At 70.1% G+C, this 115,015-nt stretch carries 99 protein-coding genes, 5 tRNA genes, 2 other RNA genes and 1 pseudogene (2 of these 107 running past the window's edge); 40 read left to right on the top strand and 67 right to left on the bottom strand.

The window, feature by feature from the left end:
- Together CVS47_RS17035 and CVS47_RS06905 are read left to right on the top strand one after the other, a co-directional pair.
- Window positions 1-1,242, top strand: partial view of a DUF349 domain-containing protein gene (locus tag CVS47_RS17035; RefSeq protein WP_338142383.1) — the 3' portion only. Its footprint begins 657 nt before the window's first position; the window shows 1,242 of its 1,899 coding nt (coding positions 658-1,899); its start codon lies beyond the left edge, outside the window; the stop codon is at window positions 1,240-1,242.
- Between the two features lie 118 nt (window positions 1,243-1,360).
- A complete protein-coding gene (locus CVS47_RS06905) occupies window positions 1,361-2,032 on the top strand; it encodes a hypothetical protein (protein ID WP_127095446.1) in 672 nt (223 codons plus the stop codon).
- Window positions 2,033-2,038: 6 nt separating this feature from the next.
- On the opposite strand, the gene CVS47_RS06910 is transcribed toward CVS47_RS06905, so the two are convergent.
- The 11 genes from CVS47_RS06910 to pdxS form a co-directional block, all read right to left on the bottom strand.
- Entirely contained in the window at window positions 2,039-4,282 is a 2,244-nt protein-coding gene (locus CVS47_RS06910; protein WP_241240303.1) for a RelA/SpoT family protein, read from the bottom strand.
- Between the two features lie 62 nt (window positions 4,283-4,344).
- Window positions 4,345-5,334 carry a protein translocase subunit SecF gene (gene secF, locus CVS47_RS06915; RefSeq protein ID WP_127095448.1) on the bottom strand — a complete coding sequence of 330 codons (990 nt, stop codon included), beginning with the start codon at window positions 5,332-5,334 and terminating at the stop codon, window positions 4,345-4,347.
- On the bottom strand, window positions 5,334-7,067 hold the full coding sequence (gene secD / locus CVS47_RS06920) for a protein translocase subunit SecD (protein WP_127095449.1): 1,734 nt from the start codon (window positions 7,065-7,067) through the stop codon (window positions 5,334-5,336). The genes secF and secD overlap by 1 nt, the downstream gene beginning before the upstream one ends.
- A gap of 39 nt (window positions 7,068-7,106) precedes the next feature.
- Entirely contained in the window at window positions 7,107-7,601 is a 495-nt protein-coding gene (locus CVS47_RS06925; protein ID WP_315266689.1) for a preprotein translocase subunit YajC, read from the bottom strand.
- A 64-nt stretch (window positions 7,602-7,665) separates the two neighbouring features.
- Window positions 7,666-8,700, bottom strand: coding sequence for a Holliday junction branch migration DNA helicase RuvB (gene ruvB, locus CVS47_RS06930; RefSeq protein ID WP_127095450.1), 1,035 nt, complete (start codon window positions 8,698-8,700; stop codon window positions 7,666-7,668).
- The gene (gene ruvA, locus CVS47_RS06935; RefSeq protein WP_127095451.1) at window positions 8,693-9,307 is read right to left on the bottom strand and encodes a Holliday junction branch migration protein RuvA; all 615 of its coding nucleotides are present in this window, start codon (window positions 9,305-9,307) and stop codon (window positions 8,693-8,695) included. Before ruvA ends, ruvB begins: the two co-directional genes overlap by 8 nt.
- A gap of 67 nt (window positions 9,308-9,374) precedes the next feature.
- Window positions 9,375-9,944, bottom strand: a complete 570-nt coding sequence (ruvC, locus tag CVS47_RS06940) for a crossover junction endodeoxyribonuclease RuvC (RefSeq protein ID WP_127095452.1) — start codon at window positions 9,942-9,944, stop codon at window positions 9,375-9,377.
- A 51-nt stretch (window positions 9,945-9,995) separates the two neighbouring features.
- Window positions 9,996-10,754, bottom strand: a complete 759-nt coding sequence (locus CVS47_RS06945) for a YebC/PmpR family DNA-binding transcriptional regulator (RefSeq protein WP_127095453.1) — start codon at window positions 10,752-10,754, stop codon at window positions 9,996-9,998.
- 132 nt (window positions 10,755-10,886) lie between these two features.
- On the bottom strand, window positions 10,887-11,354 hold the full coding sequence (locus CVS47_RS06950) for a DUF1697 domain-containing protein (protein ID WP_241240304.1): 468 nt from the start codon (window positions 11,352-11,354) through the stop codon (window positions 10,887-10,889).
- Between the two features lie 28 nt (window positions 11,355-11,382).
- A complete protein-coding gene (gene pdxT / locus CVS47_RS16920; protein ID WP_241240305.1) occupies window positions 11,383-11,979 on the bottom strand; it encodes a pyridoxal 5'-phosphate synthase glutaminase subunit PdxT in 597 nt (198 codons plus the stop codon).
- A 17-nt stretch (window positions 11,980-11,996) separates the two neighbouring features.
- A complete protein-coding gene (pdxS, locus tag CVS47_RS16925) occupies window positions 11,997-12,887 on the bottom strand; it encodes a pyridoxal 5'-phosphate synthase lyase subunit PdxS (RefSeq protein WP_241240306.1) in 891 nt (296 codons plus the stop codon).
- A gap of 115 nt (window positions 12,888-13,002) precedes the next feature.
- Between pdxS and CVS47_RS06960 the strand changes: the two genes are divergently transcribed.
- Together CVS47_RS06960 and pdxY are read left to right on the top strand one after the other, a co-directional pair.
- Window positions 13,003-14,328: an aminotransferase class I/II-fold pyridoxal phosphate-dependent enzyme gene (locus tag CVS47_RS06960; protein WP_127095454.1), complete on the top strand. Its 1,326-nt coding sequence runs from the start codon at window positions 13,003-13,005 to the stop codon at window positions 14,326-14,328.
- Between the two features lie 28 nt (window positions 14,329-14,356).
- Window positions 14,357-15,208 carry a pyridoxal kinase PdxY gene (pdxY, locus tag CVS47_RS06965; protein ID WP_127095455.1) on the top strand — a complete coding sequence of 284 codons (852 nt, stop codon included), beginning with the start codon at window positions 14,357-14,359 and terminating at the stop codon, window positions 15,206-15,208.
- A gap of 93 nt (window positions 15,209-15,301) precedes the next feature.
- Here the strand turns inward: pdxY and CVS47_RS06970 are convergent, their stop codons facing one another.
- From CVS47_RS06970 to CVS47_RS07000, 7 genes are all read right to left on the bottom strand, one after another.
- Entirely contained in the window at window positions 15,302-15,895 is a 594-nt protein-coding gene (locus tag CVS47_RS06970; RefSeq protein ID WP_206502774.1) for an HIT family protein, read from the bottom strand.
- Entirely contained in the window at window positions 15,892-17,901 is a 2,010-nt protein-coding gene (gene thrS / locus CVS47_RS06975; protein ID WP_127095456.1) for a threonine--tRNA ligase, read from the bottom strand. Before thrS ends, CVS47_RS06970 begins: the two co-directional genes overlap by 4 nt.
- A gap of 63 nt (window positions 17,902-17,964) precedes the next feature.
- Window positions 17,965-18,648, bottom strand: coding sequence for a DNA alkylation repair protein (locus CVS47_RS06980; RefSeq protein ID WP_127095457.1), 684 nt, complete (start codon window positions 18,646-18,648; stop codon window positions 17,965-17,967).
- A 16-nt stretch (window positions 18,649-18,664) separates the two neighbouring features.
- A complete protein-coding gene (locus CVS47_RS06985; protein ID WP_127095458.1) occupies window positions 18,665-19,540 on the bottom strand; it encodes a DUF5996 family protein in 876 nt (291 codons plus the stop codon).
- Between the two features lie 4 nt (window positions 19,541-19,544).
- Window positions 19,545-19,766 (bottom strand): PLD nuclease N-terminal domain-containing protein, encoded by a 222-nt coding sequence (locus CVS47_RS06990; protein ID WP_127095459.1) that lies wholly within the window; start codon window positions 19,764-19,766, stop codon window positions 19,545-19,547.
- Window positions 19,767-19,842: 76 nt separating this feature from the next.
- Window positions 19,843-20,193: a YnfA family protein gene (locus tag CVS47_RS06995; RefSeq protein ID WP_127095460.1), complete on the bottom strand. Its 351-nt coding sequence runs from the start codon at window positions 20,191-20,193 to the stop codon at window positions 19,843-19,845.
- A 60-nt stretch (window positions 20,194-20,253) separates the two neighbouring features.
- A complete protein-coding gene (locus CVS47_RS07000; protein ID WP_241240307.1) occupies window positions 20,254-21,564 on the bottom strand; it encodes a low temperature requirement protein A in 1,311 nt (436 codons plus the stop codon).
- A 50-nt stretch (window positions 21,565-21,614) separates the two neighbouring features.
- Between CVS47_RS07000 and CVS47_RS07005 the strand changes: the two genes are divergently transcribed.
- Together CVS47_RS07005 and CVS47_RS07010 are read left to right on the top strand one after the other, a co-directional pair.
- Window positions 21,615-21,830, top strand: a complete 216-nt coding sequence (locus tag CVS47_RS07005) for a KTSC domain-containing protein (protein WP_127095461.1) — start codon at window positions 21,615-21,617, stop codon at window positions 21,828-21,830.
- Between the two features lie 233 nt (window positions 21,831-22,063).
- Window positions 22,064-23,224 carry a tyrosine-type recombinase/integrase gene (locus CVS47_RS07010; protein ID WP_164734613.1) on the top strand — a complete coding sequence of 387 codons (1,161 nt, stop codon included), beginning with the start codon at window positions 22,064-22,066 and terminating at the stop codon, window positions 23,222-23,224.
- Between the two features lie 7 nt (window positions 23,225-23,231).
- On the opposite strand, the gene CVS47_RS07015 is transcribed toward CVS47_RS07010, so the two are convergent.
- The 7 genes from CVS47_RS07015 to CVS47_RS07040 form a co-directional block, all read right to left on the bottom strand.
- Complete coding sequence (locus tag CVS47_RS07015) at window positions 23,232-23,717, bottom strand: DUF4411 family protein (protein WP_127095463.1); 486 nt, start codon at window positions 23,715-23,717, stop codon at window positions 23,232-23,234.
- Window positions 23,717-24,865, bottom strand: coding sequence for an ImmA/IrrE family metallo-endopeptidase (locus tag CVS47_RS07020; RefSeq protein ID WP_206502782.1), 1,149 nt, complete (start codon window positions 24,863-24,865; stop codon window positions 23,717-23,719). The genes CVS47_RS07015 and CVS47_RS07020 overlap by 1 nt, the downstream gene beginning before the upstream one ends.
- Before the next feature lie 145 nt (window positions 24,866-25,010).
- Window positions 25,011-25,181, bottom strand: a complete 171-nt coding sequence (locus CVS47_RS16765) for a hypothetical protein (protein ID WP_164734614.1) — start codon at window positions 25,179-25,181, stop codon at window positions 25,011-25,013.
- A 199-nt stretch (window positions 25,182-25,380) separates the two neighbouring features.
- The gene (locus CVS47_RS07025) at window positions 25,381-25,632 is read right to left on the bottom strand and encodes a helix-turn-helix domain-containing protein (protein ID WP_127095464.1); all 252 of its coding nucleotides are present in this window, start codon (window positions 25,630-25,632) and stop codon (window positions 25,381-25,383) included.
- 521 nt (window positions 25,633-26,153) lie between these two features.
- Window positions 26,154-26,225, bottom strand: a tRNA-Val gene (locus CVS47_RS07030).
- Between the two features lie 26 nt (window positions 26,226-26,251).
- A tRNA-Cys gene (locus tag CVS47_RS07035) sits at window positions 26,252-26,322 on the bottom strand.
- Window positions 26,323-26,378: 56 nt separating this feature from the next.
- Window positions 26,379-26,451: transfer RNA gene (locus tag CVS47_RS07040), tRNA-Gly, on the bottom strand.
- A 145-nt stretch (window positions 26,452-26,596) separates the two neighbouring features.
- Between CVS47_RS07040 and CVS47_RS07045 the strand changes: the two genes are divergently transcribed.
- Window positions 26,597-26,672 (top strand) — tRNA-Val (locus CVS47_RS07045).
- Between the two features lie 46 nt (window positions 26,673-26,718).
- On the opposite strand, the gene CVS47_RS07050 is transcribed toward CVS47_RS07045, so the two are convergent.
- The 4 genes from CVS47_RS07050 to zapE form a co-directional block, all read right to left on the bottom strand.
- Complete coding sequence (locus tag CVS47_RS07050; protein ID WP_127095465.1) at window positions 26,719-26,982, bottom strand: hypothetical protein; 264 nt, start codon at window positions 26,980-26,982, stop codon at window positions 26,719-26,721.
- A 25-nt stretch (window positions 26,983-27,007) separates the two neighbouring features.
- Window positions 27,008-27,607, bottom strand: a complete 600-nt coding sequence (locus tag CVS47_RS07055; protein WP_241240308.1) for a type II toxin-antitoxin system PemK/MazF family toxin — start codon at window positions 27,605-27,607, stop codon at window positions 27,008-27,010.
- Window positions 27,608-27,689: 82 nt separating this feature from the next.
- A complete protein-coding gene (locus tag CVS47_RS07060; protein ID WP_127095466.1) occupies window positions 27,690-28,958 on the bottom strand; it encodes an ammonium transporter in 1,269 nt (422 codons plus the stop codon).
- A gap of 203 nt (window positions 28,959-29,161) precedes the next feature.
- The gene (zapE, locus tag CVS47_RS07065; protein WP_127095467.1) at window positions 29,162-30,205 is read right to left on the bottom strand and encodes a cell division protein ZapE; all 1,044 of its coding nucleotides are present in this window, start codon (window positions 30,203-30,205) and stop codon (window positions 29,162-29,164) included.
- A gap of 132 nt (window positions 30,206-30,337) precedes the next feature.
- On the opposite strand from zapE, the gene CVS47_RS07070 reads away from it, so the two are divergent.
- Window positions 30,338-31,240: a sulfurtransferase gene (locus tag CVS47_RS07070; RefSeq protein ID WP_127095468.1), complete on the top strand. Its 903-nt coding sequence runs from the start codon at window positions 30,338-30,340 to the stop codon at window positions 31,238-31,240.
- 144 nt (window positions 31,241-31,384) lie between these two features.
- Complete coding sequence (locus tag CVS47_RS07075; RefSeq protein ID WP_127095469.1) at window positions 31,385-31,822, top strand: SufE family protein; 438 nt, start codon at window positions 31,385-31,387, stop codon at window positions 31,820-31,822.
- Window positions 31,823-31,834: 12 nt separating this feature from the next.
- Here CVS47_RS07075 and CVS47_RS07080 read toward each other — a convergent pair whose 3' ends face one another.
- Window positions 31,835-33,046: an alpha/beta hydrolase family protein gene (locus CVS47_RS07080; RefSeq protein ID WP_127095470.1), complete on the bottom strand. Its 1,212-nt coding sequence runs from the start codon at window positions 33,044-33,046 to the stop codon at window positions 31,835-31,837.
- A gap of 25 nt (window positions 33,047-33,071) precedes the next feature.
- On the opposite strand from CVS47_RS07080, the gene CVS47_RS07085 reads away from it, so the two are divergent.
- The 4 genes from CVS47_RS07085 (at window position 33,072) to CVS47_RS07100 (ending at window position 38,308) form a co-directional block, all read left to right on the top strand.
- The gene (locus tag CVS47_RS07085; RefSeq protein ID WP_127095471.1) at window positions 33,072-33,662 is read left to right on the top strand and encodes a DUF3000 domain-containing protein; all 591 of its coding nucleotides are present in this window, start codon (window positions 33,072-33,074) and stop codon (window positions 33,660-33,662) included.
- Entirely contained in the window at window positions 33,655-34,857 is a 1,203-nt protein-coding gene (locus tag CVS47_RS07090) for an HRDC domain-containing protein (RefSeq protein ID WP_127095472.1), read from the top strand. The genes CVS47_RS07085 and CVS47_RS07090 overlap by 8 nt, the downstream gene beginning before the upstream one ends.
- Window positions 34,858-34,930: 73 nt before the next feature.
- Window positions 34,931-36,136 (top strand): thiolase family protein, encoded by a 1,206-nt coding sequence (locus CVS47_RS07095; protein ID WP_127095473.1) that lies wholly within the window; start codon window positions 34,931-34,933, stop codon window positions 36,134-36,136.
- Between the two features lie 9 nt (window positions 36,137-36,145).
- On the top strand, window positions 36,146-38,308 hold the full coding sequence (locus tag CVS47_RS07100) for a 3-hydroxyacyl-CoA dehydrogenase NAD-binding domain-containing protein (protein WP_127095474.1): 2,163 nt from the start codon (window positions 36,146-36,148) through the stop codon (window positions 38,306-38,308).
- 232 nt (window positions 38,309-38,540) lie between these two features.
- Here CVS47_RS07100 and dxs read toward each other — a convergent pair whose 3' ends face one another.
- The 5 genes from dxs to dut all read right to left on the bottom strand — a co-directional run bounded on the left by dxs (window position 38,541) and on the right by dut (window position 45,462).
- A complete protein-coding gene (gene dxs / locus CVS47_RS07105) occupies window positions 38,541-40,493 on the bottom strand; it encodes a 1-deoxy-D-xylulose-5-phosphate synthase (RefSeq protein WP_127097237.1) in 1,953 nt (650 codons plus the stop codon).
- A 145-nt stretch (window positions 40,494-40,638) separates the two neighbouring features.
- The gene (locus tag CVS47_RS07110) at window positions 40,639-43,509 is read right to left on the bottom strand and encodes an aconitate hydratase (protein ID WP_127095475.1); all 2,871 of its coding nucleotides are present in this window, start codon (window positions 43,507-43,509) and stop codon (window positions 40,639-40,641) included.
- A 134-nt stretch (window positions 43,510-43,643) separates the two neighbouring features.
- A complete protein-coding gene (locus CVS47_RS07115; RefSeq protein ID WP_127095476.1) occupies window positions 43,644-44,393 on the bottom strand; it encodes a DUF3159 domain-containing protein in 750 nt (249 codons plus the stop codon).
- Window positions 44,390-45,010, bottom strand: a complete 621-nt coding sequence (locus CVS47_RS07120; RefSeq protein WP_127095477.1) for a DUF3710 domain-containing protein — start codon at window positions 45,008-45,010, stop codon at window positions 44,390-44,392. The genes CVS47_RS07115 and CVS47_RS07120 overlap by 4 nt, the downstream gene beginning before the upstream one ends.
- 20 nt (window positions 45,011-45,030) lie before the next feature.
- The gene (dut, locus tag CVS47_RS07125; RefSeq protein WP_206502786.1) at window positions 45,031-45,462 is read right to left on the bottom strand and encodes a dUTP diphosphatase; all 432 of its coding nucleotides are present in this window, start codon (window positions 45,460-45,462) and stop codon (window positions 45,031-45,033) included.
- Window positions 45,463-45,480: 18 nt separating this feature from the next.
- On the opposite strand from dut, the gene CVS47_RS07130 reads away from it, so the two are divergent.
- Entirely contained in the window at window positions 45,481-45,951 is a 471-nt protein-coding gene (locus CVS47_RS07130; protein ID WP_241240309.1) for a DUF3093 domain-containing protein, read from the top strand.
- Between the two features lie 43 nt (window positions 45,952-45,994).
- Here the strand turns inward: CVS47_RS07130 and CVS47_RS07135 are convergent, their stop codons facing one another.
- A complete protein-coding gene (locus tag CVS47_RS07135; protein ID WP_127095478.1) occupies window positions 45,995-46,288 on the bottom strand; it encodes a DUF4193 domain-containing protein in 294 nt (97 codons plus the stop codon).
- Between the two features lie 221 nt (window positions 46,289-46,509).
- Between CVS47_RS07135 and sepH the strand changes: the two genes are divergently transcribed.
- Window positions 46,510-47,541, top strand: a complete 1,032-nt coding sequence (gene sepH, locus CVS47_RS07140; protein ID WP_127095479.1) for a septation protein SepH — start codon at window positions 46,510-46,512, stop codon at window positions 47,539-47,541.
- 24 nt (window positions 47,542-47,565) lie between these two features.
- On the opposite strand, the gene CVS47_RS07145 is transcribed toward sepH, so the two are convergent.
- Window positions 47,566-48,696, bottom strand: coding sequence for an alkaline phosphatase family protein (locus CVS47_RS07145; RefSeq protein ID WP_127095480.1), 1,131 nt, complete (start codon window positions 48,694-48,696; stop codon window positions 47,566-47,568).
- A gap of 98 nt (window positions 48,697-48,794) precedes the next feature.
- Here CVS47_RS07145 and CVS47_RS07150 point away from each other — a divergent pair, with 98 nt between their 5' ends.
- On the top strand, window positions 48,795-51,269 hold the full coding sequence (locus CVS47_RS07150) for a DNA gyrase/topoisomerase IV subunit A (protein WP_127095481.1): 2,475 nt from the start codon (window positions 48,795-48,797) through the stop codon (window positions 51,267-51,269).
- A 49-nt stretch (window positions 51,270-51,318) separates the two neighbouring features.
- Here the strand turns inward: CVS47_RS07150 and CVS47_RS07155 are convergent, their stop codons facing one another.
- Window positions 51,319-53,391, bottom strand: coding sequence for a DNA gyrase/topoisomerase IV subunit B (locus CVS47_RS07155; RefSeq protein WP_127097240.1), 2,073 nt, complete (start codon window positions 53,389-53,391; stop codon window positions 51,319-51,321).
- Between the two features lie 167 nt (window positions 53,392-53,558).
- Here CVS47_RS07155 and CVS47_RS07160 point away from each other — a divergent pair, with 167 nt between their 5' ends.
- Window positions 53,559-53,780, top strand: coding sequence for a DUF7455 domain-containing protein (locus CVS47_RS07160; protein ID WP_127095482.1), 222 nt, complete (start codon window positions 53,559-53,561; stop codon window positions 53,778-53,780).
- A 97-nt stretch (window positions 53,781-53,877) separates the two neighbouring features.
- Here the strand turns inward: CVS47_RS07160 and CVS47_RS07165 are convergent, their stop codons facing one another.
- From CVS47_RS07165 to CVS47_RS07175, 3 genes are read right to left on the bottom strand one after another with little or no spacing between them, the layout of a single operon-like run.
- Window positions 53,878-54,918 (bottom strand): alanine racemase, encoded by a 1,041-nt coding sequence (locus CVS47_RS07165; protein WP_127095483.1) that lies wholly within the window; start codon window positions 54,916-54,918, stop codon window positions 53,878-53,880.
- Window positions 54,915-55,583, bottom strand: coding sequence for an alanine racemase C-terminal domain-containing protein (locus tag CVS47_RS07170; RefSeq protein ID WP_127095484.1), 669 nt, complete (start codon window positions 55,581-55,583; stop codon window positions 54,915-54,917). The genes CVS47_RS07165 and CVS47_RS07170 overlap by 4 nt, the downstream gene beginning before the upstream one ends.
- Complete coding sequence (locus CVS47_RS07175) at window positions 55,580-56,608, bottom strand: sugar-transfer associated ATP-grasp domain-containing protein (RefSeq protein WP_164734615.1); 1,029 nt, start codon at window positions 56,606-56,608, stop codon at window positions 55,580-55,582. Before CVS47_RS07175 ends, CVS47_RS07170 begins: the two co-directional genes overlap by 4 nt.
- Before the next feature lie 142 nt (window positions 56,609-56,750).
- Here CVS47_RS07175 and CVS47_RS07180 point away from each other — a divergent pair, with 142 nt between their 5' ends.
- A complete protein-coding gene (locus tag CVS47_RS07180) occupies window positions 56,751-57,785 on the top strand; it encodes a sugar-transfer associated ATP-grasp domain-containing protein (protein WP_127095486.1) in 1,035 nt (344 codons plus the stop codon).
- Window positions 57,786-57,810: 25 nt separating this feature from the next.
- Here CVS47_RS07180 and murJ read toward each other — a convergent pair whose 3' ends face one another.
- From murJ to CVS47_RS07200, 4 genes are all read right to left on the bottom strand, one after another.
- On the bottom strand, window positions 57,811-59,394 hold the full coding sequence (gene murJ, locus CVS47_RS07185) for a murein biosynthesis integral membrane protein MurJ (RefSeq protein WP_127095487.1): 1,584 nt from the start codon (window positions 59,392-59,394) through the stop codon (window positions 57,811-57,813).
- 13 nt (window positions 59,395-59,407) lie between these two features.
- Window positions 59,408-60,106: a coenzyme F420-0:L-glutamate ligase gene (locus CVS47_RS07190; RefSeq protein ID WP_127095488.1), complete on the bottom strand. Its 699-nt coding sequence runs from the start codon at window positions 60,104-60,106 to the stop codon at window positions 59,408-59,410.
- Window positions 60,103-61,509, bottom strand: a complete 1,407-nt coding sequence (locus tag CVS47_RS07195) for an RNA polymerase sigma factor (protein ID WP_127095489.1) — start codon at window positions 61,507-61,509, stop codon at window positions 60,103-60,105. Before CVS47_RS07195 ends, CVS47_RS07190 begins: the two co-directional genes overlap by 4 nt.
- A gap of 215 nt (window positions 61,510-61,724) precedes the next feature.
- Window positions 61,725-62,645, bottom strand: coding sequence for a proteasome assembly chaperone family protein (locus tag CVS47_RS07200; RefSeq protein ID WP_127095490.1), 921 nt, complete (start codon window positions 62,643-62,645; stop codon window positions 61,725-61,727).
- 82 nt (window positions 62,646-62,727) lie between these two features.
- On the opposite strand from CVS47_RS07200, the gene CVS47_RS07205 reads away from it, so the two are divergent.
- The 3 genes from CVS47_RS07205 (at window position 62,728) to sucB (CVS47_RS07215) (ending at window position 67,465) form a co-directional block, all read left to right on the top strand.
- Window positions 62,728-64,206, top strand: a complete 1,479-nt coding sequence (locus tag CVS47_RS07205; protein ID WP_127095491.1) for a leucyl aminopeptidase — start codon at window positions 62,728-62,730, stop codon at window positions 64,204-64,206.
- Complete coding sequence (gene lpdA / locus CVS47_RS07210; RefSeq protein ID WP_127095492.1) at window positions 64,203-65,576, top strand: dihydrolipoyl dehydrogenase; 1,374 nt, start codon at window positions 64,203-64,205, stop codon at window positions 65,574-65,576. Before CVS47_RS07205 ends, lpdA (CVS47_RS07210) begins: the two co-directional genes overlap by 4 nt.
- A gap of 74 nt (window positions 65,577-65,650) precedes the next feature.
- Complete coding sequence (gene sucB / locus CVS47_RS07215; protein WP_127095493.1) at window positions 65,651-67,465, top strand: 2-oxoglutarate dehydrogenase, E2 component, dihydrolipoamide succinyltransferase; 1,815 nt, start codon at window positions 65,651-65,653, stop codon at window positions 67,463-67,465.
- A 16-nt stretch (window positions 67,466-67,481) separates the two neighbouring features.
- On the opposite strand, the gene CVS47_RS07220 is transcribed toward sucB (CVS47_RS07215), so the two are convergent.
- A complete protein-coding gene (locus tag CVS47_RS07220) occupies window positions 67,482-68,885 on the bottom strand; it encodes a hypothetical protein (RefSeq protein ID WP_127095494.1) in 1,404 nt (467 codons plus the stop codon).
- A 128-nt stretch (window positions 68,886-69,013) separates the two neighbouring features.
- On the opposite strand from CVS47_RS07220, the gene CVS47_RS07225 reads away from it, so the two are divergent.
- The gene (locus tag CVS47_RS07225; RefSeq protein ID WP_127095495.1) at window positions 69,014-69,724 is read left to right on the top strand and encodes a DUF4191 domain-containing protein; all 711 of its coding nucleotides are present in this window, start codon (window positions 69,014-69,016) and stop codon (window positions 69,722-69,724) included.
- A 3-nt stretch (window positions 69,725-69,727) separates the two neighbouring features.
- On the opposite strand, the gene CVS47_RS07230 is transcribed toward CVS47_RS07225, so the two are convergent.
- Window positions 69,728-70,162: an RDD family protein gene (locus CVS47_RS07230; protein ID WP_241240310.1), complete on the bottom strand. Its 435-nt coding sequence runs from the start codon at window positions 70,160-70,162 to the stop codon at window positions 69,728-69,730.
- 127 nt (window positions 70,163-70,289) lie between these two features.
- On the opposite strand from CVS47_RS07230, the gene glnA (CVS47_RS07235) reads away from it, so the two are divergent.
- Window positions 70,290-71,714, top strand: a complete 1,425-nt coding sequence (glnA, locus tag CVS47_RS07235; RefSeq protein ID WP_127095496.1) for a type I glutamate--ammonia ligase — start codon at window positions 70,290-70,292, stop codon at window positions 71,712-71,714.
- 176 nt (window positions 71,715-71,890) lie between these two features.
- Here the strand turns inward: glnA (CVS47_RS07235) and CVS47_RS07240 are convergent, their stop codons facing one another.
- The 3 genes from CVS47_RS07240 to CVS47_RS07250 form a co-directional block, all read right to left on the bottom strand.
- On the bottom strand, window positions 71,891-74,887 hold the full coding sequence (locus tag CVS47_RS07240; protein ID WP_127095497.1) for a bifunctional [glutamine synthetase] adenylyltransferase/[glutamine synthetase]-adenylyl-L-tyrosine phosphorylase: 2,997 nt from the start codon (window positions 74,885-74,887) through the stop codon (window positions 71,891-71,893).
- Window positions 74,888-74,903: 16 nt separating this feature from the next.
- The gene (locus tag CVS47_RS07245) at window positions 74,904-76,241 is read right to left on the bottom strand and encodes a glutamine synthetase family protein (protein WP_127095498.1); all 1,338 of its coding nucleotides are present in this window, start codon (window positions 76,239-76,241) and stop codon (window positions 74,904-74,906) included.
- Window positions 76,242-76,339: 98 nt separating this feature from the next.
- Window positions 76,340-76,528, bottom strand: a complete 189-nt coding sequence (locus tag CVS47_RS07250; RefSeq protein ID WP_378790797.1) for an SPOR domain-containing protein — start codon at window positions 76,526-76,528, stop codon at window positions 76,340-76,342.
- A gap of 77 nt (window positions 76,529-76,605) precedes the next feature.
- Between CVS47_RS07250 and ppgK (CVS47_RS07255) the strand changes: the two genes are divergently transcribed.
- Window positions 76,606-77,406: a polyphosphate--glucose phosphotransferase gene (gene ppgK / locus CVS47_RS07255; RefSeq protein ID WP_127095499.1), complete on the top strand. Its 801-nt coding sequence runs from the start codon at window positions 76,606-76,608 to the stop codon at window positions 77,404-77,406.
- Window positions 77,407-77,465: 59 nt separating this feature from the next.
- On the opposite strand, the gene rnpB (CVS47_RS07260) is transcribed toward ppgK (CVS47_RS07255), so the two are convergent.
- Both rnpB (CVS47_RS07260) and CVS47_RS07265 read right to left on the bottom strand, forming a co-directional pair.
- An RNA gene (rnpB, locus tag CVS47_RS07260) (RNase P RNA component class A) lies at window positions 77,466-77,832 on the bottom strand.
- Between the two features lie 41 nt (window positions 77,833-77,873).
- Window positions 77,874-78,224 (bottom strand): annotated as a pseudogene (locus CVS47_RS07265) (bifunctional 3'-5' exonuclease/DNA polymerase); the annotation flags it as partial.
- A gap of 14 nt (window positions 78,225-78,238) precedes the next feature.
- Between CVS47_RS07265 and CVS47_RS07270 the strand changes: the two are divergent.
- Window positions 78,239-80,692, top strand: a complete 2,454-nt coding sequence (locus CVS47_RS07270) for an acyltransferase family protein (protein WP_127095500.1) — start codon at window positions 78,239-78,241, stop codon at window positions 80,690-80,692.
- Window positions 80,693-80,770: 78 nt separating this feature from the next.
- The gene (locus CVS47_RS07275; RefSeq protein WP_127094414.1) at window positions 80,771-81,412 is read left to right on the top strand and encodes an arsenate reductase/protein-tyrosine-phosphatase family protein; all 642 of its coding nucleotides are present in this window, start codon (window positions 80,771-80,773) and stop codon (window positions 81,410-81,412) included.
- Window positions 81,413-81,469: 57 nt separating this feature from the next.
- On the opposite strand, the gene CVS47_RS07280 is transcribed toward CVS47_RS07275, so the two are convergent.
- The 3 genes from CVS47_RS07280 to CVS47_RS07290 form a co-directional block, all read right to left on the bottom strand.
- Window positions 81,470-82,615: a DUF1972 domain-containing protein gene (locus CVS47_RS07280; RefSeq protein WP_127097120.1), complete on the bottom strand. Its 1,146-nt coding sequence runs from the start codon at window positions 82,613-82,615 to the stop codon at window positions 81,470-81,472.
- Window positions 82,616-82,900: 285 nt separating this feature from the next.
- Window positions 82,901-84,505 carry a sugar transferase gene (locus CVS47_RS07285; protein WP_127094415.1) on the bottom strand — a complete coding sequence of 535 codons (1,605 nt, stop codon included), beginning with the start codon at window positions 84,503-84,505 and terminating at the stop codon, window positions 82,901-82,903.
- Window positions 84,506-84,811: 306 nt separating this feature from the next.
- Window positions 84,812-85,261 (bottom strand): polysaccharide deacetylase family protein, encoded by a 450-nt coding sequence (locus CVS47_RS07290; protein ID WP_241240311.1) that lies wholly within the window; start codon window positions 85,259-85,261, stop codon window positions 84,812-84,814.
- Between CVS47_RS07290 and CVS47_RS07295 the strand changes: the two genes are divergently transcribed.
- Window positions 85,251-85,724: a hypothetical protein gene (locus tag CVS47_RS07295; protein WP_127095501.1), complete on the top strand. Its 474-nt coding sequence runs from the start codon at window positions 85,251-85,253 to the stop codon at window positions 85,722-85,724. The two genes, CVS47_RS07290 and CVS47_RS07295, sit on opposite strands and share 11 nt — an antisense overlap.
- Window positions 85,725-85,827: 103 nt before the next feature.
- Here CVS47_RS07295 and CVS47_RS07300 read toward each other — a convergent pair whose 3' ends face one another.
- Complete coding sequence (locus CVS47_RS07300; RefSeq protein WP_127095490.1) at window positions 85,828-86,748, bottom strand: proteasome assembly chaperone family protein; 921 nt, start codon at window positions 86,746-86,748, stop codon at window positions 85,828-85,830.
- 82 nt (window positions 86,749-86,830) lie between these two features.
- On the opposite strand from CVS47_RS07300, the gene CVS47_RS07305 reads away from it, so the two are divergent.
- The 3 genes from CVS47_RS07305 (at window position 86,831) to sucB (CVS47_RS07315) (ending at window position 91,568) form a co-directional block, all read left to right on the top strand.
- Complete coding sequence (locus tag CVS47_RS07305; RefSeq protein WP_127095491.1) at window positions 86,831-88,309, top strand: leucyl aminopeptidase; 1,479 nt, start codon at window positions 86,831-86,833, stop codon at window positions 88,307-88,309.
- Window positions 88,306-89,679, top strand: a complete 1,374-nt coding sequence (gene lpdA / locus CVS47_RS07310) for a dihydrolipoyl dehydrogenase (protein WP_127095492.1) — start codon at window positions 88,306-88,308, stop codon at window positions 89,677-89,679. The genes CVS47_RS07305 and lpdA (CVS47_RS07310) overlap by 4 nt, the downstream gene beginning before the upstream one ends.
- 74 nt (window positions 89,680-89,753) lie before the next feature.
- Entirely contained in the window at window positions 89,754-91,568 is a 1,815-nt protein-coding gene (sucB, locus tag CVS47_RS07315; protein WP_127095493.1) for a 2-oxoglutarate dehydrogenase, E2 component, dihydrolipoamide succinyltransferase, read from the top strand.
- A 16-nt stretch (window positions 91,569-91,584) separates the two neighbouring features.
- Here the strand turns inward: sucB (CVS47_RS07315) and CVS47_RS07320 are convergent, their stop codons facing one another.
- Entirely contained in the window at window positions 91,585-92,988 is a 1,404-nt protein-coding gene (locus CVS47_RS07320) for a hypothetical protein (RefSeq protein ID WP_127095494.1), read from the bottom strand.
- Between the two features lie 128 nt (window positions 92,989-93,116).
- On the opposite strand from CVS47_RS07320, the gene CVS47_RS07325 reads away from it, so the two are divergent.
- Entirely contained in the window at window positions 93,117-93,827 is a 711-nt protein-coding gene (locus tag CVS47_RS07325; RefSeq protein ID WP_127095495.1) for a DUF4191 domain-containing protein, read from the top strand.
- 3 nt (window positions 93,828-93,830) lie between these two features.
- Here the strand turns inward: CVS47_RS07325 and CVS47_RS07330 are convergent, their stop codons facing one another.
- Window positions 93,831-94,265 carry an RDD family protein gene (locus CVS47_RS07330; RefSeq protein ID WP_241240310.1) on the bottom strand — a complete coding sequence of 145 codons (435 nt, stop codon included), beginning with the start codon at window positions 94,263-94,265 and terminating at the stop codon, window positions 93,831-93,833.
- Window positions 94,266-94,392: 127 nt separating this feature from the next.
- Here CVS47_RS07330 and glnA (CVS47_RS07335) point away from each other — a divergent pair, with 127 nt between their 5' ends.
- Complete coding sequence (gene glnA / locus CVS47_RS07335) at window positions 94,393-95,817, top strand: type I glutamate--ammonia ligase (protein WP_127095496.1); 1,425 nt, start codon at window positions 94,393-94,395, stop codon at window positions 95,815-95,817.
- Window positions 95,818-95,993: 176 nt separating this feature from the next.
- Here the strand turns inward: glnA (CVS47_RS07335) and CVS47_RS07340 are convergent, their stop codons facing one another.
- The 3 genes from CVS47_RS07340 to CVS47_RS07350 form a co-directional block, all read right to left on the bottom strand.
- Entirely contained in the window at window positions 95,994-98,990 is a 2,997-nt protein-coding gene (locus CVS47_RS07340; RefSeq protein WP_127095497.1) for a bifunctional [glutamine synthetase] adenylyltransferase/[glutamine synthetase]-adenylyl-L-tyrosine phosphorylase, read from the bottom strand.
- A gap of 16 nt (window positions 98,991-99,006) precedes the next feature.
- Complete coding sequence (locus CVS47_RS07345) at window positions 99,007-100,344, bottom strand: glutamine synthetase family protein (protein ID WP_127095498.1); 1,338 nt, start codon at window positions 100,342-100,344, stop codon at window positions 99,007-99,009.
- 98 nt (window positions 100,345-100,442) lie between these two features.
- Window positions 100,443-100,631, bottom strand: a complete 189-nt coding sequence (locus CVS47_RS07350) for an SPOR domain-containing protein (RefSeq protein ID WP_378790797.1) — start codon at window positions 100,629-100,631, stop codon at window positions 100,443-100,445.
- A gap of 77 nt (window positions 100,632-100,708) precedes the next feature.
- Here CVS47_RS07350 and ppgK (CVS47_RS07355) point away from each other — a divergent pair, with 77 nt between their 5' ends.
- Window positions 100,709-101,509: a polyphosphate--glucose phosphotransferase gene (gene ppgK / locus CVS47_RS07355; protein WP_127095499.1), complete on the top strand. Its 801-nt coding sequence runs from the start codon at window positions 100,709-100,711 to the stop codon at window positions 101,507-101,509.
- A 59-nt stretch (window positions 101,510-101,568) separates the two neighbouring features.
- Here ppgK (CVS47_RS07355) and rnpB (CVS47_RS07360) read toward each other — a convergent pair.
- From rnpB (CVS47_RS07360) to CVS47_RS07370, 3 genes are all read right to left on the bottom strand, one after another.
- An RNA gene (gene rnpB, locus CVS47_RS07360) (RNase P RNA component class A) lies at window positions 101,569-101,935 on the bottom strand.
- A gap of 41 nt (window positions 101,936-101,976) precedes the next feature.
- A complete protein-coding gene (locus tag CVS47_RS07365; RefSeq protein ID WP_241240312.1) occupies window positions 101,977-103,713 on the bottom strand; it encodes a bifunctional 3'-5' exonuclease/DNA polymerase in 1,737 nt (578 codons plus the stop codon).
- A 59-nt stretch (window positions 103,714-103,772) separates the two neighbouring features.
- Window positions 103,773-104,504, bottom strand: a complete 732-nt coding sequence (locus CVS47_RS07370) for a zinc ribbon domain-containing protein (RefSeq protein WP_127095502.1) — start codon at window positions 104,502-104,504, stop codon at window positions 103,773-103,775.
- A gap of 125 nt (window positions 104,505-104,629) precedes the next feature.
- Here CVS47_RS07370 and CVS47_RS07375 point away from each other — a divergent pair, with 125 nt between their 5' ends.
- Window positions 104,630-106,156: an amino acid permease gene (locus tag CVS47_RS07375; protein ID WP_127095503.1), complete on the top strand. Its 1,527-nt coding sequence runs from the start codon at window positions 104,630-104,632 to the stop codon at window positions 106,154-106,156.
- 37 nt (window positions 106,157-106,193) lie between these two features.
- Here the strand turns inward: CVS47_RS07375 and CVS47_RS07380 are convergent.
- A tRNA-Val gene (locus CVS47_RS07380) sits at window positions 106,194-106,269 on the bottom strand.
- A gap of 161 nt (window positions 106,270-106,430) precedes the next feature.
- Between CVS47_RS07380 and aceE the strand changes: the two genes are divergently transcribed.
- From aceE to CVS47_RS07410, 6 genes are all read left to right on the top strand, one after another.
- The gene (gene aceE, locus CVS47_RS07385) at window positions 106,431-109,157 is read left to right on the top strand and encodes a pyruvate dehydrogenase (acetyl-transferring), homodimeric type (protein WP_127095504.1); all 2,727 of its coding nucleotides are present in this window, start codon (window positions 106,431-106,433) and stop codon (window positions 109,155-109,157) included.
- 8 nt (window positions 109,158-109,165) lie between these two features.
- The gene (locus CVS47_RS07390) at window positions 109,166-110,380 is read left to right on the top strand and encodes a PucR family transcriptional regulator (protein WP_127095505.1); all 1,215 of its coding nucleotides are present in this window, start codon (window positions 109,166-109,168) and stop codon (window positions 110,378-110,380) included.
- 137 nt (window positions 110,381-110,517) lie between these two features.
- The gene (locus CVS47_RS07395; RefSeq protein ID WP_127095506.1) at window positions 110,518-111,432 is read left to right on the top strand and encodes an ACP S-malonyltransferase; all 915 of its coding nucleotides are present in this window, start codon (window positions 110,518-110,520) and stop codon (window positions 111,430-111,432) included.
- Window positions 111,429-112,433 (top strand): beta-ketoacyl-ACP synthase III, encoded by a 1,005-nt coding sequence (locus CVS47_RS07400; RefSeq protein ID WP_127095507.1) that lies wholly within the window; start codon window positions 111,429-111,431, stop codon window positions 112,431-112,433. The genes CVS47_RS07395 and CVS47_RS07400 overlap by 4 nt, the downstream gene beginning before the upstream one ends.
- A gap of 74 nt (window positions 112,434-112,507) precedes the next feature.
- Entirely contained in the window at window positions 112,508-112,753 is a 246-nt protein-coding gene (locus CVS47_RS07405) for an acyl carrier protein (RefSeq protein WP_127095508.1), read from the top strand.
- A 72-nt stretch (window positions 112,754-112,825) separates the two neighbouring features.
- Complete coding sequence (locus tag CVS47_RS07410; RefSeq protein ID WP_127095509.1) at window positions 112,826-114,064, top strand: beta-ketoacyl-[acyl-carrier-protein] synthase family protein; 1,239 nt, start codon at window positions 112,826-112,828, stop codon at window positions 114,062-114,064.
- Between the two features lie 160 nt (window positions 114,065-114,224).
- On the opposite strand, the gene CVS47_RS07415 is transcribed toward CVS47_RS07410, so the two are convergent.
- Both CVS47_RS07415 and CVS47_RS07420 read right to left on the bottom strand, forming a co-directional pair.
- Window positions 114,225-114,728 (bottom strand): DUF3145 domain-containing protein, encoded by a 504-nt coding sequence (locus tag CVS47_RS07415; protein WP_127095510.1) that lies wholly within the window; start codon window positions 114,726-114,728, stop codon window positions 114,225-114,227.
- A gap of 190 nt (window positions 114,729-114,918) precedes the next feature.
- Window positions 114,919-115,015, bottom strand: the 3' end of a protein-coding gene (locus tag CVS47_RS07420; protein WP_127095511.1) for a hypothetical protein. The gene runs 677 nt beyond the window's last position; the window shows 97 of its 774 coding nt (coding positions 678-774); its start codon lies beyond the right edge, outside the window — the gene reads right to left on this strand; it ends in the stop codon at window positions 114,919-114,921.

Raw genomic sequence — 115,015 nt, forward strand, 5'->3', positions numbered from 1 at the left:
GCGACCGAGTCCTCCTCGACCGAGCCCTGGGGCCGCGTCGAGGACGACGGCACCGTGTCGGTCCGCGAGGGTTCCGAGTGGCGCGTCGTCGGGCAGTACCCCGATGGCACCCCTGCTGAGGCCCTCGCCTACTTCGAGCGGAAGTTCTCCGACCTCGCCAGTGAGGTGACGCTCCTCGAGGGCCGTCATCGGGCGGGCGGCGCCTCGGCGTCCGACCTCCGGTCCACCGCAGAGGCTCTCCGCGGCCGCGTCGTGGGCGCAGCCGCCGTCGGAGACCTCGCCCGGCTCGATGCGCGCCTGAGCGTGCTCACCTCCGAGCTGGCGGCTGACTCCGAGTCGGAGGCCGCCGCCGCCAAGGAGGCGGTGCAGGAGGCAGTCCGCTTCCGCACCGAGCTCGTCGAGAAGGCCGAGGCGCTCGCGGCCCGTGATCCGAAGAGCATCCAGTGGAAGCAGGCGTCCGCCGATCTGGCGTCGCTGTTCGAGCAGTGGCAGGCGCATCAGCAGGACGGTCCCCGGTTGCCCCGGTCGACCGGGCAGCAGCTGTGGAAGCGATTCCGCGATGCCCGCTCGATCGTCGACAAGCACCGTCGCGAGTTCTACGCCGGCCTCGACGAGGAGCACAAGGGCGTCAAGGAGCGCAAGACGCGCCTCGTCGAGAAGGCCGAGGCCCTCGCGCCCAAGGGCGAGGACGGCATCGGCGCGTACCGTGAGCTGCTCGACCAGTGGAAGACCGCCGGTCGCGCGGGCAAGAAGGTGGACGACGCCCTGTGGGCGCGCTTCAAGGCTGCCGGCGACGCGCTGTACTCCGCCCGCGGAGAGCGCGAGGCCGCCGAGACCGAGGCCTCGCAGGAGAAGATCGCCGCCAAGCGCGAGCTGCTCGCCGAGGCCCGCACCGTCGCCGACGAGTCGAACCCCGGTAAGGCCCGCACGCTGCTGACGGGCATCCAGCGTCGCTGGGACGAGATCGGACGCATCTTCCCCCGTGACAAGGAGCGCGCTCTCGACGACGAGCTCCGCAAGATCGAGACCGCGCTGCGCGGTCGCGAAGACGTCGAGTGGAAGCGCAACAACCCCGAGACGAAGGCGCGCGCCAACGACATGACGCGCCAGCTCACCGACGCGATCGAGAAGCTCGAGCAGGAGCTCGCCGCGGCGACCGCGTCCGGTGACAAGAAGGCGCAGGCACGCGCCGCCGAGGCGCTCGAGGCCCGCAAGGCCTGGCTCCGCGCCGTCGGCGGCTGACCCGCGGCGTCCGCCCGTCCGGAGAGCCGGTCCTCCCCCTCATCCGGGGAGGGCCGGCTCTCCACATGTCGGCCGGACGTCGTCCCACGGATGCCGCGCGTGCGCAACGCTGGCGTGCATGACGTCCCCGTTCCTCTACTTTGCCGGCACCCGGCTCTCCGGTGCCGAACTGTGCGCCGCACGCCTCGACGGGCACGTGGTGGAGCTCGGCGAGGGGTGGATCCCGGCGGACGCCGTCGAGACCGCGGCGCTCCGGGCCGCATCGCTGGAGGGCCTGCTGGGCGCCACGCTCGCCGCCACGCACCTGTCGGCGGCCTGGGTGCACGGCGCCCTCCCCGACCCGCCCGCGCGACACACCGTTCAGCGCGCGGTCGCCTGGCGGGTCCATCAGGTCATCGATCGGAGACGGATCTACCGCGACCTGCGCGTGCACCCCGACGACCTGATGCTCCTCGGCGGGGTGCAGGTCACCGATCCCGTGCGGACGCTCGCCGACTGCGCGCGCACCCCCGACGACGCGCACACGATCGCCGCGCGACTGCTGGCCGACGCCGAGCCCGGGCTCGTCGGCCGCGCAGCCGAGTGGCTCGATGCGCACGGCCCGCTCCCACGCAAGCGCTCGGCCCTCGCGCTCCTGGCCGGGCTCGCGGCGCGCACGATGGCGGCGGATCGCGAAGCCCCGCGGAAGGAGAACGGTGAGACGGCGACGCCGGTCGAGGCCGCGGCGACACTCGTCGAAGGACGCGGTGACGAACGCGACGACGTGGTGACGCGGTCTACGACGTGGTGACGGGGTCTACGACGTGGTGACGCGGTAGACGTCGTACACGGCGTCGATGCGGCGGACGGCGTTGAGCACGCGATCGAGGTGCACGATGTCGCCCATCTCGAAGACGAACCGGCTGAGCGCCAGTCGGTCGTTCGTCGTCGACACCGTCGCCGAGAGGATGTTGACGTGATGCTCGCTGAGCACGCGGGTGACGTCGCTCAGCAGGCCGGAGCGATCAAGCGCCTCGACCTGGATGTGCACCAGGAAGACGCTTTTGGTCGTCGGGGCCCACTCGACCTCGATGACGCGCTCCGGGTCGTTCAGCAGCGACTTGACATTCGTGCAGTCCGCGCGGTGCACGGACACGCCGCTCCCCCGCGTGACGAAGCCGACGACCTCGTCACCGGGCACCGGTGTGCAGCACTTGGCGAGCTTGACCAGGATGTCGGGCGCGCCGCGCACGAGCACGCCGGAGTCGCCGTCGCGGGGGCGCCGCGAGCGTCCGACGCCCGGCAGGTCGATGGGGCCGGTCGAGGTGTCGTTCGAGCTGACCAGCGCGGTGACCTTCTCGATCACCGACTGGGTCGACACGTGACCCTCGCCGACGGCGGCGTAGAGGGCCGAGACGTCCTCGTAGCGGAGCTGGCGGGCGACGTCCGCGAAGGAGTCCTGGCTCATCAGCCGCTGCAGGGGCAGGTTCTGGCGCCGCATCGCGCGCGCGATGGCCTCCTTGCCCTGCTCGACGGCCTCTTCGCGGCGCTCCTTCGTGAACCAGCCGCGGATCTTGTTGCGCGCGCGGGTGCTCTTGACGAAGCCGAGCCAGTCCTGACTGGGGCCGGCGTCGGGGTTCTTGGAGGTGAAGACCTCCACCACGTCGCCGGACTGCAGCTCGGACTCGAGCGGTACGAGGCGCCCGTTGACCTTGGCGCCCATCGTGCGGTGGCCGATCTCGGTGTGCACGGCGTAGGCGAAGTCGACGGGGGTGGCGCCGGTGGGCAGTCCGATCACGCGGCCCTTCGGCGTGAAGACGTAGACCTCTTTGGCGCCGATCTCGAACCGCAGCGAGTCGAGGAACTCACCGGGGTCGGCGGTCTCGGCCTGCCAGTCGGAGATGTGCGCGAGCCAGACCATGTCGGCGTCGACGGACTTGTCGTCGGTCTTGCCGCCGGTCATCCGCTCCTTGTACTTCCAGTGCGCCGCGACACCGTACTCGGCCTGCTGGTGCATCTCGTTGGTGCGGATCTGGATCTCGACCGTGCGACCGCCGGGACCGATCACCGTGGTGTGCAGCGACTGGTACAGGTTGAACTTCGGCGTGGCGATGTAGTCCTTGAAGCGACCAGGCAGCGGCGTCCACCGCGCGTGCAGCGAGCCGAGCACGGCGTAGCAGTCGCGCACCGTGTTCACGAGCACGCGGATGCCGATGAGGTCGTAGATGTCGTCGAACTCGCGGCCGCGCACCACCATCTTCTGGTACACGGAGTAGAGCTGCTTCGGCCGCCCCATCACGCGCCCGCGGATGCGGAGGTCGCGCAGGTCGGCGTCGACCGCGTCGATCACGCTGTGCACGTACTGCTCGCGCTGCGGCGTGCGCTGCTTGACCAGGCTTTCGATCTCGGCGTAGAGCTTCGGATGCAGCACCGCGAACGACAGGTCCTCGAGCTCCGACTTGATCGCCTGGATGCCGAGCCGATGGGCCAGCGGAGCGTAGATCTCGATCGTCTCGGTCGCCTTGCGGCGGGACTTCTCCGGCGGCACGAAGCCCCACGTGCGGGCGTTGTGCAGGCGGTCGGCGAGCTTGATGAGGAGCACGCGGATGTCGCGCGACATCGCCACGATCATCTTGCGGACCGTCTCGGCCTGCGCGCTCTCGCCGTACTTGACCTTGTCGAGCTTGGTCACGCCGTCCACGAGCATGGCGACCTCGTCGCCGAACTCAGCCGTCAGCTCGTCGAGGCTGTAGTCGGTGTCTTCCACCGTGTCGTGGAGAAGCGCGGCGGCGATCGCCTTCGGACCGAGCCCGAGGTCGGCGAGGATCTGCGCGACGGCGAGGGGGTGCGTGATGTACGGCTCGCCGCTCTGACGCTTCTGCCCTTCGTGCGCGCGTTGCGCGACCGCGTAGGCGCGCTCGATGATCGCCAGATCGCCCTTGGGATGGTGCGTGCGCACCGTTCGCATCAGCTGCTCGACGTCGTCGCGTCGCGCCGAGCGAGAGAAGATGCGCGGAACGAGCCGGCGCAGCGACGACGGGGCCGGAACGGTCTCGGTCACGCGATCTCGCCCCCTCCGGTCGAATCTCCCCATCCTACGCCCGGCACGCGGGCGTCAGATGTCTAGGCGGGGATGCCCGCCTTCTCGCGCGAGGCCCGCACGCGAGCATCCCGCGCCTTGGTGGCGGGCTCGTTCTCGCGGAACAGGGAGTACAGCGGAGCGGCCACGAAAATCGTCGAGTAGGCGGCGACGATCGTTCCGACGAAGATCGACAGCGAGATGTCGCTGAGGGTCTGCGCGCCGAAGGCGAAGGCGCCGATGAACAGGATCGCGCCGACGGGCAGGATCGCGACGACGGTCGTGTTGATCGAGCGGATCAGCGTCTGGTTCACCGCGAGGTTCACCGACTCGCCGAAGGTGCGACCCGAGATCTCACCGTCTTCCCGCGTGTTCTCGCGGATCTTGTCGAAGACGACCGTCGTGTCGTAGAGGGAGTACGACAGGATCGTGAGGAATCCGATGACGGCGGCAGGAGAGATCTCGAATCCGGCCAGCGCGTAGACGCCGATCGTGATCACGAGCACGTCGACGACGCCGACGATCGCCGCGGCCGACATCTTCCAGGTGCGGAAGTAAAGCGCGAGGATGATGAAGGTCAGAGCGAGGAAGATGGCCAGGCCCCAGAGGGACTGGCGGGTGACGTCGGCTCCCCAGCTGGGTCCGATGAAGGATGCCGTGACCTCGCTCTCCGGGACGCTGTAGGCGTCGGCGAGAGCCGTGGTGACGGCGCGGGTCTCCTCGGGCGTGAGCTGATCGGTCTGCACGCGGACGGCTGTGGTGCCGACCGTGGTCACCTTGGTCGTGGCGGTGGCGACGACCGTCTGCACGGCCTCGGTGGCCGCCGCCTGGTCGGGCGACTCGACGCCCGACACGGTGAACTGCGATCCTCCGGTGAACTCGATGGAGAACTGCACCGGTCGCACGAGCGGCACGAGCACGGAGGCGATGACGAGGACGGCGGCGATGATGAACCACACGCGCCGACGGCCGACGAACGGGAAGGACGTCTTGCCGGTGTAGAGGTCGTTGCCGAGCTGATTCATGGAGCGCATCAGTCGTCCCCCTCCTTCGCGGTCGAATCCGATGTGGTGCTCTTGCGGCCTGCGGCGGCCTGTTCGGCGCGCTTGCGCTCGGCGATCGTCTGGCGACGCTCCGCCTCACCGCGGGACTTGGTCGCCTTGCGGGCCTGCGACCCGGCGGCGGCCACGGCGGGGGCGCGGAACTCCGCGCGTCCGCGATAGACCGCGCCGAGGGCGTTCGGGTCCATGCCCGACAGCGGGTGGCCGGAGCCGAAGAAGCGCGAACGGGCGAGCAGCTGCATCACGGGGTGCGTGAACAGGATGAAGATCAGGATGTCGATGACCGTCGTGAGGCCGAGCGTGAAGGCGAAGCCCTTCACCGTCGCGTCCGCGAGGATGTACAGCACGATCGCGGCCAGGATGTTGATCGACTTCGAGATGTAGATCGTGCGGCGTGCACGCGACCAGCCGTCCTCGACGGCGCCGGTGATCGACTTCCCGTCGCGCAGCTCGTCTCGGATGCGCTCGAAGTACACGATGAACGAGTCGGCGGTGAAGCCGATCGTCACGATGAGGCCCGCGACGCCGGCGAGCGACAGGCGGAAGCCCATGCGCCACGCGAGGATGCACAGCGCCACGTACGACAGCACGCCCATCACCGCGAGCGAGGCGATGATGACGAAGCCGAGGGCGCGGTAGACGATCAGCGAGTAGACCGCCACCAGGATCAGGCCGATGATGCCGGCGATGAGACCGATCTGCAGCTGCTGGGAGCCGAGGGTCGCCGAGATCGTGTCGGAGCTGACCACCTCGAAGCTGAGCGGCAGTGCGCCGTACTTCAGCTGGTCGGCCAGCACCTTCGCCGAGTCCTGGGTGAAGCTGCCCGTGATGCTCGGATTGCCGTCGAGGATGATGCCGTTCATCGACGGGGCCGAGAGGACCTTGCCGTCCAGGACGAACGCGAACTGGTTCAGGGGCGCCGTGGCGCCGTAGAGCCGCTGGCTGATCTGACCGAACGTGCTCGTGCCGGCGTCGTTGAACTTGAGGTTGACGGCCCACTGGCCGTTGGTGGTCTGCAGTCCGAACGTGGCGTCCGAGATCGATGACCCGTCGAGCTCGACCGGTCCGAGGACGTACTTCACCGACCCGGCGTCGTCGCACGTGATGAGCGGCTGGTCCTTGGGAGCGGATGCCGGGTCGTTGGCCGTGTCGGAGCAGTCGTACGACAGGTACTCCGCCTGCAGCTTCGGCGTGATCCACGACGGGTCGCTGCCGTTGGTGGGCGACGCCGTCGGCGTGGCCGCGAGCGAGGGATCGGGCGTCGGGTAGGGCGTGGCCTGCCCGTCATCGCCGACGAACGACGTGGCCGGCGAGCCGGTGAACAGCACCGCGCGCAGCTGCAGCTGGGCGGAGGCCTGGATGCGCTGGCGGGTGGCGTCGTCGGCCTGACCGGGGATCTGGACGACGATGTTCTTGCCGCCCTCGGTCGTGACATCCGCCTCGCCGACACCCGAGGCATCCACACGCTGGCGGATGATCGTGACGGCCTGGGCGAGCTGCTCCGGGTTGGGGTCGGCGCCGTCGGTGGTCTGGGCGGCGAGGATGATCTGCGTGCCGCCCTGGAGGTCGAGAGCGAGCTCGGGCGTCCAGGAGCTCTTGCCGAAGACGTAGACGCCGAGCGCGTTGATGCCGAAGAGCAGCGCGGTGACGACCAGGAGTCCGGTCAGCGCACGCCAGGCATGCCGGACGGGAGTGGAAGTGGCCAAGGAGGGTCAGCTTTCTCGGTCGCCCCGAAGGGCGGGGTGTCAGGCCTGGGGCTTGGTGCCGGGCACGTCGGGGTCGATGCGGGCATCGGCGTCCGCGGTCGTGCGGCGGCTCTCTGCGATGCGCTGGTCGTCGCTGATCGACGTGATGTCACCGCCGGCGACGCCGGCGATGTACTCCGCCTCGCTGGCCTCGGCCTCGATGAACTCGTCCTCGGTCACAAGACCCTCGGCCGGGTTGACGACGCGCAGAATGGCCTGGCTGTGCACCTTGATGTCGACGCCCGGGGCGATCTCGACGAGCGCGGGCTGGTCGAGGTTGTCGGGGTCGAACTCGACGATGGTGCCGTAGAGGCCTCCCTGCAGCAGCACCTCGGCGCCGGGCACGGTCTGACGGGCCTTCTGCTCCTGCTCCACCTTCTGCTTCTGCACGCGACGACGCGACGAATAGAACATGAAGACCAGCAGCAGGACGAGGAGGATGATCAGGCCGTACTGGCCGAAGAAGTCCGCGAAGCTCATGAGAGAGGTGGGCACCTTTCGAGTGGGGCGCGCCAGGCGGCACTGCCATGCAAGGGAATCAGGCGAAAGCCTTCAGGAATTATAGGTCATCGAATCTGAGCGCACCGTCGGGGTGCGGCACGCCCAGGTGCGCGTAGGCCTCGGGCATCGCGATCCGTCCTCGGGGAGTGCGGCCGATGAAGCCGATCCGCACGAGGTAGGACTCGACCACCGACTCGATGGTGTCGGACTCCTCCCCCACGGCGACCGACAGTGTGCCGAGCCCCACGGGTCCCCCGCGGAACCGTCGGACGAGCGCGTCGAGCACGGCACGGTCGAGCCGGTCGAGCCCGATGTCGTCGACGTCGTACAGCTCCAACGCGGCGCGGACGGTTCCGAGGTCGACTCCGGAGCTGCTGGCAGAGCCGTGCACGACGATGTAGTCGCGCACGCGGCGCAGCAGGCGGTTGGCGATGCGGGGCGTGCCGCGCGAGCGCCGTGCGATCTCAGCACGCGCCGACCGGGGCAGGTCGACGTTCAGCATGGCCGCGGAGCGCTCGACGACCCGCTCGAGCTCCTCCGGCTCGTAGTACTCGAGATGGGCGGTGAAGCCGAAGCGGTCGCGCAGCGGATTGGGCAGGAGCCCGGAGCGCGTCGTGGCGCCCACCAGGGTGAAGGGTGAGAGATCGAGAGGGATGCTGGTGGCACCGGCTCCCTTGCCGACCATGATGTCGATGCGGAAGTCCTCCATCGCGAGGTACAGCATCTCCTCCGCCGAGCGCGCCATGCGGTGGATCTCGTCGATGAACAGCACTTCACCCGGAGTGAGGCTCGACAGGAGCGCGGCGAGGTCTCCCGCGTGCTGGATCGCCGGACCGCTCGAGAGGCGCAGCGGGCGCCCGCTCTCGTGCGCCACGATCATCGCCAGGGTCGTCTTGCCGAGCCCGGGAGGGCCGGACAGCAGGATGTGGTCGGGGGCGCGCTCCTGGATGCGCGCGGCATCGAGCAGGAGCTGGAGCTGTCCTCGCACCTTCTGCTGACCGACGAACTCGGCCAGCGACATCGGGCGCAGCGCACCCTCGATGGCCAGTTCCGTCTCGTCCGCCGGCTCAGCGGCGTCGCGCGCGTCAGCCACCCACGGGCTCCTTGCGCGCCGGGCCCAGCACGGACAGCGTGAGGCGCAGGAGCGCCGGCACCGATGCGCGGTCTACCGCCGACGCGTCTTCGGCGACGCCGGCGACGGCCTCCGCCGCGACGCGCTCCGACCAGCCCAGTCCCACGAGCGCCTGAGTCACCTGCACGACGATGTCGGGCGACGCGTCCGGCGTCGACGTGCTCCGCGGGGGCGCCAGCTTGCCGGCCAGCTGCACGACGATGAGCTTCGCGGTCTTCGGGCCGATGCCCGAGACGCGGCGGAAGGGCGCGTCGTCGTCGGCCGCGACCGCCTCGGCGATCTGGTCGACGCTGAGACCGGACAGCACGCCGAGCGCCGACTTCGGCCCGACGCCCGAGACGCTGAGCAGCTGCACGAAGACGACGAGCTCCTCGCGGCTGGAGAAGCCGAACAGCGAGAACGCGTCCTCCCGGACGATCAGCTGCGTGTGCAGGTGGAGCGTCTGGCCGAGGTGCGCCGACCGCGAGACCTGGGGCGTGACCGCCACGGTGAAGCCGACACCGCCGACGTCGAGCACCACGGCATCCGGCTCGATGTGCACGGCCGTGCCGCGGAGGGTGGAGATCATGCGTCGAGTCTACGGACCGGTTCGCAGGTTTGTTCGAGCGACACTCGGCCAGCACCGCCGACGATGATCAGCGCCGCGAGGCCTTCTCAGCGTTCGCCCACGCCCGCTGCGCCGGTGTCAGGGCAGCGCCGGAGGAGGCGGTCGTCGGCGTCCCCCGCCACGCGTGGCACATCGCCAGGGCGAGCGCGTCCGCGGCGTCCGCCGGGGTCGGCAGCTCGTCCATCCGGAGTACGCGGGCGACCATCGTCTGCACCTGGCGCTTGTCGGCGTTGCCGTACCCGGTGATGGCGGCCTTGACCTCGGAGGGCGTGTGGGTCGCGGCCGGCAGTCCGTTCTCGGCGGCGATCAGCAGGGCGATGCCGCTGGCCTGCGCGGTGCCCATGACGGTGCTGCGGTTCTGCTGCGCGAACACGCGCTCGACCGCCACCACGTCCGGACGGTGCTCGGCGATCACGGCACGGATGCCGGCGCCGATCAGCGCCAGCCGCTGCTCGATGGGCAGGTCGGGGTGCGACCGGATGACGCCGAGGTGCACGAGCGTGGCCGAACGGTCCCGTGCGACGTCGACGATGCCGACACCGCAGCGCGTGAGGCCCGGGTCGATGCCCAGGATGCGCCGGGTGGGAGTCGTCGTCACCCCCTCACGCTACGTGCGGGTCGCATGCGTGCCGACGAGGCGCGCGGTGTCCTACTCGTCGTTCTCGAGCTCCGCCTGCACCTCGGCGGTGAGGTCGAAGTTCGAGTACACGTTCTGCACGTCGTCGCTGTCCTCCAGCGCGTCGATGAGACGGAACACCTTGCGGGCGGTGTCGACGTCGATCTCGACCTTGAGGCCGGGCACCCACTCGACGTCGGCCGACTCGTAGTCGATGCCGGCGTCCTGCAGGGCGGAGCGCACGGTGACCAGGTCGCTGGCCTCGGTGACGATCTCGAATCCCTGCGGGTGCGGCTCGACGTCTTCCGCGCCGGCCTCGAGCACCGCGAGCATGACGTCGTCCTCGCTGGTCTCCTCGCCGCCGACGACGATGACGCCCTTGCGGTGGAAGTTGTACGAGACGCTGCCCGGGTCGGCCATGGTGCCGCCGTTGCGGGTCATGGCGGTGCGCACCTCGGCGGCGGCGCGGTTCTTGTTGTCGGTGAGGCACTCGATCAGCAGTGCGACGCCGTTCGGTCCGTAGCCCTCGTACATGATCGTCGTGTACTCGATGGACTCACCGGTGAGTCCCGCGCCGCGCTTGACGGCGCGGTCGATGTTGTCGTTGGGGACCGAGGTCTTCTTCGCCTTCTGGATCGCGTCCTGAAGGGTCGGGTTTCCTGCGAGGTCGGCGCCGCCCATCTTGGCGGCGACTTCGATGTTCTTGATGAGCTTGGCGAACGACTTGGCGCGACGGCTGTCGATGACGGCCTTCTTGTGCTTCGTCGTCGCCCACTTGGAGTGGCCGGACATTCCTCCAGTCTACGACGCGGGGCGTCGCGGGCAGAGCGCGGCGCATCCGCTTCCGGCGTCGTCAGGCGGTGATCTTCACCAGCGTGCGCAGGTTGCGGTTCGTGGTGGTGCTCTTGTAGCGGGCGCGCCCGATCACCTTCGCGAACGGCGTTCCAGCGTGCGTCCCTTCGGCGGGCTCCAGTACAGGACGCCCTTCCCCTCTGCGACCGGATCGGTCTCGGTGTCGGAGAGGGATGCCGCGGCCTCCGCCAGTTCGGCGAGCACCGCGGCATCCGACGAGAACAGCACGTACGGCTGGCGTCCATCATCGTCGGCGTCGAAGGGGAACGCGGTCACGGCGTTTTCGAGCTCCGCGCGGGTGAGCAGCACGATCCACGCGTCGTAGCCGAAGCGCTCGCGCAGGGCCTTCTCGATGCTCGCTTTCAGGGCGCTGCGGCGGGAAGGCGCGTCATCCGTCTCGAATCGGACGTTGCCGCTGGCGAGGAAGGTGCGCACCTCCGCGTGCCCCAGATCACGGAACATCGCGGCGAGGTCGGCCGACCGGACCGTCACGCCGCCCACATTCACCCCGCGCAGCAGGGCCACCCACGTCGTGCTCATGCCCGCACTGTACTGCGGGACTCCCCCATCACGCCGCTGTGACGAGCTCGAGGAAGCGCCGGTGGAACCGGTGCTCCCCCGCGACCTCGGGATGGAACGCCGTCCCGAGCAGAGGGCCCTGCTGGGCGGCGACGATGCGACCGTCGTCGAGGGCGGCGAGCACGTCGACGGAGGGACCGACGCGTTCGATGACGGGCGCCCGGATGAAGGTCGCGTGCACCGGCGGCGTGCCGAGGGCGGGCACGTCGAGTTCCGTCTCGAAGGAGTCGGCCTGACTCCCGAAGGCGTTCCGGCGCACGGCCGCATCCAGACCCCCGAAGGTCTGCTGGCCGGCGATGCCGTCGAGGAGTTCGTCGGCGAGGAGGATGAGTCCGGCGCAGGTGCCGTAGACGGGCATCCCGCCGGCGATCGCCTCGCGGATGGGCTCGCGCATGCCGAACAGGCGCGACAGCTTGTCGATGACGCTCGACTCCCCGCCGGGGAGCACGAGCCCCCCGACCTCGGCGAGCTCCTCGGGGCGACGGACGAGCACCACGTCCGCGCCGAGCGCCGTGAGCACGCGGGCGTGCTCACGGACATCGCCCTGCAGCGCGAGGACCCCGACGCGTGCGGATGCCGTCGACACGAATCGCCCGGCGTCCGCTACCAGCCGCGCTCGGCGAGGCGGTGCGGGGCGGGGAGGTCGCTGACGTTGATGCCGACCATCGCCTCGCCGAGGCCGCGCGAGACCTCGGCGACGACCTTCGCGTCGTCGAAGAACGTCGTCGCCTTCACGATGGCTGCCGCGCGCTGGGCGGGGTTGCCCGACTTGAAGATGCCCGAGCCGACGAAGACGCCGTCGGCTCCGAGCTGCATCATCATGGCGGCATCCGCAGGGGTGGCCACGCCGCCGGCGACGAAGAGCACCACGGGGAGGGATCCGGTGGCCGCGACTTCGGCCACGAGCTCGTACGGCGCCTGCAGGTTCTTCGCCGCGACGTAGAGCTCGTCCTTCGAGAGCGAGCGCAGGTGGTTGATCTCGCCCTGGATGGTGCGGATGTGCTTGGTGGCCTCCGAGACGTCGCCGGTGCCGGCCTCGCCCTTCGAGCGGATCATCGCGGCGCCCTCCGTGATGCGACGCAGCGCCTCGCCCAGCGTGGTCGCGCCGCAGACGAAGGGCACCGTGAAGTTCCACTTGTCGATGTGGTTCACGTAGTCGGCGGGTGAGAGCACCTCGGACTCGTCGATGTAGTCGACACCCAGCTCCTGCAGCACCTGGGCCTCGACGAAGTGGCCGATGCGCGCCTTGGCCATCACCGGGATGGAGACCGTCTCGATGATGCTGTCGATCATGTCGGGGTCGCTCATGCGCGAGACGCCGCCCTGGGCGCGGATGTCGGCGGGCACGCGCTCGAGCGCCATGACGGCGACCGCTCCGGCGTCCTCCGCGATGCGGGCCTGCTCGGCCGTGACGACGTCCATGATGACGCCGCCCTTGAGCATCTCTGCGAGGCCGCGCTTGACGCGTCCGGTTCCGGTGTCCGCGGTGCTCATGGCGTTCCTCTCGGCGGCGCGCCGCCGGCGCGCGATGTGACTGGTCCAGGTCGGGATATTGACCTAGGCCAAAAGCTAGCATGGGCCGCATCGTAGGTTGGAGGACGGAGGTCGCATGGACACGGGCATCACAGGGCGGACGGCGGCCGAGATCGCGGGCAGCCTGCGCACTCTGGTCGAACGGGGCGCGCTGCGACCCGGCGACGCGCTCCCCTCCGTGCGCGCGCTCGCCGAGACGCTGGGCGTCAACCGCAACACGGCGGTCGCCGCGTACCGGCAGCTCACGCAGGCCGGCGTCGTCGTGACGCGGGGCCGGGGCGGCACCCGCGTCGCGGAGTCGGCACCCGTGGCACAGGAGGGATTCGCCGCCGACAGCGTGCTGCGCGACGTCGGCACCGGCAACCCCGACCCCGACCTCATCCCCCGCCTCACCGGCGTGCTGGACCGCGTCGCCGGTCGCCCGGTGCTCTACGGCGAGCCGGTCATCGATCCGGCGCTCGAGTCATGGGCGCGGGAATGGATGTCGGGGGCCCTGGCTCCCGACGACATGCGTCTCACGATCACCAGCGGCGCGGCCGATGCGGTCGAGCGGCTGCTGGCCCAGGCGCTGAACCGCGACGATGCGGTGGCGCTCGAGGATCCGTGCTTCCTGCCCAGCATCCACACCGTCCGCCTCGCCGGCTACCGTCCGGTGGCGGTGCCCGTCGACGCCGAGGGCATGACGGTCGACGGACTGCGCTCCGCGCTCGAGCAGGGGGTGCGCGCCGTCATCCTCACGCCCCGCGCGCAGAATCCGACCGGGGCGAGCCTGAGCGCCGGACGCGCGGCGGCGCTGCGCGACGTGCTCGGCGACCACCCGTTCGTGCTCATCATCGAGGACGACCACTTCTCGGCCCTCGCCCGGACCGAGCTGCACTCGGTCATCGGCCCTCAGCACCGGCGATGGGCGGTCATCCGCTCGGTGTCCAAGTTCCTCGGCCCTGACATGTGCCTCGCCGTGACGGCGTCCGACCCCGACACCGCCGACGCGCTCGCCACCCGGCTCACCCCCGGCACCACCTGGGTGAGCCACCTGCTGCAGCGCCTCACGCACGCGCTGATGACCGACGAGCAGGTGCTCGCGGGCATCGAGGGCGCCCGCACGCACTACGCCGACCGCAACACCGCCTTCGCCGACCGCCTCGCCGCACGGGGGCTGCCGGCCGAGGTGCGCGACGGGCTGAACCTGTGGGTGCCGCTCGGCGCCCCGGCCGCGGAGGTGTCGGCCGGCCTCATGCGCCGGGGATGGCTGGCGCGGACGGGCGACGAGTTCGTGCTCGACGGAGAGGCATCCACCCACCTCCGTCTCACCGTGCACCAGCTGGATGATGCCGATGCCGATCAGCTGGCCGACGATCTGGCCGCGGCGGTCACGACCGCGGGATCCCGCGCACAGCGGTGACCTGCGCGGGAGGTGGGAGGATCGGAGGATGAAGATCCTCTCCATCCAGTCCGCGGTCGCCTACGGCCACGTCGGCAACTCCGCGGCGGTCTTCCCGCTGCAGCGCATCGGCGTCGAGGTGCTCCCCGTCTACACGGTGAACTTCTCCAACCACACCGGCTACGGAGCGTGGCGCGGACCCCTCATCAGCCCCGATGACGTGCGCGAGGTCATCAGGGGCATCGAGGATCGCGGTGTCTTCGGCGAGATCGATGTCGTGCTGTCGGGCTATCAGGGCGGCGAGGGCATCGGCGACGTCATCCTCGACGCCGTCGCGCGCGTGAAGGCGGCGAACCCGTCGGCCGTGTACGCGTGCGACCCCGTGATGGGGAATGCGAGATCCGGATGCTTCGTCGCACCCGCCATCCCGATCCTCCTGCGCGAGCGGGTCGTCCCCGCCGCCGACATCATCACGCCGAACCAGTTCGAGCTCGGCTTCCTCACCGGCACCGAGCCGGACAGCATCGAATCGACCCTCGCGTCGGTGGACGCGGTCCGCGCGACCGGCCCCCGGACGGTGCTCGTCACCAGCGTGGAGCGGCCGGACGCCGAGGAGGGCACGATCGAGATGCTCGTCGTCGACGACACCGGAGCGTGGATCGTGCAGACGCCCCGGCTGCCGATGAAGGCGAACGGCTCGGGCGACGTCACCGCGGCGCTGTTCACCGCGCACTACCGCCGCACGGGCGACGCCGCGGACGCGCTGGCACGCACGACGTCGAGCGTCTTCGACCTGCTGCAGACGACGCTGGACTCCGGTTCCCGCGAGCTCAAGCTGGTGGAGTCGCAGGAGGCCTACGCGCACCCGCGGATGCAGTTCACCGTGCGGCAGGTGCGCTGACGCGTCGCGATCCGATCCGCTCAGCTCGACGGGCGATCCCGCTCGTCCAGCGAGGAGCGCAGCGACGGGACGAGAGCGCCCGGATCGTCCCGCTCAGCGCTGCGTCGGCCAGGCCTCGGCCACCGCGACCCGCACGTCGCCGAGCAGCTGCGGCAGCGCCTTGGTGCGCGCGATGATCGGGAAGAAGTTCGCGTCGGTCGCCCACCGCGGCACGATGTGCTGGTGCAGGTGCCCGTCGACGCCCGCGCCGGCCACGGCGCCCTGATTCATCCCCAGGTTGAAGCCGTCGGCGTGCGACACCGAGCGCAGCACGCGCATGCCGATCTGCGTGAGCTCGCCGATCTCGGCGACCTCCTCGGCGGTCGCCTCGTCGTACAGGGGAATGTGGCGGTACGGGCATACCAGCAGATGGCCCGAGTTGTACGGGAACAGGTTGAGCAGCACGTAAGCGGTCTTCCCGCGCGCGACGATCAGGCCGTCCTCGTCCGACATCTTCGGCGCCGCGCAGAACGGACACTCATCGCGCATCGCCTGCGGACCGGCCTGGATGTAGGCCATGCGGTGCGGGGTCCACAGTCGCTGGAACGCGTCGGGGGCGCCCGGCAGACGCGCCGCGTCGACGAGCCGGGCGTCCGCGGCATCCGCTCCCCCGGCATCCGTCCCCGAGGCGCCGGCGCCGGATGTCACGCGAGGTCCTCCGCGGTGTTCACGAGCGCATGGGTGGCGATGGCGGCCTTCACGCGCTCGATCGCGGCCTCGACGGCCACGCCGTTCTCCTGCGAACCGTCGCGGAACCGGAACGACACCGTGCCGCCGGCGCGGTCCTGCTCGCCGGCGATGAGCATGATGGGCACCTTCTGCGTGGTGTGCGTGCGGATCTTCTTCTGCATGCGGTCGTCGCTCGCGTCGACCTCGGCGCGGACGCCGGCTTCACGCAGCGTGCCGACGATGTCGTAGAGGTAATCGGCGTAGTCGGCGGCGACCGGCACCGCGACGACCTGCACCGGCGAGAGCCACACCGGGAACGCGCCCGCGTAGTGCTCGAGCAGGATGGCGAAGAAACGCTCGATCGAGCCGAACAGCGCCCGGTGGATCATGATGGGGCGCTTCTTCTGACCGTCGCGGTCGGTGAACTCCAGCTCGAACCGCTCGGGCAGGTTGACGTCGACCTGCACGGTCGACAGCTGCCAGGTGCGGCCGATGGCATCCTTCGTCTTCAGGTCGATCTTCGGACCGTAGAACGCCGCCTCGCCGGGAACCTCGGTGACCTTCAGGCCGCTCGCGTTCGCGACGTTCCGCAGGGCGTTGGTGGAGTACTCCCAGAAGTCGTCGCTGCCGATCCACTTGGACTTCTCGTCGTCGCGCATCGAGAGCTCGAGCTCGAAATCCTCGAGGCCGAAGTCGCGGAGCATCGAGATGACGAACTCCAGCACGCGGGTCGTCTCCTCCTCCAGCTGCTCCGGGGTGACGAACAGGTGGGAGTCGTCCTGGGTGAAGCCGCGCACGCGGGTGAGCCCATGCAGCGCGCCCGAGAGCTCGTTGCGGTACACGGTGCCGTTCTCGGCCAGGCGCATCGGGAGGTCGCGGTAGCTGCGTGCACGCTCCTTGTAGATCAGGATGTGCATCGGGCAGTTCATGGGCTTCAGGTAGTAGTCCTGGCCCTGCTTCGTGACGTTCCCGTCGGCGTCGCGCTCCTCGTCCATCACGATGGGCGGGAACATGCCCTCCTTGTAGGTGACGAGGTGGTTCGACTGCAGGAACAGGTCCTGCTTCGAGATGTGCGGCGTGTAGACGTAGTCGTAGCCGCCCGCGACGTGCCGGCGACGGGCGTGCTGCTCCATCTCGCCACGGACGATGCCGCCGCGGGGATGCCAGACGCTGAGGCCCGAGCCGATCTCTTCGGGGAACGAGAACAGGTCGAGCTCGCGGCCGAGCTTGCGGTGATCGCGCTTGGCGGCCTCCTCGAGGCGCTGCTGGTAGGCGCGCAGCTCGTCCTTGGTCGCCCACGCGGTGCCGTAGATGCGCTGCAGCTGCGGGTTCTTCTCGCTCCCGCGCCAGTAGGCGCCCGCCATGCGGGTGAGGTCCCAGCCGTTGCCGATGATGCGGGTGGAGGGCACGTGGGGTCCGCGGCAGAGGTCCTTCCAGACCGTCTCGCCATCGCGGTTGACGTTGTCGTAGATCGTCAGCTCGCCCGCGCCGACCTCGACCGAGGCGCCTTCGCCGGCGGTCGCCGCCGAGCCCTTCAGGCCGATGAGCTCGAGCTTGAACGGCTCGTGGGCGAGCTCCTCGCGGGCCTCGTCGTCGGTGACGACACGGCGGACGAAGCGCTGGCCCTCGCGGACGATGCGCTCCATCTCCTTCTTGATGGCCTTGAGGTCCTCCGGGGTGAAAGGGTCGTCGACCTTGAAGTCGTAGTAGAAGCCGTCCTGGATCGGCGGCCCGATGCCGAGGTCGGCCTGCGGCTTGATCCGCTGGACGGCCTGTGCCAGCACGTGTGCGGCCGAGTGGCGGAGGATGTCGAGGCCGACCGGGCTCTCGATCGACACCGGCTCGACGACGTCGGTGTCCGTGAGGACCGTCGCGAGGTCCTTGAGCTCGCCGTTCACCCGCAGGGCGATCACGGAACGGTCGGGGAACAGGGCGAAGCCGTCGCGGGGCGACGAGCTGTCGGCGGCGGGGGTGACGTCGGTCAAGATGATCTCCAAAGGCTCCCGTCCAGGCTACCGGCGCGCACCCGGGGCGCGCGCCGGGCGCCGTCAGTCGCCGAGGTGCTTCAGTGCCTCCCGCCGGGACAGCGGGCTGAGCCCGTGCGCGTCGACGAAGGCGCGCACCCAGCCGGGATCCGTGCGGGCGTAGTCCCGCAGCGCCCAGCCGATCGCCTTTCGGACGAAGAACTCGCGGTCGTCGGTGTTCGCGGCGATCACGTCCCCGAGCAGCCCGACGTCGGTGCGCGCGCGGCGTCCCAGCTGGGCGATGATCGCGCTGCGACGGATCCACATGTCACCGTCGTCCGCCCACGCGCGGACGAGCGCGGAGGCGGGCAGCGGGTCGTCGTCGAGGAGCTCGGCGACGCGGTGCGAGAGCTCGTCGGTGTAGTCCCACCACTGTCCGGTGCGCACGAAGCGCTCGATGAGGCCCGGCAGATGCGGATCGCGCCGCAGGTGGGGCGAGGAGAGCACCGCCAGGGCCGCGTACCGCTCTTCCCGATGGGATGCCGCGTCCCACAGGTGCTCGACGAGGTCGCGCAGGGTCGCAGCATCCGTCAGGTCGCGGGTCACGGTCCGAGCGATGGCCCGCGTCGCGGGCAGCGTGACACCCAGGAACGGCATCGACGACTTCATGTACGCCTGCTGTGCGGGCGCCCGCCGCGGGTCGGCGGCCTCGCGGAGCCGCTCCCGGATGAGGTCGACGAGATCGCGGGCGGCCGCAGCATCCGTCATCGCTGCGTGCCGCCGATCACGGCCAGCGGGCGAGGCGGGCGGCGGCGTCGTGGGTGGCGTGCAGGAAGTCGAGAACCAGCCCCTCCGGATCTGCGGCGGCGCGCACGGCCTCGAGGGGCAGGATGAACTCCCCCAGCGTCGTGTCGTAGCGCGCTCCGTCGGGAACGTCCGCGTCGGCGTAACCGTCGGGGGCGGGGTAGGCGTAGGAGTAGAACGCGCCCTCTTCGCCGCCGCCGGGCCAGAAGCCCGCGCTGCTCAGCTCATGCGAGTACCCCTCGCGCATGACGAAGTCGGGGCAGTTCGGCGCTCCGCCGGGATGCGGCGGCGCCTCGCGGCCGGAGAAGCGGGTGACCGCGAGGTCCATGGCTCCCCAGAAGAAGTGCACCGGACTGCACTTGCCGATGAACTCGCCCCGGAACTGCTGCAGCACCCGCTGGGCGAAGAGCAGCTGCCGCCAGAAGGCGTGCGCGGCGTCGGGATCGTAGGACGCGTGCACCTCGTCGTCCGCGAACGGGATCGCGTCGGGCACCTCGTTGGGCGAGGCGAAGATGTGGATGCCCAGACCGAGGCGCGCGAGGGCCGCCTGGACGTCGGCGTAGAACGACGCCACGGACTGCGCGTGCAGCGGAAGCACCTCGCTCTCTCCGCCTGTCGTCCGCAGGATCAGACGGTGGTCGACGAGGTCGAACTCCGCATCCCAGCCGTCCGCCGGCGACGGGACGAAGCCGGTGGCGAGGCCGCTCGCCGTCACGTACAGCGGCACGTGCCACCAGTGGTTGATCGGCGGTGTGCTGACCATGCGCATCTTGCCGATGATCTGCACCCACATGTGCAGCGTCTCGCGCGTCGGCGTCCAGGAGTCGACCCGCAGCAGTGGCAGCTCAGTGGTCATGCGTTCAGGCTCTCCTGGACGTGGACGGACCGGGGTTCATGTTGCGTCCGAACAGGAACCAGACGAGCGGGCCGAGGAACGGGAACACGAAGACGACCACGATCCACATGACCTTGTACCCGGTCGACAGCCGCGTGCTGCGCGCGATGCTCACGAGGGCGAGGATCAGCGGCAGCAGGAGGACGAGGAGGATGAGCAGATGCCAGCCGGTGAGAGCGGAGAACATATGTTGACTGTGGCATGGATCGACGCCGCATGCGTCGTTTTCCTCCGGGCGTCGAACGGATGCCGCGGCTCGGGTCTCAGACGCTCGATGCCGTCGACGCGCCGGGCGCGAGGATGATGATCGCCGCGCCGAGCAGGGCGACCGCCGAGCCCACGTAGTCCCAGACCGTCGGCGCGAAGCCGTCCACGATGATTCCCCAGGCGAGCGAGCCGGCGACGAACACCCCGCCGTAGGCGGCGAGCACCCGTCCGAAGTTCGCGTCCGGCTGGAAGGCGGCGACGAAGCCGTAGGCGCCGAGGGCGATCACGCCGAGGACCGCCAGCCACCAGCCCTTGTCCTCGCGGACGGCCTGCCAGATGAGCCAGGCGCCGCCGATCTCGGCGACGGCGGCGAGCACGAACAGGACGATGATGCGCGCGGTGGTCATGGCGGCCAGTCTGTCAGCGCGTGTCCGCGGCTCGGAACGGTGGTCGCCGCATCCGTTCTCTCAGCTCGCGGTCGTCGCCCGTCGCACGGCGTCGTCGAGCTGCGTCGAGAGCGCGCGCCATGCTCCCGCCTCGTACGCCACGACGAGACTCGTCGGGGCGGCCAGCACCACGAGCAGGCACAGCGAGAGGGGCAGTCCCGCGACGGCCAGCACCACGGCGAGCACCGTGAGGCCGAGCGAGACGATCTGCAGCGCGACTCCGCGGGGCCAGGCGCGCACCAGCCAGGCGTGGAGCAGCAGCAGCGCGGTCAGGTAGAGGAACACCGGGACCGCCATCGCGAGCACCGCGGTCACGGTCGAGACCTCGTAATGCTCGTCGAAGACGTAGCCGACGACGTGGAGGCCGGCGCCCACGGCTGCGATCGAGGCGAAGACCAGGACGTGGCCGTAGCCCCACGGGAAGGAGCGCTCGCGGGCGACGGCGAGGATCGGCGCCGAGGGGAGCAGGAAGTACGTCCACCACAGGGCGAAGGTGAGTGCGACGCCCGCCGCGATCACGACGATGGCGTCGAGTGTCCAGCCCTCTGAGCCGGAGATCGCCTGCGCAGCCGCCAGCGTGCCCAGCACCGTCTCCCCCAGCGCGATGATCGCCAGCAGACTGTAGCGCTCGGCGATGTGGTGCGGATGCCACGGGGTCGACCCGGTGCCGCGCGTCATGCCGCGACGCTCGGCGACGATCGGTCCAGACAGCTCGATGACCCACAGGAGCATCGCGCCCACGAGGGTGCCGGTGACACCGAGCGGAAGGATCGCGACGAGCACCCAGCCGATCTGCGCGATGCTCACCGCCACGGCGTAGGTCAGGGCGACCGATCGGTGCCGCGGATCGCCGGCGGCTGCCCGGAGCCACTGCGCCACCATGGCGAGGCGCATCACGATGTAGCCGGCGACGAGCACGGCCGTGTCGACGGGCAGCCCCTCGTCGATCGAGGCGAACATCGGGGGGATGCCGATGGCGAGCACGACGACGCCCGCCATCTGCACCATCGTCGTCACGCGGAACACCCAGTCGTCGGTGTCGTACGCCGAGGCGAACCAGGAGTAGTTGATCCACGCCCAGATGATGGCGCCCATGGCGAAGGCGAAGCCGCCGACGGCTGATCCGCCGTGGCCGACGGCGATGCCGTGCGCCAGCTCGTTGCCCGCGACGCCGAAGGCCGCGACGAAGGTCAGGTCGAAGAGCAGCTCCAGCGGGGTCGCCGCCCGGTGCGACCCGGTGGTGCTGCGCCCGCTCATGCGCTGGATGCCGTGTCGATAGAACGCGGTCTCGGCCACGTCGTCTCCGCTCTCGTAGGGTGCGAGACCCATCATGGCGTGAGGATGCCGCGGCCTGCCCTGGGCGGCCGCACTAGCCTCGGACGATGCGGAGAGAGCACGTCGACTCGACGGCGATCGACTCGGTCGGCTACGACCCGACGACGTCGGTGCTGGAGATCGCCTTCACATCGGGAGAGGTCTACCGGTACTTCGCCGTTCCGCCGTCCGTGCACCGCGGCCTCATATCGGCGGACAGCGCCGGTCGCTTCTTCGCCGAGCGGATCCGGCATGTCTACCCCGACGAGCACATACGGCGCTGATGGGCCGCCACCGCCCCGGAAACACGAAAACCCCCGGAGAACCGGGGGCTTTGCTGTGCGCGATACTGGGATCGAATTAGTACATAAGTCGCCGGCAAGATCCGCGAGATTGCAGCGAGTCGCCAGTCAGTGAGCGGGATCGCGGCCCTCGGTGTTAAGGTCATGAGTGGACACCGATGGACACGAATACCCGTCCACTAGGGCACGTTAGGGCACGGCGACAGGGGCACGGCATGGCGACGAAGCGCAAAGCGAGCCGGGCCTCGTGGGGCAAGACGCGCAAGCTGCCGAGCGGTCGCTACCAAGCGAGCTATGTCGCCCCTGACGGCGAGCGCTACAACGCCCCGATGACGTTCTCGGCGAAGACCGACGCCGACACCTGGCTAGGCGGCGTGCGAGCCGACATCTCGCGCGGCGCGTGGACGTCGCCCGCAGCGGTCGCCGCCGAGCGTGCCGCCCGTGATCAGACGCTCGGCGCCTACTTCGAGACCTGGCTCTCGACGCGCAACCTTCGCGATCGCACGGTCGATGAGTACCGTCGCCTGTTCCGCTCCCCCAATGCCCGCAAGCCGAGCGACAAGGGCGGCCCGCTTGCGCCCCTCGCCCCGCTCGCCCTCGCCGCGATCACGACGACCGTCGTCGATCGTTGGTATGGCGCGCAGACCGCCAGCGGGACGAAGACGCAAGCAAGTCGCGCCTATTCATTACTGAGCACGCTCTTCAAGTCGGCCGTCGCTCGAGACCTCGCCCCCTCGAATCCCTGCCGCGTCGAAGGCGCTCAGACTGCGCGCACGGGCAAGAAGGTCGAGCCGCCCACCGACGCCGAGCTCGCGACGATCCTCTCGAGCATCACGCCCCGCTATCGCGCCCTCGTCGTGGTCGCCAGTGCAGGCGGCCTTCGATATGGGGAGGCGACCGCCCTGCGGGCGAAAGACGTCACGATCGAGCGAAACGACGAGGGGCTTGCGACGAACGTGCGACTCAACGTGAAGCGCGCGGCCGTCCGCACCGCCGGAACGATCCGCGAGGGCGACACGAAGACGGCCGCCGGCGTGCGCTCGGTCGCGATCTTCGGACTAGACGCCGTCGATGTCGCCGAGCACGTACGCGGCCTCATCGGCGACGCGCTCCTGTTCCCCGCCGCCGACGGGGTGAGCTTCCTCGCGCAGGCGACCTTCTGGCGGCACTGGAACGACGCGCGAACGGCGGCGGGTCGCCCTGACATGCCCTTCCACGCCCTGAGGCACTACGCGGGCACCCGCTACGCCCAGACGGGAGCCACGCCTCGCGAGACCATGGCGCGCCTCGGTCACACAAGCCTCGCGGTCGCCATGCGCTATCAGCACACGACCGACCGCGACGACGAGCTCGCCGCCCGCGCTGCGCGTCGCTGATCTTGACCTAAGCGCCCAGAACGAACGAAGCACTCTCGCCCCGAAGCATTTGGAACGGGGTAGTCCAGTCCACGCCGTGAGCAATACAAGCGTCGGGCACCTTGACCTTGCTTTTGCGGGCTGGCTCAGACTTCTCCATCGTCACGACCGTCAACTGATGTGCATGCGCGTATGCAACGAGCTGGTAGTCGGCGACGCTCAAAAAGCCACTGACCGCCGCGGCGGTGAAGTGGCCGGCGCTAGCCCACGTCGCGACGGCAGTCAGGCTGCTAGCGCACCCGGCGTCCATTGGAACAAAGAAGCCTGGTCTACTCGCGGCCCACGCCGAGAGGTCGTCGCCACCCGCTGCGATCTCGGCGCCGATCGGCTGAATGCTGTGAAGGAGGCCAGCGGCGAATGAGCGATCGAGCCAATCCCAGAATGCCGGAACGAAATCGAGCCCATAATGCGCGCGATTCGATTGGATGAACACATTCGCGTCAAGCAAGTACATCAAGCCACCCCCAGCTTGTTGGCCATGCCCTCGAATGTTGAGCGCTTGGCCGATCCGAGCAAGCTGAACGCGTCTCGGTAAAGCGTTCGGCCCTCCATCGCATCCACAATCACCGCACGCGCGAACGTCTGGCTGATCCGTAGAGGCTGTGTGTTGTAGTAGTCGCCCCCGCTGCCCTTGCGCGCGTCGATGATCTCTTTGAGACGGGAGAGCTCGGTCTTGTAGCGGGATCGATAGTCGTCCCATTGCAGGAAACCGGCGTCGTAGATGCGCTTGAGCACAACTAGGGTGCTCACTTTGTAGATTCGGGCGAAACGTTGCAACTCGGGCAACTCGGCGCTGTTCCTATAATCGGCTCTGATGCTGCTAATCGGCACAAGTACCTCAGCGGCAACCTTGTTGGCCCAAAGCTCGTGGTCATTGCTGGTCACTCGGGCCATTGGAGCGTCTGACAGGGCGCTCTCTCCCAGCCAAATGTGAGCGAGCTCATGGATCAGGGTGAAGATCTGCGCGGCTTTGGTGTCGGCGCCGTTGATGAATACGAGCGAGGCCAGCGGGTCGCTAAGAGCGAATCCGCGGAACTCTTTCGGGCGCAGCACGCGGTGCGTGTTGCTGCCAACGATCCCCGAAACCATGACGAGCACGCCCGTCTGCTCCACGGCGTCGATGAGCTGACGCAACGCGTCTTCCCACGAAGAGAAGCGGGCGCGGCGATCAGTGTTGAAGTCGAGAGCTCGACGTATCTCCTCGGCGACCAGCTCGTGAGAATCGCTGACGTCAGCAGAACCTACGAACGGCAGAGGGTCGAGCCCCTGATCCACGGCGTAGGCCCGATACCAGTCCTGCCTCTGCTGAGCCTCGTAAATGGTGTCCAGTAGATCAGCGCTCGGACTCGCGACCGCGGCGTTTTGCATTGTGCGAAAGTCGGGGATGGGGACCGACTCGACGGGTGGCTGCGGCAGGAACAGGTACCCCAACGGAGCGTGAGTCGCGTTCGCGAACTCTTCGAGCTGTCGGAACGTGGGCGGTAGCCCTTCGCCAGCGGCCCAACGCGAGAAACGCTCGTATCGCGCGCTCTCGGTACTCATCCCCGAACGGTTCAGGGCCCAGGCCAGCAGGTTAGGGTTCACGGGCACGCGGACGGTCACGGCGATCCCCCCTCACGCATGACACGAATATACACAGGCGCATCGACGGTGCCCTGAAGGCTTGCGCGGCGAGGGACGGATGTAGACCGACACAGCAGAACGCCCCTAGCCGAAGCTGGGGGCGTTCGCGTGGTGGTCGCTCCAATCACGTCCAGACGCGGAAATCGAGGACTGTACCGGTCGCCGTCGCTGTTGCGCCGAGGAACTCGACGCCGTGCGAGTTCACGGCGGCCGGCGTAACGATCTTTGCGGCAGCGAGGCGGGCGGCATCGTGGTCGATCCGCTCGGGCGGCTGAGCGACAGGGATTCGCACCATCTGAGAGGGCATCACTTCTTCTTTCTGTGGAGGGTGTTTCGAGGGGTCATGAGGAGCGGGCTCGCGTGAGCCTCGCGGTGGTCACGGGCGGTCTCGTGGGCACGCGCGCGATCGGTGAACGGGCCTACCGCGAAGCCGCATGTGCAGGCCACGATCGACCCGGTCTCGCGGGAGCGATCCACTCGGCAGGCATGGGCGGTCATCGCAGGAAGAGAATCGACCCGGCGACGGACGCTCGGCTCATCGTGTAGGAGCCGGGGAAGCTCGCGCGTGCCGCGACGTCGATCGTCGAGCCGGGAGCGAGCTCCTCGAGCGCCGCCGCGGGAATGCGGATCAGGCGACCGATACGAACGGCGGGAATGGTGCCGTCAGCGATGCGACGGCGAACCGTCTTGACCGAGACGTGCAGGTGGGCAGCGGCTTCGTCGAGAGTGACGAGCGAACGAATCATCGCGGGATGCTTCCTATGAATCAGGAAGCGTGACCCGGAGACTCGGCCGATCCGTGCCGCTAGCTCTAGTGTCCGCCTTCGGCCTAGTGGCCTACCGCCGCGTGCGGTTCGTTCGTAGACGAGAGTGTGAGGGTTGCCCCTCGGATCACGATGAGATTAACACGCATTCACTACGTCTTCCGTTAGGCGTGCATGCCTAGCGTGTCCGCGTGTCGTGACGGGGTTCCCCGTTCCGGTTCCGGTTCCCCCCTATAGGGGGTGGGAACCGGGGAACCGTTTGCACGGCACTGGTTCCGGGAACTCAGAACCGGTTCCGGGAACCAACGAAGAGTCGGGTCTTGCTACCTGTTGAGTGTCGCTCTTGCAGCTTGCCTGCTGTCGCATACGTCGCATGCCTCGCGCAGAGCTCACTCGTTCGCCGACCCCTCTGCCCGAGGCTCGAAACTTCGACGCTGAGGCACGCAAGGGGCACGGTCGTCGCCATGGAACGAAAAAACCCCGCCGGAGCGGGGCTTTCCTTGTGCGCGATACTGGGATCGAACCAGTGACCTCTTCCGTGTCAGGGAAGCGCGCTACCGCTGCGCCAATCGCGCCTGTACAGGCTTTTCAGTTGTGAGCGAGGTGGCGACGGGATTCGAACCCGTGTAAACGGCTTTGCAGGCCGGTGCCTAGCCGCTCGGCCACGCCACCGTGTGTGTGGTTTGACCCCACGTGCTGAGCCGGTCCCGAAGGGGATTCAACACTCGAGCGGATGACGAGACTCGAACTCGCGACCCCAACCTTGGCAAGGTTGTGCGCTACCAACTGCGCTACATCCGCATGTCCGGATCGCTCCGGGCACTCCATGACTTTAGCCGATCCGCGGCGTCGCGCAAAACCAGCGCCGCACCCGCGTGTCTCCGCGACCCCGCGTTCGGATGCGCCGCCGATATCCGGTAACATCGGACCCGGCCCACGGGCCGACGGGCGATTGGCGCAGTTGGTAGCGCGCTTCCTTCACACGGAAGAGGTCATCAGTTCGAGTCTGGTATCGCCCACCACCTCCCCCGGAACTCCTGCTCGAGTCCGGGGGTTTCTCGATTCCGCTCAGCGTCGCCGCGTGCCGCGCACAGCCCACACGAGGGCGATCAGCGCCACCACACCCCACAGCCCCCACAGGAACCAGGCCGCACCCGGAGCGACCAACGGACCGGACGTGCAGTAGCTGGCGTCGGGATCCGTGCCGGAGTCGTAGCAGGCTCCGTACGTCACGCCTGAGAGGGCGACGAGCACGGGCACGACCAGCGCGACGAGAACGACCAGCCACCGGCCGACCGGTGCTCTCCGACGTTCGCCGACTTCCTGGGCCACACCGCCAGGATAGGAACCTCTTCGGTCAGACCGCGATGGTCCAGCCATAACGATTGTGAAGCGCCTGCGCGACCCGGAGGAAGCGTGCGGGATCGAGCGCCGCGGCCTCGCGTCGCATCCCGGCCTCGTGCACGCTGTAGATCTGCTCGACGTCGACCCATGACGGACGTCCCGCCGGATCCCACTCCCCCGACCCGATCGACAGGAAGTCGCGGCTGCCGTCGTGCGCCTTGCTCGTCAGCCGGACGGCATAGACGCGATCCGCGGTGTGCCGCCCGATGATGAGCACGGGCCGGTCCTTGCCGCGGCCGTCGTTCTCCTCGTACGGCACCCACGTCCACACGACCTCGCCGGCGTCGGGGTCGCCGTCGGGGTGGGGCGTGTACTCGATGCGGAGTCCGCCGCGCGCGGGCGGCGCGACCTCCACGGTCGCAGATTCGGATGCTGCACCACGGCCGGCCGGCGTGGCGGGAGTCCGCCGCGGGCCCGGGGCCGCAGCATCCGTCCGCAGTCTCGCCTTCGGCGCCCTCGTGCCGGTCGGAGCGCTGTCCGCGCCTCGCGTTGCGGAGCTCACGACGTCCAGGACGCGGGAGAGGATGCCGGCCCAGCCGCGTCGCTCTGTCACACTCTCAACCTAGCCGCCGTCGTCTCCCGGGCACGCGGAAGGGCGCCGCGGTCGCCCGCGACGCCCTCCGTGTCTTCGTGTGTCAGTCGCGCGCGTCGGAGAGGACGTAGCCCTCTTCGCCGTGGACGACGGTGTCGATGCCGGCGATCTCGTCCTCGTTCTTGACGCGGAAGCCGATCGTCTTCTGGATGATCCAGCCGATGACGAAGGCGAGCACGAACGAGTAGATCAGCACCGAGAAGGCGGCGATCGCCTGGACGAGCAGCTGCGTGCCGTCGCCACCGAGGAACAGACCGGTGCCGTTGGCGAAGAAGCCGAGGTACAGCGTTCCGATGAGACCGCCGACGAGGTGGATGCCCACGACATCGAGCGAGTCGTCGAAGCCGAGCTTGAACTTCAGCTCGATCGCGAGGGCGCAGACGGCGCCGGCGACGATGCCGAGGAGGATCGCCCAGACCGGCTGCAGCGAGGCGCAGGCGGGGGTGATGGCGACGAGACCCGCGACAGCGCCCGAGGCGGCACCGACCGAGGTGGGCTTGCCGTCCTTGATCTTCTCGACGACGAGCCACGCCAGCAGGGCTGCGGCGGGAGCGGCGATCGTGTTGACGAAGGCGAGTGCGGCGGTGCCGTCGGCGGCGAGCTCGGAGCCGGCGTTGAAGCCGAACCAGCCGAACCACAGCAGACCGGCGCCGAGGAGCACGAACGGCGGGTTGTGCGGGACGGCGATGCCCTTCTGGAAGCCGACGCGCTTGCCGAGCACCAGGGCGAGAGCCAGGGCTGCGGCACCGGCGTTGATGTGCACCGCGGTGCCGCCGGCGAAGTCGATCGCCCCGACGCCGAAGGCCTCCTGAAGGCCGTAGGTGATCCAGCCGCCGTAGGCGAAGCTGCCGTCATCGGCCAGGCCGAAGTTGAAGACCCAGCTGGCGACCGGGAAGTAGACGATGGTGGCCCACAGGCCGGCGAAGATCATCCAGGCGCCGAACTTGGCACGGTCGGCGATGGCGCCGGAGACGAGGGCGACGGTGATGATCGCGAAGGTGGCCTGGAACGCGACGAAGGCCAGCGGCGGGTACGCGGCCCCCTCCGGCGTCTCCAGCAGGCTCTCGAGCCCGAGGGCCGAGAAGTCGATCGACCACGGGGCGCCGAGTCCGTCGGCCGACGGGAACGCGATCGCGTAGCCGTACAGCACCCAGAGGACGCCGATGAGGCCCATGGCCCCGAAGCTGAGCATCATCATGCTGATGACGCTCTTCGCCTTGACCAGTCCGCCGTAGAAGAACGCCAGACCCGGCGTCATGAGCAGCACGAGCGCTGCGGCGATCAGGATGAATGCGGTGTTACCTTGATCCATCTCGGGTGGAACCTCTCTGCAGGGACGCAGTGTTCTCGCGTCGGGTCCGCCCAGTCTCGGGCCACGGGGTTTCGAGCCGCGTGCAGGTCGTGTTTCACGGAGGTTACGCGGTACGCCCTGGCGTAAACATCGCGTTTCGCGATGCTGGAGGCGTGCGATCCGACTCACTGAGGAGTGGATGCTGCGGCCGACGCCGCACACGGTCACTCGTGCGTGAGCGCCACCAGCCGGGAGATCGCGCGGAGGTACTTCTTGCGGTAGCCGCCGCCCAGCATCTCCTCGCCGAAGACCTGGTCGAGCGACGTGCCCGTCGCCCGGATCGGGATCTGCGCGTCGTACGCGCGGTCGATGAAGGCGACGAGCCGCAGGGCGGCCGCCTGGTCGAGCAGCTGCGTCACGTCGCGGATGCCGATGACGCTGAGGCCGTCCAGCAGACGGATGTAGCGGCTGGGGTGCACGGTGGCCAGGTGGGCGATGAGCGCGGCGAACGCGTCATCGGAGACGAGACCGCGGGCCGCGGCATCCGTCATCGCCGCCTCGTATCCCGCCTCGTCGAGCACCACGGCGTGGCCGTCGATCGCGCGCTGACGGTAATCGGTGCCGTCGATGCGGAGCGTCTCGAAGTGGGCGCTCATGGCCTGGATCTCGCGGAGGAAGTCCTGCGCGGCGAAGCGGCCCTCGCCGAGCGCGTTCGGCGGGGTGTTGGAGGTCGCGGCGATCTTGGTGCCGCCGGAGACGAGCTCGCCGAGGAGACGGGTCATCACCATCGTGTCGCCGGGATCGTCGAGCTCGAACTCGTCGATGCAGAGCAGGTCGGAGCCGCGGAACAGCTCGACCGTCTTCTGGTAGCCCAGGGCGCCGACCAAGGCGGTGTACTCGATGAACGAGCCGAAGTACTTCCTGCGCGCCGGCATCGCGTGGTAGATCGAGGCGAGCAGGTGGGTCTTGCCGACGCCGAAGCCGCCGTCGAGGTAGACGCCGGGCTTGGTCTCGGGCACCTTCTTCGCGCGCCGGAACAGGCCGCCGCCGCGCGGGGCAGGGGCTCCCGCGCCGGAGAACGCCTGCAGCGTCTCTTTCGTCTCCTGCTGGGAGGGGTACGCGGGGTCGGCGCGGTACGTCTCGAACGTCGCACCGTCGAACTGCGGCGGCGGCACGAGCGCGGCCACCATGTCGGCACCCGACACGCTCGGCGACAGCTCGGAGAGGCGGATGACACCGGTACGCGCCGAAGTCGGGGTCGAGGCCATGAGACCGTCCTGTGTCGCTGTCTTACTGTGCGGATGCGCGTCCGCCGCGAGCGCATAGGGTCGAAGGGACGGTGTCAACCCTACGCCGTTCCATCGGCGCACCCTCCGCGTCAGCGCATCAGGAGATCCCCCATGACCGTCGAGACCGACACCTCTTCCGGCAAGTTCGCCGAGTACGCCCATCCCGAGCGTCTCGTCACCGGGGACTGGCTGCAGGAGCGCCTCGCTGCGCCCGGCCTCGTCGTGGTCGAATCCGATGAAGACGTGCTGCTCTACGAGACCGGGCACATCCCCGGCGCGGTCAAGGTCGACTGGCACACCGAGCTCAACGACCCCGTGGTGCGCGATTACGTCGACGGCGCCGGATTCGCCGAGCTGATGAGCCGCAAGGGCATCTCCCGCGACGACACGGTCGTCATCTACGGCGACAAGAACAACTGGTGGGCCGCCTACGCCCTGTGGGTGTTCTCGCTGTTCGGCCACGAGGACGTGCGGCTGCTCGACGGCGGCCGCGACAAGTGGATAGCCGAGGGCCGCCCGCTGACGACGGATGCCACGACACGCCCTGCGGCGGAGTACCCGGTCGTCGAGCGCGACGACTCGGCCCTCCGCGCCTACAAGGAGGACGTGCTCGCGCACCTGGGCAAGCCGCTCATCGACGTGCGCTCGCCGGAGGAGTACTCGGGTGAGCGCACCTCCGCCCCGGCTTACCCCGAAGAGGGCGCGCTGCGCGCCGGGCACATCCCCTCCGCGCAGAGCGTGCCGTGGGCCAAGGCCGTGGCCGAGGACGGCGGCTTCAGGTCGCGCGCCGAGCTCGACGCGATCTACCGGGACGGCGCCGGCCTGCGCGACGGCGATGAGATCGTTGCCTACTGTCGCATCGGCGAGCGCTCCAGCCACACGTGGTTCGTGCTGCAGCACCTGCTCGGCTTCGACGGCGTCCGCAACTACGACGGCTCGTGGACGGAGTGGGGCAGCGCCGTGCGCGTGCCGATCGCGGTCGGCAGTGAGCCCGGCGAGGTCCCCACCGTCTAGGTCGCTCGCCGCGCTCGCCCCGCTCGACCTTTCGCGAGACGTCGCAACACGCCGCGCCCTCGCGGCCCGTCGCGGCGTGTTGCGACGTTTCGGCAGCGCCGCTAGCGCGAGCGAGCCGAAACGCGGCGTGGGAGAATGGAACCGATGTCCGAGACCCCTGTCCCCCCCGTCCTCGCCGAGATCCGCGACGACTTCCTGGCCCTCCCTGAACCGGAGCGGCTGCAGCTGCTGCTGGAGTTCGCCGGTGAGCTGCCCGACGTCCCGGAGCGATACGAGGGTCACCCCGAGATGTACGAGCGCGTCGCCGAGTGCCAGTCGCCGGTCTTCATCGTGCTGGCTGTCGAGGACGGCATCGTCCAGATGCACGCGACCGCCCCGATGGAGGCGCCGACCACCCGCGGCTTCGCCAGCATCCTCGTGCAGGGACTGTCCGGCCTGACGGCGGAAGAAGTCCTCGCCGTGCCGTCCGACTACCCGCTCACCATCGGGCTGACCCGCGCCGTCTCGCCGCTGCGCATCGCCGGCATGACGGGCATGCTCCGCCGGGCGCAGCGCCAGGTCGCGGCGGCCGTCGCCGCCTGACGACGTCGGGCGTCACTCCCCGGACGGACCGCGCAGCCCCTGACGGTCGAGCCAGTCGGTGATCGTGCGCGTCCACCGGTCCTGGTCGTAGTTCCACAGCTTCGTGTGGCGCGCGACCTCGAACACGTCGAGCTCGACGAGATCCGGTCGTGCCTCCGCCAGGAGGTGCGACGCGTCGGAGGGCACGAATCCGTCGTCGTCCGAATGCAGGATGAGAGTCGGATGCCGCAGCTCTCCTGCCCGCGAGACCACATCCAAGGCGTCGAAGGGGATGGGTGTGCGCGACCCCGCGATCCGCGACGACCACCGGTTCTTGAGCGCTCCGACCGCCAGCTCCGGGATCGGCGCGGGAAGCTTCAGCTGCCGCGCCTGGTAGTCCAGCACCGTGCGCCAGTCGACGACGGGCGATTCGAGCACGATGCCGGCGACAGCGTCGGCGTGCGATGACGACAGGGCGAGCTGGAGCACGATCGCGCCGCCCATCGACCACCCCATGAGGATGATGCGCTGCGCGCCCCGCCTCCGGGCGAAGCCGAGCGCGGCGTCCACGTCCCGCCACTCCGTCGCACCCAGGCCGTAGGTGCCCGACCGGCTGCGCGGCGCCTCGCCGTCGTTGCGGTACGACACCACGAGGGTCGAGATGCCTGCTGCGTGGAAGACCGGCACCGCGCGGAGGCACTCGGATCGGGTCGTGCCGCGGCCGTGGACCTGGATGACCCACGTCGTGGCGTCCTCGACAGGGAAGAGCCAGGCCGGGCACGGGCCGATCGGCGTGCCGACGAGCTCCGAGGTGAACGGCAGCTGCAGCTCCTCCGGCTGGGAGAAGTACCAGCCCGAGAAGGCGGCCTCGGCGGCGAGGTGCGACCCCTCCGGAACGTGGGTCAGCAGTTTGCGCTTGACCACCTGCGCGTCCTCCGACAGCACGGAGCCGACCTTCAGGTACTGCTGGGTCCCGGTGACGAACAGCCCGTACCGGCCGGGCAGCACGGTGTCGGCCGTGCGGGACAGCGAGATGGTCTGGGCCGCGGCATCCAATCCCCGGAGGATCGTGTCGGGCTGACGCGGCGCGGGGGTGACGACGCGGCGCGCGACGCGCACGGAGACCAGGCCCATCGCGGTGAGGACGAAGACGAGGGCGGCGCCCAGGGCTCCCAGCGCCGCGGAGATGCCGGTGAGGAGCTGTGGGGAGGGGCCGTGCGATGCGGCGCGCCTGGGGTGGACCATCGAGGCCCCAGCCTAGTCTGTCGACGTGGCTGAGCATGGTCGACCGACGACTCCCTCGCCGTTCGATCTCGCCGTCGAGGAGGTCCGGAACACGTTGTTCCGCGACGACCTCGTCGTCCGCGAGATCCCGGCGCCCTCGGGGGTCGCCCCGCACGCCCTCGCCATCGCCGGAGACATCCGGCCTGAGGCGGAGGGCGCGGACTCGCCCTACGGCACCGGGCGGCTGATCCTGCTGCACGATCCGGAGGAGCCGTCCGCGTGGGGCGGCGCCTGGCGCATCGTCTGCTTCGCGCAGGCCCCCCTCGAGACCGAGATCGGCACCGACCCGATGCTCGCCGATGTCGCGTGGTCGTGGCTGATCGACGCCCTGGATTCGCGCCGCGCGGAGTACGACTCCGCCTCCGGCACCGCGACCAAGACGCTCTCGAAGGGCTTCGGCACGCTGGAGGAGGAAGGCGAGGGAGCCCAGATCGAGCTTCGCGCGTCGTGGACTCCGTCGGGTAGTCTCGCTCCGCACGTGGAGGCTTGGGCCGAACTCGTGTGCATGCTCGGGGGACTCCCTCCCGGCTCAGAAGGGATCGCAGTGCTCGGTTCGCACAGGTCGGCGCGTGGCTGACTACACCGTCATCGCCGACCGGCAGGGCCTGCAGGACGCCGCCGATGCGCTGTCGCGCGGCACCGGGCCCGTGGCCGTCGACGTGGAGCGCGCGTCCGGCTTCCGCTACTCGCAGCGGGCCTATCTCATCCAGGTCTTCCGCCGCGACGCCGGCGTCTTCCTCATCGATCCCCCGGCCGTCGGCGACCTCTCTCCGCTGCAGCGCGCGATCGGCGAGGACGAATGGGTCCTGCACGCCGCGAGCCAGGACCTGCCCTCGCTTCGCGAGCTCGACCTCATGCCGCCCGTGATCTTCGACACCGAGCTGGCGGCCCGGCTCCTCGGCCACGACCGCGTCGGCCTCGGGGCGGTCGTCGAGACGACCCTCGGCATCACCCTGGCCAAGGAGCACTCTGCGGCCGACTGGTCGACGCGTCCCCTGCCGCAGTCGTGGCTGGAGTACGCCGCGCTCGATGTGGTCCACCTCATCGATGTGCGCGACGCCCTCGTGGCGGAGCTCGCCGACCAGGACAAGACGGGGCTTGCCGCCGAGGAGTTCGAGGCGGTGCGCGTGCGCGAGCCGCGGGCGCCGCGCGAGGAGCCCTGGCGGCGCCTCAGCGGACTCCACACGGTGCGCGGGCGCCGCAACCTCGCCGTCGCGCGGGCGCTGTGGACAGCGCGCGAGGAGTACGCGCGCGCCGAGGACGTCTCCCCCGGGCGGCTCGTGCCCGACCGCGCCCTCGTGGCCGCCGTGCTGGCCGAGCCGGCGTCGAAGCAGGATCTCGCCCGCATCAAGGAATTCACGGGCCGGGCGAGCCGGACGCAGCTCGACCGCTGGTGGGCCGCCATCGAGACGGGTCGCGCCACCGACGAGCTCCCGCCGGAGCGCGCACCGGGCACGGGTGACTCCTTCCCGCCGCCGCGCGCGTGGGCCGACCGCAACCCCGCCGCCGACGCGCGCCTCAAGTCCGCGCGCGCGGCGGTCGAGGCGCGGGCCGAAGAGCTGCACATGCCGACCGAGAACCTGCTCACCCCCGACCTCCTGCGCCGTGTCGCGTGGGCCCCCCCGGCGGACGGGGACGCAGCATCCATCGGCGACGCCCTCGCAGAATCGGGTGCACGACGGTGGCAGATTGCGCAGACTGCACAGCTGATCGCGCAAGCCTTTGTCGATTCCGTGCAAGAGGCCGCGACGGCTCCGGACGACGCCTCGTAGGTTCGCTCCAACCGATTCCGAGCGCCCGAGGCCCGATCCTAGGCTGGCTGCATTCCCTAGTTTTGGAGGCAGAGTGGCCGAGATCTCTGACGTCTTCTTCGTCGATGGCATGCGCACACCGTTCGGGCGCGCGGGTGAGAAGGGCATGTACTGGAACACCCGCGCCGATGACCTCGTCGTCAAGACGATCATCGGGGTGATGGAGCGCAACCCCGCCGTGCCCGGCGACCTGGTCGACGACGTCGCGATCGCGGCGACGACGCAGCAGGGCGACCAGGGACTCACCCTCGGGCGCACGGCGGCGATCCTCGCCGGTCTGCCTCAGAGCGTGCCCGGGTTCGCGATCGACCGCATGTGCGCCGGCGCCATGACGAGCGTCACGACCATGGCGGGCTCGATCGGCATGGGCATGTACGACGTCGCCCTGGCCGGCGGCGTCGAGCACATGGGCCGTCACCCCCTCGGCGGTGACGCCGACCCGAACCCCCGCTTCCTCACCGAGAAGCTCGTGAGCGCCGACGCCCTCAACATGGGCGTCACCGCCGAGCGCATCCACGACCGGTTCCCGCACCTGACGAAGGAGCGCGCCGACCGGTTCGGCATGCTGAGCCAGCACAAGGCGCAGGCCGCCTACGACGCCGGCCGCTTCCAGCCCGACCTCGTGCCCGTGGCCATCACCGACGCGCAGGGCGCGTGGGGTCTCGCCACCGAGGACGAGGGCCGCCGGCCCCAGACCACGATGGAGGGTCTCGCCGAGCTGAAGACGCCCTTCCGCCCGCACGGGCGCGTCACGGCCGGCACCTCGTCGCCGCTGACGGACGGCGCGACGATGAGCATCCTCGCCGGCGGTGGCGCCGTCAAGGAGCTGGGCCTCGCGCCCAAGATGAAGCTCACGTCGTTCGCGTTCGCCGGCGTCGCGCCCGAGATCATGGGCATCGGACCGATCCCCTCCACGGAGAAGGCTCTGCGCAAGGCCGGGCTCACCATCTCCGACATCGGCCTCTTCGAGCTCAACGAGGCCTTCGCCGTGCAGACGATCTCGCTGCTCGACCACTTCGGCATCGCCGACGACGATCCGCGCGTGAACCCCTGGGGCGGCGCGATCGCTCTCGGACACCCGCTGGCCGCCTCCGGTGTGCGCCTCATGATCCAGCTCGCGGCCCAGTTCGCAGAGCGTCCCGACGTCCGCTACGGCCTCACCGCCATGTGCGTGGGACTCGGACAGGGCGGCTCCGTCATCTGGGAGAACCCCCACTTCGACGGCAAGAAGCGCAAGTAAGGGGCGATGATGACGAACACCTCCGCATCGCCGTACGCCGGCGTCGACTTCTCCCCCCTCCAGGCCTTCACGGAGGGGGAAGTGGTCACCCACTCCCCCGTCCGCGACGTGCGGCTCCCCTCGGGCAGGACGCTCGCGCTGATCACCCTCGACAACGGCCGCGACCACACGCGTCCGAACACCCTGGGGCCTGCCACGCTCACCGAGCTCGGCGCGACGCTCGACACGCTGGAGGCCCGCGCGGCCGCCGGCGAGATCGCCGCCGTCGGCATCACCGGCAAGAAGTACATCCTGGCCGCCGGTGCCGACCTGAGTGACATCTCCCGCCTCGACTCGAAGGAGAGCGCTCGACTCATCGCGCAGCTGGGCCACTCCGTGCTCGGGCGGCTCTCCGAGCTCGGCGTGCCGTCGTTCGCCTTCGTGAACGGACTCGCGCTCGGCGGCGGGCTCGAGATCGCGCTGAACTCGACCTACCGGACGGTGGATGCCTCGGCCGCCGCGATCGCGCTGCCCGAGGTCTTCCTCGGCATCATCCCCGGGTGGGGCGGCGCGTACCTGCTGCCGAACCTCATCGGCATCGAGAACGCGCTCGAGGTCGTGATCTCCAACCCGCTGAAGCAGAATCGCATGCTCAAGCCGCAGCAGGCGTTCGACTACGGCATCGTCGATGCGATCTTCCCCGCGGCGACCTACCTCGAGAACTCCCTCGCCTGGGCCGACGGCGTGCTGGCGGGACGGATCAAGGTCGAGCGCAAAAACGAGCCGGGAAAGATCGAGCGCCTCACCAAGTGGCCCATCGCCATCCGCATGGCGCGCGGCATGCTCGAGAGCCGTATCGGCACCGTTCCGACGTCGCCCTACGCCGCGCTCGAGCTTCTCGACAAGGCTAAGAGCGGCACGATGGCCGAGGGCTTCGCCCGCGAGGACGAGGCGCTGGCCGAGCTCGTCACGGGCGACCAGTTCGCGGCATCCATGTACGCCTTCGATCTCGTGCAGAAGCGGGCGAAGCGCCCGGTGGGAGCACCCGACAAGGCGCTCGCGAAGAAGGTCGCCAAGGTCGGCATCATCGGCGCCGGTCTCATGGCCAGCCAGTTCGCGCTGCTGTTCCTGCGCAAGCTGCAGGTGCCGGTGCTCATCACCGACCTCGATCAGGCGCGCGTCGACAAGGGCCTGGCCTACATCCGCGAGGAGATCGGCAAGCTGGAGGCGAAGGGCCGGCTCGACGGCGACACCGCCAACAAGCTCCGTGCGCTCGTGCACGGCACGACCGACAAGAGCGAGTACGCGGACTGCGACTTCGTCATCGAGGCCGTGTTCGAGGAGGTCGGCGTCAAGCAGCAGGTCTTCGCGGAGATCGAGCAGATCATCGCCGACGACGCGATCCTCGCGACCAACACCTCGTCGCTCTCGGTCGAGGAGATCGGGGCGAAGCTCGCACACCCCGAGCGGCTCGTCGGATTCCACTTCTTCAACCCCGTGGCCGTCATGCCGCTGATCGAGGTCGTCAGGACGCCGCAGACGACGGATGCCGCGCTGTCGACCGCGTTCGTCGTGGCGCGCACTCTGGGCAAGAACGCGGTGCTCACGAGCGACGCTCCCGGCTTCGTCGTCAACCGCCTGCTGGCCAAGGTCATGGGCGAGGCGGCGCGCGCTGTGTACGAGGGCACGCCGCTGCTCACCGTCGAGAAGGCCTTCGGGCCGCTCGGCCTTCCGATGACGCCGTTCCAGCTCATCGATCTCGTGGGGTGGAAGGTCGCGGCCCACGTGCAGGACACGATGGCGCACGCCTTCCCCGACCGGTTCTTCGCCGCGGAGAACTTCCACCGCCTGGCGGAGCTGACCGAGGTCGTCGAGAAGGACAAGGGCGGGCGCGTCACCGGCTGGACCAAGGCGGCGGAGAAGGTGCTCAAGGGCGCGGTCGGCTCCTCCCCCTCGTCCGAGGCCGACATCCTCCGGCGGGTGCAGGACGGCCTGGCGCAGGAGATCCGCATCATGCTCGACGAGGGCGTCGTGCCCGAGGTCGAGGACATCGACCTCTGCCTGATCCTCGGGGCGGGTTGGCCGTTCATCGACGGCGGTGCCTCGCCCTACCTCGACCGTGAGGGGGCGTCGGAGCGCGTCTTCGGAGGCACGTTCCACACTCCCGCCATCCGGGGTATCGCCGCACGCTGACGGACGACGAAGGGGACGGATGCCGCGGCATCCGTCCCCTTCTCGGTTGACATCCTGTGAGATGCCGCGACGTGCCGTGACGTGACGTGCGAAGACGGCGACAGGATCCTCGCGCCGACCCGAGAATCAGGGATGTCATGAGAATCAGGGCGGACACGCCGCAAAGACCTGTCTCTCGTACCATGCCTGACTCCGGGCGCGAGGACCAGAACGAAAACTGCTCGACTCGCTGCTACGGCCGCGGCGGGGTGCTCTCCCAGTCGTCGACCGCAGACAGGTCGCTGCCCTCCGGACGGGCCTTGGGGATGCGGGTCCCGAGCACCTGCGAGACGACGTCCTGCGCGATCTTCGCGGCCGTGAGACCCGCGTCCTCGAGGATCTGCTCGCGGGTCGCGTGGTCGATGAACTCGTCGGGCAGGCCCAGTTCGTCCACGGCGGTGTCGACGCCCGCCTCGCGCAGCACCTGCCGCACGCGCGTGCCGACTCCGCCGACGCGGATGCCGTCCTCGATGGTGATGACGAGGCGGTGGGATGCCGCGAGATCGACGATCGACGGCTGAACGGGCACGACCCACCGGGGGTCGACGACCGTGGCGCCGATGCCCTGCGCGCGCAGGCGCCCGGCCACGTCGACGGCGAGGTGGGCCATCGGGCCGATGCCGACGATGAGGACGTCCTTGGCATCGGACTGCACGAGCACGTCGACGCCGTCGGAGAGACGCTCCACCGCGGGCAGGTCGGCGCCGACCGAGCCCTTGGGGAAGCGCACCACGGTGGGCGCATCGTCCACGGCGACCGCTTCGCGGAGCTCCTCGCGCAGGCGGGCCTCGTCGCGCGGCACCGCGATGCGGATGTGCGGCACGATCTGCAGCATGGCGAGGTCCCAGATGCCGTGGTGGCTCGGACCGTCGGGGCCGGTGACGCCGGCGCGGTCGAGCACGAAGGTGACGCCCGCGCGGTGCAGTGCGACATCCATCATGACCTGGTCGAAGGCGCGGTTCATGAACGTGGCGTAGATGGCGACGACCGGGTGCAGGCCGCCGAACGCGAGTCCGGCCGCAGAGGCGACGGCGTGCTGCTCCGCGATGCCGACGTCGTAGACGCGGTCGGGGAAGCGCTGGGCGAACGGCAGGAGGCCGGTGGGTCGCAGCATCGCGGCCGTGATGCCGACGACATCCTCGCGCTCCTCGCCGATCGCGAGGAGCTCCTCGGCGAAGACGTCACCCCAGGCCGGGCTCCCCGCTCCGCCGACGGCCGCGCCGGTGAGCGGATCGATCTTTCCGACCGCGTGGAACTGGTCGGCCTCGTCGTCGAGGGCCGGCTGATAGCCGCGGCCTTTCTCGGTGATGGCGTGCACGATCACGGGGGCGCCGTAGCTCTTGGCGAGCTCGAGGGTCTCCAGCATCACGCCGATGTCGTGGCCGTCGACGGGGCCGAGGTACTTGATGTCGAGATTCGAGTACAGCGCGGCGTTGTTCGTGAAGCGGGACAGGAACCCGTGGGTGCCGCCGCGGACGCCGCGGTAGACGGCGCGGGCCGCGGGACCGAGGCGACCGAAGAGCGTGGCCGATCCCTCGTGCAGGTGGCGGTAGGTCTCCGCCGTGCGCACGCGGTTGAGGTAGCGCGCCATGCCGCCGATCGTCGGGGCGTAGGAGCGGCCGTTGTCGTTGACGATGATGACCAGGTTGCGATCGTTTTCGTCGGAGATGTTGTTGAGCGCCTCCCACGTCATGCCGCCCGTGAGGGATCCGTCGCCGACCACGGCGACCACGTGGCGGTCCTTCCGGCCGGTGCGGGTGAGGGCGCGTGAGACGCCGTCCGCCCAGCTGAGCGAACTGGACGCGTGGGAGGACTCCACGACGTCGTGCGGGCTCTCCGAGCGCTGCGGGTAGCCGGCGAGGCCGCCGCGCGACCGCAGTCGCGAGAAGTCCTGGCGCCCGGTGAGCAGCTTGTGCACGTAGGACTGGTGGCCCGTGTCGAAGATCATCGGGTCGTTCGGCGAGTCGAAGACGCGGTGCATCGCGAGGGTCAGCTCGACGACGCCGAGGTTGGGTCCGAGGTGCCCGCCGGTGCGGGAGACGTTCTCGATGAGGAAGTCCCGGATCTCCTGAGCGAGATCCTCGAGCTCTTCCACGCTCAGTGCGTCGAGGTCGCGCGGACCTCCGATGGAGCCCAGTCGCGGCATCCTGTTCCCCTCGTCCGACATCCGGCAAGTCTACCCGCCGGGCACTGCGCAAGCCCGGAAGGCCGATGCGGGCGCCGACGCGCCCTGCCCCCTCGTGACACGCCGAAGGGCCGGAGACGTGTGTCTCCGGCCCTTCGGTTCGCGCTCAGACCAGCGAGCGCAGCACGTACTGCAGGATGCCGCCGTTGCGGTAGTAGTCCGCCTCGCCCGGCGTGTCGATGCGCACGACGGCGTCGAACTCGACCGTCTCCTTGCCGGGAGCCGAGAACTCGCTCGGGGCGGCGGTGACGCGCACCGTCTTGGGCGTGGTGCCCTCGTTCAGCTGCTCCAGGCCCGCGATCGAGACGATCTCGGTGCCGTCCAGGCCCAGCGAGGCCCAGCTCTCGCCGGCGGGGAACTGCAACGGGACGACGCCCATGCCGATGAGGTTCGAGCGGTGGATGCGCTCGAAGCTCTCGGTGATGACGGCCTTGACGCCCAGCAGGCTCGTGCCCTTGGCCGCCCAGTCGCGCGACGAGCCGGAGCCGTACTCCTTGCCGCCGAAGATCACCAGCGGCGTGCCGGCCTCCTGATAGTGCTGACTCGCGTCGTAGATGAACGACTGCGGTCCGCCCTCCTGGGTGAAGTCGCGGGTGTAGCCGCCCTCCACCTCGTTGCCGTCGTTGACGGAGCGCACGAGCTGGTTCTTCAGGCGGATGTTCGCGAACGTGCCGCGGATCATGACCTCGTGGTTGCCGCGGCGCGAGCCGTAGGAGTTGAAGTCCTTGCGCTCCACGCCGTGCTCGGCCAGGTACTGCCCCGCCGGGCTGTCGACCTTGATGTTGCCGGCCGGGCTGATGTGGTCGGTCGTGACCGAGTCCAGCAGCGTCGCCATGACGCGCGCGCCCTCGATGTCGCGGACCGGGGTCAGCTCCATCGTCATGCCCTCGAAGTACGGGGGCTTGCGGACGTAGGTCGAGGACTCGTCCCACTCGAAGACGTCGCCGGTGGGCGTCGGCAGCGTCTGCCAGCGCTCGTCGCCCTCGAACACGCTCGCGTACTGGTGCGTGAACATCTCCGTGTTGATCGACGAGTCGATCGTGGACTGCACCTCGGCGGCGTCGGGCCAGATGTCCTTGAGGAAGACGTCGTTGCCGTCGCGGTCGCGCCCGAGGGGGTCGGTCTCGAAGTCGAAGTTCATCGATCCGGCGAGCGAGTACGCGATCACCAGCGGCGGGCTGGCGAGGTAGTTCATCTTGACGTCGGGGTTGATGCGGCCCTCGAAGTTGCGGTTGCCCGAGAGCACCGCCGTCACGGCGAGGTCGTTCTGGTTGATCGCCGCCGAGACCTCCTCGATGAGCGGCCCGGAGTTGCCGATGCACGTGGTGCAGCCGTAGCCGACCGTATAGAAGCCCAGGTCCTCGAGGTCCTGCGTGAGGCCGGCCTTCTCGTAGTAGTCGGTGACGACCTTCGAGCCCGGGGCCAGGGTGGTCTTGACCCACGGCTTGGCCTTGAGTCCCTTGCGCACCGCGTTGCGGGCCAGCAGGCCCGCGGCGAGCATCACGGACGGGTTCGACGTGTTCGTGCACGACGTGATGGCGGCGATCGTGACGGCGCCGTGGTCCAGGGTGAACGTCTGGCCGTCCTCGAGCGTCACGGTCGTCGGCTTCGAGACTCCGGCCGGCGAAGCGCTCAGCATGCTGGCGGCGTGCTCGTGCTGGTGGCTCACCTCGGAGGGGGCGGGCTCGGCGCTGTCGCCCTCGTCCTGCGGCGTGAAGCCGAGCGGGTCGGAGGCGGGGAACGTGCCCTCGACGGCCGCGTCCACGACGGTGTGCGCGCCGGGGACGGCGTAGTCCAGGAGGTCCTTCTCGAAGCGCTCCTTGGACTGCGACAGCTCGATGCGGTCCTGCGGGCGCTTCGGGCCGGCGATCGAGGGGACGACCGTGGAGAGATCCAGCTCCATGTACTCGCTGAACACCGGCTCGATCGAGGGGTCGTGCCACAGGTGCTGCTGCTTGGCGTACTCCTCGACCAGGGCGAGGGACTCCTCGCTGCGGCCGGTGAGGCGCAGGTAGTCCACCGTGACGGAGTCGATGGGGAACATGGCGGCCGTCGAGCCGAACTCGGGGCTCATGTTGCCGATGGTGGCGCGGTTGGCCAGCGGCACGCTGGCCACGCCCTCCCCGTAGAACTCGACGAACTTGCCGACCACGCCGTGCTTGCGCAGCATGTCGGTGATCGTGAGCACCACGTCGGTCGCGGTGACACCCATGGGGATCGCGCCGGACAGCTTGAAGCCCACGACCTTGGGGATCAGCATGGAGACGGGCTGGCCGAGCATCGCGGCCTCGGCCTCGATGCCGCCGACGCCCCAGCCCAGCACGCCGAGCCCGTTCACCATCGTGGTGTGCGAGTCGGTGCCGACGCACGTGTCGGGGTACGCGCGCAGCGTGCCGTCCACGGTGCGGTCGTAGATGACCTTCGCCAGGTGCTCGATGTTGACCTGGTGCACGATGCCGGTGCCCGGCGGGACGACCTTGAAGTCGTCGAAGGCGGTCTGGCCCCATCGCAGGAACTGGTAGCGCTCGCCGTTGCGCTCGTACTCGATCTCGACGTTGCGCTCCAGCGCGTTCTCGCTGCCGAACAGGTCGGCGATGACGGAGTGGTCGATGACCATCTCGGCCGGCGAGAGCGGGTTGATCTTCTTGGGGTCGCCGCCCAGAGCCTCGACGGCCTCGCGCATGGTGGCGAGGTCGACGATGCAGGGAACACCGGTGAAGTCCTGCATGACGACGCGCGCCGGCGTGAACTGGATCTCGGTGTCGGGCTCGGCCGCGGCATCCCACGATCCCAGCGCCTCGATCTGCGCCTTCGTGACGTTGGCGCCGTCCTCGGTGCGGAGCAGGTTCTCGAGCAGCACCTTGAGGCTGAAGGGCAGCGTCTCGTAGCCCGGCACCGCGTCGATGCGGAAGATCTCGTAGTCGGTGCTGCCGACCGTCAGGGTGCTCTTGGCACCGAAGCTGTCAACAGTGGACACGTTCGTCTCCTTCGTCGGCGGAGGAGCGGGCAGAAGCCCGCCGCACCCCATCTTTCCCCGCGCGGGCGTGGGTCGCCAGTGAGGCGGACCTAATGTCCAGTCGGAGAATTTATCTTGATGTCAAGATAAATGTATCACTTCGGGGGCGGAGGGTAGAGCGCACGCACGGCGAGCCACGTGACCGCCACCAGAGGTGCGAACAGAGGCAGTCCCATGACGAGCTTGAGGGTGCCGAGCGCCGCCGTGTTGCCCGTGAGGTACAGCGGGAGCTGCACGGCCAGTCGCGCCGCGAAGAGCCCCGCCCACATGAGGGTGAGCCAGAAGAAGGCGCGGCGACGACGCTTGTTGCGGCGCCAGCGCGTGCCGTCGTTGACGAGGAAGCCGACCGCCAGGCCGATGATCGGCCACCCGACGAGGGCGGAGACGAGCAGCGCCGTGCCGTAGACGCCGTTCGTGATCAGGCCGGGGACGAAGTTGTCGACGCCCCGGCCGGTGAAGAGCGCGAGCGCCGCGGCCGCGACCGCCGCGATGAGACCGCCGAGAGCGGCGGACGGCGGCGACTTGGTCGCGAGGCGCACCACTGTGAACAGCAGCGCCACGCCCACCGAGACGCCCAGGCTGAGCCACAGATTGCCCTCGTTCGTGGCCGGGTCGAGGGTGACCGTGAAGAGGATCACGAAGGCCAGGGTCGGCAGGACCGATTCCAGCACGCCGCGCCAGCCGCCCATGGCGCGCCAGACCGCGGTGCCCGTCGAGCCTCCCTGCGTCGGGTCGAAGCCCGCACGTCGCGCGGCGGTGCCCAGAGCCGCGCCGAGCGCGTCAGAGGCCGGCGGCGGGGTGAGCGCGGGATCGTCGTCCGTGGCCGGCGGTCGCTCCTCGGTCACGCGGCGCCCGGGGTCGCGGGCATCTTCAGCGGGATCAGGTCGCGCGGCGGCATCGGCGTGCCGCCGCGCACGACCACGATCGAGCGGAACAGGTCCTCGACCTTGGCTGCGGCATCCGGGTCGGCTGCCGCTGCGCCCCCGATGACGCCGCGCAGGAACCAGCGCGGGCCGTCGACGCCGATGAAGCGCGCCAGGCGCTTGCCGCTCGCGGCGTCGGCGCCCGCGATGACGGGAACCTCGGCGAGCAGCTCGGGGCCGAGCGGGCCCTCCCGCTCCTCGACGCGGCCGCCCTGCTGACGGATCTGGGCGCGGATCTGCTCGCGCGTCTCGTCCCAGAGTCCGGTCGACCGGGGCGCGGCGAACGCCTGCACCTGCAGCGTCGACTCGGCGTAGTCGAGGCCGACCGCCACGATGCGCTTGGTCTGCTCCTCGACCTCGAGCCGGAGGTTCAGGCCCTCGCGCGGAAGGATCTTGATGCCCCCCAGATCGATGTAGGGGCGGACGGGGTTCGCCTCGGTCTCGTCGAACGGGCCGTCGGCGGCGCGGTCGAGCGGAACGCGGGTCTCGGTGGCGGTGTCGTCGGCCAGGGTGTCGTCGTCGGGCGTCTCGTCGGTCATGAGTGGTGTCGTGCTCCTTGTCAGATGCCGGTCGAGCCGAAGCCGCCGGCGCCGCGGACGCTGTCGGGCAGCTCCTCGACGGGGATGAAGTGCGCGCGGGGGACGGGCATGACGATCAGCTGGGCGATGCGGTCGCCCACGGCGACGTCGAACGCCTCCGTGCTGTCGGTGTTGAGGAGGGTGACCTTGATCTCCCCGCGGTAGCCGGCATCCACCGTGCCGGGAGAGTTGACGATCGTGATGCCGTGACGCGTGGCCAGGCCGCTGCGCGGCACCACGAAGGCGACGTATCCGTCCGGCAGCGCGATGCGCACACCGGTGGACACGAGCGCCCGCTCCCCCGGGCCGAGGCGCAGGGCCTCGGCTGCGGTGAGGTCGGCGCCGGCATCGCCGGGATGCGCGTACCGCGGGACGTCGGCGGCGATAATGGGAACGTCCACGGTTTCGGTCACGCAACGAGGGTAGTCCAGATGGCGATGCAGAACGTCCCGACGAGGACGGCCGCGCCGTACCGCGAGCGGCTCGGCCCGTCGATGTGGTTCCTGGTCTCCGCCGCACTCTGCGGGCCCATGGCCGCACTGGTGTTCGTGCCGCTGGACACCACCGTCGCCCTCGTCGTGGGGGCGCTCGTGGGCGTGGCCGTCGTGGCGCTGCTCGTGTCCGGCTCGCCCGTCATCACCGTCAGGGACGGCGAGCTGCGCGCCGGTCGTGCGCACATCCCGGTCGAGTTCCTGGATGCCGGATCCTGGGTGTCCGGTGACGACGCGCAGTACGCGCGCAGCGCGGGTCTTCACCCGCGGGCCTGGCACCTCATCCGCGGCGGGATCGATGCGGTCGCGATGTTCGCCGTCACCGACCCGGACGATCCGACGCCGTACTGGGTGATCTCGTCCCGCACGCCCGACCGGCTGGTGGCGGCGGTGCGCCGGGCTCAGTCCTGAGGGCGCGCCCCGTCGCCGCGTGCGACGACGGGGGCTGCGGTCGTCAGGCCGCGCACTCCTTGCACATGGGGCCGTGCGCGGTGTCGTGGTCGAGCTGCGAGCGGTGCTTCACGAGGAAGCAGTTGGAGCAGGTGAACTCGTCCTCCTGCGGGGGCAGCACGACGACGTCGAGCTCGAGGTCGGACAGGTCGGCTCCGGGAAGCTCGAATCCCGACGGGTTGTCGGCGTCCTCGACGTCGACCGCACCCGACAGCTTGTCGGGGACGCGCTCCTTCAGCGCCTCGATCGACTCGCTGTCGTCCTCGGTCTTGCGGGGGGCGTCGTAATCCGTGGCCATGCGTGAGCGTCTCTTCTTCCGGGGGTGTCGTAGAACCGTAGGCCCTGTCGGGCGGCCATAGTTTGCATGACCGCGGACCAATAAGCAAATGCGGCTTCGGAGCCGATCCATCCGCGGTCTTCACGAGCGTGGAACTCGCGGCGCGCCCCGGATATTCCCGGCTCCACGCCGCCCCTGTGACACGATGGCGAGCACACCGCCGGAACGAAAGAGGCGTCCGCATGGAACAGCTCAAAGTCATCGGGACCGAAGACGACAGGCTCGTCCTCGCGACCGAATCGGGCGAGCGATTCTCGCTCGCCGTCGACAGTGTCCTGCGCGGCGAGCTGCGCAGGATCGGACGCGATCGCGCCGACGAGGTGCCCGCGAACCGCCCCAGCCCTCGCGAGATCCAGGCGCACATCCGCGCCGGTCTGTCTGCGCAGGAGGTCGCCGTCCTGCTGGAGGCGCGCGTCGAGGACGTGCAGCGCTTCGAGGGTCCGGTGCTGGCCGAGCGTGAGCACATCGTCGGTCAGGCTCTGTCCGTGCCCGTCCTGCTGGGCGGCGACCTCGAGCCCGATGCCCTGCCGACGTTCGGCGCCGCCGTCCGCGCGAAGCTGGCCGAGGCCGGCGCCTCGGGCGAGCGCTGGACGAGCTGGAAGGAGCCCACCGGCTGGGTGGTCAAGCTCGAGTTCACTGCCGGCGACGTCGACCATGACGCCCGGTGGGGCTTCGACCCCCGCCGCACGACGCTTTCGCCGCAGAACGCCGACGCGATCCAGCTGTCCCGCCAGGGCTCGCTGCCGGACGGGCTCATCCCGCGGCTGCGCGCTCTGGAGGTGCCCGCGGGCAAGGATGAGTCGCGCTTCGACAGCGGCGCGTTCGGCCCGCGACGCATGCCCGACGCCGACATCGAGAGCCCCGAGGTGCCGGCGCCGACCGCGCCCGCCGTCGAGAACGCGGCGATCAAGCGCGCCGACAACGTGTCCTCGCCGTCGTCCGAGACCGCGGACCTGCTCGAGGCCCTGCGTCGACGCCGCGGACAGCGCGAGCCCCTGCCCGGCATGGAGAGCGAGACGCCGTCGCGCTCGCACTCCCCCGTCGCCCTCTTCGATGCCCTCGAGCCGGGCTACGAGGAGACGCCGAGCGGCTCCTCGGTGCCCGCCCAGAACGAGCGGGCCGCGGCATCCGGTGACGGAGGCGGCCGCCGCAAGGGCCGCACGTCGATGCCGTCGTGGGACGAGATCGTTTTCGGCGCACGCACCGAAGACTGATCCGGCGCCGACGGGCGACCCCGGTCAGGCGTAGGCGCCGAGTCGGATGAGCGGGATGGCGCGCTCGTCGTCGGTCAGCGATCCGTGCTGGCCGACCATCTTCTGCGCGCGCGTGTCCTCGAGCCGGTCGTCGTAGTAGGCGATCGAGGAACGCGCCGCGACGAGCACGTCGCCGATCCGCTCGCGCACCTCGGAGTCCACGATCGCGCCGAACAGCCCGGCGGTGATCGCCTCGTCGCGCGAGAGGATCCAGGAGCGACCGGACTCGGCCTCGCGCCAGCGTGCCAGCACGCCGTCCTGCGCGCCCTGCTCGGCGTAGAGGTGCAGCATCCGCGGCTCACCGCCGATGTGGCGGACGTCCTCCAGCAGGTCGTCTCCGGTCTGCAGCAGCACCTGGCGGTGCCGCGGAACGTCGACCATGCCGTGGTCTGCGGTGAGCACGACGCCGACACCCGGGGCGAGCGCGTCGGACAGTGTGCGCGCGGCACCGTCGACGTCCTCGAGGGCGGTGGTCCAGGCATCCGATTCCCACCCCCGCTTGTGACCGGCGGTGTCCAGGTCGGGTGCGTAGAGGTACACGAGGGCGCCCGGATGGCGGGCGGCCAGATCGGCCGCGATCTCCGCGCGCTCGGCGACCGTGCGCGCGGTGGCGAACTCGGCACCGCGGAGCGTGGCCTCGGTGAAGCCGGAGCCGACGTACTCCGCCCGCGAGACGACGAAGCAGGGGCGTCCTGCCTGCGCCTCCCGCTCCATCAGCGGCTGCGCGCGCTGCCAGGAGTGGGGCGACAGGCCGTCGGTCTCCCAGCCCTTGAGCTGGTTGACGATGTCGTCGGTGCCGGGAACGCGCGTGCGATAGCCCACGATCCCGTGGACGCCCGGTTCCGTGCCCGTCAGCAGGCTCGTGAGGGCTGCGGCCGTCGTCGAAGGGAAGACGGTGCGCCCGACGTCGCGCTTGCCCATGCGCTCCGACAGGAAGCGGGCATGTCCGGCCCGGGCAGCGAGATTGCGTGCGCCGAGGCCGTCGACGACGAAGACGACGGCACTCGTCGCGGGGGCGAGCCAGTCCGACTCTCCGCTCAGCGAGGCGATCAGCTGCGGCAGCACGCCGGTGAGGCTCCGGGCCCTGGGGGGCTCCGCGGGTAGGCTGAGGGACATCGCGGCAAGTCTCGCACACCGACGGGATCGGCTGTCCGCAGCGGGCCATCCGTGCGACGAGCGTCCGCGCCGCACCGTCCCTCTTGCCCGGAAGAAGCATGCGCGCCACTCCCCCTTCGCCCGCCCAGGACCGCGCTCCGGAGCGCATCGAAGACGTCGACGTCTCGGTCGAGATGCAGGGGTCGTTCCTCGAGTACGCCTACTCCGTGATCTATTCGCGCGCGCTCCCCGATGCGCGCGACGGACTGAAGCCCGTGCAGCGGCGCATCCTGTACCAGATGGCCGACATGGGTCTGCGGCCCGACCGGGGCCACGTGAAGAGCGCCCGCGTCGTCGGCGAGGTGATGGGCAAGCTCCACCCGCACGGTGACGCGCCCATCTACGACGCGCTCGTCCGGCTGGCCCAGGCGTTCTCGCTGCGGGTGCCCCTCGTGGACGGACACGGCAACTTCGGCTCGCTCGACGACGGTCCCGCCGCCCCGCGGTACACGGAGGCGCGTCTGGCGGCCGCCGCTCTCGCCCTCACGCAGGACCTCGACGAGGACGTCGTCGACTTCATCCCGAACTACGACGGCCAGTTCCAGCAGCCGGAGGTGCTGCCGGCCGCCTTCCCGAACCTGCTCGTCAACGGCACGACGGGCATCGCCGTCGGCATGGCCACGAACATGGCGCCGCACAACCTCATCGAGGTCGTCGCCGCCGCGGTCCACCTGCTCGAGAACCCCGAGGCCACGGTCGAGGAGCTGATGGAGTTCGTCCCCGGGCCCGACCTGCCCTCCGGCGGCATCATCGTCGGCCTCGACGGCATCAAGGACGCCTACGCGAAGGGCCGCGGCAGCTTCCGCACCCGCGCCAAGGTGTCGGTCGAGCCCCTCGGCCCGCGTCGCACGGGACTCGTCGTCACCGAGCTCCCCTACCTCGTGGGCCCCGAGCGGATCATCGAGAAGATCAAGGACGCGGTCACCAGCAAGAAGCTCACCGGCATCGCCGACGTCACCGACCTCACCGACCGCCATCACGGCCTGCGCCTCGTGATCGGCATCAAGACCGGCTTCGACCCGCTGGCCGTGCTCGAGCAGCTCTACCGACTGACGCCGCTCGAGGACTCCTTCAGCATCAACAACGTCGCCCTGGTCGGCGGACAGCCGCAGACGCTCGGCCTGCGCGAGCTCCTGCGGGTCTACCTCGATCACCGCGTCAGCGTGGTCACGCGCCGCAGCCGCTTCCGCCTGCAGCGCCGCCGCGACCGCCTGCACCTCGTCGAGGGGCTGCTCGTCGCGATCCTCGACATCGACGAGGTGATCCAGGTCATCCGCACGTCCGATGACAGCGAGCAGGCGCGTGCCCGGCTCATGGACGTCTTCGACCTCTCCGTCCTGCAGGCCGAGTACATCCTGGAGCTGCGCCTGCGGCGCCTGACGAAGTTCTCGCGGGTCGAGCTCGAGGCCGAGCGCGACGACCTGAAGGCGCAGATCGCCGCCCTCGAGGAGCTGCTGGGCAGCGACGTGCTGCTGCGCGCGCAGGTGGCCAGGGAACTGGATGCCGCGGCGGAGGCCCACGGCACGCCCCGGCGCACCGTCCTGCTGAACGGCGGGCCGGTGGCGGCCCGTCCGTCCCGCGCCGCCGCAGCGGCGGCGGCCGATCTGCAGATCGCGGACGCCCCGTGCCGGGTCTATCTGTCGGCGACCGGACGGATGCTGCGGGCCGAAGTGAGCCCCGACGCACCGGGTGGCGGCATCGTCCCGCCCGTGCGCCGCTCGAAGCACGACGCGATCCGCTCCGCGGTGGACGCCACGACGCGCGGCGACGTCGGTGCCGTCACGAGTGCGGGCCGGCTGGTGCGCTTCTCCCCCGTCGACCTCCCCTCCGTGCCCGGCAACTCCGTGCAGCCGGCGGCGGGCGCCCGCGCCGACCAGTACCTCGGCCTGTCCTCCGGCGAGCACGTCGTCGCGCTGGTCGCCCTCACCGGCGAACCGCCGATCGCCCTCGGCACGGCGCAGGGTGTCGTCAAGCGCGTCGCGGCCACGGAGCTTCCGCTCAACCGGCACGACATCGACGTCATCGCCCTCAAGCCCGGCGACCGTGTGGTGGGCGCCGCGCCCGCGCCCGACGGCGCGGAGCTCGTCTTCGTCACCTCCGACGCGCAGCTCCTGCGCTTCGACGCGTCGTCCGTGCGCCCGCAGGGTCGAGCGGCCGGCGGCATGGCCGGTGTCCGTCTCGCGGACGGCGAGAGCGCGGTGTTCTTCGGGGCCGTCGAGGCCGCGGCATCCGATGTCGTCGTCGTCACGGTGGCCGGATCGCGTCAGGCGCTGGCCGGAGCGGACGCCGCGTCGGTCAAGGTGTCGTCGTTCGAGGAGTTCCCGCCCAAGGGCCGGGCCACGGGCGGGGTGCGCGCACAGCGCTTCCTGCGCGGCGAGGACACGCTGGCGCTCGCCTGGGTCGGCCTCGGCCCGGCTCGCGCCGTCGGAGCCGATGGCGCGGTGCGTCCGCTGCCGGAGCCCGTGGCCAAGCGCGACGCGTCGGGCCAGCCGCTGGACGGCCTGGTGGGCGCCATCGGCGAGCCGGTGCGCTGAGGCCGGTACCGGCGCCGCGCCACCTGTCGTCGAACGGCGCGGAGCCGGGTCAGGCGTCGATGCGCTCGCGCGAGAAGTTGCTGGACGAGTCGACGATGAACTCCTTGCGCGGGGCGACGTCGTTGCCCATCAGCAGCTCGAACACGGTCGCCGCGTTCTCGGCGTCCGACACCCGCACCCGGCGCAGGGTGCGGCCGGCGCGATCCATCGTCGTCGTCGCGAGCTGCTCGGCGTCCATCTCGCCGAGGCCCTTGTAGCGCTGCACCGGCTCCTGCCAGCGCTTGCCCGACTTCGTCAGCCGCGCCAGGAGCGACTGCAGCTCCTGCTCGGAGTATGTGTAGACGGTCTCGTTCGGCTTGGTGCCGGGATGCTGGATGATGACGCGGTGCAGCGGCGGCACGGCGGCGAACACGCGCCCGGCCTCGATGAGCGGACGCATGTAGCGGAAGAAGAGCGTGAGCAGCAGCGTCCGGATGTGCGCGCCGTCGACGTCGGCGTCGCTCATCAGGATGACCTTGCCGTAGCGCGCCGTGCTGAGGTCGAACGAGCGGCCGGAGCCGGAGCCGATCACCTGGATGATCGAGGCGCATTCGGCGTTGCCGAGCATGTCGCTGATGGACGCCTTCTGCACGTTGAGGATCTTGCCGCGGATGGGCAGGAGCGCCTGGTACTCGCTGTTGCGGGCGAGCTTGGCGGTGCCGAGCGCGGAGTCGCCCTCCACGATGAACAGCTCCGAGTCGTCCACGTCGTTGGAGCGGCAGTCCACGAGCTTCGCGGGCAGAGACGAGGACTCCAGCGCGTTCTTGCGCCGCTGCGTCTCCTTGTGGGCACGGGCCGAGATGCGGGCCTTCATCTCGGCGACGACCTTCTCCATCAGGAGGGAGGTCTGCGACTTGTCGTCGCGCTTGGGCGAGGCGAAGCGCGCGTTCAGCTCCTTGGTCACGACGTTCGCGACGATCTGGCGCACGGCGGGGGTGCCGAGCACCTCCTTGGTCTGCCCCTCGAACTGCGGCTCGGGCACGCGCACGGTGAGGACCGCGGTGAGCCCCGCCAGGATGTCGTCCTTCTCGAGCTTGTCGTTGCCGAGCTTCAGCCGGCGGGCGTTCTGATCGACCTGCGCGCGCAGCACTTTCATCAGTGCCGCCTCGAAGCCCTGCTGGTGCGTCCCGCCCTTGGGCGTCGCGATGATGTTCACGAACGAACGCGTGGTCGTCTCGTAGCCGGTGCCCCAGCGCACGGCGACGTCGACGACGCACTCGCGCTCGACCTCGGTGGCGACCATGGCGCCGCTGGCCTGGAGGACCGGGACCGTTTCGGTGAAGGTGCTCGACCCGGTCAGGCGCCACGTGTCGGTGATCCCGGCGTCGGGGGCGAGGAAGTCGGCGAACTCCGAGATGCCTCCGTCGAAGCGGTAGGACGTCTCGGATGCCTCGTCCGACCGCTCGTCCCGGATGACGATCTCGAGCCCGGGCACGAGGAAGGCGGTCTGACGTGCGCGCTGCTCGAGCTCCTCGACGTTGAAGGCGGCATCCTTCGTGAAGATCTGTCGATCAGCCCAGTAGCGGATGCGGGTGCCGGTGACGCCCTTGGCCGCGCGGCCGGCCACGCGCAGCTCCGAGCGGTTCTCGAAGGGCGAGAAGGTGGAGTCGGGTGCGTCGCCCGCGAAGTTGCCGGGCTCGCCGCGGTGGAACGACATCGCCCACGTCTTGCCGCCGCGGTCGACCTCGACGTCGAGGCGCTCGGAGAGGGCGTTGACGACGGAGGCGCCGACGCCGTGGAGGCCGCCCGAGGCGGCGTAGGACCCGCCGCCGAACTTGCCGCCGGCGTGGAGCTTGGTGAAGACGACCTCGACGCCGGAGAGACCGGTGCGCGGCTCGATGTCGACGGGGATGCCGCGCGCCCGGTCACGGACCTCGACGCTGCCGTCGGCGTGGAGGACGATGTCGATGCGGGAGCCGAAGCCGCCGAGGGCCTCGTCGACGGAGTTGTCGATGATCTCCCAGAGGCAGTGCATGAGGCCGCGGGAGTCGGTCGATCCGATGTACATGCCCGGACGCTTGCGGACGGCTTCGAGCCCCTCGAGCACCTGCAGGTGATGGGCGGAGTACTCGGAAGTCACAATCGACAAGACTAATCCGGGGTGCGGGCAGGCCCTGCCCGACACTCGGCGCACGGGGGCCGTCGTACGCGCACAGCGAAATGTCCCGACTCACGGGCATTACCCATGGGGGCGCGTGGTTGTATTTCATGACCTGCCGGGATTCCCGACGCACCAAGAGGAGGCACTCCATGAACACCCTGTCGACAACCGAACCTGCCGCCGTCCTCGAGTACCGTCTGACCGCCGCGGACCGCTGCGACTCGTGCGGCGCTCAGGCCTACATCGCCGCCGAGGTGAACGGCAGCGAGCTGCTGTTCTGCGCTCACCACGGCCGCAAGTACGAAGACAAGCTGCGCAGCATCGCCACCACGTGGCACGACGAGACTGCGCGTCTCAGCGAAGCGGTCTGATCGAACCGATCACGGCATTCGATCGATCAGGGCCCCGGTCCTCACCCCGCGAGGGTGATGGCCGGGGCCTTTCGCATGCCCCGGCAGCGCCGACCGATCATTCAGAGGTGCGAGGGAGGCGCGGCGAGATGCGCGTGACGATCTCCTCGCCGATGGTGCCGATCGCCTCGGCCCACTCTGTGGCCGTCGGCTCGTCGACTCCGCCGCCGTAGAGCACGACGGTGTCGCCCGATGCCGCGCCGCCCCAGCTCCCGACGAGGCTCTGCAGCGCCTCGACGGCGAGGAGCGGCCGGCGACCCGCCGGCGTCCCGACGTCGGCGGCGCCGGCGAGGGCCGTCGGCAGGCCGTGCAGGAAGCCCGCGTCGACGTGCACCCGCTCGCTCTCCACGGCGGTCACCGTGGCCGTCAGCGTTCCGATGGGGCGGAGCCCGAGGTTGAGCGCCGAAGGGCCGCCGGCCGGGGCGACCCCGTAGGCGAACGCGCCGATCCGCACCAGGTCGTAGCGGAACTCCGCGCGCGCCGACGCGGCGGAGCTCGCCGCGAGATGCGTCACGGTGGGCGTCAGCCCCGCGACGCGCGCCTGCGTCAGAGCGAGGTCGAAGATCGCGCGCGCGTCGTCGTCGTCCGCGTCCGAGGCCTCGGCGATGTGGCTCCACACCCCGATCACGCGGATCGCGCCCCGCTTCTCGAGCGCGCGGGCACGGCGCACGACCGCCTCCCACTCCTCGGGACGGATGCCGTTGCGCCGCAGGCCGGAGTCGATCTTCAGGTGCACGCGCGCGGTCGTCCCCGCACGTCGGGCGGCAGCCGCGGCATCCTCCAGCAGCTGCGCGTCACCCACGCCCAGGTCGAGCTGCAGGTCGATCGCCTCGGCGACGTCGTCGGGATCCGGCAGCATCCACACGAAGACGCGGATCGCCTCGCCCACGAGGCGCCGGACGCGGCGGCCGGTCGCGACGTCGAAGGCGCCGACCCACGTCACGCCCTCCTCGAGCGCGCGCGGGAGGATGCGCTCGACCCCGTGACCGTAGGCGTCGTTCTTCACGACGAGCATCAGCTCGGCCGGGGCGACGCGATCGCGCAGCACGCGGAGGTTCTCTCCGAAGGCGCCGAGGTCGACGTGCAGCTGGGCGGTCACTCGCTCCTCCGCTCCGCGTGCAGTCCGACGGCGGCCACGAGCTCCGCCGCGCTCAGATCCGAGGCATCCGCCCACTCGTGCACAGACGGGTGACCCTGCGCCGGATCGCCGAAGAACCAGACGTCCGCGCCGCGGCTGAGGGGTGCGTCGCCGATCTCGACGACGCACACGTCCATCGCGACGCGGCCGAGGATGGCGCAGCGGCGCCCGGAGATCACGACCGACGCGCGCTCCCCCAGCGCGCGGTACACGCCCTGGCCGTAGCCGCCGGAGACCAGCGCGATGCGCGTATCGTGCGGCGCGCGGTGGAGGTAGCCGTACGACACGCCCTCCCCCGCCCTCAGGTCCTTGGTGGTGACGACCTCGCCGCAGAGCCGCAGGACCGGCACGCCGATGCCGTCGAGCCCGAAGACGGCCAGCGGGTCGACGGTGGCAGCGCCGACGTCCACCAGGGCGTCCGAGGGGATCCCCGCCGCCCGCAGCTCGTCGTGCTGGTCTGCGTCGGCGATCACCTGCCGTCCGCCGGCCGCGACGGCGGCCGCGGCGACGGTGACCGCTCCGTGACCCCATCCGTCCGCGCGCACGTCCACGACGCCGCCGTCCGCGCCGCTCCGCGCGAGGTTCGCGCGGAGGGCGGTGCGGCTCACCCGGGCCAGGACCGTCATCGGCGGAGGGCGTCGCCCATCACGCGCTCGTGGCGCGGACGCGAGCCCTCGCGGATGCCGGTCGTGCTCACGCGCGTCTCGTACAGCCCCGGGATCCAGTTGCCCTCGATGAGCACCGGCGCCTCCGGCCCGACGGCGACGTCCCAGCCGACGTAGGGCACGGTCGGGATGCGGCGGGCGGCCTGGTCGACGAGCGCGAGCACCTGGTCCCACAGCGGCACCTGGAACTCCACGATCGACTGGCCCGACTCGGGGTGCACGAGGTAGCTGCTCTTGTGCTTGCCGGTGTGCCCGGGGCCGACGGAGTGCCCGTCGTCGTCGAGCATCGTGAAGAAGCCGCCCCAGGTGAACTGATCGCTGACCGCACCGCGGCCGAACTTCTGCACCATGACGAGCGGGTGCACCGTGGTGCCGTCGAAGTACGTCGTGATGCGCGTCGTGTTGACGGTGCCGGCGCAGTAGGACGCGAGATACGGATGCTGGACGATGGGCTGCTCGATGAGGATCTGGCCCTTCCCGATCAGCTCCGCGCGGAACGCGTCCCAGTCGGTGACCTCCGCGGTGTCGTAGCGGAAGACGCCCTTGCCCTCCCTGCTGACCGGCACCTTGGCGATGATGACCGGGTGGCGGGCGGCGAACGCGGCCAGGGCCGCGGCGTCCGTGTCGTCGAGCTGCATCCACTCGCGACCCAGGAAGTCGCCGAAGGCCCGGTTGAAGTTGATCTTGTCCTCGAGCGTCTTGGCGTCCTCGCGGTCGTTGACGGCCGTCGCGAGGTGGTGCTGGATGAGCGAGGTCATGAACGTCTTGCGTTCGCTCCGGCTGAGGAGGGCGAAATCGGCCTCGTAGTAGTCGATGTAGGCGGTGTCGCGGAACGCGGCCGACCACAGCATGTCGACGAAGATGGGCGGCGCCCACTTGCCCTGCTCGTCGGCGATCTGGCGGGCGAAGTTCCAGACGCGGGTCGGGCGGAAGGCGGCGGCACGCTTCAGGAAGTAGCCGGCGCGCGCTTTCAGGGAGATGTCCATCGGCTGGGGCAGTCGCTTTCTGGTCCGGAGATCCGGCGCCGCCGGTGACGTCCGTCGCAGCGCTTCCGAAGCCTCAATCATACGAGGCGGGCTCCGGCCGACCCGCCCAGGGACCGGCGAGGCGCTGTGTTAGCGTGGCGAGGTGTCACAGCGGTCCCTGCGCGTCCGATATCTGCTGCAGCGGGCCCGGCGCCTGAGTCTGGGCAACGTCACCGAGTTCGCCCGACAGGTGCAGCGCGTGTCCCGTGCTCCGCTCCCGGTGATCGTCGCCGACATGCTGTGGTGCTCCGTGCGCTACGAGATGGGCTTCCGCGACTACGCGGTGTGGGACATCCGGCTGCTGAACGCCCGCGAGCGCGCCACGTGGATGACGCACCCCAAGGCGATCCGGCTGAACAACACCCTCAACGGTCCGGACTCCGCCGCGCTGCTGGGAGACAAGCCCCGGTTCTACCGCGACTTCTCCGACATGATCGGGCGCGCCTGGATCGACGCCGCGGATGCGGACGACGACGCGATCGCCCGGTTCCTCGCCGCTCATCCCCGTGTGCTGGTCAAGCCCGCGCGCGGTGAGGGCGGACGCGGCATCGACACGTTCGACGCGGCGGACATCGCGGACGAGCCCGCCTGGCGCCGGCAGCTGATCGAAGACGGACGCACCCTGGTGGAGGAGCTCCTCCCGCAGCACGAGCGCATGAACGAGCTCTACGCCGGGAGCGTCAACACCCTCCGCATCATCACCTACCTGCGCCCCGACGGCTCGTTCCACGTGATCGCGGCGGTGCTGCGCATCGGCAACGGCGGGGTCGTGGACAACTTCGCCGGCGGCGGCATGTTCACGATGCTCGACGACGACGGCGTGGCCCGGTGGGGAGCGGTGGACAAGAACTCGAACGTGTTCGCGCAGCATCCGGTCACCGGCACGACGATCGCCGGCTTCGCGGTCCCCCGGTTCGCCGAGGCCCTCGCGATGGTCGAGGTCGCCGCGCGCCGCCTGCCCACGGTTCCCTACGTCGGCTGGGACGTCGCCATCACCCCCGACGGTCCGGCGCTCATCGAGGCCAACCACAACTCGAGCGTCTTCCAGATGAAGCCGAGCGTGTCGGGCGTCCGCACCGGTCTGCTGTCGCGCTACCGCGACGCCATCGGCTCCGGCGTGCTCGACAAGCGCCGCTGACGCGGGGCGGAGCGCGTCAGGCCGGTCAGCGGCCGAAGCGTGCCCGCACCAGGCGCGCCGCGGTGGCGAGCTCGGGCGTGCGGAACGCCGCGAGGATGCCGACGTAGATCGCGCCGGCAGTCGCGCAGATGAGTGCGGTGCCCGCCGCCCCGAGGAACAGGCTGCCCAGCATCCATCCTTCGCCGCCCCCTGTCCAGAGGTACACGCCGTAGCCGGCGGCCCCCGCAGGGATCGCGGCGAGCACGAACCGGCCGATGGCGGCGAGCGGGCGCGCGAGGCCCAGCGGACCGATCTTGCGCCGAAGCAGCCACACCGCGATGACGAGTTCCACGATGCCGCACAGGGTCTGCACCGACGCGACCGTGACGGTCAGGTACGGCCGGGGCACCAGCATGGCGACGAGGGTGAGCGACACCACCATGACGCCGAGGATCAGGGTGAAGAAGAAGGGCGTGCGGGTGTCGCCGTACGCGTAGAAGGTGCGCTGGATGATGAACAGGATCGCCATCGGCAGCAGCGCGACCAGGAACGCGATGAGCACCGGCGCCGCCAGCAGGGCGGCCTCCGACGTCTGCGTGAAGATGCGCGATGCGGGCGCCGCCGCCGCCGCGAGCCCGACCGCCGCGATGACCACGAACAGGCCGAGGGTGCGGATCGAGGCGCCGATGTCGGCCAGCACCTCCGGGCGCCTCTCGGCGGCGGCGTGCTCGCTGATGCGGGTGAAGTAGGGCGTGCCGATCGACAGCACGATGAGCGCGTAGGGCACCATGTAGACGAGCCAGGCGTTGCCCCAGATGGCGGCCGACGCGTTGTCTCCGGATGCCGCGCTCATCACGTTGGACTGCACGACACCGGCCACCAGGGTGACCATGACCATGCCGAACGTCCAGGTCGCGAGGCCGCCCATGCTGCCGAAGCCGACGCCGCGCCAGCGGAAGTCGGGACGCAGCGGAATGCCGGAGCGTCGCCAGAAGACGGTCAGCACGACGACCTGCGCGATGATGCCGAGCGTGGCGGTGCCACCCACCAGGGCGATCGCCTCCGGGGTCCATCCGTCCAGGCCGTCGCGGCTGCCGAAGACGGCGATGAACAGGCCGAAGCCCGCGATCGAGACGGCGTTGTTCACGACCGGCGCCCACGCGTAGGGCGCGAAGATGCGCCGGGCGTTGAGGCTCTCGCCGATGAGCGCGAACATGCCGTAGAAGAAGATCTGTGGGAGGCACCAGTAGGCGAAGGCGGTCGTGAGCGACTGGGCCTGCGGCGTGAGCTGGCCGGCCACGACAGAGACCAGCCAGGGCGCGAGGAGCATCGCGAGCGCGGTCGCGGCGAGCAGGATCACCGCGCCGGCCGTCATGAGCTTCGGCAGGAAGATGCGACCGCCGTCGGACTGCGCGCTCACGGCGACCACGCGCGGCACGATGACGCCCGTGAGCAGACCGGTCGAGATCAGCGTCAGGACGGTGTTGGGCAGCTGATTCGCGTAGTAGAACGAATCACCCGCCGCGAAGGTGCCGATGGCCGCGACGAGGACGATGGTGCGGACGAGTCCGGTCATGCGCGACACGAGCGTGCCGGCCGCGATCAGGCTGCTCGCCCGCGCCAGGTTCATCGAGGGACGCCGATCAGGCGGGACGCACCACGCCCAGCGGCGTGGACTCGTGGCCCTGGCCGAGCGGGTTGTCCTTGAGGATGGCGAGCAGGCGCCGCTCCCCCGCCTTGTCGAGCGTCGAGCCGAGGATGTTGCCGCCCAGGTCGTTGATGTCGACCACGGCGACCTCTGCGACGCCGCCGAGCAGCGTCTTGACGTGCTGCGCGACCTCGCGCGGACGCTCCGGGCCGAGCACGACCGCCTTGTTGTACGGCGGGATCGTCCCCTTCGTCGGACCGTCGATCGCTCGGGCCTTGTCGCCCGCGATGCGGTAGAAGTCGCCCTTGCGGCCGAAGGCCTTAGTCACGGCCGACACGGCCGCCGCGAACAGGATGCGGGGCGTCCCGCACTCCCGCAGCGCCATCTCCATCGTCTCGGGCATGCCGAGGCCGATGCCGTAGGGCGTGCGGGTGACGTATCGGGACAGGAACAGCGCGAGGCGGCGCGGGTGGATGTCCTCGACGAGGTACGACCGGCCCTGCGTGATGGCGACGATCTTCTCGGTCACGAAGAGCAGATCCCCGGACTGCACGACCGGCCCGGCGTAGTCGAGCAGGAACGCGTCCAGGTCGTCGCCCGGAAGGACGACGCGCGTGCGGATCGGGACGCGGGCGACCTTCTCGCCCGCGACCTCCACCGAAAGGGCCTTGCCCTGATTCGCCTCGCCGCTCACTCGAGGTAGTCCCGCAACGACTGCGAGCGCGACGGGTGCCGCAGCTTCGCCATCGTCTTGGACTCGATCTGCCGGATGCGCTCGCGCGTCACGCCGAACGTGTCGCCGATCTGGTCGAGGGTCTTCGGCTGGCCGTCGCCGAGGCCGAAGCGCATGCGGATCACGCCCGCCTCGCGCTCGGACAGGGAGTCCAGCAGCGACTCGAGCTGGCGCTGGAGCATCGTGAAGCCCACCGCGTCGGCCGGGACGACGGCCTCGGTGTCCTCGATCAGGTCGCCGAACTCGCTGTCGCCGTCCTCGCCGAGGGGCGTGTGCAGCGAGATGGGCTCGCGACCGTACTTCTGCACCTCGATGACCTTCTCGGGCGTCATGTCGAGCTCGCGGCTGAGCTCCTCGGGTGTGGGCTCGCGGCCCAGGTCCTGGAGCATCTGGCGCTGCACGCGCGCGAGCTTGTTGATGACCTCGACCATGTGCACGGGGATGCGGATCGTGCGGGCCTGGTCGGCCATGGCGCGGGTGATCGCCTGGCGGATCCACCACGTCGCGTACGTCGAGAACTTGAAGCCCTTGGTGTAGTCGAACTTCTCGACGGCGCGGATGAGACCGAGGTTGCCCTCCTGGATCAGGTCCAGGAACTGCATGCCGCGGCCGGTGTAGCGCTTGGCGAGCGAGACGACCAGGCGGAGGTTCGCGCCGAGCAGGTGCGACTTGGCGCGCTGACCGTCGCGGGCGACCCACTGGAGGTCGAGGCCGGTCTGGCCCGACTTCTCGGCGGCCGTCATGTGCGACAGCTTCTCCTCGGCGAACAGGCCCGCCTCGATGCGCATCGCGAGCTCGACCTCTTCGGCCGCGTTGAGGAGCGGCACCTTGCCGATCTGCTTGAGGTAGTCCTTGACGGGGTCGGCCGTCGCGCCGGTGATCATCGTCGAGTAGACGGGCACCTCGTCGTCGTCGCCGGAGGAGATGACGATCGCGCCCGTCGGCAGCGGCTCGGTGAACGCCGGCTTGGCGTCTTCCTCGTCGTCGTCCTCGGACGCCTCGGAATCGGATGCCGCGGCCTCGGGCGCCTCGACCGTGGCGGCCTTCTTGCGCCCCTTGGTCACGGCGGCGGGGGCCTCCTCGACGGACTCGTCGCCGTCCTCGAGATCGGTGACGTCGAGTTCCTCGACGTCGACCTCGTCGTCCTCGCCGGGCTCGTCGTCATCGGCCTTGGCCTTGCCCTTGGCGGGCGCCTTGGCGGCGGTGGTCTTCTTGGCAGCGGGCTTGGCGGCCGCCCTCTTGGCGGGAGCCTTCTTCGCGGCCGCGGACGTCTTCGTCGCGGCGGCGACCTCTTCGGTGGGGACCTCGGTGTCGACGTCCTCGGTGGTGCGTGTGCGGGTGGTGGTCTTCGTGCCTGCGGTCACGATTCGCCTTTCACCGGCAGACGGGCGTCAGCGCGTCCCCCGGTCGTCTTCGGACACTAGTAAGACCCTTGTCAAGTCCCGCGGCGCCGAGATGAGTCGGGTCAACGGTTGACAACGGGTCAGTTCTTCCAGTATCGCACAGGACCGGGGAGCCTCTGCACCCCGATGCGTGCGTCTGGAAGATGCAACGCCGGCGCTGTGCCCGGCATTCCGCGCTAGGGGCGCTTGTCGTCCTCGCCGGTGGGGCGACTGGCGAGGAAGCGCTCCAGCTCGGCCGCGAGCTCGTCGGCGCTCGGGAGATCACCGGTGTGGATGATCGGGGTCGCGAGGGTGGAACCTGCCATGTAGGAGTCGTAGCGCTCCTCGAGACCCTCGAGCATGCGCTTGAGCTCGTCGTTGCCTCCGACCTGCTCATCGACCTTGGCGATGTACTCGCGGTTCTCCTCGCGCAGGCCCTCGCCCGCGAAGATGAGCCCGGTCGCCACCGTGAGGCTGTCGAGCGCCGCGAGCGTCGCGGCCGGGTACTCCGTGTCGCCGAGGTAGTGCGGCACGAGCAGCACGAAGCCGGCGACGCGGGCACCCGCTTCAGCGAAGCGGTACTCCAGCAGATGGCCGACGGTCGAGGGCACCTGGGTGTGCGGCTGCCACACGGAGTGCGCCTCGGTGAGCTCGGACCGCGTGCCGCTGACGGTCGTGCCGATCGGACGGGTGTGCGGCACCGGCATGGGGATGGCGTGCACCCAGGTGACCGAGGAGATCCCCAGTTCGTCGGCGAGGTCGAGTACCGTGCGGGCGAACGCCTCCCACGCGAAGTCGGGCTCGTAGCCGGCGAGCAGCACGAACGGCTGACCCATGGCGTCGTGGACGAGCAACAGCTCGAGACGCGGCGGCCGGAAGTCGGTCAGGTGATCCTGCTCGAACGACACGATCGGGCGGCGCGCGCGATAGTCCAGCAGCACGTCGTTGGAGAAGCTGACCAGCAGCGACGGCTCGAGATCATCGCGGAAGTAGTCGACGAGTCCTGAGACCGCTCCCCCGGCATCCGTGAATCCCGTGAGCGAGATCACGAGCGGCAGCCCGGCGGGCACGGGCGGCGCTGAGACGGCGCGATCGAACAGGGGTGCGGGCCAGGGCATGAGTCCACTCTACGAGCCGGTCCCGACGGCCCGGCGCGGCTCCGTCCCGCTCAGAGCGAACAGCCTCCGTAGGATGGAGGACATGTCGTTTCCCGAGCTCTCCCGCTCCACTGCACCTCTCCGGGAGGCGGACGCAGACGCCCTCCTCCTGGCCCTCCCGCCCGTCGATCGCGACGGCTCCCCCTCCCTCGAGGAGTGGCCGGGGCTGCGTGAGAGCCTTCTCGCGACGGGCTTCACCGGGGCGCCGAACGCCTACCAGCGCGTGCACCTCCCCGACGTGACGTCCCGCCCGGTGGCCGTCGTCGGCACGGGTGCGGACCCGGATGCCGCAGCCCTCCGTGAAGCGGGCGGCACCGGCCTCCGCCTCCTCACCGGCTTCGAGACGGTCGCCGTCGCGGCGCCGTTCGCCGATCCCGCCGATTGGAGCGCGCTGGCCGAAGGTGCGCTGCTCGGCGGATACCGGTTCGACGGCTACAAGACCGGCGACCCGAAGCGCCGCGCCGCGCGCGTGGTCGTCCACGCCCCCGCCGACGAGTCGCGTGACGCCGTGGACGCCATCACCGCCGTGGCGAGCGCCGTCGCGTTGACGAAGGACCTCGTCTCGATCCCCGCCGAGTGGCTCGGACCCGCCGACCTCGCCGACAAGGCCATCGAGGCCGTCGCGGGCCTGCCCGTCTCCGTCGACGTCTGGGACGAAGAGGCCCTCGCGAAGGAGGGCTTCGGCGGGATCCTCGGCGTCGGCCAGGGCTCGGATCGCCCCCCGCGCCTCGTGCGCCTGGACTATGCGCCGGCCGGCGCGACCCGTCACGTGGCCCTCGTGGGCAAGGGCATCACCTTCGACACGGGCGGCCTCTCCCTCAAGCCCGCCGCCAGCATGGTCGGCATGAAGTACGACATGTGCGGAGCCGCCACGGTTCTGTCGGTCGTGCGGGCCGCAGCATCCCTCGCCCTGCCCGTGCGCGTGACCGCATGGATGTGCATCGCCGACAACATGCCCTCGGGGCGCGCCACGCGTCCGGGCGACGTGCTGCGGATGCTCGACGGCACCACGGTCGAGGTGCTCAACACCGACGCCGAGGGTCGGCTCGTGCTGGCCGACGGGCTCGTCGCCGCCAGCCGCGAGCACCCCGACCTGATCGTGGACGTCGCCACCCTCACCGGCGCGATCACGGTGGCGCTGGGCACCCGCACCGCCGGAGTGATGGGTGAGGACGACGCGGTCGCCCGGTACCTGGATGCCGCGGCCACGACCGGCGAGATGGCGTGGCAGCTGCCGCTCCCGGCCCACATGGTCGAGGACCTCGACTCCCCCATCGCCGACCTGCAGAACGCCAAGATCGGCGACCCCGCCGGCGGCTCGCTCTTCGCCGGACTCTTCCTGCGCCACTTCGTCGGGCGCGTGTCCGACGAGGCCGACGCCCCGCGCATCCCCTGGGTGCACCTGGACATCGCCGGTGTCGGCATGAACAAGGGCGGCGCCTACGGCTACGTCGACAAGGGGCCGACGGGCGCCACGGTGCGCTCCCTGATCCGCCTGCTCGGCGAGGAGGCCGCCCGGTGACCGATCACCGCTTCGACGTCGTCATCCTCGGCGGAGGGAGCGGCGGGTACGCCGCGGCCCTGCGCGCGGCGGAGCTCGGCAAGTCGGTCGCCGTCATCGAGAAGGACAAGCTCGGCGGCACGTGCCTGCACCGCGGCTGCATCCCGACCAAGGCCCTCCTGCATGCGGCCGAGGTCGCGGACGCCGCGCGCGACGCCCCGTCCATCGGCGTGCGCGCGAGTCTCGAGGGCATCGACCCCGAGGGCGTCCGCGCCTACCGCGAGGGCATCGTCGCGAAGAAGTTCAAAGGGCTCGAGGGCCTGATCAGAGCGCGCGGCATCACCGTGGTGCCCGGTTCGGGCACGCTCGAGGCCGGTCCCGCCGTGCGTGTCGGAGAGGACCTCTACGCCGGCACGGACGTCATCCTCGCCACCGGCTCGTACAGCCGCTCGCTTCCCGGACTCGAGGTGGGCGGTCGCGTCCTCACGAGCGAGGAGGCGCTGGGCCTGCCGGAGATCCCGCGGCGCGTGATCATCCTCGGCGGCGGTGTCATCGGCGTGGAGTTCGCCAGCGTGTGGAAGTCCTTCGGCGCCGAGGTCACGATCATCGAGGCGCTCGATCACCTCGTGCCCGCGGAGGACGTCTCCTCCAGCAAGGCGCTCGAGCGCGCGTTCCGCAAGCGCGGCATCGTGTCATCGCTCGGCGTCCGCTTCGCCTCGGCGGAGCAGACGGCCGACACGGTGACCGTCACGCTCGAGAACGGCTCCACCTTCGAGGCGGAGTACCTGCTGGTCGCGGTGGGCCGCGGGCCGGTGACGACCGGTCTCGGCTACGAGGAGGCCGGCGTCACCCTGGAGCGGGGCTTCGTCGTCACCGACGAGCGCTTGCGCACCGGGGTGCCGCACGTGTGGGCCGTCGGCGACATCGTCCCGGGGCTGCAGCTCGCGCACCGCGGCTTCCAGCAGGGGATCTTCGTCGCGGAGGAGATCGCCGGGCTCGACCCCGTCGTGGTACCCGACCTGCAGGTGCCCAAGGTGACCTACAGCAACCCCGAGGTCGCCTCCGTCGGCTGGACCGAGGCGCAGGCCGTCGCTGCGCGCGGCGCGGACGCAGTGGTGAGCTACGAGTACAACCTCGCAGGCAACGGCCGCAGCGAGATCATCGGCACCTCCGGCATCGTGAAGGTCGTGAGGGAGAAGAACGGTCCCGTGCTGGGGATGCACCTCGTCGGCGCACGCGTCGGAGAGCTCATCACCGAAGGACAGCTCGCCGTCGCCTGGGAGGCGCACCCGGAGGACATCGCCCCGTTCATCCACGCGCACCCCACGCAGAGCGAGGCCCTCGGCGAGGCGTTCCTCGCGCTCGCCGGCAAGCCCCTGCACGCACTCTGACCCCTGGCGTCCCGCCCACGAGGCGCGCGTCACTAAGCTGGACAAGACATCGGCATTATGAAGGAGACATCGTCATGAGCACTTCTGTGGTCCTCCCCGCGCTCGGCGAGAGCGTCACCGAGGGAACGGTCACCCGCTGGCTCAAGAAGGTCGGCGACACCGTCCAGGAGGACGAAGGGCTGCTCGAGATCTCGACCGACAAGGTCGACACCGAGATCCCCTCGCCCGTGAGCGGCGTCCTCGAGCAGATCATGGTCGAGGAGGACGAGACCGTCGAGGTCGGCGCCGTCCTGGCGATGATCGGCGACGGCTCCGGTTCGTCGGGCGACGCGCCCGCAGCCGACTCCGCCGAGGCGCCCGCCGAGGCGGCACCCGCTGAGGAAGCACCTGCCGCCCCTGCCGAGGAGGCTCCCGCGGCTCCCACCCCGGCTGAGCAGGCCCCCGCCGCTGCGGCTGCTCCGGCGGCGGACTCCGGCTCTTCCGCCGGCACCGATGTCGTGCTCCCGGAGCTCGGCGAGAGCGTCACCGAGGGCACCGTCACGCGCTGGCTCAAGCAGGTCGGCGACACCATCGAGGTCGACGAGCCGCTCCTGGAGATCTCGACCGACAAGGTCGACACCGAGATCCCGTCGCCCGTCGCCGGCACGCTCCAGGCGATCCTGGTGAACGAGGACGAGACCGTCGAGGTCGGCGCGGTCCTCGCCCGCATCGGCGAGGGGGCGGCCGCCGCTCCCGCTGCGGCGGCTCCTGAGGCTCCGTCGACCGAGCAGCCCGCCGCCGCAGAGCAGCCCGCCGCTCCGGCTCCCGCAGCTCACGCGCCGGCACCCGCCGCGGCTCCTGCACCGGCTCCGGCCGCCGCGCCGGCACCTGCCGCAGCTCCTGCACCTGCCGCCGCGCCCGCACCGGCTCCGGCCGTAGCGCCGGCGGCCGCACCGGCGCCCGCGGCAGCCTCGTCGTCTGACGACGACGCCGTCACGTACGTCACCCCGCTGGTGCGTCGCCTGGCCCAGCAGAAGGGCGTCGACCTCGCGTCGATCACCGGCACGGGCGTGGGTGGGCGCATCCGCAAGGAAGACGTCCTCACGGCCGCCGAGGCCGCCTCCGCCGCAGCATCCGCTCCCGCTGCAGCCCCGGAAGCCGCTGCTCCCGCGCCCGCCGCCCTTGAGGTCTCGCCGCTGCGCGGCACGACGCAGCCGATGTCGCGTCTGCGCAAGGTGCTCGCCGAGCGCGCCGTCGCTTCGATGCAGTCGACGGCTCAGCTGACGACGGTCATCGAGGTCGACGTCACGAAGCTGGCGAACTACCGCGACAAAGCGAAGGGCGACTTCCAGGCGAAGACGGGCGACAAGCTCTCCTTCCTGCCGTTCTTCGCCCTCGCCGCCGCGGAGGCGCTCCAGGCGTACCCGATCATCAATGCCACCGTCGACGGCACGAACATCGTGTACCCGCCCAAGGAGAATCTCTCCATCGCGGTCGACACCGAGCGCGGACTGCTCACGCCGGTCCTGCGTGAGGCGGCCTCGAAGTCGATCGCGCAGATCGCCCACGAGATCGCCGACCTGGCCGCCCGCACGCGCGACAATAAGCTGAAGCCCGACGAGCTCGCCGGCGGAACCTTCACGCTGACCAACACCGGTTCGCGCGGAGCGCTCTTCGACACGCCCGTCGTCTTCCTGCCGCAGTCGGCGATCCTCGGCACCGGTGTCGTGGTGAAGCGTCCCGGCATCGTGACGGTCGACGGCAAGGACGCGATCTCGGTGCGCTCCGTGGTGTACCTGGCACTGTCCTACGACCACCGCATCATCGACGGCGCGGACGCCGCCCGCTTCCTCGGCGCGGTCAAGGCCCGTCTCGAGGCTGCGCAGTTCGAGAGCCAGCTCGGTATCTGAGTCGGCCGCATCTGAGTCACCCGCCCTGCTCCGCGACGTCATGGATGTCGCGGAGCAGGGCTTTTCCGGCGGTGAGGACCAGCACGACCAGCTGTGACGTCGCGCCCGTCGCGGTGGCGTCGACCCGCACCACCGCCGCCCCGCCGTACTCGTCCAGAAGCGTGATGGACCGCTGTCCGCCGGGCAGGTCGGCCGCTCCCGCAGGGAAGACCCGCGCGGGATCTTCGGCGACGGTCGCCAGACACCCCGCCTCGCCCGCGCAGGCGGTGCGCGCCGCGAGCAGCGCTTCGGCGGCGTCCACCCATCCTCCGCCCGTGCCGCCCGGCGTCGACGGGGCCGCCACGGGAGGCTGAGCGCCCGGGTCGGGCGCGGGTGCGGGCGCGGGCGCGGGCTCCGGCGGCGGTCCCGGTGACGGGATCGGCGCCGCAGCATCGGTCGGCACGGCCTCCGTGCTGCCGCCCGGCACCCCGCCCTCCCCTGCGCTGCCTTCCGCGGCATCGGCCGCGACCGGTGATCCCCCGGCGGGATCGACCCCGCCGCCCGGCCACATGAGCCCCGCACCGACGACGACCACCACGATTCCGGCCGCCAGCACCCACGGAGCTCGCCTGCTCCGTGTCGGGCGCCGGAGTCGCCGCCACACCGATGTCACGGCCTGCGACGCGGCGTCGGCGATGTCGCCGTCCACGTGCGCCGCGATGAGGTCGGCCCATCGCGCCCGGCGCTCCGGCCCGGCTGCCTCCGGGACATCCGGCACGCCCGCCGTCCGCGCCCGCTGCGGGGTCAGCATCGTGGTCGCGAGCGGCGCCGGCTCGCCGACCGCGAAGAGCGACGCCTCCAGCCGATCGACGTCGCGCATCAGCGCGCGCCGGTCGTCGAGTGCGTCCCGGACGTCGAGGATCGCGTGACGCAGAGCACCGTGCGCATGGTCGCCGAGCTCCGCGAGCAGTTCCGCCGTCGACCTGCCCGCCTCGGTCGCACCGGTCGCGAGCACCGGTCGCCCGGCATCCGTCAGCCACCAGGTGCCGTGCGGCTCGGGAATCCCCGCCGCCGCGCACTCCGCCGCGCCGCGCAGCAGGCTCACTGCGCACGTGAGGCACTCACCGTCCGACAGCGGCGCGTCGGCGCCGCGCCGACGGACGAGGAACGCGTCGGCACGCTCGACGCAGTGCGGCAGGGCGACATCGTGTCCGTCGGCTCGACGAACGATGTCGCAGGGCGACAGCAGGTGACCGGAGGCCGCGGCATCCCATCCCGCCCACTCCTCTTCGAGCACGTCCGCGTCGACGAGCACATGCGCCTCACCCTGCGGCGTGTGCACGAGCAGACCGGGCCACGGCGCCTCGGGCGGCGCCACGGCCCGCATGACGCGGTAGCCGCGGAGAAGACGCGGTGCGGGCGGGAGAAGGTCGATCGTCACCCTCCGATCGTCGTGGTCGGGGGCGAAGCGACGACGACTGAGGACCGTGATCAGCGGGATCGCCGGGCCCGCCGCACGCTGGGGAGGAGGGGCGGGAGCCGAGGAGCGCGGAACGGTATCCTGGATCCATGGCAGCACGCACCGCCGCGCCCGAGAAGCGCCCTGGATTCTTCTCCCAGCTCCGCACCCTCTTCCGCTTCACGAAAGAGGCGTACCCCTGGCTGCCCTATGTGCTGGTGGGCATCCTCCTCGTCGGCATCGGACTGGGCGTGCTCATCGGGTTCCTCCTGCCGCCGGTCGCCGTCTGGAGCGTCATCCTGTGGGGTGTCACGGGCCTGATGCTCGGCATCCTCGCGGCGCTGATGACGATGACCCGGCTTTCGAGCACGGCGATGTACAAGAAGATCGACGGGATGCCGGGCGCAGCCGGCCACGTGCTGTCCACGTCGCTCGGACGCAAGTGGCAGTCCGGTGACATGCCCGTGGGCATCAACCCCAAGACGCAGGAAGCCGTCTACCGCGCCATCGGCCGCGGCGGCGTCGTCATCGTCGGCGAGGGCGCGCGCGGACGGCTCACGCGACTCGTCAACGAGGAGCGCTCGAAGGTGCAGCGCGTCGCGCAGGGCGTCCCCGTGACCGTCCTCTACGTCGGCCACGGCGACGACGAGGTGCCGATCGGCAAGCTCCCCTCGACGATCAAGGCGCTTCCGAACGCGATCGACCGCGGCACCATGGCTGCGGTCATCAAGCGCGTCGAGTCCGTCTCGCAGTCGCTGGCATCGCTGCCGATCCCGAAGGGGATTGACCCGACCCGCGCCCGCGCGCCGCGTCCGCGGTAGCGCTCAGGCGCGCACCAGCACCGTCCCGACGGCCTTGTCGTGCAGGCCGCGACGGTCGGTGTCCCAGATGACGGCCGGGATGACGATGGCGAGCAGCAGCGAGCGCACGATGGGCCGCCAGAGGCCGGTCCACTCGCGGTCCACGCGCATGAGCCGCAGTCCGAAGATGCGGTGGCCGGGGCTCCCGCCGATGGTCGGGATGAAGATCGCCTGCAGGACGATGAACACCGCCATGGGCGCGAACGTCGTCAGGCCCGACTCGTCGGGCAGAGCGAACGAGCGGTAGCCGAGGAAGGCTGTCGCGATGACCGTCGCCGAGACCCAGTCCACGGCGAGGGCGCCGATGCGCCGGCCGAGGTGGGCGATGCTCCCCGATCCGGTCGGGGGAAGTCCGAGGCGCTCGCCTGGATACGATGAATCTGCAAGCGTTTCGGACACACTCCCAGCGTAACGGGCGACGCGTAACACGCTCGAAACATGGGGGATACTGCCGGGACACGCCCTCTCGATAGCGTCGAGCACGTCCGCACTGCGGACGACCCGATGCCCTACCTCTGGAGTCTCCATGTTCAGTGATTCATCCGAGGTGCTGAAGTTCATCAAGGACGAGGACGTCAAGTTCCTCGACATCCGGTTCACGGATCTTCCTGGCGTCCAGCAGCACTTCAACATCCCCGCCTCGACGGTCGACGAGGAGTTCTTCACCGTCGGCCAGCTGTTCGACGGCTCCTCCATCCGGGGCTTCGCCAACATCCACGAGTCGGACATGCAGCTGATCCCGGACGTCACCACGGCGTACCTCGACCAGTTCCGCGAGGCGAAGACGCTGATCATGATCTTCGACATCTACAACCCGCGCAACGGCGAGATCTACCACAAGGACCCGCGTCAGGTCGCCAAGAAGGCGGAGAAGTACCTCGCCTCCACCGGCATCGCCGACACCGCGTTCTTCGCCCCCGAGGCGGAGTTCTACATCTTCGACGACGTCCGCTACGAGGTGAAGCAGAACTCCAGCTTCTACTCCGTCGACTCCGAGGAAGGCGCCTGGAACACCGGCCGTGTGGAAGAGGGCGGCAACCTCGCCAACAAGACGCCCTACAAGGGCGGATACTTCCCGGTCAGCCCGGTCGACAAGACGGCCGACCTCCGCGACGACATCACCCTCAAGCTGATCGAGGCCGGCTTCGTGCTCGAGCGCTCGCACCACGAGGTGGGCACCGGCGGTCAGCAGGAGATCAACTACCGCTTCGACACCATGGTGCACTCGGCGGACGACATCCTGAAGTTCAAGTACATCGTCAAGAACACCGCCGAGCAGTGGGGCAAGGTCGCGACCTTCATGCCCAAGCCGCTCTTCGGCGACAACGGCTCCGGAATGCACACGCACCAGTCGCTGTGGCTCGACGGCAAGCCCCTCTTCTACGACGAGAAGGGCTACGGCGGACTCTCCGACATCGCCCGCTGGTACATCGGCGGCCTGCTCGCCCATGCCCCCGCGGTGCTGGCGTTCACCAACCCGACGATCAACTCCTACAAGCGTCTGGTCAAGGGCTACGAGGCTCCGGTCAACCTGGTCTACTCGGCCGGCAACCGCTCGGCTGCCATCCGCATCCCGATCACGGGCTCGAACCCGAAGGCCAAGCGCATCGAGTTCCGCGCGCCCGACGCCTCCGGCAACCCGTACCTCGCCTTCGCCGCGCAGATGATGGCGGGCCTGGACGGCATCCTGAACCGCATCGAGCCGCACGAGCCGGTCGACAAGGACCTGTACGAGCTTCCCCCCGAGGAGGCGAAGAACATCCCGCAGGTTCCGAACTCGCTGCTCGACTCGCTCGAAGCGCTGCGCGCCGACCAGGAGTTCCTGACCCGCGGCAACGTCTTCACGCCCGAGCTCATCGAGACGTGGATCGAGTACAAGATCGAGAACGAGATCCAGCCGATCAACGCCCGTCCTCACCCGTTCGAGTACGAGCTCTACTTCGGCGTCTGACACACGCACCGCGAAGGGCCCCGGCGTCATGCCGGGGCCCTTCGTCGTGAGTGCCCTGCCGCGTCCCGCCCGGCCCTCGCGAAACGTCGCAACACGCCGCGCACGCGCGCAACGGCACGGCGTGTTGCGACGTCTCGCGAGAGAGGGACAGCGGGACCTGTCGCGTCGCGGCCCGCTCAGCCGTAGAAGAGCTTCTCGAACACGCGCCGGGCGCGGCGCGAGGCGGCGAAATAGTCCTCCTCGACCTGCGTGGCCGAGCGCGGTTCGTAACCGAGAAGACGGCCGATGCCGTCCAGGCGCCGGCGGTCCACCGGCAGCACATCGCTCGTCTGACCCGACAGGAGCGTGTTCGCCGAGCGAAGCCGGCTCGACAGCCGCCACGCCTCCTGCAGCCGGTCCGCCGCGTCGGCCGAGACGATGCCGGCCTCCTGCGCCGCGCGGAGCGCCTGAATGGTCGAGGTGGTGCGCAGGCCCGGCACGTCGTGCCCGTGCTGCAGCTGGATCAGCTGAACGAGCCACTCCACATCGCTGAGCGACCCCGGCCCGAGCTTGAGGTGACGGGCCGGATCGGCGCCCTGCGGGAGCCGCTCGCTCTCGACCCGGGCCTTGATGCGCTTGATCTCCCGAAGGCCCTGCTGGTCGACGGATGCCGGATAGCGCACGTCGTCGGCGAGCTCGAGGAACGCGGTGATCAGCTTGACGCTGCCTGCGACGCCGCGCGCCCGCAGCAGCGCCTGCGCCTCCCACGACAGCGACCAGCGGCGGTAATACTCCGCGTAGGCGTCGAGCGAGCGCGCCAGCGGCCCGTTGCGGCCTTCGGGGCGCAGATCGGCGTCGAGGTCGAGCGGCACGCGGTGGTCCTCCGACAGCCGCCGCAGACCGGCGACGACCTTCAGTGACAGCTCGGCCGCGCGCTGCGCGTCGACGCCGTTGGCGCGGTAGACGTACAGGATGTCGGCGTCGGAGCCGAAGCCGAGCTCGCGCCCCCCGAAGCGGCCCATCGCGATGACGGCGAAGTCCATCGCCGCGTCCTCCGGCGGGACGATGTCGCGCCAGACCGCCCGCAGCGTGGCCTGGATCGTGACATCGGTGATCGTCGTCAGCGCCTCGGCGACCTGCTCGATGGTGACGACGCCCACGATGCCCGACATCGCCGTGCGCAGCAGCTCGCGGCGTCGCAGCGCGCGCACCGACTTCATCGCGTCGTCGAGATCGGTGTGGCGGGATTGGATGGCCCGCGCCTCCGCCTGCAGGGCCAGTCCCGAGCGCGGCTGGAGCGACTCGTCGGAGTCGAGCCAGGCGACCGACTCCGGGATCCACTCCATCAGCTCGCCGATGTACCGAGAGCCTGACAGCACCCGCGTCAGGCTCTCCGCCGCCGCGGACGAGTCGCGCAGCATCCGGAGGAACCACGGCGTGCTGCCCAGTCGCTCGCTGATCCGACGGAACGCCAGCAGGCCGTAGTCGGGGTCGACACCGTCGGCGAACCACCGGATCATGACCGGCATGAGATGCCGCTGGATCGTGGACTTCCGGCTCAGGCCGGTGGTGAGGGCGGCGATGTGGCGGAGGGCGCCGACGGGGTCGGCGAAGCCGATGGCGGCGAGACGGTCGTGCGCCTGGGCGGTGGAGAGCACCCGCCCGTCCTCAGGGAGGGCGGCGACGGCCGACAGCAGCGGACGGTAGAAGAGGCGGACGTGGATGTCGCGGACCTCGCGCTTGACCGACTCCCACAGCTCCCAGACCGCCGGGCCGCTCTCGGCGAGCCCCGATGACCGCGCCAGCGTGCGGAGGTCCTCCGGCTTCTCGGGCATGAGGTGGGTGCGCGACAGGCCGCGCAGCTGCAGGCGGTGCTCGAGCAGGCGCAGCACGCGGTAGTCGCGGGAGAAGGCCGCGGCATCCGCTCGACCGATGTAGCCCTCGGCCACGAGCGCGTCGAGGGCGACCAGGGTGCCGCGCGCGCGGATGCCCTCGTCGCTCAGCCCGTGCACCAGCTGCAGCAGCTGCACGGTGAATTCGATGTCGCGGATGCCGCCGGGTCCGAGTTTCAGCTGGAACGGCACGTCGCGGGCCGGGATGTTGTCGGTGACGCGTTCGCGCATGCGCTGGACGTTGTCGACGAAGTTCTCGCGCGCGCCGCTCGTCCATACCTTGGGTTGGACGGCCGCGACGTACTGCTCCCCCAGGGCGAGGTCGCCGGCGAGCGGACGGGCCTTGAGGAGTGCCTGGAACTCCCAGCTCTTGGCCCACCGGTCGTAGTACGACAGGTGCGAGCCCAGCGTGCGCACGAGCGCGCCCTGCTTGCCCTCCGGACGCAGATTCGCGTCGACCTCCCACAGCGGCGGCTCGATCTCGGCGCCGGAGACACCGCGCATCGTCTGCACCGCGAGCCGCGTCGCGATGTCGATGCCGCGGCTCTCGGTGATGTCGGTCCCGTCCGCCACCTCGGAGACGAAGATGACGTCGACATCGCTGACGTAGTTGAGCTCCCGGGCGCCGGCCTTCCCCATGCCGATGATGGCCAGGCGCACCGCCGCGACCTCCTCGCGGGGGAACAGACCGGCGCCGGTCGCTCCGCCGGAGACGCGGGTGCGCGCCACCGCCAGCGACGCGTCGAGGGCGGCACCCGCGGCATCCGCGAGTCTCATCGACACCAGCGGGACGACGTCCACCGGCGAGGGGTGCAGCAGGTCGAAGGCCGCGATGCGCGCCAGCATCCGCCGGTAGCCGACCCGGAGCGCGACCCAGGCGGCCTCTCCCCCGTCGGCGGCGAACCCGTCCGTCACGTGCACGGCCTCGGTCAGCGCGTCGCGCAGCTCGTCGTCGCCCGGCAGGGACCCACCCGCGTGGATGAGGTCGCGGAGCTCCTCGGGATGCCGCAGGTAGAAGTCCGCGAAGCCCTGCGAGGCCCCGAGGAGCGCCCAGACTACCCGTCGTCCCTGCGGCTCGTGCAGCGTGACGCGGACCGGTTCGGCGCGACGGCGTGCGACGCGGGCGATCGCCGTGAGCGCGGCATCCGGATCGGCCGCCGTGGCGGCGTCGGCGACGAGCTCGTCGCGGGGCAGGCCGAGGAGCTCCTCCAGCTCGGTGAGCAGCGCTTCGGCCTCACCGAGATCGCTGAAGCCGCGTCGGGCGAGGTCCGTCAGTGCGGAGGAGCGCTCGATACCGGCCACGATGCGGACGATCCGCTCAGAGCATCTCGAGGTTGCTCTTCAGCTCGAAGGGCGTGACCTGGGAGCGGTACTCCTGCCACTCCTTGCGCTTGTTCAGCAGCACGTAGTTGAAGACCTGCTCGCCGAGCGTCTCGGCGACGAGCTCCGACTCCTGCATGTACTCGAGAGCGTGGTCGAGGCTCGCCGGCAGCGGGGCGTAGCCCAGGGCGCGGCGCTCCGAGTCGGTGAGCGACCAGACGTTGTCCTCGGCCTCGGGCGGGAGCTCGTAACCCTCCTCGATCCCCTTGAGGCCGGCGGCCAGCATGAGCGCGTAGGCCAGGTACGGGTTCGCGGCGGAGTCGAGGGCGCGGTACTCGACGCGCGAGGACTGGCCCTTGTTCGGCTTGTAGAGCGGGACGCGCACGAGGGCCGAGCGGTTGTTGTGCCCCCAGCAGATGAAGCTGGGCGCCTCGTCACCGCCCCAGAGGCGCTTGTAGGAGTTGACGAACTGGTTCGTCACCGCGGCGATCTCGTTGGCGTGGCGCAGCAGTCCGGCGATGAACTGTCGTCCGACACGCGAGAGCTGGTACTGCGCGCCCTCTTCGTAGAACGCGTTCGTGTCGCCCTCGAAGAGCGACATGTGGGTGTGCATGCCGCTGCCGGGCTTGCCGCTGAGGGGCTTCGGCATGAATGTCGCGTAGACGCCCTGCTCGATGGCGACCTCTTTGATCACCGTGCGGAACGTCATGATGTTGTCGGCCGTCGCGAGGGCGTCTGCGTACCGCAGGTCGATCTCGTTCTGACCGGGGCCGCCCTCGTGGTGGCTGAACTCGACCGAGATGCCGAGGTCTTCCAGCATCCGGACCGACCGGCGCCGGAAGTCGTGCGCAGTGCCTCCGGGCACGTTGTCGAAGTAGCCCGCGGAGTCCACCGGCACCGGGCCGTCCTGGCCGTAGGTGGAGGACTTCAGCAGGTAGAACTCGATCTCGGGGTGCGTGTAGAACGTGAAGCCGGCGTCGGCGGCCTTGGCCAGCGTGCGCTTGAGGACGTGCCGCGGGTCGGCCACGGCGGGCTGGCCGTCGGGCGTCGTGATGTCGCAGAACATGCGCGCGGTGGGGTCGATCTCGCCGCGCCACGGCAGGGTCTGGAACGTCGTCGGGTCGGGGTGGGCGAGCAGGTCGGACTCGAACGAGCGAGTCAGCCCCTCGATCGCCGACCCGTCGAATCCGAGGCCCTCGGCGAACGCGCCCTCGACCTCGGCGGGCGCGATCGCGACCGACTTGAGGGTGCCGATCACATCGGTGAACCACAGGCGGACGAACTTGACGCCGCGCTCCTCGATCGTGCGAAGAACGAAGTCCCGCTGCTTGTCCATCGAGTCCCTTCCGAAGCCGGTCACGCCTCCGCCAGACTATCTTCCGTCGACGTGGCATCCGTGTCCGCGCCGCGGTGCGGCGCCGTCATGGCGTGAGGTCAGTCGTCCTCGCGCGCCTCATCCTCGGCCCACTGCCGTGAGCGCTCGGCGAGCAGCGCGGGAGCACCGGCGGCCTCCTCGGCCGTGTCGAACGGGCCGGCGCGGTCGATGGCGGGCGACTCGTAGCCGCGCTCCACCGCCTTGGTGGTGAAGTTGTACCAGTACTTCTCGCTGTCGCTCGTCACCATGACTCCTCGCTGTGTCGGCCCCGCGGGGCGCTACCGATCCTAGTGATCGGGTCGATGAGCCTGGATAGGGTGTGAGCATGGCAACAGAGACGGCCGCGAAGAAGACGGCAGTGGGCATCGACATCGGCGGCACCGGGATCAAGGGTGCGCTGGTGGACCTCGACGAGGGGACGCTGCTGACGGACCGCGTCAAGGTGGCCACGCCGACCGGTGCGGAGCCGCCGGACGTGCTGAAGGCGGTCAAGGAGGTCTTCGCCCGGCTCGAGGTGGAGGACTCCGCGACCCCGCTGGGGGTCGCCTTCCCCGCGATCGTGAAGAACGGCCGCACGCTGTCCGCCGCGAACGTCTCGGACAAGTGGATCGGGTTCGAAGCGGAGAAGTTCTTCGAGGACGGCCTGGGCCGCGAGATCCACTTCGCCAACGACGCCGACGTCGCCGGCATCGCCGAGGTGCGCTACGGCGCCGCGCGCGGCAAGGACGGCCTCATCCTGCTCACCACCCTCGGCACGGGCATCGGCTCGGCACTGCTGTATGACGGCGTGCTCATCCCGAACACCGAGCTCGGCCACGTGCAGCGCGCGGAGCACAAGCACGACGCGGAGCACTACGCCGCCTACTCGGCCATGGAGCGTGAGAAGCTCGACTTCCCGAAGTGGGCCAAGCGCCTGCAGTGGTACTACAGCTACCTGGAGTTCCTCTTCAGCCCCGACCTGTTCATCGTGGGCGGCGGCGTGTCCAAGCACGCCGACGAGTTCCTGCCCCTGCTTGACCTCCACACGCCGATCGTCCCGGCGGTGCACCGCAACAACGCCGGCATCATCGGCGCGGCCGCGCTGGCCGCTCCGATCCGCGAGGCGCTCCCGGCGCGCACGGCCTGAGCGAGCGCCCTCAGAGGCCGGCGCGGCATGAGCGGGCACGGTCCAGCCGTGCGAGAGGGCGAATGGGCCGGCCTGTACGCCGGGTTCTGTCCGGGGGCGTGAGCCCCGTGGACGGTCATCTCTCTCGGCGACACGTTGCCGTGCCGCTCCAGCGGCCTACCCGAGGACTCGGCGAGCCGCGTCAGCATCCTCTGTCTGGCCTTGCTCCGGGCGAGGTTTACCTTGCGGGCCGTGTCGCCACGACCCCGGTGGTCTCTTACACCGCCGTTTCACCCTTACCGCGGCCGAAGCCGTGGCGGTCTGTTCTCTGTGGCACTGTCTCGCGGATCACTCCGGGTGGGTGTTACCCACCGCCCTGCCCTGTGGAGCCCGGACGTTCCTCGGCGCTGCGGCGAACCGCAGCGACGCGACCGTCCAGCCGACCCATTCGCCCGTGAAGTCTACCGGCGCGGCACGACGGCTCCGTGTCAGGCCTTGTCCGCGCTGTCGGTGATGCGCAGATCCAGGGGGAAATCCAGCGGGAAGTCTCCGAAGAGCAGACGGGCAGCGGCCGCCGCGGCCCCCTGCACCGCGGCGGCCGCCTCCTCCGCGCGGGCCGCGGGAGCGTGCACGATGACCTCGTCGTGCAGGAAGAACGCCAGGTGCGGGCGACGCGAGAAGACGACACCGGAGCGGGACGCGGCATCCGACTCGTCCACCGGATCGATCGCCCACAGCCGGCCGCGGAGGTCGGCCATCCACGCGAGCGCCCACTCGGCCGCCGTGCCCTGAACGACGAAGTTGCGGGTGAACCGCCGTCGTGAAGAGGGACTCTCCCGGTTCGCCGGCGACCGTGGTGGTGGAAGAGGTGGCCGACCCGACGTCCGCAACGCTCACCGTCGAAGAGGACGTCGCCACCGATGCGGGCCAGACGAAACGACTGGGTACGCGAAACGGCGTTCTGAGGTCTGTCGGCGCCAGTGCTGCCGCGCGTTTCGCTGTCATGCCGATCAGCGCTTTCCTGGGAATCATCGTCACGCGACTCCTCATAGAGAATTACGGCGAGGCAACGTACGCGCAGTACATACTCCTCGTTAGCGTCGGCGCTCTCATCCCTTTCGCTGATCTCGGTGTCGGCGCCGCCATCATGAATGCAGCCGCAGGCGCGAAGAATCCGAGAACGGATGCGCACCTGCGCTCCGTGCTCGTCGCCTGCATCCGCGTCCTCGCCTCCTCGGCGATCGTCATCATCCTCGTCGCGGTGGCAATCTACGCTCTCGGTGCGTGGCCGGCCCTTCTCGGCGAGGGACTGACTCCATCAACCGGTGGACTCGCGGCGACGCTGTGTCTTGTCGTCTTCGGGTTCTCGGTGCTGACATCCTTCGGTCAGCGCATCATGATCGCACTCGGCTTGAACAGCACGGTCATCCTCCTCCAGGTTCTGCAGACGCCCATCGTGCTCCTCGTGCTCTGGACCGTCATCAGCACCGGGGGTAGTGGAGGCTACATCGCCGTCGTCTCCTACCTGGCGACGTTCCTGATCGGCATCGTGGTCCTGATCATTGCTGCGCGGAAGATCAGACCCGCCGTGGGTCGTGCGATGCGCGAGGCTGTCACTCCTGGCGTGCGCGGAGCGCGAGTATTCGACACCGCGTGGCCGCAACTCGTCATGATGGTCGCTCTGCCTCTCGCGATGGCGTCCGATCGACTCGTTCTGAGCCACCTCAGCACGCTCCAGGCGCTGACCGAATACAGTCTCGCTGCCCAGATGTTCATGCCGTTGTACGGAGCGGTTGCCGCGGCCGGCATGTCCTTGTGGCCGGTGTTCGCACGCGCGCGCCAGACAGGGCAGCGGAGCCCCGTGTCGCCCTTCGCCATGTCAGCGGCTTTCGCCGGATTCGGCTTGGTCGCCGCCTCAGTGATGATGCTGCTCTCCGGCTGGCTCGCTGAGATCGTCGGGGGGAGTCATCTCGCTCGGCTGGCCCATTCTGGTGATGTTCGTTATCTATGTCACGGTCCAGGCGGCGAAGTATCCGTTCGGAGCCTTCCTGACGGATGCCAAAGGCCTTCGTTTCCAGGCGTACTGCGTCCTGCTCCTGCTACCCATCAATCTCGGACTGACACTGCTGCTCACCCCCCTCCTCGGCGCCCCAGGCCCTCTCATCGGCTCGGTCATCGGGGTCGTTCTCTGTCAGATGATCCCCAACGCCATCATGGTGCGCAGGCGTCTGAAGGGGACGGAGGCACCGCGATGACGTCGTCGGCGCTGGCTCCGGCCACAGGACGCCTCGAGTGGGTTGATGTGGCCAAGGGCATAGCCATCACTCTCGTGGTCCTCTTCCATGCGGTCATCTTCCTGACAGACATCGGCCTTGCCGGATTCTGGGCCAAGCTCAGCGGCCCACTCGACACGTTCCGGATGCCGCTCTTCTTCTTCACAGCGGGGCTCTTCGCGCAGAACCTGCTTCGAGCCCCGTTACTTGAGGTTTTCCGTCGGAGGTCCGCCAAACTCGTCTGGCTCTACCTTCTCTGGTCCGCGGTATGGGCGGTCGTCTTCCAATTCCTGCCGGTCTACCGCGACACCGACGGTCAGACGATGTCGCCGATTCTGCTGTGGCTCCGAGCGCTGGTGCTGCCGAACGAGAGTCTCTGGTTCCTATATGCCCTGGCCCTGTACTTCGTCGCAGCCCGGGTGATCCGGCCCCTACCGATGTGGGTTCAGCTGGTCTTGGCGGGAGCGATTTCCGTCATCGTGGGATCAGCGATCATCGATTGGGGCAACTCACCGTGGGAGAAGACGCTGACTTACTTCTTCTTCTTCCTCTTGGCCGTTCATTTCGGTCCGAGGATCCGTCATACGGCTCCCGGCATCCGTTGGTGGGCAGCCGTCGCGGTCATGGTCGGTTACGGCGTGCTACTCGCCGTCGCCCTGCGTCTCGACCTGCTTGCAATGCCGGGTACTCGTCTCGTTCTCGGTGTGGCGGGAGTGGCGGCCGGCATCGGTCTGTCTGTCCTCATCGGGCGAGCGCAGCGGCTGCGCTGGGTGTCCCTGCTCGGCAAGAACACTTTGCCTGTATATGTCCTGCACTTCTACGTCGTCCTGGGTGGAGTGGCTGTACTCGCCCAGATCCGGGCCACCGCTGAACCATTCAGTGCGGTATGGGTGCCGGCTCTGACGGCCGCGGGCATACTTGTGAGCCTTGGCATCCATCGGGTGAGCCGTCGCGTACCGGGCCTATGGGATCTGCCGCGCAAATGGCGGTACCCGGTTGCCGCCGACTCGGTTGCGAGCAAACGTCTGACGTAGCTACGACATTTCACCGCGTCGCGGGCGCTTCAGACGCCGTTGTCGTCACATCTCCGCCTGCGCCGCAACACCAGAGGAGTGCAAAAGATCTTGGCTGATGGAGTTCTGTTCGTTTGCTCGGCCAATGTGTGCCGGTCCCCGATGATGCAATTCGCTTACCAACAAACACTCGGCGACTCACTCTCCGCCTGGCCTGTCGTGAGCAGAGGCGTGCGAGTGATGGAGGCGATGCCGATCTGCTCCGTCGTTGCCGAGATGTTGCCTGACGCCCCTACGGCCGCTCACTCCTCACGGCAGGTGAGCGAACGCGTTGTAGGAAGGGCTGCACTGGTTATCGCGACGACGACGGCGGAGTCCGCTGTTCTCGCCCAGGTGAGTCCGGAGGCGCGGCATCGGACGTTCACGTTCCAGCAAGCGCTTTCCCTCGCTGCGCGACCCGCCACGGACGACGAGATCGAGCGTGCTCGCGCTGGGCTGGCGCACGGAAGTCAACCTCTCGTGGAGATCGTTCATCTTCTGAACAGGCGACGGGGCACGGAGAGCGAGATGCCGAAGAGGTCGGGATTGCGGATCGGTGTGCCGTTCTCGGACTCCGACAACTTCTTCGACGTCCACGGCGATCGCAATAGTCGACACCGGAAAGCGCTCAAGACCCTGCGCAAGGACGTCGAGGACTTCGCCACGCACATGAGGCATCTCGCCCGCGCAATGGGAGCGTGAGAAAAGGCGCCGCCCCTCCGAATTCCGGAGGGGCGGCGTCATCACGTCAGCGCTGGTTCAGGAGAAGTCCCACTCCTCAGCGGTGCGCTTCGCGCGACGTCCGAGCTTGTGCATCGACTCGCCGGCGGCGAGGCGCTGCGCGAGGTCCTCGTAGCCGTCGGCGACGTCGTCCCAGCGGAAGGCCACCTCGGCCCGACGCTGGTTGCCGGCGGCGAGACGGTCTACGGCTTCCGGCTCGTTCTCGAGCGTGGAGAAGTGCGTGACGAGGTCGGTCGAGTCGACGAAGAACCAGGCCTGGTCGTCGAGCACCTCGCGGTTGAACTGCACGTCGTAGCCGATGACCGCGGTGCGGGCGCCCATGGCGCGCAGCAGTGACGGGTTGGTGCCGCCCACGGAGTGGCCGTGGACGTACGTGTAGGCGTGCGCGTACAGCGCGTCGAGGAGGTCCTGGTCGAAGACGCCGCCGAGGAAGATGATGCGCGGGTCGTCACCGGCCGCGTTGCGGATCGACTCGGTGTAGCCGGCGCTGTAGGGCGCCGAGCCCACGACGACCAGCGGCATCCGTGCGCTGCTGCGCTGGTATCCCTCGACGATCTCGAGGACGTGGTTCTCGGGCTCGAAGCGGGCGACCACCAGGTGATAGCCGTTCGGACGCAGCCCCAGACCCTCGATGCCGTCGGTCGGGACGTCGTTGATGATGGGCGCGCCGTAGCGGAGCAGCTCGGTCGGAACGCGGAACTGGTGCGCGTAGTACGCGGCGATGCCGGGGGCGTCCGCGATCAGCGCGTCGGCGGTGCGGACTCCGAAGAGCTCGGCGCCACGGTAATAGGCCTTGCCGCGGGCGCCCCACTTCGACCGGCGCCACTCCAGGCCGTCCATGTGGAGGGCGGTCGGGATGCCGCGGGCACGCAGCATCGGCAGGAACGGCGAGTTCGCGGCGTTGAAGACGAAGGCCGCGTCGGGGCGGCGGTGCGCGAGGGCGTGCAGTGTCGACAGGCCGGTGTGGCTCAGCGTCTCGAGCTGCTTCTGCGCGACGGCCGGCAGGTGCACGACCTCCATGCCGAGGTAGCTCTTCTCGCGCGACTCAGACCCGCGGGTGTAGACCCGGACGCGGTGGCCGCGCTCGACGAGACGCTTGCCGACCTCCTCGACGGCGGTCTCGAAGCCACCGTAGGCGGCCGGCACGCCGCGCGTGCCGACCATCGCGATCGACAGCTGAGCGGTGCGACGGCGCGCGCGGGTGGTGATGACGGGCGCGGAATGCGTCTCCGTCGCGGTGATGATTTCGGTTCGATCGTGTGCGATGACCATTGTCAGCTTCTTCCTGGCAGGTTCGTGCTCGAGCAGGTGACAGGGGAGAGGGAGGACCCACGGCCACCGCGGTCGGCGCGAAGAACGCGCACGTATCGCAGCCGACATGTGGGGGACACACCGGGGATGGTGGCCGTGGATCCGGTTCGGGAAATCTGTGTGGCGGTGCTGTTCATGTCAGTACGCGCCCTTCGGGTGGATCATGACGCGCGCGGTGCGGACCATGATCATGAGGTCGTTGGTGACCGACCAGTTCTCGACGTAGCGCAGGTCGAGTCGGACGCTCTCGTCCCAGGAGAGGTCGCTGCGACCGCTGACCTGCCAGAGGCCGGTGATGCCGGGCTTGATGTACAGGCGGCGGTAGACGCGTCCGTCGTAGCCGACGACCTCGCTGGGCAGCGGCGGCCGGGGGCCGACGATGCTCATGTCGCCGATGAGGACGTTCCAGAACTGGGGCAGCTCGTCGAGCGAGTACTTGCGCAGGACGGCTCCGACGCGTGTGATGCGCGGGTCGTTCTTCATCTTGAAGAGAAGACCGGACCCCTCGTTGGCTGCTTTGAGAGCGATGAGCTCGCTCTCGGCGGAGGTGCGCATGGTGCGGAACTTCAGGATGCCGAACTCGCGGCCGTCGCGACCGATGCGGGTCTGACGGAAGAAGACGGGGCCGCCGTCGTCCATCTTGATCGCGAGGGCGACGAACATGCCGATGAGAGTGATCGGGATCATCGCGATCACGGACAGGGCGATGTCCATCGCGCGCTTCATGGAGTGCGCGCCACCCTCGAAGCGGGGGATCTCGACGTGGATGAGCGGCAGGCCGTCGATCGGCTTCAGCGAGATGCGCGGTCCCGCGACGTCGGCGAGGCGGCCGGAGAGGATGAGCTCGGCTGCCGTGCCCTCGAGGTCCCAGCTCAGACGCTTGATGAAGTCGGGGTCGTCAGGCGGCGTGCTCGCGACGATGATCGTGTCGGCCTCGACAGCCCGGGCGTGCATCGACACGAGGCCCATCCGGCCGAGGACGGGATAGGCGCGGCCGTCGACGACGATGGTGTCGCGGTCGGCCTCGGGGGTCGTCGCCCCGACCACGTGGAAGCCGAGGCCGCGGTTGGCCGCGAGATTGCGGATGACGTATTCGACGTCGTGCTCCGTGCCGGCCACGATGACGCGGGAGGCGTAGTGGCCGAACTCGCGCTGGCGGGCGAGCCAGCGGCGCCAGCCCCAGCGCGCGGTGATCAGGGAGAGCAGTCCGACGGGAAGCGCGACGAGCAGGATCATGCGGATGCCGCTCCACTGGAACACCACGAACAGCATGGCGAGCACGCCGAACGCCGCCGCGGTCGCATGGGCGACCCGCTTGTACTCGGTCGCCCCGGTGCCCAGCACCTTCGGCGAGCGGGTCTGGAACATCCACAGCAGCAGCACCCAGGCGGCGAGGGTGATGGCCGCGACGCGCATCACGACACCCACTTCCGGCGACGTGGCGCGCAGGCCGATGGTGTCGATGCCTGCGGCGAGCGCGGTCACCGCGACGACGATGATGCCGTCGGTGATACGGAGACGCCGCACGTAGCGGCGCTCCCACATCCGGCGTCGCTCGAGGGAGGGCTGCACGCGCGGCATGACCGTCGGAGCCGAGCGAGAGGTGTGGGCCGTCGTCGACACGCGCGACGCCTCGACGCGCCGCAGCGTGCTGCGCGTCGGTGCGATGACCGCGGCGATCGGCAGGTAGGCCGCGGCGTTCGCGGCTGCCGGATCGGTGACCGTCGCCTCGACGGTCGTCACGACAGCGCAGCGGTCAGCTGCACGCCGGACATGGCGTCCTCAGACATATATCGTTTTCCCCAGTAAACGATGAGACGACCGAAGCCGTCCATTCCCCAGTTCACGCAATCTGTCGAGCCCCAGCCCGACATGCGAGACATCCCACTGCCCCACCTGCGTGGCTCCCCGTGGCGGCGTCGAAGACGGCACTACATGAGAGTTCCTTCATCCTAGGGTCGCAGGTCGCGAGCTGTCCACCCGGAGGTGGGTGATTGTTCATCTTCCCTGCTGGCGCATAGGAACGTCGTGCGCGCACAACGCGGGTGCTCAGCCGATCATGCCGACGAGCGCGTCGAGTCCCATTCCGTAATTCACGCGCTGCACGGGCAGGGCGAGCTTGTCCGAGCCGATGGAGACGTACCCCGGCTCGATCGTGCGGCCCATCTCGTAGCCGGCCTGCGCCACGCCGTGCTTGGTCACGTCGTTGTAGTGGCCGAACGGATACGCCACGACCTCCTTCACCCCGAGCACCGACGCCGACATCTCCAGGTCGGCGGCGATCTCGTCGGCGCTGGAATTGACCATCCGGCCCTGACCGTTGTCGCCGGCGCGGTGCATGTCATGGGTGTGCGACCGGCGCAGCACGTAGGGGTTCGGCGCAGCATCCTGTCGCCACGCGGTGATCATGAACGACGTGGTCATGACCTTGTACTTCTCCACCACGGGTGCGGCGAGGTCGAACCAGGTCTGGTCCGCATCGTCGTCGGTGACGATCACCGAGTGGTTCGGCGCCTCGACCGTGGCGGCCTTCTTTGCGCCCCTTGGTCACGGCGGCGGGGGCCTCCTCGACGGACTCGTCGCCGTCCTCGAGATCGGTGACGTCGAGTTCCTCGACGTCGACCTCGTCGTCCTCGCCGGGCTCGTCGTCATCGGCCTTGGCCTTGCCCTTGGCGGGCGCCTTGCGGCGGTGGTCTTCTTGGCAGCGGGCTTGGCGGCCGCCCTCTTGGCGGGAGCCTTCTTCGCGGCCGCGGACGTCTTCGTCGCGGCGGCGACCTCTTCGGTGGGGACCTCGGTGTCGACGTCCTCGGTGGTGCGTGTGCGGGTGGTGGTCTTCGTGCCTGCGGTCACGATTCGCCTTTCACCGGCAGACGGGCGTCAGCGCGTCCCCCGGTCGTCTTCGGACACTAGTAAGACCCTTGTCAAGTCCCGCGGCGCCGAGATGAGTCGGGTCAACGGTTGACAACGGGTCAGTTCTTCCAGTATCGCACAGGACCGGGGAGCCTCTGCACCCCGATGCGTGCGTCTGGAAGATGCAACGCCGGCGCTGTGCCCGGCATTCCGCGCTAGGGGCGCTTGTCGTCCTCGCCGGTGGGGCGACTGGCGAGGAAGCGCTCCAGCTCGGCCGCGAGCTCGTCGGCGCTCGGGAGATCACCGGTGTGGATGATCGGGGTCGCGAGGGTGGAACCTGCCATGTAGGAGTCGTAGCGCTCCTCGAGACCCTCGAGCATGCGCTTGAGCTCGTCGTTGCCTCCGACCTGCTCATCGACCTTGGCGATGTACTCGCGGTTCTCCTCGCGCAGGCCCTCGCCCGCGAAGATGAGCCCGGTCGCCACCGTGAGGCTGTCGAGCGCCGCGAGCGTCGCGGCCGGGTACTCCGTGTCGCCGAGGTAGTGCGGCACGAGCAGCACGAAGCCGGCGACGCGGGCACCCGCTTCAGCGAAGCGGTACTCCAGCAGATGGCCGACGGTCGAGGGCACCTGGGTGTGCGGCTGCCACACGGAGTGCGCCTCGGTGAGCTCGGACCGCGTGCCGCTGACGGTCGTGCCGATCGGACGGGTGTGCGGCACCGGCATGGGGATGGCGTGCACCCAGGTGACCGAGGAGATCCCCAGTTCGTCGGCGAGGTCGAGTACCGTGCGGGCGAACGCCTCCCACGCGAAGTCGGGCTCGTAGCCGGCGAGCAGCACGAACGGCTGACCCATGGCGTCGTGGACGAGCAACAGCTCGAGACGCGGCGGCCGGAAGTCGGTCAGGTGATCCTGCTCGAACGACACGATCGGGCGGCGCGCGCGATAGTCCAGCAGCACGTCGTTGGAGAAGCTGACCAGCAGCGACGGCTCGAGATCATCGCGGAAGTAGTCGACGAGTCCTGAGACCGCTCCCCCGGCATCCGTGAATCCCGTGAGCGAGATCACGAGCGGCAGCCCGGCGGGCACGGGCGGCGCTGAGACGGCGCGATCGAACAGGGGTGCGGGCCAGGGCATGAGTCCACTCTACGAGCCGGTCCCGACGGCCCGGCGCGGCTCCGTCCCGCTCAGAGCGAACAGCCTCCGTAGGATGGAGGACATGTCGTTTCCCGAGCTCTCCCGCTCCACTGCACCTCTCCGGGAGGCGGACGCAGACGCCCTCCTCCTGGCCCTCCCGCCCGTCGATCGCGACGGCTCCCCCTCCCTCGAGGAGTGGCCGGGGCTGCGTGAGAGCCTTCTCGCGACGGGCTTCACCGGGGCGCCGAACGCCTACCAGCGCGTGCACCTCCCCGACGTGACGTCCCGCCCGGTGGCCGTCGTCGGCACGGGTGCGGACCCGGATGCCGCAGCCCTCCGTGAAGCGGGCGGCACCGGCCTCCGCCTCCTCACCGGCTTCGAGACGGTCGCCGTCGCGGCGCCGTTCGCCGATCCCGCCGATTGGAGCGCGCTGGCCGAAGGTGCGCTGCTCGGCGGATACCGGTTCGACGGCTACAAGACCGGCGACCCGAAGCGCCGCGCCGCGCGCGTGGTCGTCCACGCCCCCGCCGACGAGTCGCGTGACGCCGTGGACGCCATCACCGCCGTGGCGAGCGCCGTCGCGTTGACGAAGGACCTCGTCTCGATCCCCGCCGAGTGGCTCGGACCCGCCGACCTCGCCGACAAGGCCATCGAGGCCGTCGCGGGCCTGCCCGTCTCCGTCGACGTCTGGGACGAAGAGGCCCTCGCGAAGGAGGGCTTCGGCGGGATCCTCGGCGTCGGCCAGGGCTCGGATCGCCCCCCGCGCCTCGTGCGCCTGGACTATGCGCCGGCCGGCGCGACCCGTCACGTGGCCCTCGTGGGCAAGGGCATCACCTTCGACACGGGCGGCCTCTCCCTCAAGCCCGCCGCCAGCATGGTCGGCATGAAGTACGACATGTGCGGAGCCGCCACGGTTCTGTCGGTCGTGCGGGCCGCAGCATCCCTCGCCCTGCCCGTGCGCGTGACCGCATGGATGTGCATCGCCGACAACATGCCCTCGGGGCGCGCCACGCGTCCGGGCGACGTGCTGCGGATGCTCGACGGCACCACGGTCGAGGTGCTCAACACCGACGCCGAGGGTCGGCTCGTGCTGGCCGACGGGCTCGTCGCCGCCAGCCGCGAGCACCCCGACCTGATCGTGGACGTCGCCACCCTCACCGGCGCGATCACGGTGGCGCTGGGCACCCGCACCGCCGGAGTGATGGGTGAGGACGACGCGGTCGCCCGGTACCTGGATGCCGCGGCCACGACCGGCGAGATGGCGTGGCAGCTGCCGCTCCCGGCCCACATGGTCGAGGACCTCGACTCCCCCATCGCCGACCTGCAGAACGCCAAGATCGGCGACCCCGCCGGCGGCTCGCTCTTCGCCGGACTCTTCCTGCGCCACTTCGTCGGGCGCGTGTCCGACGAGGCCGACGCCCCGCGCATCCCCTGGGTGCACCTGGACATCGCCGGTGTCGGCATGAACAAGGGCGGCGCCTACGGCTACGTCGACAAGGGGCCGACGGGCGCCACGGTGCGCTCCCTGATCCGCCTGCTCGGCGAGGAGGCCGCCCGGTGACCGATCACCGCTTCGACGTCGTCATCCTCGGCGGAGGGAGCGGCGGGTACGCCGCGGCCCTGCGCGCGGCGGAGCTCGGCAAGTCGGTCGCCGTCATCGAGAAGGACAAGCTCGGCGGCACGTGCCTGCACCGCGGCTGCATCCCGACCAAGGCCCTCCTGCATGCGGCCGAGGTCGCGGACGCCGCGCGCGACGCCCCGTCCATCGGCGTGCGCGCGAGTCTCGAGGGCATCGACCCCGAGGGCGTCCGCGCCTACCGCGAGGGCATCGTCGCGAAGAAGTTCAAAGGGCTCGAGGGCCTGATCAGAGCGCGCGGCATCACCGTGGTGCCCGGTTCGGGCACGCTCGAGGCCGGTCCCGCCGTGCGTGTCGGAGAGGACCTCTACGCCGGCACGGACGTCATCCTCGCCACCGGCTCGTACAGCCGCTCGCTTCCCGGACTCGAGGTGGGCGGTCGCGTCCTCACGAGCGAGGAGGCGCTGGGCCTGCCGGAGATCCCGCGGCGCGTGATCATCCTCGGCGGCGGTGTCATCGGCGTGGAGTTCGCCAGCGTGTGGAAGTCCTTCGGCGCCGAGGTCACGATCATCGAGGCGCTCGATCACCTCGTGCCCGCGGAGGACGTCTCCTCCAGCAAGGCGCTCGAGCGCGCGTTCCGCAAGCGCGGCATCGTGTCATCGCTCGGCGTCCGCTTCGCCTCGGCGGAGCAGACGGCCGACACGGTGACCGTCACGCTCGAGAACGGCTCCACCTTCGAGGCGGAGTACCTGCTGGTCGCGGTGGGCCGCGGGCCGGTGACGACCGGTCTCGGCTACGAGGAGGCCGGCGTCACCCTGGAGCGGGGCTTCGTCGTCACCGACGAGCGCTTGCGCACCGGGGTGCCGCACGTGTGGGCCGTCGGCGACATCGTCCCGGGGCTGCAGCTCGCGCACCGCGGCTTCCAGCAGGGGATCTTCGTCGCGGAGGAGATCGCCGGGCTCGACCCCGTCGTGGTACCCGACCTGCAGGTGCCCAAGGTGACCTACAGCAACCCCGAGGTCGCCTCCGTCGGCTGGACCGAGGCGCAGGCCGTCGCTGCGCGCGGCGCGGACGCAGTGGTGAGCTACGAGTACAACCTCGCAGGCAACGGCCGCAGCGAGATCATCGGCACCTCCGGCATCGTGAAGGTCGTGAGGGAGAAGAACGGTCCCGTGCTGGGGATGCACCTCGTCGGCGCACGCGTCGGAGAGCTCATCACCGAAGGACAGCTCGCCGTCGCCTGGGAGGCGCACCCGGAGGACATCGCCCCGTTCATCCACGCGCACCCCACGCAGAGCGAGGCCCTCGGCGAGGCGTTCCTCGCGCTCGCCGGCAAGCCCCTGCACGCACTCTGACCCCTGGCGTCCCGCCCACGAGGCGCGCGTCACTAAGCTGGACAAGACATCGGCATTATGAAGGAGACATCGTCATGAGCACTTCTGTGGTCCTCCCCGCGCTCGGCGAGAGCGTCACCGAGGGAACGGTCACCCGCTGGCTCAAGAAGGTCGGCGACACCGTCCAGGAGGACGAAGGGCTGCTCGAGATCTCGACCGACAAGGTCGACACCGAGATCCCCTCGCCCGTGAGCGGCGTCCTCGAGCAGATCATGGTCGAGGAGGACGAGACCGTCGAGGTCGGCGCCGTCCTGGCGATGATCGGCGACGGCTCCGGTTCGTCGGGCGACGCGCCCGCAGCCGACTCCGCCGAGGCGCCCGCCGAGGCGGCACCCGCTGAGGAAGCACCTGCCGCCCCTGCCGAGGAGGCTCCCGCGGCTCCCACCCCGGCTGAGCAGGCCCCCGCCGCTGCGGCTGCTCCGGCGGCGGACTCCGGCTCTTCCGCCGGCACCGATGTCGTGCTCCCGGAGCTCGGCGAGAGCGTCACCGAGGGCACCGTCACGCGCTGGCTCAAGCAGGTCGGCGACACCATCGAGGTCGACGAGCCGCTCCTGGAGATCTCGACCGACAAGGTCGACACCGAGATCCCGTCGCCCGTCGCCGGCACGCTCCAGGCGATCCTGGTGAACGAGGACGAGACCGTCGAGGTCGGCGCGGTCCTCGCCCGCATCGGCGAGGGGGCGGCCGCCGCTCCCGCTGCGGCGGCTCCTGAGGCTCCGTCGACCGAGCAGCCCGCCGCCGCAGAGCAGCCCGCCGCTCCGGCTCCCGCAGCTCACGCGCCGGCACCCGCCGCGGCTCCTGCACCGGCTCCGGCCGCCGCGCCGGCACCTGCCGCAGCTCCTGCACCTGCCGCCGCGCCCGCACCGGCTCCGGCCGTAGCGCCGGCGGCCGCACCGGCGCCCGCGGCAGCCTCGTCGTCTGACGACGACGCCGTCACGTACGTCACCCCGCTGGTGCGTCGCCTGGCCCAGCAGAAGGGCGTCGACCTCGCGTCGATCACCGGCACGGGCGTGGGTGGGCGCATCCGCAAGGAAGACGTCCTCACGGCCGCCGAGGCCGCCTCCGCCGCAGCATCCGCTCCCGCTGCAGCCCCGGAAGCCGCTGCTCCCGCGCCCGCCGCCCTTGAGGTCTCGCCGCTGCGCGGCACGACGCAGCCGATGTCGCGTCTGCGCAAGGTGCTCGCCGAGCGCGCCGTCGCTTCGATGCAGTCGACGGCTCAGCTGACGACGGTCATCGAGGTCGACGTCACGAAGCTGGCGAACTACCGCGACAAAGCGAAGGGCGACTTCCAGGCGAAGACGGGCGACAAGCTCTCCTTCCTGCCGTTCTTCGCCCTCGCCGCCGCGGAGGCGCTCCAGGCGTACCCGATCATCAATGCCACCGTCGACGGCACGAACATCGTGTACCCGCCCAAGGAGAATCTCTCCATCGCGGTCGACACCGAGCGCGGACTGCTCACGCCGGTCCTGCGTGAGGCGGCCTCGAAGTCGATCGCGCAGATCGCCCACGAGATCGCCGACCTGGCCGCCCGCACGCGCGACAATAAGCTGAAGCCCGACGAGCTCGCCGGCGGAACCTTCACGCTGACCAACACCGGTTCGCGCGGAGCGCTCTTCGACACGCCCGTCGTCTTCCTGCCGCAGTCGGCGATCCTCGGCACCGGTGTCGTGGTGAAGCGTCCCGGCATCGTGACGGTCGACGGCAAGGACGCGATCTCGGTGCGCTCCGTGGTGTACCTGGCACTGTCCTACGACCACCGCATCATCGACGGCGCGGACGCCGCCCGCTTCCTCGGCGCGGTCAAGGCCCGTCTCGAGGCTGCGCAGTTCGAGAGCCAGCTCGGTATCTGAGTCGGCCGCATCTGAGTCACCCGCCCTGCTCCGCGACGTCATGGATGTCGCGGAGCAGGGCTTTTCCGGCGGTGAGGACCAGCACGACCAGCTGTGACGTCGCGCCCGTCGCGGTGGCGTCGACCCGCACCACCGCCGCCCCGCCGTACTCGTCCAGAAGCGTGATGGACCGCTGTCCGCCGGGCAGGTCGGCCGCTCCCGCAGGGAAGACCCGCGCGGGATCTTCGGCGACGGTCGCCAGACACCCCGCCTCGCCCGCGCAGGCGGTGCGCGCCGCGAGCAGCGCTTCGGCGGCGTCCACCCATCCTCCGCCCGTGCCGCCCGGCGTCGACGGGGCCGCCACGGGAGGCTGAGCGCCCGGGTCGGGCGCGGGTGCGGGCGCGGGCGCGGGCTCCGGCGGCGGTCCCGGTGACGGGATCGGCGCCGCAGCATCGGTCGGCACGGCCTCCGTGCTGCCGCCCGGCACCCCGCCCTCCCCTGCGCTGCCTTCCGCGGCATCGGCCGCGACCGGTGATCCCCCGGCGGGATCGACCCCGCCGCCCGGCCACATGAGCCCCGCACCGACGACGACCACCACGATTCCGGCCGCCAGCACCCACGGAGCTCGCCTGCTCCGTGTCGGGCGCCGGAGTCGCCGCCACACCGATGTCACGGCCTGCGACGCGGCGTCGGCGATGTCGCCGTCCACGTGCGCCGCGATGAGGTCGGCCCATCGCGCCCGGCGCTCCGGCCCGGCTGCCTCCGGGACATCCGGCACGCCCGCCGTCCGCGCCCGCTGCGGGGTCAGCATCGTGGTCGCGAGCGGCGCCGGCTCGCCGACCGCGAAGAGCGACGCCTCCAGCCGATCGACGTCGCGCATCAGCGCGCGCCGGTCGTCGAGTGCGTCCCGGACGTCGAGGATCGCGTGACGCAGAGCACCGTGCGCATGGTCGCCGAGCTCCGCGAGCAGTTCCGCCGTCGACCTGCCCGCCTCGGTCGCACCGGTCGCGAGCACCGGTCGCCCGGCATCCGTCAGCCACCAGGTGCCGTGCGGCTCGGGAATCCCCGCCGCCGCGCACTCCGCCGCGCCGCGCAGCAGGCTCACTGCGCACGTGAGGCACTCACCGTCCGACAGCGGCGCGTCGGCGCCGCGCCGACGGACGAGGAACGCGTCGGCACGCTCGACGCAGTGCGGCAGGGCGACATCGTGTCCGTCGGCTCGACGAACGATGTCGCAGGGCGACAGCAGGTGACCGGAGGCCGCGGCATCCCATCCCGCCCACTCCTCTTCGAGCACGTCCGCGTCGACGAGCACATGCGCCTCACCCTGCGGCGTGTGCACGAGCAGACCGGGCCACGGCGCCTCGGGCGGCGCCACGGCCCGCATGACGCGGTAGCCGCGGAGAAGACGCGGTGCGGGCGGGAGAAGGTCGATCGTCACCCTCCGATCGTCGTGGTCGGGGGCGAAGCGACGACGACTGAGGACCGTGATCAGCGGGATCGCCGGGCCCGCCGCACGCTGGGGAGGAGGGGCGGGAGCCGAGGAGCGCGGAACGGTATCCTGGATCCATGGCAGCACGCACCGCCGCGCCCGAGAAGCGCCCTGGATTCTTCTCCCAGCTCCGCACCCTCTTCCGCTTCACGAAAGAGGCGTACCCCTGGCTGCCCTATGTGCTGGTGGGCATCCTCCTCGTCGGCATCGGACTGGGCGTGCTCATCGGGTTCCTCCTGCCGCCGGTCGCCGTCTGGAGCGTCATCCTGTGGGGTGTCACGGGCCTGATGCTCGGCATCCTCGCGGCGCTGATGACGATGACCCGGCTTTCGAGCACGGCGATGTACAAGAAGATCGACGGGATGCCGGGCGCAGCCGGCCACGTGCTGTCCACGTCGCTCGGACGCAAGTGGCAGTCCGGTGACATGCCCGTGGGCATCAACCCCAAGACGCAGGAAGCCGTCTACCGCGCCATCGGCCGCGGCGGCGTCGTCATCGTCGGCGAGGGCGCGCGCGGACGGCTCACGCGACTCGTCAACGAGGAGCGCTCGAAGGTGCAGCGCGTCGCGCAGGGCGTCCCCGTGACCGTCCTCTACGTCGGCCACGGCGACGACGAGGTGCCGATCGGCAAGCTCCCCTCGACGATCAAGGCGCTTCCGAACGCGATCGACCGCGGCACCATGGCTGCGGTCATCAAGCGCGTCGAGTCCGTCTCGCAGTCGCTGGCATCGCTGCCGATCCCGAAGGGGATTGACCCGACCCGCGCCCGCGCGCCGCGTCCGCGGTAGCGCTCAGGCGCGCACCAGCACCGTCCCGACGGCCTTGTCGTGCAGGCCGCGACGGTCGGTGTCCCAGATGACGGCCGGGATGACGATGGCGAGCAGCAGCGAGCGCACGATGGGCCGCCAGAGGCCGGTCCACTCGCGGTCCACGCGCATGAGCCGCAGTCCGAAGATGCGGTGGCCGGGGCTCCCGCCGATGGTCGGGATGAAGATCGCCTGCAGGACGATGAACACCGCCATGGGCGCGAACGTCGTCAGGCCCGACTCGTCGGGCAGAGCGAACGAGCGGTAGCCGAGGAAGGCTGTCGCGATGACCGTCGCCGAGACCCAGTCCACGGCGAGGGCGCCGATGCGCCGGCCGAGGTGGGCGATGCTCCCCGATCCGGTCGGGGGAAGTCCGAGGCGCTCGCCTGGATACGATGAATCTGCAAGCGTTTCGGACACACTCCCAGCGTAACGGGCGACGCGTAACACGCTCGAAACATGGGGGATACTGCCGGGACACGCCCTCTCGATAGCGTCGAGCACGTCCGCACTGCGGACGACCCGATGCCCTACCTCTGGAGTCTCCATGTTCAGTGATTCATCCGAGGTGCTGAAGTTCATCAAGGACGAGGACGTCAAGTTCCTCGACATCCGGTTCACGGATCTTCCTGGCGTCCAGCAGCACTTCAACATCCCCGCCTCGACGGTCGACGAGGAGTTCTTCACCGTCGGCCAGCTGTTCGACGGCTCCTCCATCCGGGGCTTCGCCAACATCCACGAGTCGGACATGCAGCTGATCCCGGACGTCACCACGGCGTACCTCGACCAGTTCCGCGAGGCGAAGACGCTGATCATGATCTTCGACATCTACAACCCGCGCAACGGCGAGATCTACCACAAGGACCCGCGTCAGGTCGCCAAGAAGGCGGAGAAGTACCTCGCCTCCACCGGCATCGCCGACACCGCGTTCTTCGCCCCCGAGGCGGAGTTCTACATCTTCGACGACGTCCGCTACGAGGTGAAGCAGAACTCCAGCTTCTACTCCGTCGACTCCGAGGAAGGCGCCTGGAACACCGGCCGTGTGGAAGAGGGCGGCAACCTCGCCAACAAGACGCCCTACAAGGGCGGATACTTCCCGGTCAGCCCGGTCGACAAGACGGCCGACCTCCGCGACGACATCACCCTCAAGCTGATCGAGGCCGGCTTCGTGCTCGAGCGCTCGCACCACGAGGTGGGCACCGGCGGTCAGCAGGAGATCAACTACCGCTTCGACACCATGGTGCACTCGGCGGACGACATCCTGAAGTTCAAGTACATCGTCAAGAACACCGCCGAGCAGTGGGGCAAGGTCGCGACCTTCATGCCCAAGCCGCTCTTCGGCGACAACGGCTCCGGAATGCACACGCACCAGTCGCTGTGGCTCGACGGCAAGCCCCTCTTCTACGACGAGAAGGGCTACGGCGGACTCTCCGACATCGCCCGCTGGTACATCGGCGGCCTGCTCGCCCATGCCCCCGCGGTGCTGGCGTTCACCAACCCGACGATCAACTCCTACAAGCGTCTGGTCAAGGGCTACGAGGCTCCGGTCAACCTGGTCTACTCGGCCGGCAACCGCTCGGCTGCCATCCGCATCCCGATCACGGGCTCGAACCCGAAGGCCAAGCGCATCGAGTTCCGCGCGCCCGACGCCTCCGGCAACCCGTACCTCGCCTTCGCCGCGCAGATGATGGCGGGCCTGGACGGCATCCTGAACCGCATCGAGCCGCACGAGCCGGTCGACAAGGACCTGTACGAGCTTCCCCCCGAGGAGGCGAAGAACATCCCGCAGGTTCCGAACTCGCTGCTCGACTCGCTCGAAGCGCTGCGCGCCGACCAGGAGTTCCTGACCCGCGGCAACGTCTTCACGCCCGAGCTCATCGAGACGTGGATCGAGTACAAGATCGAGAACGAGATCCAGCCGATCAACGCCCGTCCTCACCCGTTCGAGTACGAGCTCTACTTCGGCGTCTGACACACGCACCGCGAAGGGCCCCGGCGTCATGCCGGGGCCCTTCGTCGTGAGTGCCCTGCCGCGTCCCGCCCGGCCCTCGCGAAACGTCGCAACACGCCGCGCACGCGCGCAACGGCACGGCGTGTTGCGACGTCTCGCGAGAGAGGGACAGCGGGACCTGTCGCGTCGCGGCCCGCTCAGCCGTAGAAGAGCTTCTCGAACACGCGCCGGGCGCGGCGCGAGGCGGCGAAATAGTCCTCCTCGACCTGCGTGGCCGAGCGCGGTTCGTAACCGAGAAGACGGCCGATGCCGTCCAGGCGCCGGCGGTCCACCGGCAGCACATCGCTCGTCTGACCCGACAGGAGCGTGTTCGCCGAGCGAAGCCGGCTCGACAGCCGCCACGCCTCCTGCAGCCGGTCCGCCGCGTCGGCCGAGACGATGCCGGCCTCCTGCGCCGCGCGGAGCGCCTGAATGGTCGAGGTGGTGCGCAGGCCCGGCACGTCGTGCCCGTGCTGCAGCTGGATCAGCTGAACGAGCCACTCCACATCGCTGAGCGACCCCGGCCCGAGCTTGAGGTGACGGGCCGGATCGGCGCCCTGCGGGAGCCGCTCGCTCTCGACCCGGGCCTTGATGCGCTTGATCTCCCGAAGGCCCTGCTGGTCGACGGATGCCGGATAGCGCACGTCGTCGGCGAGCTCGAGGAACGCGGTGATCAGCTTGACGCTGCCTGCGACGCCGCGCGCCCGCAGCAGCGCCTGCGCCTCCCACGACAGCGACCAGCGGCGGTAATACTCCGCGTAGGCGTCGAGCGAGCGCGCCAGCGGCCCGTTGCGGCCTTCGGGGCGCAGATCGGCGTCGAGGTCGAGCGGCACGCGGTGGTCCTCCGACAGCCGCCGCAGACCGGCGACGACCTTCAGTGACAGCTCGGCCGCGCGCTGCGCGTCGACGCCGTTGGCGCGGTAGACGTACAGGATGTCGGCGTCGGAGCCGAAGCCGAGCTCGCGCCCCCCGAAGCGGCCCATCGCGATGACGGCGAAGTCCATCGCCGCGTCCTCCGGCGGGACGATGTCGCGCCAGACCGCCCGCAGCGTGGCCTGGATCGTGACATCGGTGATCGTCGTCAGCGCCTCGGCGACCTGCTCGATGGTGACGACGCCCACGATGCCCGACATCGCCGTGCGCAGCAGCTCGCGGCGTCGCAGCGCGCGCACCGACTTCATCGCGTCGTCGAGATCGGTGTGGCGGGATTGGATGGCCCGCGCCTCCGCCTGCAGGGCCAGTCCCGAGCGCGGCTGGAGCGACTCGTCGGAGTCGAGCCAGGCGACCGACTCCGGGATCCACTCCATCAGCTCGCCGATGTACCGAGAGCCTGACAGCACCCGCGTCAGGCTCTCCGCCGCCGCGGACGAGTCGCGCAGCATCCGGAGGAACCACGGCGTGCTGCCCAGTCGCTCGCTGATCCGACGGAACGCCAGCAGGCCGTAGTCGGGGTCGACACCGTCGGCGAACCACCGGATCATGACCGGCATGAGATGCCGCTGGATCGTGGACTTCCGGCTCAGGCCGGTGGTGAGGGCGGCGATGTGGCGGAGGGCGCCGACGGGGTCGGCGAAGCCGATGGCGGCGAGACGGTCGTGCGCCTGGGCGGTGGAGAGCACCCGCCCGTCCTCAGGGAGGGCGGCGACGGCCGACAGCAGCGGACGGTAGAAGAGGCGGACGTGGATGTCGCGGACCTCGCGCTTGACCGACTCCCACAGCTCCCAGACCGCCGGGCCGCTCTCGGCGAGCCCCGATGACCGCGCCAGCGTGCGGAGGTCCTCCGGCTTCTCGGGCATGAGGTGGGTGCGCGACAGGCCGCGCAGCTGCAGGCGGTGCTCGAGCAGGCGCAGCACGCGGTAGTCGCGGGAGAAGGCCGCGGCATCCGCTCGACCGATGTAGCCCTCGGCCACGAGCGCGTCGAGGGCGACCAGGGTGCCGCGCGCGCGGATGCCCTCGTCGCTCAGCCCGTGCACCAGCTGCAGCAGCTGCACGGTGAATTCGATGTCGCGGATGCCGCCGGGTCCGAGTTTCAGCTGGAACGGCACGTCGCGGGCCGGGATGTTGTCGGTGACGCGTTCGCGCATGCGCTGGACGTTGTCGACGAAGTTCTCGCGCGCGCCGCTCGTCCATACCTTGGGTTGGACGGCCGCGACGTACTGCTCCCCCAGGGCGAGGTCGCCGGCGAGCGGACGGGCCTTGAGGAGTGCCTGGAACTCCCAGCTCTTGGCCCACCGGTCGTAGTACGACAGGTGCGAGCCCAGCGTGCGCACGAGCGCGCCCTGCTTGCCCTCCGGACGCAGATTCGCGTCGACCTCCCACAGCGGCGGCTCGATCTCGGCGCCGGAGACACCGCGCATCGTCTGCACCGCGAGCCGCGTCGCGATGTCGATGCCGCGGCTCTCGGTGATGTCGGTCCCGTCCGCCACCTCGGAGACGAAGATGACGTCGACATCGCTGACGTAGTTGAGCTCCCGGGCGCCGGCCTTCCCCATGCCGATGATGGCCAGGCGCACCGCCGCGACCTCCTCGCGGGGGAACAGACCGGCGCCGGTCGCTCCGCCGGAGACGCGGGTGCGCGCCACCGCCAGCGACGCGTCGAGGGCGGCACCCGCGGCATCCGCGAGTCTCATCGACACCAGCGGGACGACGTCCACCGGCGAGGGGTGCAGCAGGTCGAAGGCCGCGATGCGCGCCAGCATCCGCCGGTAGCCGACCCGGAGCGCGACCCAGGCGGCCTCTCCCCCGTCGGCGGCGAACCCGTCCGTCACGTGCACGGCCTCGGTCAGCGCGTCGCGCAGCTCGTCGTCGCCCGGCAGGGACCCACCCGCGTGGATGAGGTCGCGGAGCTCCTCGGGATGCCGCAGGTAGAAGTCCGCGAAGCCCTGCGAGGCCCCGAGGAGCGCCCAGACTACCCGTCGTCCCTGCGGCTCGTGCAGCGTGACGCGGACCGGTTCGGCGCGACGGCGTGCGACGCGGGCGATCGCCGTGAGCGCGGCATCCGGATCGGCCGCCGTGGCGGCGTCGGCGACGAGCTCGTCGCGGGGCAGGCCGAGGAGCTCCTCCAGCTCGGTGAGCAGCGCTTCGGCCTCACCGAGATCGCTGAAGCCGCGTCGGGCGAGGTCCGTCAGTGCGGAGGAGCGCTCGATACCGGCCACGATGCGGACGATCCGCTCAGAGCATCTCGAGGTTGCTCTTCAGCTCGAAGGGCGTGACCTGGGAGCGGTACTCCTGCCACTCCTTGCGCTTGTTCAGCAGCACGTAGTTGAAGACCTGCTCGCCGAGCGTCTCGGCGACGAGCTCCGACTCCTGCATGTACTCGAGAGCGTGGTCGAGGCTCGCCGGCAGCGGGGCGTAGCCCAGGGCGCGGCGCTCCGAGTCGGTGAGCGACCAGACGTTGTCCTCGGCCTCGGGCGGGAGCTCGTAACCCTCCTCGATCCCCTTGAGGCCGGCGGCCAGCATGAGCGCGTAGGCCAGGTACGGGTTCGCGGCGGAGTCGAGGGCGCGGTACTCGACGCGCGAGGACTGGCCCTTGTTCGGCTTGTAGAGCGGGACGCGCACGAGGGCCGAGCGGTTGTTGTGCCCCCAGCAGATGAAGCTGGGCGCCTCGTCACCGCCCCAGAGGCGCTTGTAGGAGTTGACGAACTGGTTCGTCACCGCGGCGATCTCGTTGGCGTGGCGCAGCAGTCCGGCGATGAACTGTCGTCCGACACGCGAGAGCTGGTACTGCGCGCCCTCTTCGTAGAACGCGTTCGTGTCGCCCTCGAAGAGCGACATGTGGGTGTGCATGCCGCTGCCGGGCTTGCCGCTGAGGGGCTTCGGCATGAATGTCGCGTAGACGCCCTGCTCGATGGCGACCTCTTTGATCACCGTGCGGAACGTCATGATGTTGTCGGCCGTCGCGAGGGCGTCTGCGTACCGCAGGTCGATCTCGTTCTGACCGGGGCCGCCCTCGTGGTGGCTGAACTCGACCGAGATGCCGAGGTCTTCCAGCATCCGGACCGACCGGCGCCGGAAGTCGTGCGCAGTGCCTCCGGGCACGTTGTCGAAGTAGCCCGCGGAGTCCACCGGCACCGGGCCGTCCTGGCCGTAGGTGGAGGACTTCAGCAGGTAGAACTCGATCTCGGGGTGCGTGTAGAACGTGAAGCCGGCGTCGGCGGCCTTGGCCAGCGTGCGCTTGAGGACGTGCCGCGGGTCGGCCACGGCGGGCTGGCCGTCGGGCGTCGTGATGTCGCAGAACATGCGCGCGGTGGGGTCGATCTCGCCGCGCCACGGCAGGGTCTGGAACGTCGTCGGGTCGGGGTGGGCGAGCAGGTCGGACTCGAACGAGCGAGTCAGCCCCTCGATCGCCGACCCGTCGAATCCGAGGCCCTCGGCGAACGCGCCCTCGACCTCGGCGGGCGCGATCGCGACCGACTTGAGGGTGCCGATCACATCGGTGAACCACAGGCGGACGAACTTGACGCCGCGCTCCTCGATCGTGCGAAGAACGAAGTCCCGCTGCTTGTCCATCGAGTCCCTTCCGAAGCCGGTCACGCCTCCGCCAGACTATCTTCCGTCGACGTGGCATCCGTGTCCGCGCCGCGGTGCGGCGCCGTCATGGCGTGAGGTCAGTCGTCCTCGCGCGCCTCATCCTCGGCCCACTGCCGTGAGCGCTCGGCGAGCAGCGCGGGAGCACCGGCGGCCTCCTCGGCCGTGTCGAACGGGCCGGCGCGGTCGATGGCGGGCGACTCGTAGCCGCGCTCCACCGCCTTGGTGGTGAAGTTGTACCAGTACTTCTCGCTGTCGCTCGTCACCATGACTCCTCGCTGTGTCGGCCCCGCGGGGCGCTACCGATCCTAGTGATCGGGTCGATGAGCCTGGATAGGGTGTGAGCATGGCAACAGAGACGGCCGCGAAGAAGACGGCAGTGGGCATCGACATCGGCGGCACCGGGATCAAGGGTGCGCTGGTGGACCTCGACGAGGGGACGCTGCTGACGGACCGCGTCAAGGTGGCCACGCCGACCGGTGCGGAGCCGCCGGACGTGCTGAAGGCGGTCAAGGAGGTCTTCGCCCGGCTCGAGGTGGAGGACTCCGCGACCCCGCTGGGGGTCGCCTTCCCCGCGATCGTGAAGAACGGCCGCACGCTGTCCGCCGCGAACGTCTCGGACAAGTGGATCGGGTTCGAAGCGGAGAAGTTCTTCGAGGACGGCCTGGGCCGCGAGATCCACTTCGCCAACGACGCCGACGTCGCCGGCATCGCCGAGGTGCGCTACGGCGCCGCGCGCGGCAAGGACGGCCTCATCCTGCTCACCACCCTCGGCACGGGCATCGGCTCGGCACTGCTGTATGACGGCGTGCTCATCCCGAACACCGAGCTCGGCCACGTGCAGCGCGCGGAGCACAAGCACGACGCGGAGCACTACGCCGCCTACTCGGCCATGGAGCGTGAGAAGCTCGACTTCCCGAAGTGGGCCAAGCGCCTGCAGTGGTACTACAGCTACCTGGAGTTCCTCTTCAGCCCCGACCTGTTCATCGTGGGCGGCGGCGTGTCCAAGCACGCCGACGAGTTCCTGCCCCTGCTTGACCTCCACACGCCGATCGTCCCGGCGGTGCACCGCAACAACGCCGGCATCATCGGCGCGGCCGCGCTGGCCGCTCCGATCCGCGAGGCGCTCCCGGCGCGCACGGCCTGAGCGAGCGCCCTCAGAGGCCGGCGCGGCATGAGCGGGCACGGTCCAGCCGTGCGAGAGGGCGAATGGGCCGGCCTGTACGCCGGGTTCTGTCCGGGGGCGTGAGCCCCGTGGACGGTCATCTCTCTCGGCGACACGTTGCCGTGCCGCTCCAGCGGCCTACCCGAGGACTCGGCGAGCCGCGTCAGCATCCTCTGTCTGGCCTTGCTCCGGGCGAGGTTTACCTTGCGGGCCGTGTCGCCACGACCCCGGTGGTCTCTTACACCGCCGTTTCACCCTTACCGCGGCCGAAGCCGTGGCGGTCTGTTCTCTGTGGCACTGTCTCGCGGATCACTCCGGGTGGGTGTTACCCACCGCCCTGCCCTGTGGAGCCCGGACGTTCCTCGGCGCTGCGGCGAACCGCAGCGACGCGACCGTCCAGCCGACCCATTCGCCCGTGAAGTCTACCGGCGCGGCACGACGGCTCCGTGTCAGGCCTTGTCCGCGCTGTCGGTGATGCGCAGATCCAGGGGGAAATCCAGCGGGAAGTCTCCGAAGAGCAGACGGGCAGCGGCCGCCGCGGCCCCCTGCACCGCGGCGGCCGCCTCCTCCGCGCGGGCCGCGGGAGCGTGCACGATGACCTCGTCGTGCAGGAAGAACGCCAGGTGCGGGCGACGCGAGAAGACGACACCGGAGCGGGACGCGGCATCCGACTCGTCCACCGGATCGATCGCCCACAGCCGGCCGCGGAGGTCGGCCATCCACGCGAGCGCCCACTCGGCCGCCGTGCCCTGAACGACGAAGTTGCGGGTGAACCGGCCGAGGTCGCGCGCGCGCCGCCGCGCCCGCGCCTCGTCTGCCTCGGTGGCGTCGGCCTCCGTCGCCCGCGACTGCTCTTCGCGCCACTCCGTTGACGGCGCGGGCGAGGAGCGCCCGAGCCAGGTGGACACGACACCGCCGTCCTCCCCCACCCGGGCGGCGTCGTCGACCAGCGCCATCGCCTTCGGGAACGTGCGCCGGAGCCGCGGCACGAGCTGTCCGCTCGCCCCGGTCGTGGCGCCGTACATCGCGCCGAGCAGCGCGCCCTTCGCCTCCGCGCGGGTCGACACCGCGCCGCTGTCCACGACGCCCTCGTAGAGATCGCGTCCGCGGGCGGCGTCGGCGAGCGCAGTGTCGCGGGCCATGGCGGCTAGCACGCGCGGCTCGAGCTGCGCCACGTCGGCCACGACGAGCACCCACCCCGGGTCGGCCCGCACGGCCGAGCGGAGCTGCCGCGGCACCTGCAGCGCGCCGCCGCCGGTCGAGGCCCATCGGCCGGTGACCACGCCCGCGGGCACCAGCACGGGCCGGAACCGGCCGTCGGCGACCCACTCGTCCAGCCACGCCCAGCCGTTCGCGGCGTACAGCCGAGCCAGACGCTTGTACTCCAGGAGCGGCTCGATCGCGGGATGGCTGTGCCGCAGCAGCTCCCACTTGCCGGTCGTCTCCACCTGCACGCCGACACGGTGGAGCGCGCGCAGCAGCTTCGGCTGCGAGTCGATGGAGACGGTCGGGTCGCCCAAGGCATCGCGCACCACGGTCGCGGCGGCGGCCAGCTTGACCGGCACGGCGCCGGAGGGCGGCCGCGGACCGAGGGCGGCCTCGAGCTGCTCCTCGTGCACGGCGGCGTCCCACGGCAGTCCCGCGGCGCGCATCTCCGCGGCGACCAGCGCGCCGGCCGACTCCGCCGCGAGCAGCAGCCGCAGGCGTCCGGGATCGGCCGAGCCGTCGACGGCGTCGCGCTGTCGGGCGAACTCCGCCAGCACGGCGGAGGCGTCATCGGGCGGGCCGGCCGGGGGTGCGAAGGTGTCGTCGAGCTCGAAGAGCGCCGGCGCAGCGGATGCTTCGGCCACCGCGCCCGCGCGATCCCACTCCGTCGCGGAGCGGAGCGCAGCGGCATCCGTCACCGACGCGGCGTCGCGGATCACCGCGTGGGCCAGGCGCAGGTCGTGGCAGCGCGAGACGCGCACGCCGGCGGACAGCAGCGCGGGGTACCACGCGGCGGCATCCGACCAGACCCACCGGGGTGCGTGGGCCGCCTCGCGCTCGGCGATCCACGCGGCCAGGGCCGCGGCATCCACCGCCGTCCGCTCGATCTCGCGCGCCTGCGCGTCCAGCAGGACGGCCTCGACGCGGGACGCCGCGCGTCCGAGCACGATCCACGCCGGGGCGTCACCGATGCCGGTCACGACCCCTCCCGGTGTCGGGCGTCACCGATGCCGGTCACGACCCCTCCCGGTGTCGGGCGTCACAGCCCCGAGTCGTCGGTGCGCACGAGGATGCTGCCGCACTCGGGGCAGAACACGACGTCGTCCTCCGCGGCCAGGCGGAGCTTCTGCAGGTCGGTGCCGGCGAGCACCATGCGGCAGCCCTCGCAGGTGCGATCGGTCAGACGGGCGGCGCCCGAGCTGCGCGGCAGCAGTCGCGCGTAAAGGGCGAGGAGGTCGGCAGGGATCGTCGCCGCGATCGCCTCCCGGTCGCGCGTGGCCGCCTCGATCGAGGCGGTGGCCTCGGCGACGACGCGCTTGGCCTCCGCGCTGAGCTCGGCGCCGTCGGCGTTCACCTGCGCGATGACGATCTCCTGCTCGACCACGGCGGCGTCGGCCTGCTCGAGCTTCTCCATCAGCTCCAGCTCCGCGTCCTCGAGGTCGCCCTTGCGCTTGGTCAGCGAGAGCAGCTCGCTCTCGAGGCCCTGAGCCTCCTTGGGATTGCTGGAGGCGGCAAGCCGCTCGGTGTCGCGCGCCCGGCGGGCGTCGACGACGGCCACATCCGACTCGATGCGCGCGAGCTCCGAGCGGAGGTCGTCGCGCACGCCGAGCCGTGACGACAGCTGATGCGAGAGCTCGCCCCGACGCGCGACCAGCTCCTGCACGCGGGCGGCCTGCGGCGGGTTGGCGCGGGCGCGCTCCGCGCGGGCGATGCGGGCGTCCAGCTCGGCGACGTCCACGAGGCGGATCTGGTCTGCGTAGCTGGCTTTCACGTCCACAAACCTACCGCGCGGGATGCCGCGGTCCGCCGGTCGATCCGATGGTCGTCCGTCATGCTGCCCCCGCCTCCGTCGCGTGCGGTCTAGCATGCGAGGACGCCCACGACGAGGAGAGCACGATGAGCCTTCTGCGCACGAAGTCGGTCGAGCAGTCGATCGCCGACACCGACGAACCCGACTTCAAGCTGAGGAAGTCGCTCACCGCCCTGGACCTCACGATCTTCGGGGTCGGCGTCGTGATCGGCGCGGGCATCTTCACCCTCACCGGGCGCGCCGCGCACGACGTGGCCGGTCCCGCGATCGTGCTCAGCTTCGTCGTCGCGGCCATCGCCTGCGCGCTGGCGGCGATGTGCTACGCCGAGTTCGCCTCCACCGTTCCCGTCTCAGGGTCGGCGTACACGTTCTCCTACGCCTCGCTGGGCGAGCTGTTCGCCTGGATCATCGGCTGGGATCTCATCCTGGAGATGTTCCTCGGCGCGAGCGTCGTCGCCCAGGGCTGGAGCGCCTACCTCAAGGTGTTCCTGGGGCAGATCGGCATCGTGCTGCCCGACGCGATCAGCCATGGCGGCGTCGTGGACATCGTCGCGATCATCTTCGTGCTCGTCCTCGGCGGCCTGATGACGCTGGGCATCAAGGAGTCGATGCGCGTCAACCTCGTGCTCGTGGCGGTGAAGCTGTTCATCGTCCTGTTCGTCATCGTCATGGGCATCGGCTTCATCAGCTCGGCGAACTACTCCCCCTTCGTGCCCGACGCGGTGCCGACGGCCTCCGAGAGCGGATTCCACCAGCCGCTCATCCAGTTCATCTTCGGCCTGCCGCCCGTCACGTTCGGCGTGGGGGGGATCCTCGCCGGTGCGGCCCTCGTGTTCTTCGCCTACATCGGCTTCGACGTCGTGGCCACGACCGCCGAGGAGACCAAGAACCCCCAGAAGGCGCTGCCGATCGGCATCATCGCGTCGCTGGCGATCTGCACCGTGCTCTACTGCGCCGTCGCGATCGTGGTGACCGGCATGGTCCGCTACGACGAGCTCGATCCCTCGGCCGCCCTCGCCGCGGCGTTCAGCTACCACGGGCAGGGATGGATGGCCACGGTCATCGCCGCCGGCGCGGTGGCCGGACTGACGACGGTCGTGCTGACCCTCATGATCGGCGCCACCCGCATCATCTTCGCAATGTCGCGCGACGCGCTGCTGCCCCGCGGTCTGGCGAAGGTGCACCCGAAGTTCCGCACCCCGTGGGTGACCTCGATCCTCGTCACGGTCGTCGTCGCGATCGTCGCCGGCGTCACGCCGATCGGCGCGCTGGAGGAGATGGTGAACATCGGCACCCTGTCGGCGTTCGTGCTCGTCTCGGTCGCCGTCATCGTGCTGCGCCGCACGCGGCCCGACCTGCAGCGCGGCTTCCGCGTGCCCCTGAGCCCGTTCCTGCCCGCGCTGTCGGCGCTGGTGTGCATCTACCTGATGCTCAACCTGCCGGTCGACACCTGGCTGCGGTTCCTCGTGTGGCTCGCCATCGGCTTCATCATCTACTTCGGGTACTCGCGTCGGCACGCCCGCGTCGGGCAGCCCGACTACGTGGACGTCACGCGCCCCCGGGTCGTCAGCGGCCCGGACCAGGCGAAGAGGTCGCCGGGCACGAAGAAGTAGGGCGACTCCACCGTCGCGCGGCGTCCGGAGGTCGGGATGGTGGGCCCTGCCGGGATCGAACCGACGACATCCACGGTGTAAACGTGGCGCTCTACCAGCTGAGCTAAAGGCCCCTGTCGCTCCAGTCTACGGTCGCGACCAGCCCGACACCGGAGCGCCCGGACACCCGCGACTCGCTAGGCTGAGAGATGGTGCGCCGTGCATGCTCCACCGAGCCCGCCTCCGCCCGATCGCGTATCCCTGGCACGATCTGCCAGACGACGAAAGGTCTCCCGTGACTGTTCACGACCAGGATCCGTATTCCCAGGACTCGCAGGACAGCGATCCCGAAGAGACGGGTGAGTGGCAGGAGTCGCTGCAGCAGCTCGTCGCCGCCAAGGGCCACGGCCGCGGCCGCGAGATCATGCTGAGCCTGCTGAAGACGTCGCACGACCTGCACCTCGGCGTGCCGATGGTGCCCACGACGGACTACATCAACACGATCGCCCCCGACAACGAGCCGGAGTTCCCCGGCGACGAGGAGATCGAGCGCCGCTACCGCTCCTGGATCCGCTGGAACGCAGCCATCACGGTGCATCGCGCCCAGCGTCCCGGCATCGGCGTCGGCGGCCACATCTCGACGTACGCGTCATCGGCCGCCCTCTACGAGGTCGGCTTCAACCACTTCTTCCGCGGCGCCGACCACCCCTCGGGCGGTGACCAGATCTTCATCCAGGGTCACGCCTCCCCCGGCACGTACGCCCGCGCGTACCTCGAGGGCCGCGTCACGGAGGCGCAGCTCGACGGCTTCCGCCAGGAGAAGTCCGCGTCGCCCAACGGCATCCCCTCCTACCCGCACCCGCGGCTCATGCCGGACTTCTGGCAGTTCCCGACGGTGTCGATGGGTCTGGGCCCGATCAACGCCGTCTACCAGGCGATGACCAACAAGTACCTCGCCAACCGCGGCATCAAGGACGTCGCCGACTCGCACGTATGGGCCTTCCTCGGCGACGGCGAGATGGACGAGGTCGAGAGCCGCGGCCAGCTGCAGGTCGCCGCCAACGAGGGTCTCGACAACCTGACCTTCGTGATCAACGCGAACCTCCAGCGCCTCGACGGACCCGTCCGCGGAAACGGCAAGATCATCCAGGAGCTCGAGAGCTTCTTCCGCGGTGCGGGCTGGAACGTCATCAAGGTCGTCTGGGGTCGCGAGTGGGACGACCTCCTCGCGCGCGACACCGACGGCGCGCTGCGCAACCTGATGAACTCCACGCCCGACGGCGACTACCAGACCTACAAGACCGAGAGCGGCGCCTTCGTGCGCGAGAACTTCTTCGGTCGCGACGAGCGCACGCTGGAACTGGTCAAGGACTACAGCGACGACCAGATCTGGGGCCTCAAGCGCGGTGGCCACGACTATCGCAAGGTCTATGCCGCGTACAAGGCCGCGATGGAGCACAAGGGCCAGCCGACGGTCATCATCGCCAAGACCATCAAGGGCTACGGCCTGGGTCCCCACTTCGAGGGACGCAACGCCACGCACCAGATGAAGAAGATGACGCTGCAGGACCTCAAGCAGTTCCGGGATGGCATGCACATCCCGATCACCGACGCGCAGCTCGAGGAGAACCCGTACCAGCCGCCGTACTACAACCCGGGACCGCAGGACGAGGCGATCCAGTACCTCATGGAGCGCCGCCGCGACCTCGGCGGCTTCCTGCCGGCCCGCACGTCGACGCACGTCGACCTCGCCCTGCCCGGCGACGACGCCTACGCGCTGCCGAAGAAGGGCTCGGGCACGCAGGAGGTCGCCACCACGATGGCCTTCGTGCGACTGCTCAAAGACCTGCTGCGGGTGAAGGGCTTCGGTCACCGCATCGTGCCGATCATCCCCGACGAGGCGCGCACGTTCGGCATGGACGCGTTCTTCCCGACGGCCAAGATCTACAACCCGAACGGGCAGCACTACACCTCGGTCGACCGCGACCTGCTCCTGGCGTACAAGGAGAGCCCGCAGGGGCAGATCGTCCACGTCGGCATCAACGAGGCCGGCGCCATGGCGGCCTTCACCGGCATCGGCACGTCGTACTCGACGCACGGCGAGCCGCTCATCCCGGTCTACGTCTTCTACTCGATGTTCGGCTTCCAGCGCACGGGCGATGCCCAGTGGGCCGCCGGCGACCAGATGGCGCGCGGCTTCGTGATCGGCGCCACCGCCGGACGCACGACGCTGACGGGCGAGGGCCTCCAGCACGCCGACGGCCACTCGCACCTCCTGGCCTCGACCAACCCCGCGACGGTGTCCTACGACCCCGCCTACGGGTACGAGATCGCCCACATCGTGCGCTCGGGCATCGAGCGCATGTACGGCGGCCAGCACCCCGATCCGAACGTCATGTACTACATCACGGTCTACAACGAGCCGCTCGTGCAGCCGGCCGAGCCGGAGAACGTCGACGTCGAGGGCATCGTCCGCGGCATCCACCGCATCTCCGTCTCCGAGGGCGAGGGCCCCAGGGCCCAGCTGTTCGCCTCCGGCGTCGGCGTGCCGTGGGCGCTCGAGGCGCAGCAGCTGCTGCGCGACGACTGGGGCGTGCAGGCCGACGTGTGGTCGGTGACGTCGTGGAACGAGCTGCGCCGCGACGGCCTGTCGGCCGACGAGCACAACTTCCTCCACCCGGAGGAGGAGCGCCGCACCGCCTACCTCACCGAGAAGCTGCGCGATGTGCCCGGACCGGTCGTGGCCGTGAGCGACTTCATGCACGCGGTGCAGGACCAGATCCGCCCGTGGGTCCCGAACAACTTCTGGACCCTCGGCGCCGACGGCTTCGGCTTCTCGGACACGCGCCCGGCGGCACGACGGTTCTTCAAGATCGACGGTCCGTCGCTGGTCGTGCGCACCCTCCAGGCCCTGGCCGACGAGGGATCCGCCGACCGCAGTCTCGCGGCCCAGGCGATCGAGAAGTACCGCCTGCACGACGTCAACGCGGGCACCAGCGGCAACGCGGGCGGCGAGAGCTGACGGGCACGATGCCCCGCGGCACCACCCCGGCCGACAAGGCCGAGACGCTCGCGTGGCTCCGGCGGATCTCCGGCGACCTGGCGACGGCGACGACGAAGCGACTGGAGGACTCGCTCCCCTGGTACGCGGAGATGCCGCCGGCTCGCCGGAGCGCCGTCGGGCTGGTGGCGCAGGCGGGCATCACCTCGTTCATCCAGTGGTACGACGATCCGAACTCCACGCCGTGGATCGCGGCCGACGTCTTCCTCGCCGCGCCGCGTGAGCTGCTGCGCAGCGTCAGCCTGACGCAGACGCTGCAGCTCATCCGGGTCACCGTCGAGGTCACGGAGGAGCGTCTGCAGGGCAAGGGCGAAGACCTGCGCGAGAGCATCCTGCTCTACTCGCGCGAGGTGGCCTTCGCCGCCGCGGACGTCTACGCCCGGGCGGCCGAGGCCCGCGGGCTGTGGGACGCGCGCCTCGAGGCGCTCGTCGTCGACTCCATCCTCACCGGCGAGGCCGACGACGAGCTGCCGAGCCGCATCGCCGCCCTGGGCTGGCACGGCCACGGCGAGGTGTCGGTGCTCGTGGGCACCACTCCCGCGCAGTTCGACGTCGACCAGCTCCGCCGCACCGCGCGCAAGCTCGGCGTCGACGTGCTCATCGGCGTGCAGGGCTCCCGCCTCGTGCTGGTGATCGGACGCTCGCAGTCCCCCGGGCGCGACGAGTCCGAGCCGGAGCTGCCCTTCACCGAGATCGCCCGCCACCTCGAGCCGGGCTTCGGCGCCGGCTACCTGGTGCTCGGGCCGGCCGTCCCCGCCCTCGTCGACGCCGGACAGAGCGCGCGGGCGGCGCTGGCGGGATTCGCCGTCGCGCGGGCGTGGCGCAACGCCCCCCGTCCCGTCGAGGCCGACGACCTGCTGCCCGAGCGCGCGCTGGCCGGCGACCCGCTCGCCAAGCAGACGCTCGTCGAGCGCATCTACCGTCCCCTGCAGGCCCACAGCGCCGACCTCGTGACGACGCTGTGGAGCTACCTCGACAACGGACGCTCGCTCGAGGCGACCGCCCGCGAGCTCTTCGTGCATCCCAACACCGTCCGGTACCGCCTCAAACGGGTCTCGGACGTCATCGGATGGGATGCCACGGGCCCGCGTGAGGCGCTGATCCTCCAGACCGCGCTGATCCTCGGCTCGGTCGGTCCCGACCCGGCTCGTCGACGCAACGCACCGCGTCGCCCCCGTCCCTGAGGTCGCTCCGCGCTCTCGCATTCGCTCGCGGTCGCGCGGTAGTCACTCCGTGAGTTTGTACGGCACGCACAAAGGATCCGACGTTTCTTGTGACGGAGGAGCCAGAGCGGCGCGGACGATGCTGGCAGGATGGGACGGTGATCATCGCCGTCTTCCCCGGCCAGGGTTCTCAGACCCCCAGCTTCCTCGCGCCCTGGCTCGAGCGAGACGGTGCCCGTGACGCCCTCTCGCGCTACTCCGACTGGGCAGGTGTCGATCTCGTCGCCGCCGGAACCGAGTGGGACGCCGACCGCATCCGCGACACGCAGGTCGCGCAGCCGCTGATCGTGGCTGCGAGCCTCCTCTCCTGGAACGCCCTCGAGGACCGCTCCGCCGTGGCCGGCGTCGCCGGCCACTCGGTCGGCGAATTCGCCGCCGCCGCAGCCGCCGGGGTGCTGTCGGAGGAGGACGCCCTGCGCCTCGTCGGCATCCGCGGACGCGCCATGGCCGAGGCGGCCGCCGCCGAGGACACGGGCATGGCCGCCGTCATCGGCGGAGAGCAGGACGCCGTCGTCGCGCGGCTGGAAGAGCTCGAGCTCACGCCGGCCAACTACAACGGCGGCGGTCAGCTCGTCGCCGCCGGCTCCGCCACCGCGCTGGCAGCGCTGTCGGCCGAGCCGCCGGCCGGCACCCGCGTGATCCCGCTGCAGGTCGCCGGCGCCTTCCACACCCGTTACATGGAGCCGGCCGTCGAGGTGCTGCGCGCCGCGTCCGCCGATGCGTCGGTGTCCGACCCACGCGTGCGCCTCTGGACGAACAGCGACGGCACGGAGGTCGCCGACGGCTCCCGCTTCCGGGACCTGCTCGTCGCCCAGGTCGCCTCCCCCGTGCGGTGGGACCTGTGCATGCAGGCGTTCGCCGCGGCATCCGTCTCGGGCATCGTGGAGCTGGCACCGGCCGGCACCCTCGTCGGCCTGGCCAAGCGCGCCCTGCGCGGCGTCCCCTCGGTCGCCGTGAAGATTCCTGACGACCTGCCTTCCGCGGCCGCCCTGATCACCGGAGGAACGGCATGACCCCCCCCACCCTGAAGCAATCCGTCGGACCCGCGCACACCCGCATCTACAGCTACGGCGCCGCCCGCGGCGAGGTCTCCGTGCCGAACGAGGACCTCATCGGGCCGATCGACTCGAGCGACGAGTGGATCCGCCAGCGCACCGGCATCATCACCCGCACCCGCGCCCTCGAGGGCACGACGGCGATCGAGCTGGCGACGGATGCCGCGCGTGAGGCCATCGAGCGCTCCGGCGTCGACCCGTCCCTCATCGACGCCGTGCTGGTGGCAACGGTGAGCAACCCCAAGCAGACGCCGTCCGTCTCGGCCATCGTGGCCGACCGCGTGGGCGCGAACCCCGCCGCCGCGTACGATCTGAACGCCGCATGCGCGGGATTCGCGTACGGCGTCGCCCAGGCGGACGCCCTCGTGCGCGCCGGAGCCGCCACCTACGCGCTGGTGATCGGCACCGAGAAGCTCAGCGACATCGTCGACCCGACCGACCGCAGCATCTCGTTCCTCCTCGGCGACGGAGCGGGCGCCGTGGTCATCGGCCCCTCCGACACCCCCGGCATCGGCCCCACGGTCTGGGGCTCGGACGGATCGAAGGCCGACGCCGTCGGCATGAACCACACGCTGAACGAGTTCCGCGCGGGCACCGCCCCGTGGCCGACCCTCCGGCAGGAGGGCCCCACGGTCTTCCGCTGGGCGGTGTGGGAGATGGTCAAGGTCGCCCGTCAGGCCCTCGAGGCCGCAGGCGTCGAAGCATCCGACCTCGCGGCGTTCGTGCCGCACCAGGCGAACATGCGCATCATCGACGAGTTCGCCAAGCAGCTCGGCCTTCCCGAGACGGTCGTCATCGGCCGTGACATCGAGACGACCGGCAACACGTCGGCCGCGTCCATCCCCCTCGCCACGCACCGGCTCCTCGCCGAGCACCCCGAGCTCAGCGGCGGACTCGCCCTGCAGATCGGATTCGGGGCCGGCCTCGTGTTCGGCGCCCAGGTGGTCGTGCTTCCCTGACGGGCGCGACCTCCGACCCTAGACTGAACGTCGGCCCCGACGGGGCCCGCGACCCCCGAAGAAACGGAGACATCATGGCATTCACCAACGATGAGGTGCTGGCCGGCCTCGCCGAGCTCATCACCGACGAGACGGGCATCTCGGCCGACGAGGTCGCCCTCGAGAAGTCGTTCACCGACGACCTCGACATCGACTCGATCTCCATGATGACGATCGTCGTCAACGCGGAGGAGAAGTTCGGCGTCACCATCCCCGACGACGAGGTCAAGAACCTGAAGACCGTCGGCGACGCCGTCACCTTCATCTCCTCGAACCAGTAGGCACCGTTCCGGTGGGGGCGATCCCGTCTGGGACACTCCGCCCCCACCGGGTCAACGAAGGAACACCCATCCATGAGCACGTCACGCATCGTCGTCACCGGCATCGGCGCCACCTCGCCGATCGGCGGAACCGCGCCCGAGAGCTGGTCGGCGCTCCTGGACGGCGCCTCCGGCGCCCGCAGCCTCGAGCACGACTGGGTCGAGAAGTACAGCCTCCCCGTCACCTTCGCCGCCGAGGCGCTGGTGCGTCCGGAGACCGTTCTCGCCCGGCCCGTCGCCAAGCGCCTCGACCCGTCGTCGCAGCTCGCGCTCGTCGCGGCGATGGAGGCCTGGGCCGATGCGGGTGAGCCCGACGTCGAGCCCGAACGCCTCGGCGTCGACTTCGCCACCGGCATCGGCGGCGTCTGGACGCTCCTGGACGCCTGGGACACCCTGCGTGAGAAGGGCCCCCGGCGTGTGCTGCCGATGACGGTGCCCATGCTCATGCCTAATGCGGCCGCGGGCAACCTCTCCCTCCACTTCAACGCCCGGGCGTTCGCCCGCACCGTGGCCAGTGCCTGCGCGTCGAGCACCGAGTCGATCGTCAACGCCGTGCAGCACCTGCGCGACGGCCTCGCCGACGTCGTCATCGCCGGCGGCACGGAGTCGGCGATCCACCCGATCACGATCGCCTCGTTCGCGTCGATGCAGGCGCTCTCCAAGCGCAACGACGACCCCGCGCACGCCTCCCGCCCCGGCAGCATCGACCGCGACGGATTCGTCATGGGCGAGGGCGCCGGCGTGCTGATCCTCGAGCGCGAGGAGTACGCCAAGGCGCGCGGCGCCAAGATCTACGGCGAGGTGCTCGGCGGCGGCGTGACGGCCGATTCGTACCACATCACCGCCAACGACCCCGAGGGTCTCGGCGCGGCCCGCGCGGTGACGCTCGCCCTCGCGTCCGCCGACGTCTCCCCCGATGACGTCACGCACATCAACGCGCACGCGACCTCGACGCCGGTCGGCGACCCGAACGAGTACACGGCGCTGCGCAGCGTGTTCGGCGAGCGGATCGCCGACATCCCCGTGTCGGCGACGAAGGCCTCGACCGGGCATCTGCTCGGCGGCACGGGCGCGTTGGAGGCGATCTTCACGATCCTCGCGCTGCGCGACCGCGTGGCGCCGCCCACGATCAACATCACGACGCCCGACCCCGACGTGCCCTTCCGCATCACGGGCGAGACGCAGGCGCTCGGAGACGGGCAGCAGGTCGCGATCAGCAACTCGTTCGGCTTCGGCGGTCACAACGCCGTCGTCGCCTTCGCATCGGTCTAGCCCGCGCCGTCGCCACGGCGACAGAGGAGAACGCCCCCGGATGCAGCATCCGGGGGCGTTCCTCGTGTTCAGGTGGCCCATTCGCCTCCCCAGCGTCCGGGAAAACCCCCCTCCGACCGCCGGTCGTGGCGCCTGAGCGCACCCGAATCCTGTGTGCGCCTCAGCCGACCTTGTGGAGCCAGACGACGGGCGCGTCGTCGCTCGCGTGGCGGAAGGGCTCCAGCTCATCGTCCCACGCGGAGCCGAGGGCGACGCCGAGCTCGCGCTGCAGCTCGGAGATGTCGCCGGCGGCGACCTCCATCGCATAGCGGATGCGGTCCTCGCCGATCACGACGTTGCCGGCGGCATCGGTCTGGGCGTAGTGGATGCCGAGTCCCGGCGTGTGCAGCCAACGACCACCGTCGCTGCGTGGCGTGGGGTCTTCCGTCACCTCGAACCGCAGGTGCTCCCAGCCGCGCATGGCGGTGGTGAGGGCGGCGCCGGTTCCGGCCGTGCCCTCCCAGTAGAACTCCGCGCGCCGCGCACCGGCGAGCACCGGCTGGTCGGCCCAGTCGAAGTTCACCGCGCGTCCGAGCGCACGACCAACTGCCCACTCGAGGTGCGGGCAGAGTGCTCGAGGCGCCGAGTGGATGAAGACCACTCCGCGCGCCGTGGGTGTCGCCATCACGTCTCCGTTTCCTAGGTTCGTCTTCCCCAACGACCTGGATGGATGCAGCGGCGATGCGTGTTCGGTTGTGCGGCCATTATGACCCACCGCGCCGTGGAATCACAACCGTGTCATTCCGCGGTGTCGCGTGGTGGATGCCGAACGGCCCCGGTCGGTGCGACCGGGGCCGTTCGGAGGGTGCAGGGGCTTACGCCTCGCTCATGGCGAGCTTGGCCTGCTGGCCCTTGGCGGCGTAGTACGCGGCGCGCGCGGCGTCCTTGCGGGCCTGCTCGGCGTAGCCGGCG

Source organism: Microbacterium lemovicicum (assembly GCF_003991875.1).
In the GTDB taxonomy this organism is placed as follows: Bacteria; Actinomycetota; Actinomycetes; order Actinomycetales; family Microbacteriaceae; genus Microbacterium; species Microbacterium lemovicicum.

Bases quoted from the DNA above. Each gene is read 5' to 3' on its own strand.
- CVS47_RS06905 (WP_127095446.1), top strand. From the start codon at position 1,361: ATGACGTCCCCGTTCCTCTACTTTGCCGGCACCCGGCTCTCCGGTGCC.
- secF (WP_127095448.1), bottom strand. From the start codon at position 5,334: ATGCGCTCCATGAATCAGCTCGGCAACGACCTCTACACCGGCAAGACG.
- ruvA (WP_127095451.1), bottom strand. From the start codon at position 9,307: ATGATCTCCACCCTCCGCGGCACGGCCGTGCACATCGAGCCGGATGCC.
- CVS47_RS06945 (WP_127095453.1), bottom strand. From the start codon at position 10,754: ATGTCCGGCCACTCCAAGTGGGCGACGACGAAGCACAAGAAGGCCGTC.
- CVS47_RS06950 (WP_241240304.1), bottom strand. From the start codon at position 11,354: ATGAGCACGACGTGGGTGGCCCTGCTGCGCGGGGTGAATGTGGGCGGC.
- pdxS (WP_241240306.1), bottom strand. From the start codon at position 12,887: ATGAGCACCGCGGACACCGGAACCGGACGCGTCAAGCGCGGCCTCGCA.
- CVS47_RS06960 (WP_127095454.1), top strand. From the start codon at position 13,003: ATGGACACGGGCATCACAGGGCGGACGGCGGCCGAGATCGCGGGCAGC.
- pdxY (WP_127095455.1), top strand. From the start codon at position 14,357: ATGAAGATCCTCTCCATCCAGTCCGCGGTCGCCTACGGCCACGTCGGC.
- CVS47_RS06980 (WP_127095457.1), bottom strand. From the start codon at position 18,648: ATGACGGATGCTGCGGCCGCCCGCGATCTCGTCGACCTCATCCGGGAG.
- CVS47_RS06985 (WP_127095458.1), bottom strand. From the start codon at position 19,540: ATGACCACTGAGCTGCCACTGCTGCGGGTCGACTCCTGGACGCCGACG.
- CVS47_RS06990 (WP_127095459.1), bottom strand. From the start codon at position 19,766: ATGTTCTCCGCTCTCACCGGCTGGCATCTGCTCATCCTCCTCGTCCTC.
- CVS47_RS06995 (WP_127095460.1), bottom strand. From the start codon at position 20,193: ATGACCACCGCGCGCATCATCGTCCTGTTCGTGCTCGCCGCCGTCGCC.
- CVS47_RS07000 (WP_241240307.1), bottom strand. From the start codon at position 21,564: ATGATGGGTCTCGCACCCTACGAGAGCGGAGACGACGTGGCCGAGACC.
- CVS47_RS07005 (WP_127095461.1), top strand. From the start codon at position 21,615: ATGCGGAGAGAGCACGTCGACTCGACGGCGATCGACTCGGTCGGCTAC.
- CVS47_RS07010 (WP_164734613.1), top strand. From the start codon at position 22,064: ATGGCGACGAAGCGCAAAGCGAGCCGGGCCTCGTGGGGCAAGACGCGC.
- CVS47_RS07015 (WP_127095463.1), bottom strand. From the start codon at position 23,717: ATGTACTTGCTTGACGCGAATGTGTTCATCCAATCGAATCGCGCGCAT.
- CVS47_RS16765 (WP_164734614.1), bottom strand. From the start codon at position 25,181: ATGGTGCGAATCCCTGTCGCTCAGCCGCCCGAGCGGATCGACCACGAT.
- CVS47_RS07025 (WP_127095464.1), bottom strand. From the start codon at position 25,632: ATGATTCGTTCGCTCGTCACTCTCGACGAAGCCGCTGCCCACCTGCAC.
- CVS47_RS07060 (WP_127095466.1), bottom strand. From the start codon at position 28,958: ATGGATCAAGGTAACACCGCATTCATCCTGATCGCCGCAGCGCTCGTG.
- zapE (WP_127095467.1), bottom strand. From the start codon at position 30,205: ATGGCCTCGACCCCGACTTCGGCGCGTACCGGTGTCATCCGCCTCTCC.
- CVS47_RS07070 (WP_127095468.1), top strand. From the start codon at position 30,338: ATGACCGTCGAGACCGACACCTCTTCCGGCAAGTTCGCCGAGTACGCC.
- CVS47_RS07075 (WP_127095469.1), top strand. From the start codon at position 31,385: ATGTCCGAGACCCCTGTCCCCCCCGTCCTCGCCGAGATCCGCGACGAC.
- CVS47_RS07080 (WP_127095470.1), bottom strand. From the start codon at position 33,046: ATGGTCCACCCCAGGCGCGCCGCATCGCACGGCCCCTCCCCACAGCTC.
- CVS47_RS07100 (WP_127095474.1), top strand. From the start codon at position 36,146: ATGACGAACACCTCCGCATCGCCGTACGCCGGCGTCGACTTCTCCCCC.
- dxs (WP_127097237.1), bottom strand. From the start codon at position 40,493: ATGCCGCGACTGGGCTCCATCGGAGGTCCGCGCGACCTCGACGCACTG.
- CVS47_RS07120 (WP_127095477.1), bottom strand. From the start codon at position 45,010: ATGACCGACGAGACGCCCGACGACGACACCCTGGCCGACGACACCGCC.
- CVS47_RS07130 (WP_241240309.1), top strand. From the start codon at position 45,481: ATGGCGATGCAGAACGTCCCGACGAGGACGGCCGCGCCGTACCGCGAG.
- CVS47_RS07135 (WP_127095478.1), bottom strand. From the start codon at position 46,288: ATGGCCACGGATTACGACGCCCCCCGCAAGACCGAGGACGACAGCGAG.
- sepH (WP_127095479.1), top strand. From the start codon at position 46,510: ATGGAACAGCTCAAAGTCATCGGGACCGAAGACGACAGGCTCGTCCTC.
- CVS47_RS07145 (WP_127095480.1), bottom strand. From the start codon at position 48,696: ATGTCCCTCAGCCTACCCGCGGAGCCCCCCAGGGCCCGGAGCCTCACC.
- CVS47_RS07150 (WP_127095481.1), top strand. From the start codon at position 48,795: ATGCGCGCCACTCCCCCTTCGCCCGCCCAGGACCGCGCTCCGGAGCGC.
- CVS47_RS07160 (WP_127095482.1), top strand. From the start codon at position 53,559: ATGAACACCCTGTCGACAACCGAACCTGCCGCCGTCCTCGAGTACCGT.
- CVS47_RS07170 (WP_127095484.1), bottom strand. From the start codon at position 55,583: ATGACGGTCCTGGCCCGGGTGAGCCGCACCGCCCTCCGCGCGAACCTC.
- CVS47_RS07175 (WP_164734615.1), bottom strand. From the start codon at position 56,608: ATGGACATCTCCCTGAAAGCGCGCGCCGGCTACTTCCTGAAGCGTGCC.
- murJ (WP_127095487.1), bottom strand. From the start codon at position 59,394: ATGAACCTGGCGCGGGCGAGCAGCCTGATCGCGGCCGGCACGCTCGTG.
- CVS47_RS07200 (WP_127095490.1), bottom strand. From the start codon at position 62,645: ATGCCCTGGCCCGCACCCCTGTTCGATCGCGCCGTCTCAGCGCCGCCC.
- CVS47_RS07205 (WP_127095491.1), top strand. From the start codon at position 62,728: ATGTCGTTTCCCGAGCTCTCCCGCTCCACTGCACCTCTCCGGGAGGCG.
- sucB (WP_127095493.1), top strand. From the start codon at position 65,651: ATGAGCACTTCTGTGGTCCTCCCCGCGCTCGGCGAGAGCGTCACCGAG.
- CVS47_RS07225 (WP_127095495.1), top strand. From the start codon at position 69,014: ATGGCAGCACGCACCGCCGCGCCCGAGAAGCGCCCTGGATTCTTCTCC.
- glnA (WP_127095496.1), top strand. From the start codon at position 70,290: ATGTTCAGTGATTCATCCGAGGTGCTGAAGTTCATCAAGGACGAGGAC.
- CVS47_RS07245 (WP_127095498.1), bottom strand. From the start codon at position 76,241: ATGGACAAGCAGCGGGACTTCGTTCTTCGCACGATCGAGGAGCGCGGC.
- CVS47_RS07250 (WP_378790797.1), bottom strand. From the start codon at position 76,528: ATGGTGACGAGCGACAGCGAGAAGTACTGGTACAACTTCACCACCAAG.
- ppgK (WP_127095499.1), top strand. From the start codon at position 76,606: ATGGCAACAGAGACGGCCGCGAAGAAGACGGCAGTGGGCATCGACATC.
- CVS47_RS07280 (WP_127097120.1), bottom strand. From the start codon at position 82,615: ATGGTCGGCACGCGCGGCGTGCCGGCCGCCTACGGTGGCTTCGAGACC.
- CVS47_RS07300 (WP_127095490.1), bottom strand. From the start codon at position 86,748: ATGCCCTGGCCCGCACCCCTGTTCGATCGCGCCGTCTCAGCGCCGCCC.
- CVS47_RS07305 (WP_127095491.1), top strand. From the start codon at position 86,831: ATGTCGTTTCCCGAGCTCTCCCGCTCCACTGCACCTCTCCGGGAGGCG.
- sucB (WP_127095493.1), top strand. From the start codon at position 89,754: ATGAGCACTTCTGTGGTCCTCCCCGCGCTCGGCGAGAGCGTCACCGAG.
- CVS47_RS07325 (WP_127095495.1), top strand. From the start codon at position 93,117: ATGGCAGCACGCACCGCCGCGCCCGAGAAGCGCCCTGGATTCTTCTCC.
- glnA (WP_127095496.1), top strand. From the start codon at position 94,393: ATGTTCAGTGATTCATCCGAGGTGCTGAAGTTCATCAAGGACGAGGAC.
- CVS47_RS07345 (WP_127095498.1), bottom strand. From the start codon at position 100,344: ATGGACAAGCAGCGGGACTTCGTTCTTCGCACGATCGAGGAGCGCGGC.
- CVS47_RS07350 (WP_378790797.1), bottom strand. From the start codon at position 100,631: ATGGTGACGAGCGACAGCGAGAAGTACTGGTACAACTTCACCACCAAG.
- ppgK (WP_127095499.1), top strand. From the start codon at position 100,709: ATGGCAACAGAGACGGCCGCGAAGAAGACGGCAGTGGGCATCGACATC.
- CVS47_RS07375 (WP_127095503.1), top strand. From the start codon at position 104,630: ATGAGCCTTCTGCGCACGAAGTCGGTCGAGCAGTCGATCGCCGACACC.
- CVS47_RS07390 (WP_127095505.1), top strand. From the start codon at position 109,166: ATGCCCCGCGGCACCACCCCGGCCGACAAGGCCGAGACGCTCGCGTGG.
- CVS47_RS07400 (WP_127095507.1), top strand. From the start codon at position 111,429: ATGACCCCCCCCACCCTGAAGCAATCCGTCGGACCCGCGCACACCCGC.
- CVS47_RS07405 (WP_127095508.1), top strand. From the start codon at position 112,508: ATGGCATTCACCAACGATGAGGTGCTGGCCGGCCTCGCCGAGCTCATC.
- CVS47_RS07410 (WP_127095509.1), top strand. From the start codon at position 112,826: ATGAGCACGTCACGCATCGTCGTCACCGGCATCGGCGCCACCTCGCCG.
- CVS47_RS07415 (WP_127095510.1), bottom strand. From the start codon at position 114,728: ATGGCGACACCCACGGCGCGCGGAGTGGTCTTCATCCACTCGGCGCCT.